This is a genomic window from Exiguobacterium oxidotolerans JCM 12280 (assembly GCF_000702625.1).
Classification (GTDB): Bacteria; Bacillota; Bacilli; order Exiguobacteriales; family Exiguobacteriaceae; genus Exiguobacterium_A; species Exiguobacterium_A oxidotolerans.
On record NZ_JNIS01000001.1, the window covers coordinates 630,337 to 745,679 of the forward strand.

The 115,343-nt window shown below is 46.3% G+C and carries 103 protein-coding genes, 1 tRNA gene and 1 pseudogene (2 of these 105 only partly in view); 17 read left to right on the forward strand and 88 right to left on the reverse strand.

Going from position 1 to position 115,343, the window contains the following annotated elements:
- From P403_RS0103315 to P403_RS0103360, 10 genes are all read right to left on the reverse strand, one after another.
- Positions 1–257 carry the start of a Maf family protein gene (locus P403_RS0103315; protein ID WP_029331056.1) on the reverse strand. The gene continues 322 nt to the left of window position 1, outside the view, so 257 of the gene's 579 nt are visible here — the first part of the coding sequence; it begins with the start codon at positions 255–257; its stop codon lies beyond the left edge, outside the window.
- A 107-nt stretch (positions 258–364) separates the two neighbouring features.
- Positions 365–1,087, reverse strand: coding sequence for a hypothetical protein (locus P403_RS0103320; protein ID WP_029331057.1), 723 nt, complete (start codon positions 1,085–1,087; stop codon positions 365–367).
- On the reverse strand, positions 1,084–2,805 hold the full coding sequence (locus tag P403_RS0103325) for a type IV pilus biogenesis protein PilM (protein WP_029331058.1): 1,722 nt from the start codon (positions 2,803–2,805) through the stop codon (positions 1,084–1,086). The genes P403_RS0103320 and P403_RS0103325 overlap by 4 nt, the downstream gene beginning before the upstream one ends.
- A gap of 18 nt (positions 2,806–2,823) precedes the next feature.
- Positions 2,824–3,579, reverse strand: coding sequence for a prepilin peptidase (locus P403_RS0103330; protein ID WP_029331059.1), 756 nt, complete (start codon positions 3,577–3,579; stop codon positions 2,824–2,826).
- A gap of 58 nt (positions 3,580–3,637) precedes the next feature.
- The gene (locus tag P403_RS0103335; protein WP_029331060.1) at positions 3,638–4,108 is read right to left on the reverse strand and encodes a type II secretion system protein; all 471 of its coding nucleotides are present in this window, start codon (positions 4,106–4,108) and stop codon (positions 3,638–3,640) included.
- Positions 4,109–4,241: 133 nt separating this feature from the next.
- Positions 4,242–5,459, reverse strand: a complete 1,218-nt coding sequence (locus tag P403_RS0103340; protein WP_029331061.1) for a type II secretion system F family protein — start codon at positions 5,457–5,459, stop codon at positions 4,242–4,244.
- A 4-nt stretch (positions 5,460–5,463) separates the two neighbouring features.
- Entirely contained in the window at positions 5,464–6,507 is a 1,044-nt protein-coding gene (locus P403_RS0103345) for a type IV pilus twitching motility protein PilT (protein WP_029331062.1), read from the reverse strand.
- Positions 6,504–8,168, reverse strand: a complete 1,665-nt coding sequence (locus P403_RS0103350; protein ID WP_029331063.1) for a GspE/PulE family protein — start codon at positions 8,166–8,168, stop codon at positions 6,504–6,506. The genes P403_RS0103345 and P403_RS0103350 overlap by 4 nt, the downstream gene beginning before the upstream one ends.
- Before the next feature lie 8 nt (positions 8,169–8,176).
- The gene (locus P403_RS0103355) at positions 8,177–8,494 is read right to left on the reverse strand and encodes a hypothetical protein (protein WP_029331064.1); all 318 of its coding nucleotides are present in this window, start codon (positions 8,492–8,494) and stop codon (positions 8,177–8,179) included.
- A 25-nt stretch (positions 8,495–8,519) separates the two neighbouring features.
- On the reverse strand, positions 8,520–9,848 hold the full coding sequence (locus P403_RS0103360) for a VanW family protein (protein WP_084157620.1): 1,329 nt from the start codon (positions 9,846–9,848) through the stop codon (positions 8,520–8,522).
- A gap of 175 nt (positions 9,849–10,023) precedes the next feature.
- On the opposite strand from P403_RS0103360, the gene P403_RS0103365 reads away from it, so the two are divergent.
- Genes P403_RS0103365 through P403_RS0103375 form a run of 3 tightly spaced genes read left to right on the forward strand, consistent with a single transcriptional unit; the run spans position 10,024 to position 12,748 of the window.
- Positions 10,024–10,551, forward strand: coding sequence for a prepilin-type N-terminal cleavage/methylation domain-containing protein (locus P403_RS0103365; RefSeq protein ID WP_029331066.1), 528 nt, complete (start codon positions 10,024–10,026; stop codon positions 10,549–10,551).
- Positions 10,514–11,134: a PilW family protein gene (locus P403_RS0103370; RefSeq protein ID WP_029331067.1), complete on the forward strand. Its 621-nt coding sequence runs from the start codon at positions 10,514–10,516 to the stop codon at positions 11,132–11,134. The genes P403_RS0103365 and P403_RS0103370 overlap by 38 nt, the downstream gene beginning before the upstream one ends.
- Before the next feature lie 18 nt (positions 11,135–11,152).
- Positions 11,153–12,748, forward strand: coding sequence for a type II secretion system protein (locus tag P403_RS0103375; protein ID WP_029331068.1), 1,596 nt, complete (start codon positions 11,153–11,155; stop codon positions 12,746–12,748).
- A 47-nt stretch (positions 12,749–12,795) separates the two neighbouring features.
- Here the strand turns inward: P403_RS0103375 and P403_RS0103380 are convergent, their stop codons facing one another.
- The 30 genes from P403_RS0103380 to P403_RS0103525 form a co-directional block, all read right to left on the reverse strand.
- On the reverse strand, positions 12,796–13,482 hold the full coding sequence (locus tag P403_RS0103380; RefSeq protein WP_029331069.1) for an ankyrin repeat domain-containing protein: 687 nt from the start codon (positions 13,480–13,482) through the stop codon (positions 12,796–12,798).
- An 18-nt stretch (positions 13,483–13,500) separates the two neighbouring features.
- Positions 13,501–17,097: a GEVED domain-containing protein gene (locus P403_RS0103385; protein ID WP_235195164.1), complete on the reverse strand. Its 3,597-nt coding sequence runs from the start codon at positions 17,095–17,097 to the stop codon at positions 13,501–13,503.
- Positions 17,098–17,176: 79 nt separating this feature from the next.
- On the reverse strand, positions 17,177–18,409 hold the full coding sequence (locus P403_RS0103390; protein ID WP_029331071.1) for a bifunctional folylpolyglutamate synthase/dihydrofolate synthase: 1,233 nt from the start codon (positions 18,407–18,409) through the stop codon (positions 17,177–17,179).
- Positions 18,410–18,465: 56 nt separating this feature from the next.
- A complete protein-coding gene (locus P403_RS0103395; protein ID WP_029331072.1) occupies positions 18,466–21,102 on the reverse strand; it encodes a valine--tRNA ligase in 2,637 nt (878 codons plus the stop codon).
- A gap of 333 nt (positions 21,103–21,435) precedes the next feature.
- A complete protein-coding gene (hemL, locus tag P403_RS0103400) occupies positions 21,436–22,746 on the reverse strand; it encodes a glutamate-1-semialdehyde 2,1-aminomutase (protein WP_029331073.1) in 1,311 nt (436 codons plus the stop codon).
- Positions 22,743–23,732, reverse strand: coding sequence for a porphobilinogen synthase (gene hemB / locus P403_RS0103405; protein WP_029331074.1), 990 nt, complete (start codon positions 23,730–23,732; stop codon positions 22,743–22,745). The genes hemL and hemB overlap by 4 nt, the downstream gene beginning before the upstream one ends.
- Positions 23,729–24,415, reverse strand: coding sequence for a uroporphyrinogen-III synthase (locus P403_RS0103410; protein ID WP_029331075.1), 687 nt, complete (start codon positions 24,413–24,415; stop codon positions 23,729–23,731). The genes hemB and P403_RS0103410 overlap by 4 nt, the downstream gene beginning before the upstream one ends.
- The gene (gene hemC / locus P403_RS0103415) at positions 24,405–25,331 is read right to left on the reverse strand and encodes a hydroxymethylbilane synthase (RefSeq protein WP_029331076.1); all 927 of its coding nucleotides are present in this window, start codon (positions 25,329–25,331) and stop codon (positions 24,405–24,407) included. The genes P403_RS0103410 and hemC overlap by 11 nt, the downstream gene beginning before the upstream one ends.
- A gap of 82 nt (positions 25,332–25,413) precedes the next feature.
- Positions 25,414–26,754: a glutamyl-tRNA reductase gene (gene hemA, locus P403_RS0103420; protein ID WP_029331077.1), complete on the reverse strand. Its 1,341-nt coding sequence runs from the start codon at positions 26,752–26,754 to the stop codon at positions 25,414–25,416.
- Positions 26,755–26,954: 200 nt separating this feature from the next.
- A complete protein-coding gene (locus P403_RS0103425; RefSeq protein WP_029331078.1) occupies positions 26,955–28,106 on the reverse strand; it encodes an AI-2E family transporter in 1,152 nt (383 codons plus the stop codon).
- 34 nt (positions 28,107–28,140) lie between these two features.
- Entirely contained in the window at positions 28,141–29,580 is a 1,440-nt protein-coding gene (locus P403_RS0103430; RefSeq protein ID WP_029331079.1) for a glycosyltransferase family 2 protein, read from the reverse strand.
- Positions 29,570–30,589: a HEAT repeat domain-containing protein gene (locus P403_RS0103435; protein WP_029331080.1), complete on the reverse strand. Its 1,020-nt coding sequence runs from the start codon at positions 30,587–30,589 to the stop codon at positions 29,570–29,572. The genes P403_RS0103430 and P403_RS0103435 overlap by 11 nt, the downstream gene beginning before the upstream one ends.
- Complete coding sequence (locus tag P403_RS0103440; protein WP_029331081.1) at positions 30,586–31,335, reverse strand: response regulator; 750 nt, start codon at positions 31,333–31,335, stop codon at positions 30,586–30,588. Before P403_RS0103440 ends, P403_RS0103435 begins: the two co-directional genes overlap by 4 nt.
- The gene (locus tag P403_RS0103445) at positions 31,336–34,383 is read right to left on the reverse strand and encodes a hypothetical protein (RefSeq protein ID WP_029331082.1); all 3,048 of its coding nucleotides are present in this window, start codon (positions 34,381–34,383) and stop codon (positions 31,336–31,338) included.
- Between the two features lie 217 nt (positions 34,384–34,600).
- Positions 34,601–35,182, reverse strand: a complete 582-nt coding sequence (gene yihA / locus P403_RS0103450; RefSeq protein ID WP_029331083.1) for a ribosome biogenesis GTP-binding protein YihA/YsxC — start codon at positions 35,180–35,182, stop codon at positions 34,601–34,603.
- Position 35,183: 1 nt separating this feature from the next.
- The gene (gene lon, locus P403_RS0103455; RefSeq protein WP_029331084.1) at positions 35,184–37,493 is read right to left on the reverse strand and encodes an endopeptidase La; all 2,310 of its coding nucleotides are present in this window, start codon (positions 37,491–37,493) and stop codon (positions 35,184–35,186) included.
- A gap of 70 nt (positions 37,494–37,563) precedes the next feature.
- A complete protein-coding gene (clpX, locus tag P403_RS0103460) occupies positions 37,564–38,829 on the reverse strand; it encodes an ATP-dependent protease ATP-binding subunit ClpX (RefSeq protein ID WP_029331085.1) in 1,266 nt (421 codons plus the stop codon).
- 233 nt (positions 38,830–39,062) lie between these two features.
- Complete coding sequence (gene tig / locus P403_RS0103465) at positions 39,063–40,355, reverse strand: trigger factor (protein WP_029331086.1); 1,293 nt, start codon at positions 40,353–40,355, stop codon at positions 39,063–39,065.
- 112 nt (positions 40,356–40,467) lie between these two features.
- Positions 40,468–41,475, reverse strand: coding sequence for a hypothetical protein (locus P403_RS0103470; RefSeq protein WP_029331087.1), 1,008 nt, complete (start codon positions 41,473–41,475; stop codon positions 40,468–40,470).
- Positions 41,476–41,501: 26 nt separating this feature from the next.
- The gene (locus tag P403_RS0103475; protein WP_235195165.1) at positions 41,502–42,026 is read right to left on the reverse strand and encodes a hypothetical protein; all 525 of its coding nucleotides are present in this window, start codon (positions 42,024–42,026) and stop codon (positions 41,502–41,504) included.
- A 104-nt stretch (positions 42,027–42,130) separates the two neighbouring features.
- A tRNA-Arg gene (locus tag P403_RS0103480) sits at positions 42,131–42,204 on the reverse strand.
- A 67-nt stretch (positions 42,205–42,271) separates the two neighbouring features.
- A complete protein-coding gene (locus tag P403_RS0103485; protein WP_029331089.1) occupies positions 42,272–42,778 on the reverse strand; it encodes a metallophosphoesterase family protein in 507 nt (168 codons plus the stop codon).
- Positions 42,779–42,784: 6 nt separating this feature from the next.
- On the reverse strand, positions 42,785–43,381 hold the full coding sequence (locus P403_RS0103490; protein ID WP_029331090.1) for an XTP/dITP diphosphatase: 597 nt from the start codon (positions 43,379–43,381) through the stop codon (positions 42,785–42,787).
- A complete protein-coding gene (gene rph, locus P403_RS0103495; protein ID WP_029331091.1) occupies positions 43,378–44,133 on the reverse strand; it encodes a ribonuclease PH in 756 nt (251 codons plus the stop codon). The genes P403_RS0103490 and rph overlap by 4 nt, the downstream gene beginning before the upstream one ends.
- Positions 44,130–44,939, reverse strand: coding sequence for a glutamate racemase (gene racE, locus P403_RS0103500; protein ID WP_029331092.1), 810 nt, complete (start codon positions 44,937–44,939; stop codon positions 44,130–44,132). Before racE ends, rph begins: the two co-directional genes overlap by 4 nt.
- Positions 44,940–45,023: 84 nt before the next feature.
- Positions 45,024–45,287, reverse strand: a complete 264-nt coding sequence (locus P403_RS0103505) for a phosphocarrier protein HPr (protein WP_012371023.1) — start codon at positions 45,285–45,287, stop codon at positions 45,024–45,026.
- Between the two features lie 65 nt (positions 45,288–45,352).
- Positions 45,353–45,808 (reverse strand): acyl-CoA thioesterase, encoded by a 456-nt coding sequence (locus P403_RS0103510; protein ID WP_029331093.1) that lies wholly within the window; start codon positions 45,806–45,808, stop codon positions 45,353–45,355.
- A 55-nt stretch (positions 45,809–45,863) separates the two neighbouring features.
- Positions 45,864–46,670, reverse strand: a complete 807-nt coding sequence (gene sdhB / locus P403_RS0103515; RefSeq protein ID WP_029331094.1) for a succinate dehydrogenase iron-sulfur subunit — start codon at positions 46,668–46,670, stop codon at positions 45,864–45,866.
- On the reverse strand, positions 46,670–48,433 hold the full coding sequence (gene sdhA / locus P403_RS0103520) for a succinate dehydrogenase flavoprotein subunit (protein ID WP_029331095.1): 1,764 nt from the start codon (positions 48,431–48,433) through the stop codon (positions 46,670–46,672). The genes sdhB and sdhA overlap by 1 nt, the downstream gene beginning before the upstream one ends.
- Positions 48,434–48,452: 19 nt before the next feature.
- Positions 48,453–49,070: a succinate dehydrogenase cytochrome b558 subunit gene (locus P403_RS0103525; RefSeq protein ID WP_029331096.1), complete on the reverse strand. Its 618-nt coding sequence runs from the start codon at positions 49,068–49,070 to the stop codon at positions 48,453–48,455.
- Between the two features lie 224 nt (positions 49,071–49,294).
- Between P403_RS0103525 and P403_RS0103530 the strand changes: the two genes are divergently transcribed.
- From P403_RS0103530 to P403_RS16570, 3 genes are all read left to right on the forward strand, one after another.
- Positions 49,295–49,714 carry a YslB family protein gene (locus P403_RS0103530; RefSeq protein ID WP_029331097.1) on the forward strand — a complete coding sequence of 140 codons (420 nt, stop codon included), beginning with the start codon at positions 49,295–49,297 and terminating at the stop codon, positions 49,712–49,714.
- Between the two features lie 95 nt (positions 49,715–49,809).
- Positions 49,810–50,424 carry a PH domain-containing protein gene (locus P403_RS0103535; protein WP_029331098.1) on the forward strand — a complete coding sequence of 205 codons (615 nt, stop codon included), beginning with the start codon at positions 49,810–49,812 and terminating at the stop codon, positions 50,422–50,424.
- Between the two features lie 66 nt (positions 50,425–50,490).
- The gene (locus P403_RS16570; RefSeq protein WP_160167773.1) at positions 50,491–50,646 is read left to right on the forward strand and encodes a hypothetical protein; all 156 of its coding nucleotides are present in this window, start codon (positions 50,491–50,493) and stop codon (positions 50,644–50,646) included.
- Between the two features lie 108 nt (positions 50,647–50,754).
- Here P403_RS16570 and uvrC read toward each other — a convergent pair whose 3' ends face one another.
- Positions 50,755–52,539: an excinuclease ABC subunit UvrC gene (gene uvrC, locus P403_RS0103545; protein ID WP_029331099.1), complete on the reverse strand. Its 1,785-nt coding sequence runs from the start codon at positions 52,537–52,539 to the stop codon at positions 50,755–50,757.
- Between the two features lie 82 nt (positions 52,540–52,621).
- On the opposite strand from uvrC, the gene P403_RS0103550 reads away from it, so the two are divergent.
- Complete coding sequence (locus P403_RS0103550) at positions 52,622–53,944, forward strand: dihydrolipoyl dehydrogenase family protein (protein WP_029331100.1); 1,323 nt, start codon at positions 52,622–52,624, stop codon at positions 53,942–53,944.
- 20 nt (positions 53,945–53,964) lie between these two features.
- Positions 53,965–54,342 (forward strand): VOC family protein, encoded by a 378-nt coding sequence (locus tag P403_RS0103555; protein ID WP_029331101.1) that lies wholly within the window; start codon positions 53,965–53,967, stop codon positions 54,340–54,342.
- Between the two features lie 450 nt (positions 54,343–54,792).
- Here the strand turns inward: P403_RS0103555 and trxA are convergent, their stop codons facing one another.
- From trxA to zapA, 11 genes are all read right to left on the reverse strand, one after another.
- Positions 54,793–55,101 (reverse strand): thioredoxin, encoded by a 309-nt coding sequence (trxA, locus tag P403_RS0103560; RefSeq protein ID WP_029331102.1) that lies wholly within the window; start codon positions 55,099–55,101, stop codon positions 54,793–54,795.
- 189 nt (positions 55,102–55,290) lie between these two features.
- Positions 55,291–56,253 (reverse strand): electron transfer flavoprotein subunit alpha/FixB family protein, encoded by a 963-nt coding sequence (locus P403_RS0103565; protein WP_029331103.1) that lies wholly within the window; start codon positions 56,251–56,253, stop codon positions 55,291–55,293.
- Between the two features lie 15 nt (positions 56,254–56,268).
- Positions 56,269–57,042, reverse strand: a complete 774-nt coding sequence (locus tag P403_RS0103570; RefSeq protein WP_029331104.1) for an electron transfer flavoprotein subunit beta/FixA family protein — start codon at positions 57,040–57,042, stop codon at positions 56,269–56,271.
- A gap of 77 nt (positions 57,043–57,119) precedes the next feature.
- Positions 57,120–57,698: a TetR/AcrR family transcriptional regulator gene (locus P403_RS0103575; RefSeq protein WP_051667299.1), complete on the reverse strand. Its 579-nt coding sequence runs from the start codon at positions 57,696–57,698 to the stop codon at positions 57,120–57,122.
- 71 nt (positions 57,699–57,769) lie between these two features.
- The gene (locus P403_RS0103580; RefSeq protein ID WP_029331106.1) at positions 57,770–59,443 is read right to left on the reverse strand and encodes an AMP-binding protein; all 1,674 of its coding nucleotides are present in this window, start codon (positions 59,441–59,443) and stop codon (positions 57,770–57,772) included.
- A 220-nt stretch (positions 59,444–59,663) separates the two neighbouring features.
- The gene (locus P403_RS0103585; RefSeq protein ID WP_034800851.1) at positions 59,664–60,557 is read right to left on the reverse strand and encodes a YitT family protein; all 894 of its coding nucleotides are present in this window, start codon (positions 60,555–60,557) and stop codon (positions 59,664–59,666) included.
- A 188-nt stretch (positions 60,558–60,745) separates the two neighbouring features.
- Positions 60,746–61,153 (reverse strand): DUF350 domain-containing protein, encoded by a 408-nt coding sequence (locus P403_RS0103595; protein WP_029331108.1) that lies wholly within the window; start codon positions 61,151–61,153, stop codon positions 60,746–60,748.
- A gap of 10 nt (positions 61,154–61,163) precedes the next feature.
- A complete protein-coding gene (locus tag P403_RS0103600; RefSeq protein WP_029331109.1) occupies positions 61,164–63,530 on the reverse strand; it encodes an endonuclease MutS2 in 2,367 nt (788 codons plus the stop codon).
- Positions 63,531–65,246 carry a DNA polymerase/3'-5' exonuclease PolX gene (gene polX, locus P403_RS0103605; RefSeq protein WP_029331110.1) on the reverse strand — a complete coding sequence of 572 codons (1,716 nt, stop codon included), beginning with the start codon at positions 65,244–65,246 and terminating at the stop codon, positions 63,531–63,533. It abuts the gene before it with no gap.
- A gap of 45 nt (positions 65,247–65,291) precedes the next feature.
- Positions 65,292–65,840, reverse strand: a complete 549-nt coding sequence (locus P403_RS0103610) for a CvpA family protein (RefSeq protein WP_029331111.1) — start codon at positions 65,838–65,840, stop codon at positions 65,292–65,294.
- Positions 65,841–65,843: 3 nt separating this feature from the next.
- Positions 65,844–66,080: a cell division protein ZapA gene (gene zapA / locus P403_RS0103615; protein WP_012371043.1), complete on the reverse strand. Its 237-nt coding sequence runs from the start codon at positions 66,078–66,080 to the stop codon at positions 65,844–65,846.
- A gap of 120 nt (positions 66,081–66,200) precedes the next feature.
- On the opposite strand from zapA, the gene rnhC reads away from it, so the two are divergent.
- Positions 66,201–67,127, forward strand: coding sequence for a ribonuclease HIII (gene rnhC, locus P403_RS0103620; RefSeq protein WP_029331112.1), 927 nt, complete (start codon positions 66,201–66,203; stop codon positions 67,125–67,127).
- Between the two features lie 14 nt (positions 67,128–67,141).
- Here the strand turns inward: rnhC and P403_RS0103625 are convergent, their stop codons facing one another.
- On the reverse strand, positions 67,142–68,611 hold the full coding sequence (locus tag P403_RS0103625; protein WP_029331113.1) for a UDP-N-acetylmuramoyl-L-alanyl-D-glutamate--2,6-diaminopimelate ligase: 1,470 nt from the start codon (positions 68,609–68,611) through the stop codon (positions 67,142–67,144).
- A 132-nt stretch (positions 68,612–68,743) separates the two neighbouring features.
- Between P403_RS0103625 and P403_RS0103630 the strand changes: the two genes are divergently transcribed.
- The 4 genes from P403_RS0103630 to P403_RS0103645 all read left to right on the forward strand — a co-directional run bounded on the left by P403_RS0103630 (position 68,744) and on the right by P403_RS0103645 (position 72,470).
- Complete coding sequence (locus P403_RS0103630; protein WP_029331114.1) at positions 68,744–69,406, forward strand: response regulator transcription factor; 663 nt, start codon at positions 68,744–68,746, stop codon at positions 69,404–69,406.
- Entirely contained in the window at positions 69,390–70,775 is a 1,386-nt protein-coding gene (locus P403_RS0103635) for a sensor histidine kinase (protein ID WP_029331115.1), read from the forward strand. Before P403_RS0103630 ends, P403_RS0103635 begins: the two co-directional genes overlap by 17 nt.
- 79 nt (positions 70,776–70,854) lie before the next feature.
- Complete coding sequence (locus tag P403_RS0103640; RefSeq protein WP_029331116.1) at positions 70,855–71,292, forward strand: MarR family winged helix-turn-helix transcriptional regulator; 438 nt, start codon at positions 70,855–70,857, stop codon at positions 71,290–71,292.
- Complete coding sequence (locus P403_RS0103645; RefSeq protein WP_029331117.1) at positions 71,289–72,470, forward strand: MFS transporter; 1,182 nt, start codon at positions 71,289–71,291, stop codon at positions 72,468–72,470. Before P403_RS0103640 ends, P403_RS0103645 begins: the two co-directional genes overlap by 4 nt.
- A 50-nt stretch (positions 72,471–72,520) precedes the next feature.
- Here P403_RS0103645 and P403_RS0103650 read toward each other — a convergent pair whose 3' ends face one another.
- From P403_RS0103650 to infC, 10 genes are all read right to left on the reverse strand, one after another.
- Positions 72,521–73,225 carry an ABC transporter ATP-binding protein gene (locus tag P403_RS0103650; protein ID WP_029331118.1) on the reverse strand — a complete coding sequence of 235 codons (705 nt, stop codon included), beginning with the start codon at positions 73,223–73,225 and terminating at the stop codon, positions 72,521–72,523.
- Positions 73,226–73,229: 4 nt separating this feature from the next.
- Positions 73,230–74,642 (reverse strand): ABC transporter permease, encoded by a 1,413-nt coding sequence (locus tag P403_RS0103655; protein WP_029331119.1) that lies wholly within the window; start codon positions 74,640–74,642, stop codon positions 73,230–73,232.
- Positions 74,643–74,805: 163 nt separating this feature from the next.
- Positions 74,806–77,202, reverse strand: coding sequence for a phenylalanine--tRNA ligase subunit beta (gene pheT / locus P403_RS0103660; protein ID WP_029331120.1), 2,397 nt, complete (start codon positions 77,200–77,202; stop codon positions 74,806–74,808).
- Between the two features lie 12 nt (positions 77,203–77,214).
- On the reverse strand, positions 77,215–78,237 hold the full coding sequence (pheS, locus tag P403_RS0103665) for a phenylalanine--tRNA ligase subunit alpha (RefSeq protein WP_029331121.1): 1,023 nt from the start codon (positions 78,235–78,237) through the stop codon (positions 77,215–77,217).
- 308 nt (positions 78,238–78,545) lie between these two features.
- A complete protein-coding gene (locus P403_RS0103670; protein WP_029331122.1) occupies positions 78,546–79,301 on the reverse strand; it encodes a TrmH family RNA methyltransferase in 756 nt (251 codons plus the stop codon).
- Positions 79,302–79,304: 3 nt separating this feature from the next.
- Positions 79,305–80,387, reverse strand: coding sequence for a M42 family metallopeptidase (locus P403_RS0103675; protein ID WP_029331123.1), 1,083 nt, complete (start codon positions 80,385–80,387; stop codon positions 79,305–79,307).
- 12 nt (positions 80,388–80,399) lie between these two features.
- A complete protein-coding gene (locus tag P403_RS0103680) occupies positions 80,400–80,882 on the reverse strand; it encodes a dUTP diphosphatase (RefSeq protein WP_029331124.1) in 483 nt (160 codons plus the stop codon).
- 119 nt (positions 80,883–81,001) lie between these two features.
- On the reverse strand, positions 81,002–81,361 hold the full coding sequence (gene rplT / locus P403_RS0103685) for a 50S ribosomal protein L20 (protein WP_029331125.1): 360 nt from the start codon (positions 81,359–81,361) through the stop codon (positions 81,002–81,004).
- Positions 81,362–81,398: 37 nt separating this feature from the next.
- Entirely contained in the window at positions 81,399–81,593 is a 195-nt protein-coding gene (gene rpmI, locus P403_RS0103690) for a 50S ribosomal protein L35 (protein WP_012371058.1), read from the reverse strand.
- Positions 81,594–81,620: 27 nt separating this feature from the next.
- Positions 81,621–82,151, reverse strand: coding sequence for a translation initiation factor IF-3 (gene infC / locus P403_RS0103695; protein ID WP_029331126.1), 531 nt, complete (start codon positions 82,149–82,151; stop codon positions 81,621–81,623).
- A gap of 433 nt (positions 82,152–82,584) precedes the next feature.
- On the opposite strand from infC, the pseudogene P403_RS15960 reads away from it, so the two are divergent.
- Positions 82,585–84,058 (forward strand): annotated as a pseudogene (locus P403_RS15960) (catalase).
- Between the two features lie 155 nt (positions 84,059–84,213).
- On the opposite strand, the gene P403_RS0103705 reads toward P403_RS15960, so the two are convergent.
- From P403_RS0103705 to P403_RS0103765, 13 genes are all read right to left on the reverse strand, one after another.
- A complete protein-coding gene (locus tag P403_RS0103705) occupies positions 84,214–85,410 on the reverse strand; it encodes a glycoside hydrolase family protein (RefSeq protein WP_029331127.1) in 1,197 nt (398 codons plus the stop codon).
- A 201-nt stretch (positions 85,411–85,611) separates the two neighbouring features.
- Positions 85,612–87,552 carry a threonine--tRNA ligase gene (gene thrS / locus P403_RS0103710; RefSeq protein ID WP_029331128.1) on the reverse strand — a complete coding sequence of 647 codons (1,941 nt, stop codon included), beginning with the start codon at positions 87,550–87,552 and terminating at the stop codon, positions 85,612–85,614.
- 322 nt (positions 87,553–87,874) lie between these two features.
- Positions 87,875–88,792 (reverse strand): primosomal protein DnaI, encoded by a 918-nt coding sequence (gene dnaI / locus P403_RS0103715; RefSeq protein WP_029331129.1) that lies wholly within the window; start codon positions 88,790–88,792, stop codon positions 87,875–87,877.
- Positions 88,793–88,804: 12 nt separating this feature from the next.
- On the reverse strand, positions 88,805–90,160 hold the full coding sequence (locus P403_RS0103720) for a replication initiation and membrane attachment family protein (RefSeq protein WP_029331130.1): 1,356 nt from the start codon (positions 90,158–90,160) through the stop codon (positions 88,805–88,807).
- A gap of 67 nt (positions 90,161–90,227) precedes the next feature.
- Complete coding sequence (gene nrdR, locus P403_RS0103725) at positions 90,228–90,710, reverse strand: transcriptional regulator NrdR (protein WP_029331131.1); 483 nt, start codon at positions 90,708–90,710, stop codon at positions 90,228–90,230.
- 13 nt (positions 90,711–90,723) lie between these two features.
- On the reverse strand, positions 90,724–91,092 hold the full coding sequence (locus P403_RS0103730) for a hypothetical protein (RefSeq protein ID WP_029331132.1): 369 nt from the start codon (positions 91,090–91,092) through the stop codon (positions 90,724–90,726).
- Positions 91,093–91,196: 104 nt separating this feature from the next.
- Complete coding sequence (speD, locus tag P403_RS0103735) at positions 91,197–91,583, reverse strand: adenosylmethionine decarboxylase (RefSeq protein WP_029331133.1); 387 nt, start codon at positions 91,581–91,583, stop codon at positions 91,197–91,199.
- Positions 91,584–91,845: 262 nt separating this feature from the next.
- Positions 91,846–92,886 carry a glyceraldehyde-3-phosphate dehydrogenase gene (locus P403_RS0103740; protein WP_029331134.1) on the reverse strand — a complete coding sequence of 347 codons (1,041 nt, stop codon included), beginning with the start codon at positions 92,884–92,886 and terminating at the stop codon, positions 91,846–91,848.
- Positions 92,887–93,052: 166 nt separating this feature from the next.
- Positions 93,053–93,643 (reverse strand): dephospho-CoA kinase, encoded by a 591-nt coding sequence (gene coaE, locus P403_RS0103745; RefSeq protein ID WP_029331135.1) that lies wholly within the window; start codon positions 93,641–93,643, stop codon positions 93,053–93,055.
- On the reverse strand, positions 93,640–94,470 hold the full coding sequence (gene mutM, locus P403_RS0103750; protein ID WP_029331136.1) for a DNA-formamidopyrimidine glycosylase: 831 nt from the start codon (positions 94,468–94,470) through the stop codon (positions 93,640–93,642). Before mutM ends, coaE begins: the two co-directional genes overlap by 4 nt.
- 21 nt (positions 94,471–94,491) lie before the next feature.
- Entirely contained in the window at positions 94,492–97,086 is a 2,595-nt protein-coding gene (gene polA / locus P403_RS0103755) for a DNA polymerase I (RefSeq protein WP_029331137.1), read from the reverse strand.
- A gap of 213 nt (positions 97,087–97,299) precedes the next feature.
- Positions 97,300–99,033, reverse strand: a complete 1,734-nt coding sequence (pnpS, locus tag P403_RS0103760; RefSeq protein ID WP_029331138.1) for a two-component system histidine kinase PnpS — start codon at positions 99,031–99,033, stop codon at positions 97,300–97,302.
- Entirely contained in the window at positions 99,030–99,737 is a 708-nt protein-coding gene (locus P403_RS0103765; protein WP_029331139.1) for a response regulator transcription factor, read from the reverse strand. The genes pnpS and P403_RS0103765 overlap by 4 nt, the downstream gene beginning before the upstream one ends.
- Positions 99,738–99,960: 223 nt before the next feature.
- Between P403_RS0103765 and P403_RS0103770 the strand changes: the two genes are divergently transcribed.
- Positions 99,961–100,386 (forward strand): divergent PAP2 family protein, encoded by a 426-nt coding sequence (locus P403_RS0103770; RefSeq protein ID WP_029331140.1) that lies wholly within the window; start codon positions 99,961–99,963, stop codon positions 100,384–100,386.
- 411 nt (positions 100,387–100,797) lie between these two features.
- Here P403_RS0103770 and mdh read toward each other — a convergent pair whose 3' ends face one another.
- From mdh to dnaE, 10 genes are all read right to left on the reverse strand, one after another.
- Positions 100,798–101,730, reverse strand: a complete 933-nt coding sequence (gene mdh, locus P403_RS0103780) for a malate dehydrogenase (protein ID WP_029331141.1) — start codon at positions 101,728–101,730, stop codon at positions 100,798–100,800.
- A gap of 26 nt (positions 101,731–101,756) precedes the next feature.
- Positions 101,757–103,031: an NADP-dependent isocitrate dehydrogenase gene (icd, locus tag P403_RS0103785; protein ID WP_029331142.1), complete on the reverse strand. Its 1,275-nt coding sequence runs from the start codon at positions 103,029–103,031 to the stop codon at positions 101,757–101,759.
- Positions 103,032–103,097: 66 nt separating this feature from the next.
- A complete protein-coding gene (citZ, locus tag P403_RS0103790) occupies positions 103,098–104,210 on the reverse strand; it encodes a citrate synthase (RefSeq protein WP_029331143.1) in 1,113 nt (370 codons plus the stop codon).
- Between the two features lie 217 nt (positions 104,211–104,427).
- Positions 104,428–104,898: a DUF441 domain-containing protein gene (locus P403_RS0103795; RefSeq protein ID WP_029331144.1), complete on the reverse strand. Its 471-nt coding sequence runs from the start codon at positions 104,896–104,898 to the stop codon at positions 104,428–104,430.
- A 57-nt stretch (positions 104,899–104,955) separates the two neighbouring features.
- Complete coding sequence (pyk, locus tag P403_RS0103800; protein ID WP_029331145.1) at positions 104,956–106,704, reverse strand: pyruvate kinase; 1,749 nt, start codon at positions 106,702–106,704, stop codon at positions 104,956–104,958.
- 85 nt (positions 106,705–106,789) lie between these two features.
- Positions 106,790–107,758 (reverse strand): 6-phosphofructokinase, encoded by a 969-nt coding sequence (gene pfkA / locus P403_RS0103805; RefSeq protein ID WP_029331146.1) that lies wholly within the window; start codon positions 107,756–107,758, stop codon positions 106,790–106,792.
- 147 nt (positions 107,759–107,905) lie between these two features.
- Entirely contained in the window at positions 107,906–108,841 is a 936-nt protein-coding gene (accA, locus tag P403_RS0103810) for an acetyl-CoA carboxylase carboxyl transferase subunit alpha (RefSeq protein ID WP_029331147.1), read from the reverse strand.
- A complete protein-coding gene (gene accD, locus P403_RS0103815) occupies positions 108,828–109,688 on the reverse strand; it encodes an acetyl-CoA carboxylase, carboxyltransferase subunit beta (RefSeq protein ID WP_029331148.1) in 861 nt (286 codons plus the stop codon). Before accD ends, accA begins: the two co-directional genes overlap by 14 nt.
- Positions 109,689–109,709: 21 nt before the next feature.
- A complete protein-coding gene (locus tag P403_RS0103820; RefSeq protein ID WP_029331149.1) occupies positions 109,710–110,228 on the reverse strand; it encodes a FadR/GntR family transcriptional regulator in 519 nt (172 codons plus the stop codon).
- A 101-nt stretch (positions 110,229–110,329) separates the two neighbouring features.
- Positions 110,330–113,500, reverse strand: coding sequence for a DNA polymerase III subunit alpha (gene dnaE / locus P403_RS0103825; protein ID WP_029331150.1), 3,171 nt, complete (start codon positions 113,498–113,500; stop codon positions 110,330–110,332).
- Positions 113,501–113,664: 164 nt separating this feature from the next.
- Here dnaE and P403_RS0103830 point away from each other — a divergent pair, with 164 nt between their 5' ends.
- Entirely contained in the window at positions 113,665–113,859 is a 195-nt protein-coding gene (locus P403_RS0103830) for a YtzJ family protein (protein ID WP_029331151.1), read from the forward strand.
- Positions 113,860–113,917: 58 nt separating this feature from the next.
- Here the strand turns inward: P403_RS0103830 and P403_RS0103835 are convergent, their stop codons facing one another.
- Positions 113,918–114,856 carry a DHH family phosphoesterase gene (locus tag P403_RS0103835; protein WP_029331152.1) on the reverse strand — a complete coding sequence of 313 codons (939 nt, stop codon included), beginning with the start codon at positions 114,854–114,856 and terminating at the stop codon, positions 113,918–113,920.
- Between the two features lie 67 nt (positions 114,857–114,923).
- Between P403_RS0103835 and P403_RS0103840 the strand changes: the two genes are divergently transcribed.
- Positions 114,924–115,232: a YtpI family protein gene (locus P403_RS0103840; RefSeq protein ID WP_029331153.1), complete on the forward strand. Its 309-nt coding sequence runs from the start codon at positions 114,924–114,926 to the stop codon at positions 115,230–115,232.
- A 35-nt stretch (positions 115,233–115,267) separates the two neighbouring features.
- Here the strand turns inward: P403_RS0103840 and P403_RS0103845 are convergent, their stop codons facing one another.
- Positions 115,268–115,343, reverse strand: the end of a protein-coding gene (locus P403_RS0103845) for a DRTGG domain-containing protein (RefSeq protein ID WP_029331154.1). It continues 1,235 nt past the right edge of the window; only the last 76 of its 1,311 coding nucleotides appear in the window; its start codon lies off the right edge, out of view; it ends in the stop codon at positions 115,268–115,270.

The following is a 115,343-nucleotide window of genomic DNA, read 5'->3' on the forward strand; positions in this document are numbered from 1 at the left end:
CGATTGAGCGGTTTTTCCAAAATCAAACCGTCAATCGACACGACGGTATCAGCCGCTAGAATGATTTCATCCGTTTGTGCAACAGCACGGGCTTTTTTGTCGGATAAGTAGGCGACGTATTCGGCAGGCGCCATCGGATAGGGCGCTTCTTCGACGACGTCAGCAGGACGAACCTCATGCTGTATTCCGATTTGGTCCAAAAGCTGTGTCCGGCGCGGAGACGCCGAAGCAAGAATCAAGGGTGGTTGCGTTACCATTAGTATCACGCTCTTTCTGATAGATTTCGAACTAGCTTAATTCACTCAAGGAGTAGTATAACGAAAAACAAGTGCCTCTCCCGTGAAGAGAAGCACTTGTTTCCAAACTAATTTCCTGTGACATCGACAAAGGGATCTGATTTCGGGGTCGTCTCCTTGAGTGGTGTCTTCTTATCTGGAACGAGTTGTGTTAGATCAGGTCGATAATACGTCTCGATTTCAATCGTAAACGCCATCATCTCATCGTCAAGAAGAATCGTCTCACTTCCGGCACCTGGTTCATCCGGTCCCGTCAATTGAATCTGACGCAAGATCGTAATCCGATCCGTCCGTTCGATTTGTTTGAGGAATGCCATCAGTTCAAGGTATGACGGTGCTTCGACAGATAACGATGCCGGAAGCGGTGTCGCGGCCGTCGTCGCGACAGGTGCTTCTGCTCCATCCGCATCGATGTCAGACTCTGTCGCCATCGCTCCGTCGACGACCGGTGTTGACTCGACAACCGGTGCAGGTGCAACATCCGTTTGGCTGAACGTAATCGACTGAACTTTGACTCCTGCAATTTGACTCGAGGCATTGATGGCGTCGATGACGTCATCATTCGCCGGGAGGACAGGTACTTTTTTCTGTAAGAAGCTTGATTCAGCGACATCGACTTTTTGTTCATTCGCTTTTGCGATTTCGAGGGCCATCTGTTCCCGATCAAGCGTCGCTTCCGTTTCATTCAATTCTTGGTACGTCGTATAGGTCGTATAACCGAAATAGGCGACTCCTCCAATTACGAGCAGGAGCGTCAATCCGAGGAGAAGGTAACTACTATAACGCTTCAATTATCCTCCACCTCCTCAATTTCGGTCGAGACGACTTCGCCTGTTCCGTCTTCTGGTGTCACTTCACCGTCTGGCGTCGCCGACTCCGTCTCGCCATCTTCTTTTGGTACATCCGGATTCGCTTCATTCGTTTCACCTTTGACGACCTCCGCCGGTAAGACTGACAACGTGAATTGACCGATGTAACGTGGTTCTTCCGTTTTTTCATCAGCCGATGGTGTAATCGTCGTCGTCGGAATTTCTTCCCCTGTCGCCGGATCGATCGTTGTCGACGTGACGACATCTGCCTCTTCGTTCATTGTCTTTGTCGTGATACCTGTCAATGAAACTCCTGTAAAGACGTCATCCGTCAAGAGTTGACGATAAAAACCGTTCAATTCTTCCAGTGTTTCGAATTGCGCATTCATCGTCACGAGATGATCGGCACCATAGGCGAACTGTAAGATGTAGCCGCGTTCCGGTAAGTAGCGGGTAATCCGTTCAAGCGTCGGGACTGCCGGGCGCGGCGTCTCCTCTAATCCGTCGACGGTCTGCTTCAATTGGGCAATTTCTTGTTTCGCTGATTGTGCCGATTCCGCCTGAAGGGCACGAACGATTTGTACTTGATTGTTTGCTGTCTCGATCCGGTCCGCGAACTGGTCCGTTTGCCAGAACAAGTAGCCGCCAATCATTCCGCCAAATAACAACAGGACGAGCGACGCGACGAGCGGAAACTTCGGCATGACGTCGTTCTCTGGTAACAGATTGATTCGAGTTTTTTGTGGAATCGCGAGTCCAATCAGCGGTAAATACGCACGCGGAATCGGTTGTGACGCGACTTCGAGCTGTTCCGGAAGCTGTTCGAGTCGGAGATCAAAATTCGCTTCGAACCGTTTGACGAGCTCCTCCTGGAACGGGAAATCTCCTGCTAGAATGACACGGCTGATTTCCCGTTGGTCACGCGCGAGCGAAAACCGGTAGAAATCGAGCACACGTGAAAATTCGAGCAGCATTTCGTCAAGTGTCATCTCGACTTGTGCGTCATCTAAGCGATACCGGTAATGGAGACGATCCTCCATCACCTCAACTTCCCAGGCATTCGAACTGAACGTATCGACGGAACGGATTAAGCGCGGCACTTTGTCTTCGATGATGATCAGTTGATGATTCGTCGCATTGACGTTCCAAATCAAGACGCTGCTACTGTCTTCGACTTCATAGAGCGACTCGATTCCGAAAAACGTAGCGAGCGGTTGCGGTTCAGCTGCGACAAGCCGCAGGTGCTTTTGCTTAAACAATTGCATGTATTGTTGAATCGCTTCGTTCGGTGCCGCATACAGCATGATTTCGCGTTTGCCGTCTTCTTCGAGCAGTGTGTAATCGAAGTACGGTTCTTCAAACGGCAGGACGATGCTGTGCCCGAGTTCCATGAACAAGTAGCCACGGATTTGGTTCGTCTCGACCGACTCCGGAATTTCAAGTTTCCGTGCTAAAACAAGGGATCCGTCAAGCGCAAGAACGGCTTGCGAACCACGCGGAACCTTCAATTTCGTCAACAGGCTGTCAAAAATCAAATCAAGTGACGCTTCCGGTTGTAACCATCCACCTTGGAGTGTCCCGGCAGGCAGCGACGCAACAGCGCGTCGTTTGATGACACCGTTCTTGACGACGGCGCCGAAGACGGCGACATCCGTGAAGTTGAAATAAATATATGTACCTCTACGCCTAGCTTGCGCCATATGTAGGTTCGTCCTTTCTCATAAGAACAGATCGAGGTATAACGTCACCCAATCGTCCGCGAAATAATAAGTGAGTAATGTCCCGATCGCAATCGACGGGACGAAGGGAATCGGTTGCTTGCGTTCGACGCGCTTCAATCCGAGCAGTGTCAGTCCAATGATGGAACCGACAAATGCCGAGACGAATAAGGCAATCACGACGTCAAGTGGTCCGAGGAAAATCCCGAGTAAACCAAACAGTTTGACGTCCCCTGCGCCCATCCCTTGACGAGATGCGAGAAAGATTGCAAACAACAAACTAAAACCGACGATTCCGCCAATAATTGGATTATACCAGTTCTCGTATGGAGAAAGGTAGCGAACTATCAGACTAATCGGTAAAAAGAACAGTAATATTTTATTCGGGACGAGCATGTAGGCAAGATCCGACATGACAAGGATGAACAACAGACTCGTCAAGATAAGCGTCAACACAAATTGCATCGACCATCCGAATTGGTAGAACGCATAGGCGTAAAGCACGCCACCAAGCAGTTCAAGCGCCGGATACTTCGCGGAAATCGGCAGTTGGCAGTCGCGGCATTTTCCGCGTAAGGCGAGATAGCCGAGGACAGGCGTCAGTTCGAGCGCACCAAGGACATGTCCACAGTTCGGACAATGCGACCGGGGACGGACGATCGATTCCCCAAGCGGAATCCGCAGACCGACGACGTTCGTGAACGACGTAATTAGCATGCCAATAATGAAAAAATAGACCGTAAAAACGATTGTCATGACCGGGCTCCTTTCTTAAAAAACTTCAGAAAAAAACCCCCGATGTGGGGGCGAGGACTTAAAGCGAGTCTTTATTTAGAGAAACAGTATCATTAAAGTAAACTTTAGCTGTACCAGATCCTTTTTTCTCCATAGTAACTTTATAAATATACTTCCCAGTGTCAGGATCTTTTGAAACGTTAACATATGCCTCTTTGTACTCAGCATCACTATTCATTGGATCCTTCAGAGAATCGATGTACTTCTCCAAAACTTTTTTATCGTTTGTCTCGGTAGATTCATATGATAATTTACCAGACTCGATCGGGTTGCTCGAAACATATAATTTCGCAGCTGAAACTAATTGTTTCGCATTTGCTACTTGCGCATCCTTACGTGAGTTCTCAATCAATCCGCCAATCGCTACTACCGCGATTGCGGCAATAATTCCGAGGATAACGACGACGACGAGTAACTCGATCAACGTCAAGCCACGCTCATCGCGCATTTGTTTTGCATCTAACCAGATTTCTTTTAACCGTTCTAACATTTTAGTATTCCTCCCTAGTGCTTTTTAAGTGTGATGTATAGGTAATACTATCCAGATGATTACTATTATAGTAGCACCATATTTTTTGTGAATAATGTCTTTTTTATACAGCAGGTAAATGTTTTTACAGTTCTTATTCGCCTTGGATGTCGGAATAAATCTTAAACATCGGAACGACGACGGCGATGACGATGACACCGACGATTGCTGCGAGTACGACGATCAGGAGCGGTTCGATGATCGATTTCAAGCGATCCGTCGTCGTTTCGACTTCCGTTTCATAAAAGTCCGCGACTTCTGTCAGCATTGAATCGAGGCGCCCTGACTCCTCACCGATCGCAATCATCTGCGTCACAAGCGGCGGAAAATATTTATTTTTCTCGAGCGGCTCGTGCATCGGAATCCCGCGTGACATCGCTTCGTTTGCGGCAGCGATTCCTTTACGGATGATCCGGTTCGTGACGATCCGTTCCGTAATGTCGAGCGAAGCAAGAATTGGGACCGACGCATTCAGTAACACAGCGAGTCCCCGCGTCATCAAAGCAATCTGTGACTTTTGAATCAATGGTCCGAAGACCGGCAACATCAACAGTAAGCTGTCGAAGATGACCCGTTGTCGTTCATTTTTAAAATTAAAATACAACAGACCGAGCAACCCGAAGGCGACAAGCAACAAAACCCACCAATAAGCGACAAAAAAGTCTGATACGGCAACAACAAGTTTCGTGATTAACGGAAGTTCACTTCCGAGTTGATCGAAGATCGACGCGAACGTCGGGACGACGTTCAACATCAGGAAGACGACGACACCAATCGCGACGATTGAAACGACGGCCGGATAAATCAATGCCGAAATGACTTTCCGTTTAATCTCGTACTGTTTTTGAAGCTGGGTGACGATGTTATCAAGGGCTTCTTCTAAATTCCCACTCGCCTCGCCCGCCATCGCCATGCTGACGAAGAATGTATCAAAGACGCGCGGATGCTTTTCAATTGCTTGCGAAAATTGAATCCCGCTCCGTAAATCATCTTCGACTTCGACGAGTGCCCGCTCGAGCGGCTTCGACTCTGTCTGTTTCCGTAAAATTTCGGTCGCTTTAACGATTGAGACACCGGACCGGACGAGCGTCGCAAATTGACGTGCGTACATGACTAAGTGTTCGATTTTCGGTTTTGCCGTTAAAAATGTGATCTCGGTATTTAAGCCTTTCGATTCTTGTTTCTCAAGTGACGTGACGGCGATTTGTTCTGTCCGGAGACGTTCTGCCGCCTCCCGTTTCGTTAATGCTGTAATCTTACCTTTTTTCCGTTTTCCGGCCATCGTCCGACCTTCATAGATAAATACTGCCATCTGCTCACCCCGATATGTAAGGTGTCGCGGCTGATGCTGGAATCAGTCCCCGACTAACTAAGTCTTGTAAGGCCATTTGCATCGTCTGCATCCCATACTGTTTTCCGGTCTGCAAAACGGATTGAATCTGATATTCCTTACCTGTGCGAATCAAGTTTGAGACGGCTGGTGTCTCGACCATGATTTCAAGCGCCGCGACTCTGCCTGTACCATCGGACCGGGGCATCAAGCGTTGCGAGACGACACCCGCCAGGACATTTGCCAACTGGGCGCGAATTTGATCCTGTTGCTCCGATGGAAAAACATCGATGATCCGACTGACTGTCGAGGCAGCGGTCGACGTATGGACGGTCGCGAAGACGAGATGTCCCGTCTCTGCAGCTGTGACTGCCGTCGAAATCGTCTCCAAGTCGCGCATCTCCCCGAGCAAGATGACGTCCGGATCCTGACGGAGCGCAGAACGTAAGCCACTCGCGAATCGTGGGGCATCAATGCCGATTTCACGTTGGTCAATTAAACTTTTATGATGACTATGTAAGTATTCAATCGGGTCCTCAAGCGTAATGATCCGTTTATACATCGTCTGATTGATTTCGTTGATCATCGCAGCAAGTGTCGTCGACTTCCCTGACCCGGTCGGTCCTGTGACGAGAATCAAGCCATGCGGTTTCGTTAAAAACCGTTTGATGACAGGAGGTAACGATAATTGTTCGAGTGTCGGCACTTCAGTCGGAATCGTTCGAAAAGCCATTGAGAGTGCACCACGTTGATAAAAACAATTGACGCGGTAACGGGCGACACCCGTCACACCAAAGGAAAAGTCGATGTCACGATCTTGTTTAAGCTGCAGGTACATTTCCTCGGTAATCAACGACTGAACGAACCCGTCGATGATGACCGGCTTGAGTTTATCCGTCCCGTAAGCAATCAATGTTCCATTGACGCGAAAGACGGGGGGAGATCCTGCCGTCAAATGGACGTCAGAAGCCCCTTTTTCTTTTGACGATCTGAGAATGTCTTCGATTTGTGCGCGTTCCATCGTACTCATTCTGATATCACCGTCCGTAAGATTTCTTCCGTCGTCGTAATTCCTTGGGCGACTTTCGTCAGTCCATCCGCTAACAAGAACCGTTGACCTTGCGACTTGACGTACATCGTGATTTCGCTTTCCGTCGATTGGTTCATAATCATCCGTCGCAATACTTCATCAATCATGACGACTTCCTGGATCGCGAGTCGCCCCCGGTACCCCGTCATGTTACAAGATGAACAGCCCCGTCCCCGCATGACGGTCGTCGCTTCGATTCCTTCTTGGGCAAACAACTCTTGTTCGCGTTTTGAGAGTGGTTGAACTTCCCCGCAATCGCGACAGACCCGACGGACGAGACGCTGCGCAATCAATCCGGTAACGGACGCCGCGACAAGGAATGGTTCAACACCCATGTCAATCAGACGGGTGATTGAACTGATGGCCGAGTTCGTGTGCAACGTCGACAGGACAAGGTGTCCCGTCAATGAGGCACGGATCGAAATTTCCGCCGTTTCAATATCACGGATCTCCCCGACCATGACGACGTTCGGATCTTGTCGTAAGATCGAGCGTAACCCACTCGCGAACGTCAAGCCGATCTTACTGTTCACTTGAACTTGATTGATGCCGTCGACTTGATACTCAACCGGATCTTCGACCGTAATGATGTTACGGCTCTCATCGTTCAATTCATTCAAGGCCGCATACAATGTCGAGGACTTACCAGACCCTGTCGGTCCAGTAATCAAGATGATGCCGTTCGGTCGTTTCAGCATCTCCCGGAACTGGGATTCATTACGTTCACTAAATCCGATTTTCGAAATCGAGATATTCGAGTTCGAGCTGTCGAGAATCCGGATGACGACTTTCTCACCATAAACGGTCGGAAGTGTCGAGACACGGAAATCGTAGGCGAGACCATTATAGATGTACTTGATCCGTCCATCTTGCGGCAAGCGTGATTCCGTAATGTCAAGTTCACTCATAACCTTGATTCGGGTCGTCAAGATGTTCTGAATTTGTTTCGGGTAGTTGTTCTCTGTCCGCAGCTCCCCGTCAATCCGAATCCGGACCGATAATGACGTTTCTTGCGGGTCCATGTGGATATCGGACGCACGTTGGGAAATTCCGTTCTCAAGAATTTGATTGACGAGGCGAATAATCGGTGCATCTTCGCGCGTCACGACATCCCGGGTTGCGTCCGTCTCCATCATTTCATCGGATTCAAGTAACTCACGCAGTGACGAATCGATATCATAATACTTTAAAATCGTCCGGCGAATTTCGTCACGGGTCGCAATCCCGACTTCAATCATCAACCCGGTCTGCAGACGCAGGTCATCAATCGCAATCAAGTCGAGCGGATCTGCCATCGCGATAAACAGACGATTGCCTTCCCGGTAGACTGGGACGAGTGTGTGCCGCTGGGCAAGCTCTTTTGAAATCAGCTTCGTGACCGCGACATCGACCGGGTAGTTATACAACTGAATGATCGGAATCTTTAACTGGTGGTGAAGTGCTTCGAGTAATTGTTGTTCCGTCAAATGACCGAGACGTAACAGGGCATCGCCTAATTTTTCTGTCGACCGTTTGACCGTCAGTGCTTCATCAATCTGTGATTCTGTCACGAGGCTTTCTTCAAGTAACATCTCCCCGAGACGTTTCCGTTTCATCGCCATTTAATTCGTCACCCTTCCGCGTGCCATGTTTCTTCTTCATCAAGTGCTGTCGGTCGTTGTTGTTGTTTTTCATCCATCGTACTCGTCACCGCAGTCGCCACCAAAAGGGTGACGACATATCCTGCGATGACAAACGGATTCATCATCCAATCGAATTTGACGAGCAGATATAGTGCGACGACGAGCACAAGTGCCGTGACCGAAAGAATAACCTTCGCCCGTGTCGTCGCGATAAATGGAATTTGAACGGCAAACATCAAGCCACAGATAATCGTCGCTAGTCCGACGATGATTCCGAGTTCAACCAATAAATCTGTCCAGTTCATACAATCCCCTCTTTTCTAATCTGAATTAACCGACTGCCGGTTCCGCTGTATCACCTTCGACGGGAGAAGCAGGGTCTCCGTCTGTTGGAGTATCTGGTGTATCGGGTGACGTCGGTGTATCCGGTGATGTCGGTGCATCTGGACCTGTCACATCCGACTCTGGGTCGGTTTGATCCGTCGTATCAGATTCAGCATCAGTCGGATCCGTCTCGTTTTGGTTCTCTTCAGCAGGTGGTGTGACGACCGGGGCTTGCTCCGCTTGACTGCTCTTCGTGACGATTGCCGGTGTTGCTGCATAAAAATCAAGTGCAATCAGGATTTTTTGTTCGCCTTTGTTCGACTTGATGATGCGGTACAGTTCAATCGATGTTCCTTCCGATCCGGATTGTGTATCACTTGTCGTTCCAGCAGATAGCGTCGCTGAATAACGAGTGATCGTCCGATACGGAATTGATTTTTCACCTTCAAGCACTGCTGTGACTGTTTCTTTGAACGGCATTCCCCGTAGTTCAAGCGTCACGTCACTGCCCGTCTTCGTCGCAATGAGTTGATAGCTACTCGCTTGTGTGTTGCGCACTGCAAAATCTGTCTTTTCATCAATTCGGACATCGTAGCCGAGTGTGATATCGTCCGGTAATTGATCGTGTGGCATCCGCTCGACGATTTCAAACGGTGTTTTGGCGAATAACTCATACAATTTACTTCCAATATATGAAGCAGCTACAGGATCCATTCCGTACGTTTTTGTGTTCATCAATTGTCCGGCCTTTAGTTCTACCTGGGTCATGGCTTCGACCATTTGTTCTTCTGCTGCTGATCGTGTCGTAAAGGAAATCGATGAAACGACTTCATCCGTTCCCGTTGCTACGGTCATCGTAGTCGGATCATAGTTTCCTTCTTTTAATTCTTGGCTCATGGTCGTCAGCCACGTCTTGAACTGTGTCGTCTGTTCCGCCGTATAGGCGACCGGTTGCGTCGACAAATAGTCCTCGATTGCGGCGTCATCCATACTTACTGATAACTTGCCCCCTTTTTTTAACGAGGCTGCTTCAATCGCCTGATCCGTTTTAAACGTCACAAGCGTCGTCGGGATCGGAGTCGTCTCTTCGCCTGTTCCCATCGTTAAAGGCGTCATGTTGGACCAGGTCGTAATCGCTTTTTGTACTTTCGGTTTCGCTTCGTCACGCGTCATCCCGCCGACCGGGACGGATGCAATCCGTGCACTGTCAGAGAACTTTTCGCTGACGCTCGCTTGGCCCGTAAAGGAGATGAGCGCGAATGAAGGAACATAGATTAAGACAATCAATAGGACTAAAAGAAGAGTATGTACTGCAAAACGCTTAAGATTTATCATCATCTGTTTCCTTTCCGTTTGAAATAACCATTTCAGGTGTCTAGTATTTCCATTATAATGAATATTATGATGAAACATAAGTCCTAGCTGACAATAACTTTCATCCTACGTAAATACATACCGTTTCTCATTTTTGAACTGATAACTCATATTGAACCGGATAAGAGGTGCATCCATGCAAGACGAGCAACAAGGCTTTTCCTTAATCGAAGTATTAGTCAGCATCACGATTCTTTCGATCATTTCCGTATCACTCATCAGTATTTTTTCACAGTCCTTATCCGCTTCCCGCAAGAGCACGGAGTTGACGTTCGCTAATTATCTGGCGAAGAATGCAACATCTTATATCAAACGAGAAGCATTAGAAGCGACAAGTGATGAACCATTCGCCTTTAGCTCTCTATCTACAGAGGCAAACAAAGCCACTTATCTGAATGGAAACTATGTCATCCCTGAGCCCACGTCTCCTTCTTGTGAACTATCGGCTATTTGCTCATCAATCTTTACTAATCCTGAAATCAATAATATTGCCTTTGATGTCAAATACAGTGTGACACCTCGGAAACTCGAAGGAGTCGTTAATCCGAATCTCCTGGACCTCCATGTATTCGTCTACATAGAAGGAACAACTGAACCGATTACATCATTGAAAGGATCGATTACGAATGCGACGCTCAATCAAAGTTTTCCGACAACAAAATGACGGCTTCTCGCTCGTCGAACTACTCGTCGCCATCGTCATTGCTTCGATTTTCAGTGCTGTCATCTTGACGGTCTTCATCTCGGGGACAAAAAGTTTTCAAGCGACAGGAATCATCAGTGAACTGCGTAGTGAAGCTGATAGTCGAGTTGGTATCATGTTAAACGAAATCAGTGGATTTGATGCGATCCGGGTCGATGAAGCGGAGCAGTTATCATTCTACAAAAAAACACTTCCTACTTTGAATCCTGATACTGGATTACTCGAGCGCGCATCAGGTTTTCAACCATTTAATGCTACAGAAGAGGCTACCTCTTCAAATACGAATGACACGCCGATTCGTTATACATTTGCAGAACAGCGCGTAGATGGAACCGAACTGATATATGAATCCGCTCCACAACCCATCGACGACCAAACTGAATTATTTCAGACATTCACATTATCAAGTCCAGAGTATCAAACAATCAAATCAGGTAATAACAGCAGTCGCTACATCACCCACGGTATTTTAACCATCACGACTAAGATTCAATCAACGGATCAAGAAGAAGTCCAGACCTTCAAAAGTACGATTGGATTTTAACCTAGAAAGGAATACGGTATGCGTAAATCTGAGCAAGGCTATACATTACTTTTTGTTCTTGTCACCTTAACTGTCCTGTCCGTTCTCGCTGTTGCGACGATTGGTATCAGTTTACAGTCGACTCGTCTGACCGAAATTCGTGAAACTGATATCGATGTCGAGACGACGACACAAAATGACCTAGACTTAGCAGTCGCTGCTTTGCAAAAAATAGTTTCCAAGACAACAGGAGATTCTCCAACAACTTCATCTCAGGAAATTTTCAAGAATCTTAACAGTACCGTCATCTTACCGCTAAAATCGATTGTGCCGAATGTAACAGTCACACCCAACAAAGCGGCCTCCAATGTCCGTGTGACAGCACTCGATTTAACAGCAGTCGTCACGAAACAAAAAGGTAATCAACCAGCAATCAAAAAAAGTTATCGTCAACGTGTTTATCTGTCCGCAATTCCTAGTTTTTTGTACTATACGCTTGGCTCTGATAATAAGGTCATCTTAAACGGTGCTCCGTTGATTGAAGGCAACATCTTCTCTCGAAAAGCACTTCAAGCAACCGCAACACCAATTTTTAAATACAACAATGTAGACGGAAAATATACGAATACAAAAGCGTTACCCTACGTAGCAGGTCAAGTACGTGTCTTTCAAGAGAAAAATCAACCATTATTGCAATGTGGCGATTATCTCGTATGTGATAAAACGATTTTTGATCCTAAAGGTGAGACAGAATTAGTAGCGACAAAAGAAACACTCGTACCATTCGATTTTGAATATGCTTTGAACGATTTCCTGAAGCTACCAACCAATACACCATCTGATCAAATTGTCTCTTCTTTAAAAGACTCTTCCATTCCGCAATTCACATTGGATGGTCCTTTTCTGACAGAACTTGATACGAAGCGACAAATGATCAGTCCAGCATTAAATACAGACAATACCGTGACATTGACAGATGATCTTGTTCAAGAAACACTCGCACCTTTAATCATTGATGGTAATTTAACGATTTCTTCCTTAAATCCGATATCACAACCTCTTGAAATCAAGCGACCTCTCGTCGTTCTTGGCAACTTACTGATTCGAGGAAATGTTGGATTTGCAACGACGATTTATGCAACCGGAACGAGTAGTCTAGACGATGCCAATATTCAAGGTCTTGTTTCCACTTCAAAACAAAATACATTGATTCTGCTCAGTAAAGGAAAGCTCGTCATTAACCGTGTCAATAAATTTTCGACACCTCAAACAGATATACCGGATTTGAATGCTTTTCTATACAGCGATTACAATCAACCAACTACTGATGATAATTTTCCACTCAATACGATTTATGCTGTAGGTTCGACTATGAATGTACGCGGTGGCATTTTTACGAAGGGTAATCTAGAAGTCAACGCCTATCGCGGGAAACTGGATTTACCTGAAAATGCGTTCCCTGCAAATGTAACGGAGCTCGAAAAACTGATGGTCGCTAACAAATCATCTGACATTGAAGCCTCCCGTCTACGCATGGCGTATGATGCGACAGTATTGAAAAACCCGACAGCACTACTTCCGCTCAATCGAGCAGTCCAATTGTATGTTGAAACACCGAAGCGCGTTCAACCGTAACACGCATAAAAAGAGTCATTCGCCAACGACGAATGACTCTTTTTTGATTAGAATTTTGTTGCTCGGTACTGCTTCGCAAGCTGTTTCACTTTTTTATTTTGAACTTCTGCGCCGTTTTGTTGCAACATCATATATAAATCTTTACGGTTTTGTTTGACCGTTTCATAAACAGGCACTTCTTTTCCCTGATTAGGATCGGCGCCCGCATTCAATAACAGTTCGATTGCCGCCTCATTTTGATCCAGTGTGGCATAAAAGAGTGGTGTATGACCAAAGTCGTCAATACGATTGAGCTCTTTTTTAGACGCTTCTTTTATTAAGAGAGCATAGACATCAATCGATCGATTCACACTCGTCGCAACATGAAGAACCGACTGACCTTGTGCATTCAGTTGACTGATCTTTGCACCTTTCGTCAACCATTCAGAAACTGTGCTCAGTGGCGCAAATTGCGCTGCATAAAACCAGTTCCCTTTATTTTTGACGGTCTGTTCATCAAGAAGAAGTTTCGCCTTATCAAAGGCGGGTGCTTCTTGAAAGCGACGAATATAACGATTTTTCTCTTTTGTCGACAACGATGTCTCTTTTAGTGCACTTGCGAGCTGTTCTGGTTTTTCTGAACGTAATCCTTGCTCGAGTGCTGCTTGTTGATTCGCTTTTATGACGTACATCGTTCCCCCGATTCCAATGATGATTAAAATCAAGAGAACGGTAATGATTCGTTTGCGTTTCATAGATGGCGTCCCCACTTCTTAATAAACATCTTCATCCAAGTCTGACGTTCCTGATTCAGAACCAATCGTCACCTTGAATGTCGTCGTTAGTGGTGTTTTTTGATTCTCTTTCATGACTTCGAGCACATCTTTATTCTCTTTTAATGCCGTTACCTTGATACGTGCCACACCTGGACGTAATGGTTGCAATGCTTGTCCTGTCGGATCAATCTTGACGTATTCTTTCCCTTGGAGGACTTCTAAACGATAGAAGCGTTCTGTCGTCGTCACTGGGAACCAGCGCAGAATCGGTGATTTCTTATCATCTTTCATCGTCATTGCGATATCATCAGCAGTCAGATTGAGTGGATTCTCTCGAACACGCACAAGTGTCTTCGCGATTGTGTCTGGGAAATCTTTTAATGTGAGTGACGCCTCTACTGGTCCGTTTGGTGTCCCGGATTTACCCGTGATCGTATAGCCCGATGCCGTCTGTTTTAACTCGATAGCGTCACTTACAGTCGAAGTCGTAAATGGTAACGGATAATTCGGATTGAATGTCGCCGTCACGTCTTGATTCGACCCGACCCATAACTCCAGGTTATTTGGTGAGACGGATAGTTCCGGTAACTTGACTTGAATCGTATACGTCGTTGACTGGGCAAGATAAGTCGAGCTTCCGACTGTCGCAGGTACGACCGTTTTAACAGTGATTGTCCCTGGCGTTTTCCCCGTCAACTCTAACGTATTTTTAGTTAATCCACTTGTCGTAACACGCGAATCATTCGTAATGATCCACTGAATCGGCGTGTTGCTTCCCGATACCATCGAAGCAATTCCCGTCATTGACTTTGTTTCACCAACATACAACGTATCTGGTACATTTCGGACGATTAGTCCTCCGAACACATCATTGATGACTAGCTCAGAAGTAGCCGTTAATTCTTTACCGTTTCCGACCGGTACGACTAGTTTAATCTGTGTCGTTCCGACTTTTTTCGGTTTAATGACACCTGCTTCATCAATCGATGCAATTTCTGAATCTACGATCGACCACTTCAATGTGCCGTATTGACTGCCTGAAGGGTTGATTTCTGGTAACACTTTATACGATGGTGTCGTAATATCCATTTTGACAGATGGAATCTTCGCACTTGTCGCAAAGGATGGGGTCAGTGCGTAACCAATCGTCGGAAAAGCTTGTGGATCATTTGCTACAGTTGTTGATTTATCTTTTCCATTCTTTTTATCCCAGACGTTTTTCGTCGATGTCAGCGTATTATCTTTTTTATCAAGTATATGGACTCCCGCTGCATCTTTCGCACGTACTTTGACAGTGAATGTCACTTCCGATTGATTCGCAATCCATTCACCTTTATGAACGCCTTCAATCGCTTCGTCATATTCGATATCCGAGAGTTTCCCTTTGATGGTCTGTCCAGTAATATTCGCTCCAGTCAAACCCGTCGCCGAGAGGATTTCAAGGTTGCTTGGGAATTGCTCGTTAAATAGGATATTTTCCATCGTCACTGAGAATTGTCCCATGATGTATCCATTATTACCGATGGCATCTTTTTGCATCATTGGCGAAGTTTTAACCGTATACGTAATATCTGCTGTTTCTCCTTTTGGAATCGTCGCTGGATCAATCGAGCGTGACAAGACGAATGGTGTAGATGCAGCTGGACGAACGACTTGAACCGTCCGTGTCTCAATTGTTTTGGCCCCCCGTTGATCTTCTGCTTCAATTCGAATCGTCACGCTCGTTTTTCCTTTGAGCTTTGATTCGAAAGATTGACTGACGAACGAGTTGTTTTTCAATTTATTGTTTTCAAAGACTTTCTCATCATCAATATAGATGCGTGTCTTCAGCTCACGATCTTGTAGATCATAGTCGTTGACTTGATACGAGATCGTCAACGGTTCGTTTTCAAGATAACTTGATTTATCCGTCGGTAAGATGTTCTTGATTAAAGGCTTATGGTTCGCACCGATGAAAGCACGGTACATCGTGTTCGAGAATAATTCTTTTTCTTGTTGTTGATTGAAGCTCGAAGTATGCCCTGCTCCTGAATACGTAACGTTTCCTTTTGTATACATATAGTAATGATTGCGTGCATCGCCAATCGTTCGACCTGCTGCCTGATTCGAACTACCGAGGTTATTTTCACGGATGTTATACCATGGAATCAAATCTGGTTGCTCGAGATCCAAACCAAAGTATTGATTGTGTGTCGTTGCGATGGCGACAGTATCGGCCAATGCAAATGGATAGGAAGTCATAACACCAGAATTCTGTTTGACTGCTTGACCAGATGTTCGAGGGGCCGAATACCCCATATTCGTAAAGTTCTTTTGACCAGCGAGATCTGCGAACTTCGTTTCCCAGAATAGTTCTGGCTTACTAGATTGAGCCGGTCTAAAGATCGTGTCGTGTGTCAACATTAGTCCTTGACCCGTATTCGTGAAATTTAAGATAGCATTGGATGCGCCGTCCGTTAAAGCAGCCGCACCATAGGAATCTTGGAATCCGAAAATCAACATGTCATAATTCGTATTTAAGTTCTTATTGGCATACGTAAGATTAAAATCCGTTGCTGACAAAACTTCAACATTAAAATCGTATAATCCATCTTGTTTTAACAATGAGCCTGACATGAATCCATTGATGGAGCCGGTTGAGCCTGAGCGTGTAACTTGCAAAATTTTTGCTTTTGCTTCTTGGTCCTGCATCAGAAAGCTTCCAGTCTTATAGTCTGTCAATCTTTTTCCTTCTTCATTAATTACTCGAATCATCCAATTCCGTGGTCCCGTATAACTAGGTGCACTAAAACGATACGATAATGAGCCCGAATCCGTTGCTACCGTCTTGTCGACTTTCTCTGACTCATCAAATTGATCATTACTGTCAAAGTCAATGTACAAATATACAATTGTATTAGCTGCTGTTTGATCAAGTGTAAAATTAAAATCAATTGATTTGTCTGGTGAAGCGGGTGCCGCTTTATCTACCGATGTTAATGCAAGACCAGCCTGGGAAACCGCCACTTTGCTTAATCGAGGTCGCTTAACTTTTTCTGCCTGCAGTTGAAGGACTGCCTGTTTTATATCCGTATATTTAATTGCACCATCAGATATAATGCTCGGTTCAAAAATCGAAGTGAAATTACTCGTAGCATGTGTAAATACATCAGAATGGAAAAATACTGGTAATTTTTTTTGGATATAGTTCGTCAGAATCTCGTTTGCTTTTAATTTCGTGATATCATTCTCGATTTTACTTGTATTATGCATTTTTGAGGTGTCGGATACTTTCACTGAATACCGATCTTCTCCCGTAAATACAGACGGATCAAAGACAATGGCATCAAAGGCGCCATCTAATGGAAAACGAGACGCATTCAACTCCTTGACCGTCATCATCTTGATTTCAAAGCGTGCTGGATCAAGCCCTGTCAATAACGACGTAATTTTAGTTCCCGGATCAATCCGGTTCGTCGTCGACCAGTCATCACGAATCTCTAAAATTTTAAATTTTTCACCGGTTGCCGCTTTTGAATGTGGCTCATGTATATACGTAAAACTTGAAAAAATCAGTAAGATGGCTAAGGCTAGACGGACCCACTGTTTCATCATTTATCGTCTCCTCATCGTGTCATTAAAATATGGGACAATACTCCCCCATTTCATTATAACGAGAGAATCAGGATTTTCCCTATTTTGTAAAAATCGAAGTGTATTGATGACGTACTTCACTGATGAAATAGAGTGATCCCGTCACGACATATGTTCGGTTAATATCTAATTGATCGAAGAACGCTTCGACCGTCGTTACGTTGGCTCCGTCCTGCTGCAACTCCTCTATCGTCCGCGCTCGCGGAAAATCAAATGTCGTCTCATAAATATCCGGTGTGATGTTGTGTAACTGTGCAAGCATCGCGGTCCGGTCTTTATCACGCAAAATCGAACAGAGCAATGTAACCGGTTTTGATTCTTCCTTTAATCGCTCAACGAGAGCCGTGATTCCTTCCGGGTTGTGTGCACCATCGAGAATGATCCGTGGTTTGCGCGAGATGATTTCAAACCGTCCCGGATGTTTGGCGTTGCGGAGACCCCGACGAATCGCCGTCTTTGACCAACCGAGCTTCTTTGCGCAGATGACGGCGTTCGCTGCATTTTCGACTTGATGATGGCCTTCAAGTCCAAGTCGTGTTTCCGGAATTCCTTCATACGTCGCCCATGTTCCGGTCGCATTCAGTCGGTACGAGACGATGGCTTCCTGACTCCACTTCAACGTCGCCGCCCGGTCGCCACAATAGGCCATCAATGGAACCGTCAATTCCTCTTGCAGTTTCCCGGCAATGACCGATGTTCCCCGTTTGATGATGCCGAACTTTTGAAGGGCGATCTCTTGGAGCGTATCTCCGAGAATCGCTTGATGATCGTGACCAATTGAGGTGATGATGGCTGCTTTCGGTTGCTTCAGTACGTTTGTCGAGTCATAAAGCCCTCCGAGTCCGACCTCGTAAATGACGAAGTCTGGACGAACTTGATAAAAATGATAGAAAGCAAGTGCCGTCAACGCTTCAAATTCCGTGACTGTACCAATCGTCGGCTCAAGCTCGGTCATTGCTTGCTTCACTGCAGTAGCTGCCTTAACGAGATCCGCTTCAGCAATCGGCACTCCGTTCAGCATGATCCGTTCCTCAAACTGAATGATGTACGGGGATGTAAATGTTCCAATTTGTAACCCTTCCGCCATTCCCATCTCCCGTAAGAAGGCGACGGTCGACCCTTTCCCGTTCGTCCCCGCGACATGGATCGTCGGGACGGCGTCCGGATCAATCTGCAATGCGGCCAGCAATGCTTCCATCCGACTTAGTCCCGGTTTGATGCCGAATGCCAGTAACCGTGACAACCATTCTAATACGTCTTCTCTCGTCTCCACTCTGTCCCCGCTCCTTTAAAAAAAGTGGCTCAAGGAAACTTGAGCCACTGTTGAAATTATTGAGATAGTTCGTTGATCCGCGCTTCGACTGCTGCACGTTTTTCGTTATAATCTTGTGCTTTTGCTTGTTCTTCTTCGATGACATGTGCCGGTGCTTTTCCGACGAAGCCTGGGTTGTTGAGTTTTTTCTCGACCCGTTCGACTTCTTTCGTATACTTGACGAGTTCTTTATTCAAGCGGGCGATTTCTTCTTCGATGTTGATTAAATCAGCCAACGGAATGAACAATTCTGCGCCGGTCACGATGGCACTGAGCGCTTTTTCCGGTGCCGCCATGCTGCGTTCGACAAGTAATTCGGAAGCATTCGTGAACTTCTTCAAGTATGAGATGTTCGTCTCTAAGTCATGTTGTACTTGATCGTCACTTGTCGAAATCATTAACTGAATTTGTTTTGACATCGGTGCGTTCACTTCAGCACGGATGTTCCGGACCGACCGGATGACGTTTTGGACAGCTTCAAACGCAGGGACTGCTTGCGGGAAATCAAGTGTCTCATTACGTGTCGGCCAAGCGGCACGCGTGATCGTTTCCCCTTGATGCGGCAAGTGCTGCCAAATCTCTTCCGTGATGAACGGCATGAACGGGTGCATCAGACGCATGATTTGGTCGAGCGTGTACGCAAGAATCGAACGCGTCGTCAATTTAGCGGCCTCATCTTCACCGTTCAGCGGTAACTTCGCCATCTCGATGTACCAGTTACAGAAATCTTCCCAGATGAAGTGGTAGAGGATTCGACCGGCTTCACCGAACTCATACTTATCGGATAAGCGCGTTACGTCGTCAATCGTCGTGTTCAGACGTGTCAAGGTCCACTGATCGGCTAATGATTTTTCGCCCGTCAGATCGATTTCTTCATACGTCAGACCATCCATGTTCATCAGTGCGAAACGGCTTGCGTTCCACAATTTGTTCGAGAAGTTCCATGTCGCTTCGATTTTTTCCCAGTAGAAACGTAAGTCATTTCCTGGCGTCGAACCTGTCGTTAAGAACCAACGGAGTGAATCGGCACCATATTTTTCGATGACGTCCATTGGATCGATTCCGTTCCCGAGTGATTTCGACATCTTCCGTCCGTCCGAGTCACGAATCAGACCGTGAATCAACACATCGTTGAACGGGCGTTCGCCTGTAAATTCATACGATTGGAAAATCATTCGCGATACCCAGAAGGCGATGATGTCGTACCCCGTAACGAGTGTCGACGTCGGGAAGTATTTTTGGTAGTCCGCAGCATCCGTATTCGGCCAACCCATCGTCGAGAACGGCCAGAGCGCTGACGAGAACCACGTATCGAGGACATCGTTGTCCTGCTCCCAGTTTTCGATGTCGGCTGGTGCTTCTTTCCCAACGAACACTTCACCTGTTTCTTTATGGTACCAGGCTGGAATACGGTGTCCCCACCAGAGTTGACGGCTGACACACCAATCACGGATGTTCTCCATCCAGCGGACATAGGTGTTTTCGAACCGTTGTGGGACGAAGTTGATTTTATCGTCGCCTTGTTGTTCAGCAAGTGCTTTTTCAGCGAGTGGCTCCATCTTGACGAACCATTGCAGCGACAAGTACGGTTCAACGACTGCATCTGACCGTTCCGAGTGACCGACCGAGTGCAAGTGGGGTTCAACTTTAATCAAGACGCCCGAGGCTTTCAAATCTTCGACGATTTGTTTACGGCAGTCGAAGCGGTCCATGCCTTCATATTTGCCGGCATTTTCGTTCATCGTCCCGTCTTCGTTCATGACGAGGACACGTGGTAAGTCATGACGGTTCCCGACTTCAAAGTCATTCGGGTCATGGGCTGGTGTGATTTTAACGACACCCGTTCCGAACTCCATATCGACATATTCGTCAGCGACGATCGGGATTTCTCGTTCGACGATCGGGAGCGTGATCGTTTTACCGACGAGATGGGCGTACCGCTCATCTTTCGGATTGACGGCGATTGCCGTATCTCCAAGCATCGTCTCCGGGCGCGTCGTCGCGAGTTCGACGTGACCTGTTCCGTCCGTCAACGGATAGCTGAGGTGGTAGAACGCTCCTTCGATATCTTTATAGATGACTTCGATATCGGAAATCGCAGTTTTTGTCGCCGGGTCCCAGTTGACGATGTATTCGCCACGATAAATCAAACCTTTTTCATACAGTTTAACGAAAACTTCCTGGACGGCTTCAGACAACCCTTCGTCGAGCGTAAAGCGCTCGCGTGAATAATCCAGACCAAGTCCGAGTTTCGCCCATTGCGCACGAATCGTCGACGCATATTCTTCTTTCCATGCCCAAGATTGTTCGAGGAATTTCTCACGTCCCATTTCTAAGCGCGATTGTCCTTCTGCCCGCAATTTTTGTTCGACTTTCGCTTGCGTCGCGATTCCCGCGTGGTCCATCCCCGGTAAGTACAAGACGTCGAACCCTTGCATCCGTTTCATCCGTGTCAGCATATCTTGCAGTGTCGTATCCCAAGCATGACCGAGGTGAAGTTTCCCTGTCACGTTCGGTGGCGGGATGACGATTGTGTACGGTGCTTTCTCTGGATCTTGATCGGCTTTGAAATATTCCCCTTCTAGCCAAAAGTCGTACCATTTTTCTTCCGTCGCCTGCGGATCATATTTCGTCGGCATTGATAATTCCTGCATCTAAATCGCTCCTTTTATCCATAATAAAAACGGCTACTCTCGTCCTCATCTAAGGACGAAAGAAGCCGTTGCTCTTCCGCGGTACCACCTTAGTTCACTTCAAATACAAAGTGCCCTCTAGCCCGCGTAACGTGCGGAATCCGGATATCGCTCGCTCGCGCTTACGATACCAGCTCGTGGGGTGACCTTCGTCAGGACAGACTGTCACATCTCTCAGCCGGTGGATGTGTTCTCTCTTACAGTCTGTTGTCTGACTACTCTTCCCGTCAACGCTGTTTCCAAATTATTCTTCCCTTATTTTATCCGAGACGTCCATCGCCCGTCAAGAACTCCTTAACGGTTAAATTCGACTTGTAGTTCTTTAAACGTCAGCTCGACCGCTTCGATCGTCCGTTCGATATCGTCTTCCGAGTGGACGGTCGACAAGAAGAGTCCTTCGAATTGTGACGGTGGAAGGAAGATTCCGCGCGCCGCCATCTTTTGATAGTACGAACGGAACATCTCGAGGTTCGATGTTTTCGCTTGTTCGAAATTCGTCACGGGTTGATCCGTGAAGAAGACACCGAACATCGCGCCGGCGCGGTTCGTCGTCAACGGAATGTTGTATTTCGCAGCAGCCTGTAAATAGCCTTCCGCGAGACGGTTCGCTTTTCGGTCAAATTCTTCATAGTGTTCCGGTTTTAACTGCGTTAATGTCGCGAGGCCTGCCGCCATCGCGAGCGGATTTCCGGACAACGTACCCGCTTGGTAGATTGGACCTTGCGGCGCGATTTGCTCCATGATGTCACGGCGTCCACCGTAAGCACCGACGGGCATACCACCACCGATGACTTTACCGAGACAGGTGATGTCCGGTGTGACACCGAAGTATCCTTGGGCACAGTTGAAACCGACGCGGAACCCCGTCATGACTTCGTCGAAGATCAGCAACGTGCCGTGTGCTTCCGTGATTTCACGAAGTCCTTCGAGGAATCCAGCTGCTGGTGGGACGAAGCCCATGTTCCCTGCTGCCGGTTCAACGATGACACCCGCGATATCGTCGCCATGTTTTTCAAAGGCCGTCCGGACAGCATCCATGTCGTTATAAGGAACCGTCAGCGTCATACTGGCGATTTGTGCCGGCACTCCCGGTGAATCGGGAAGACCAAGCGTCGCAACGCCTGAACCGGCTTTAATCAGCAAGGAATCCCCGTGTCCGTGGTAACAGCCTTCAAATTTCAAGATTTTCGTTTTGCCTGTAAACCCACGCGCGAGACGTAATGCCGCCATCGTTGCTTCCGTCCCCGAGTTGACCATCCGGACGACTTCGACCGACGGGACACGACTGATGACGAGTTCTGCCATCGCCGACTCGATTTCAGTTGGTGTCCCGTAACTCCAACCGCGTGTTGCCTGTTCTTGAATCGCCGCCGTGACGATCGGATCGGCGTGACCTAAAATCATCGGTCCCCACGATAAAACGTAATCGATGTATTCTTTCCCATCGATATCGTATAATTTTGAACCACTTGCCCGTTCGGCAAAGATTGGTGTCATACCAACTGATTTATAGGCACGGACTGGACTGTTCACGCCACCCGGCATGAGTGGTAATGCTCGTTCAAAGGCAGCTTTTGATTTTGAGTTCTGATTGGTTAAGCTCATTTCGATCCCTCCAAGTAACGACAGATGTCTTTCGCGAAATAGGTGATGATTAAATCTGCTCCAGCCCGTTTAAAGCCAAGCATCGTCTCCATGACGATTCGTTCTTCATCAATCCAACCGTTGAGTGCCGCTGCTTTGACCATGGCATATTCCCCTGAGACGTTGTAGGCGACGATTGGTAAATCAATCCGCTCGCGCACGTCCCGAATGATGTCCATGAAGGCAAGCGCTGGTTTAACAATCATGAAGTCTGCCCCTTGTTCTACGTCAGACGTTGCTTCCCGGAATGCTTCGCGGCGGTTCGCCGGATCCATTTGATATCCTTTACGATCGCCTTCACCCGGTGCTGAATTGGCAGCATCTCGGAATGGCCCGTAATAGGCAGAAGCGTACTTAACGCCATAACTCATGACTGGAATATGGCTGAACCCATTCTCATCAAGCCCTTGACGGATTGCAGCGACAAAACCGTCCATCATCGATGATGGTGCAATAATGTCTGCACCGGCACGTGCTTGTGAGACGGCCGTCTGAACGTGCAGTGGGAGTGAGGCGTCATTATCGACTGTACCGTCCGCGACGATGCCGCAATGTCCTGTCGATGTATATTCACAGAGACATGTATCCGCGATGACCGTCAATTGCGGTGCGAGTTTCTTGACGAGACGCGTTGCTTCTTGAACGATTCCGTGATCATGGAATGCCCCTGTGCCTTGTTCATCTTTTAAATGATCATGTGGGACACCAAATAAAATCACCGACTCGATACCGAGTTTTACGATTTCGTTGATTTCTGCTTCGAGATGATCAAGCGATAGGTTGAACACACCAGGCATCGAACTAACTTCCCGCTTAATGTCTTCTCCTTCTGCGATAAACAGTGGATAAATCAAATCTGATTTATGCAAATGATTTTCTCGTACGAGTGAGCGAAGTGAAGCCGTATTTCGTAAACGGCGGTGACGTGCGAATTCTAATGTGTTCATAACAGTTCCTCCTCTAAAATACAGTCAATCAATCCGTCGAGCGTAAACGTCTTCGCGATGCGCAGAGGATACAGCCCTGCTGCTCGCGCTGCTTGTTCCGTGACCGGTCCAATCGCGACATACGTCGCATGCGTTTGAAAAGCTAACGAAGCGAGTGCTTCGACGGCAGATGGACTTTGCAATCCGATAAAAGTTGCGTCTGACAAACGTTCCCGTGGAATCCGTCGAATGTTCGTTTCATACGTCACGACTTCGAGGATGTCAGCTGCGACGAGTTGTTTTAAGCGTTCGAGTGGTTCTTGGCGCGACCGATTCCCACGGGCAAAACAAATCCGTTGGTTCGGCAATAGTTGATGCTGTAACTCGGCGACGAGAACATCACCCGTAAAGGCAGATGGGATGAAGTCAGCGGTTCGCCCCGCTCGTTCGAGGGCTTGTGCCGTTTTTGTCCCAACAACTGCAATTTTCGTTTTTTGTAATCGTGGTAAATCGGCCTTGATTCGTTCGACGCCTGTCGGGCTCGTCACGACCAACCAATCAAGTGCCGGTGGCAATTCGAATGCAACCGGTACCGTCTCGATACTTGGTTCGTGAATGACTTCAATCTGTCGTTCCGCTAAACGTTGTACTTGCTGCGAGTTCGGTGGCCGACTCCCGGTCAGGACAAGCCGCTTATAAGTCATCCGGCAACGATGCGAGAATTTCGCGACCGCCGGCATCGAGTAACCGATCCGCGACGAGTTGACCGAGTTGCATCGGGTCAAGCGAAGTTTCGCGTTCGAGCAAGATTTGTGTCCCATCGACTGAACCGATGAAACCGACGAGTGTCGTCGATAAATCTTCGTTGATCGTCGCAAAACCACCCACCGGGACGTGACAGCTTCCTTCGATCGCGGATAAGAATGACCGCTCGGCAAAGGCCACTTTTTCAGTCATTTGATCATGAATTAAATTTAAAAGATCACGAATCTCTTGATCTTGTTCACGGCATTCGATTGCCAAGATCCCTTGACCGACAGCAGGAATCATCTCGTCCGTTGAAATGTATTCCGATACGATTTCATCTGACCATCCCATTCGTTGCAGACCGGCTGCTGCGAGTAAAATCCCGTCAAACGGCCCTGTCTTCAACTTTTCGAGACGTGTATCGATATTTCCGCGAATCGATTCAATCTTCAAATCCGGACGAAGTTTAAGCAATTGTGAGCCGCGACGTAAACTGCTCGTCCCGACCGTCGCACCTTCAGGAAGTGTCGCAAGTCCGCCTCCTGTTGTTGTGATGAGCGCATCGCGTGCATCGACACGTGCAGGTGTTGATCCGATGATAAGACCTGCTGGAAGTTCTGACGGAAGATCTTTCATGCTATGGACAGCCAAGTCGATTTCTTCATCAAGCATCTGTTGTTCGATTTCCTTGACAAACAATCCTTTCCCGCCGACTTTAGACAATGTCACATCAAGGATGCGGTCCCCTTTAGTGATGATGTTCTTGATTTCGAATTCATATGGAGCACCCGCTTGTTTCAATTGCTCGATGACCCATTTTGTCTGTGTCATCGCTAGTTTCGAACTGCGTGAACCTACTATGATTTTTCGCATGCTAAAATCCCCCTGTACAATAATAAAGGGGCGGCACAAGTCCGCCCCATGCTTTTCTATTGTAACACAATTACAGCTTTGTTCACCGATTCACAGCTTTGCGTGGTTCTGAAGTTTCATCTTGTAACACGACGTCTTCGACCGACGAATCAAACAGTTCTTCATCGAGTGCAAAGGTGTCCATGAACTGTGCAATGCGTTGTTCTGCATCTGGTTTTGCCGCGGCATCTTTAATGTATGAGAGCGGTTCACGTAATAATTGATTGATAATTGATTTCATGTGTTTTCCGATGACAGCTTTTTCACGGGCCGACATGTCCGGCAGTTTCCGTTCGAGGCTTTGCATCGTCTCTTGCTGAATTTTAAGCGATTGATCACGCAGCTCCGTAATGATCGGAACGACACCAAGCGTCGTCATCCACCCTTCAAACTCAGCGATAGCAGCTTCAATCCGTAACTCGATTTTAGCCGCTTCTTTCATCCGTTCCGCCATGTTCTGTTGAACGATTGATGTTAAATCATCGACGTCATATAAATGAACCCCAGGAAGGTCACCCGCTGTCGGCTCGATATCACGTGGTACCGCGATGTCGATCAACAGAAAAGGACGGTCACTGCGGAACAATTGGGCAGCAGCGATATCTTCTCGCTTGATGATCGCCCGTTTCGCACCAGTAGAAGAAATGACGATATCAGCGCGAAGAAGACCACATTGCATTTCGTTAATCGAATGTGCAGACCCTTCGAAACGATTCGCAACTTCTTCTGCTTTCGCAAGCGTTCGGTTAAAGACCGTGATATCTCGCGCACCGGCTTCATATAAGTTCAACGTCGTCAGTTCACCTGTTTCCCCAGCACCGATGACGACGATTGATTTGTCTTCAAGGGATCCGAGTACTTGTTCTGCAAGTGTCACGGCAGCAGCACTGACAGAAACGGCACTCTCCCCGATTCCTGTTTCAGCATGAGCACGTTTCGCAAGCGTTACCGCTTCCTTGAACAGTTTGTTGAAGACCGTTCCCGTCGTTTCTAATTTTTGCGCTGTAAAGAAACTTGTCTTCACTTGACCTAAAATTTGCGTTTCCCCGACGATCATCGAATCCAGGCCACTCGTCACTCGGAACAAATGTTTCATCGCATCAAACCCTTCATGGATGAATAAATACGGTTCAAGTTCTTCCATCGTCAAACCGAACCAGTTCGCAAGAAAACGTTTTGTATAGTAGCGTCCTGTGTGTGGTTGATCCGTCACGACATATAATTCGGTCCGGTTACAAGTCGACACGATGACGCTCTCGAAAATACTCTTTTCATCCCGTAACGCCACGACCGCTCCCTTCATCTCATGTTCCCCAAATGAGACTTGTTCGCGTATTGATACAGGCGCCGTCTTATTATTTAAACCGACAACTACGATATGCATGCGCTCTACCCCTTACGTCTAAAGATTTCATTCTCCTCTATCTTTTGTTCTCTACTCTACATTATAACCATTATAAAAAAGATTCCAATCAATTTATAAACTAAAATGAGTCAAAGTTGTGAAAAGTATTCTTTCATCCTATCCCTCTCTCGGATAAATCACAAACCCTCTGCTCGAATGTTTCAGCAGAGGGCTTACCGTTATGATTTGGAAGAATCGGTAATGATTGTCGAGCTCTCGGTCTGCAAGTCAAACTGTTGCTGACGTAAACGATAAATACGAGCAATGTTCTGGATGACGACTTTTGAGACGGCGTATGTCGGAACAGCCAAAATGACGCCGATGATGCCTGCGATTTTACCGGCGACGAGCAAGACGATGATGATCGTCAAGGGATGGACTTTCAATGTCTTGCCTTGCACGTATGGCGAAATCAAATTCGATTCAATCTGTTGCGCGATAACGATCGTGATGATCGCATAAAGCGCCTTGACCGGATCATCGATGAATCCGACGATGACGGCAGGAACAGCCCCGATATATGGTCCAAGATACGGAATGATGTTCGTCACCGTACAAAATAATGCGAGTAACAAAGCGTATTGAATATCTGAGATGAAGAAACCGATTAACGACATCAATCCGACGCAGAGTGAGACGATGACTTGACCATTGACGTAGTGCTTAACCGTCACGTGCATGTCATGTAAGATGTTACGTGTTTCTGCCTCATAGCCTTTCGGTAAAAGTTTAACGACCGAGTCCGGAAACTTGTACCCGTCAAGCAGCATGTAGACGAGAATGAACGGAACGAGCACGACGATTAGAACCGTCGAAGAAATGACACCGAAAATGGTTCCGACAGATGCCGAAACGGACTTGAAGAGCGTTCCGATATATGACGTCGCTTCATTCGTCCACTCGTCAAACAATTCCGTATTGTGTTGAACCCAATTCGAAATGAAGCGATTGTCCATCAATTGATCGCGTAGATTCAACGTTTGATCACGTAGCTCTACGACAAGATTCGGGATGCTCGTGACAAACTCGGTCACCTGTTTGACGAGGATTGGACCGATCAACGTAATGATGAGCGTCAAAATCCCGACAAAAGCGAGTAAAACAATCAGGACAGCAAGTCCACGTTTTTTGACACGTTTTTGTAAGGCATCAACGATTCCAAGTGTGAAGTAATAAAAAATTCCTGCAATGATAAGTGGTGGGAAAATTAACGCAAGCATCACTTTAATCGGTTGGAATAAAAATGAAATTTTCGTCCCAACCCAGATGACTAAGAAAATCGTTAGTATCCAAAGCAATGCCTTAAACCATTTGTTTCGAAGTAAGTCCACGAATAAGCCTCCTACAATTTTTCATTTTCAGTCGTTACTTGATTTTTTCATCGGTTGCCGCGACTTCATCGAGTCGCTGTCGTTCCATTTTACCCCATTGACCGCGTCCCGTCATGAACTGAATCAGTCCGCCGAGTTTAAAGAATACAAGAATCGGGCGATACCAAAACGACTCTGTCAATGACCACAAATACAGTCGAATTAGTTCTTTTACGTTTTTAAAGCGGTGCATCGTCCATTCCTCGAGCAAGACAGCTCCGGCCGACAGCAATGAACCGTACAATAAAGCGACTGTCAAAAGAACGATTCCAAATTCAAAATTCAGCGTCCCGACCAATAAGTTTAACGGAATGATGAAGTAACCAATCAATTCGACGATTGGTCCGAGGAGCTCAATCAAGAAGAAATAAAGCATCGACACGCTCCCGACGAATCCGTAACGGGGATTCCCAATCATGCGTTTATGTGCCCATAACGTCTCGGCAAGTCCACGGTGCCAGCGTGTTCGTTGCGAATGTAAGACTTCCATCGTTTCCGGTGCCTGCGTCCAGCAAACGGGTGACGGAACATACTCGATGCGCTTATTCAATTGATTCTCTTTCATATACCGGTGAAGACGGACGACAAGTTCCATATCTTCTCCGACTAGTCCTTCCTTATACCCACCTGCTTTGACGACGATATCTTTTTGGAAAAGACCAAAGGCCCCGGACACGATCAACAGTAGATTAAAACGACTCAGTCCGAGCCGGCCAAACAAAAAAGCACGGAAATATTCAATCATCTGCATTAAGACGATCCGTTGTTTTGGCGTTCTAATTTCGACGATTTCTCCACCTTCAATCGTGCAACCATTGACAAGGAAAATCGATCCGCATGTCGCAACGACCTCCTCATCGGATTCAACGATTGGTTTCATGACCTTTAATAACGCATCACGCTCTAAGACTGAATCTGCATCAAGCGAACAAAAATACGGATAGCTTGAATAGTCGATGCCAGCGTTCAAGGCATCCGCTTTCCCACCGTTTTCTTTATCGATGACGATGAGGCGTGCATCAATTCGCGAACGATAGACCGCCTTAACCGGTTTCGAACCAATCAAGATTCGGGGGAAACGTAAGTCCTTTTCTAATTCATACGTTTTAAACAGTTGCTCAATCGTCCCGTCACTGGATCCATCGTTGATGACGATGACTTCATGCTCCGGATAATCAAGCGCGAGCAATGCTTGGACGCTTGTGATAATCGTATACTCCTCGTTGTAGGCAGGGACTAGGATGCTGACCGGTCGTGTATAGAGCGAACGCATCAGTGGTAGATACGAACTTTCTTTCCGACGAAAACGTTGCTTTCGAACCATTTGAGCTGAAATGAGATAAAGGGACGAATAAAACAGAATGACGAGAATCATATAAATGAGGACGGTCCAGGATAAGACATTGATAATGGATTGAATCAGTTCAGATGACATGTTGTTTCATCTCCTTCGCTAAACGCTCTGTCGCCTTTTGTTTTGCGTAACGGTCAGGGTGCGTTTTGGCCACTATGGCGAGTTGTTGTAACCCTCCACACGCTAACAAAGCATCAAACGCCGCTGTCCGGACCCACCACGAGCGACTACTTACGAATGGCAAGATAGAAAGCAATGCCTCTTGTCGTCCTACGTTTTCTAAAAAGCGAAGCGCTAACATCTGTTCGACCCAACTCGTCTCCTCCTGCAGGTAAGGTACGTACAATGTCCAGTCTTCTTCAAGACCGATCCGCGCCAATGCGCGAAGTGCACGCTTACGTATTTCCGGATGTTCGTCCGTCGTTTTACTTCGCACGAGTTCAAGATACTGTGTTTCATCACGATCATGTATCAATTGCAGAAGCGCCATTTGAAACGGGCGGGTCAACCCTTCAAACTCATCTACCCAAATGGACAAATCATGACTTCGCCCCACTGCAAGAACGGCTCCAAAAAAACTCATGTCTTGATCCGTTTTCGCAGCTGCAATTGCGTATCGTGGAGAAATTGAAACGAGTGTCCGGATGATGACATCCCGCTCTTCTTTAACGACGTTTTCTGCCAAACGCCGCTGAAGATGATCAGCAACGGATTGCAAACAAAACTGGGCAATTGCTTCATAGGCATTGAGTCGTCGGTCGATACGTCGATGTTCAATTTGTTTGTCGTAATAAGCGGACAAGCTAATCTCGACGAACTGATGAATACGTTCTAAATAACTTTCTGTCGCTGTTAAGTTAGTAAAAGCGAATAATTCGAGTTCGACTAAGTCCTCGTATCCTTTTTTAACGAACGGCATATCCGTCCGCTCCCCCATAGCAAACGTATAGAGGTCTTCCCGAAACTGCATTTGCCATTGCTGACGGGACTGCTCTTGATTCGCACGCTGCTGCTTCTGCACCACGAGATAAATTAACGCCCCCACTTGAAGAAGAATAAGTATAAAAATGAATGATAGAATCCAGTTCATAGCCTCACCTCTTCAACTTGGCGCACCCATGCTCGAAACTCCTCTACTTTAAGCGGTAACGTCATGATCCCGTCAACACCCCGTTCAATCGCCAACACATGATCACGTTCACGGTTATACATCGAAATCATAATTGAGTGAAACGGAACGATACTCTGTTGTTTGGCACGCAACAAAAGTTCAAGTCCATCCGCTCGCGGTAAGGCGGAAGAAAATACGAGAAGAAACGGACGACGCGCCACATGCTTTTCCAAAAAGCTTTCTGTCCGTTCATATAATGACACGTCCTCAAATCGCTCGAACAATTCCCGTTCAAGCATACGCTTTAAGTGTGGATCGTCTGTTACGACGACGACGTCCTTCACGTGCCGAACGCGTTTATAACGCATCAAACGATCCATTAACAACGCTTTCGATAAATCGATTGGTATGACTTCTCGTGCATTGTCTAGAAGATAAAATGCCTCTTCGTTCGCCTGACCAAGATAGACGACAGGAATTCGTTCTTCGACGAACGATTCGGTCGCGACGACGACATCCGCGTAAGAAAGAGCGGTCTCCATGCATTTTCCTTCACGCAATAATGCATGGATTGTTTCCGGCATCACGCCGACCGTATGAATGAAGAGGACTGCTCCCGTCGCATGTTCGACATCCGCTCCTGCGTATTCCTTTGTCGTAACCGTCTCTTCATTTGTCGTTTCGATTGCTGCTTCGATCAACCGCCACATCTCTTCTCGACGCATTTAATTCACTCCTTTGTTAAATGCTTCGCGCATTGTTTCATAAACAGGCTTCAGTTGTTCTTTTTGTTGAGGATTCGTCCATTTTGACCAACTGTAAAAACCGCGATCGACTTCTGGTATCCGGGTCGTTCCGACCTGCCCCGTCACTTCGATTCCTTCTGTCACCATCTTCGCTTCAAGACCCTCTTTCCAAAAGTCCCCGATGATTTCGTGTTTACTTGGATCGCGCATATTCAACACCATCCATGGAATTCGTACTTCGATACTCGGTTGACTTAAATCAGATATATCCGTTAAGATGCTGTCCGCAGGTCCTTCATGTAAGACTCCCGTATCCCACTTCACGGCAGGCTTGACGATTTTTTTCGTCACCGGGTCACGCCGTGCATAATCAAGCATTTGATAAATCGGATTGAACTGACCACTGTTTTTTTCCTCGCTCGGAGGCGAAACCATTTCAAACGGCATCTTCAGCCCATAATGATAACGGAAGATATCGTACCGTTCGTCGACATCGATCCGTGCTTTTTCATCAATCAGCAGTCGGTACTCCGCTCCTTCCTCAAGCATCAAATCACCGACTTGTTGATTGCCGTCATTCGGCTTTGTTGATAAAGCAATCGTCGTCGGCTCGACTTGTTTCCGGTCGATTCGCAAGTAAAGGTATGCTTCGTCCGAAGTCATATAGATGGCTTGATCGTTGTTTTGAGCGACTGGCGCATAGCCTTCCCAGTCATCCATTTTTCCGTCGATGACGATGTCTGAGCGTAAGAAACCCAGCATCCCGAAGTGCTGTTCACTTGTTTGAACGTTCGACCAGCGTGGTCGTGTGTCCGCATCATCGTAATCCATCGTATTCCAAGTTCGTTTAAACCACTCATCTTGCCAGATGAAGACAAGACCGCCTGCAGTTTTCGCCTTGACGATGTCTTCGTAAAGATTGGCGACTAACTCACCTTGTTTTTCTTCACTGACATGCCCCTGGTCAAACCCGTTCGGACCAAGGTGTGTTTTGCCTCGGGAACTCGGGATGCCGAATTCCGATACGAGAAGTGGCATCTCGTGATATGCTTTCATTTTCTTCAAGTAACGACTGTATGACTCTGATCCTGCGTCCGTCTTTTTTCCAAATTCATCTTTGATGAAGGACGGATAATACGGATAAATATGATAGGAAGCGAATAGACCACCCGCAAAATTTTTCGTCGCTTTTAAATGATTAAAATCGATTGAGACGAGATCTTGTTCCTCTTCGACTTCTTCCGGGTGCGCGAGTGGATCCGTCGTCGGCCAATTGGTCGCTCCAATCGGTCGTGTCGTTTCGTACTGATCTAGTTCATGCGCTGTCGCTGTGTCCATTCGTCCCGCTAACCACGATTCAAATGGAGACGCATTTTTGGTCGTCGTGATGTATTTTCCTTCAAACCGTGTTCCGTTATTTTTTTTATTCGTTTCAACGACTGTCTCAGGCAACCACTCAATTCCAAAGACGAAGGCTGAAACATACTGTGAGACATCTGATGTATATGTTCCTGAAGCGTGACCGACAACTTCTTTAACCACTGCATTGCCGTGAATGACATCGACCATCCGCTTTGCTTCTGTATCAGTCATTTTTAAAAACTCAGGATTATATGCGTTTTTAAGTTCCTCGAACGGCTTTTCTTCGACCCACATTCCTTGCATCAAATAAATCGGCTGCTTCGCTGTAGCATTATATGCCTTCAACGCGTCATAAAAGGCTGGAGGGTGAAGTGTATAAATACGAATCGTATTGATTCCAAGTTCGCCCATTTGCTTCAGCCACCGATCATACTCGTTTCGACTGATTGCATGTTCTCCCGGAAAGGCTCCGGGGCGTCCTAGTCCAACGTTGACACCCTTGACGAAATACGGTTTCCATTCGCCGTCTTGATACATTTCGAGCGTATCTTGCCCACTGCGCGCTCGCGTACGCAACGTTTGATTATTTACGGTCGCCGTAGGTAACGGCTTTACTTTAATCGCTGCTTGCTCCATCGGCTTCGTGTCTTCTAAAATCCGTTTGAGAGTCGGTGCATAAACTTTCCAGAAAAAAGCAGACTCACTTTTCGCTCCATCTAAAATAAATTGTTTGCGGAACCAATCTAATCCTCGGTATCGATAATAGCGTGGAATCTCTGCTACATCCGTGTAGTCCCCTGCAAAATAATGAGCGCTCCCTTGTGTCACATAAGCAGGGAATTCAAGCGGAAGCTGTCGTGCGCGCAACATGGCTTGCGTTTGTTTGGAAGGTTTCCATGAAAAGTATGCTTGTTGTTCCCCACCGTCCAGTTCAAGAATCTCAAACCAATAATTATACCGTACTTCATCTTTGGCACGGTGCTGATTTTTATCCCACTTATAGAGCAACGGCGTATCATCATTTACAAAAAAGCTTTCTCCCGTCGAATCGTTAATGAAGACATAGCCTGGTCCGGATAACTTGTATGCCTTCTCTTTTGCTTGTACTTTCAACTGTTCTTCGACGGTTTGATCAAGTCCTTGTAACTCACTCAAATCTGGAAAGAAACGACCAATCCACCCCGTCCACGCCGTTCCGAATAATTGATGAAAGGCACTCGATCGATCAGAAGCGGTCGGACTTGCCGCCGTATTGAATTCCGCTACAACTGTTTTTCCTTTCGAAATTGCATCCGTTGCTAAATCAACGTCTTCCGCCGTCAAACCACCACGATGTTCTTCTTTCTCATCTACTGTATAAGACTTTCCATACGTATCCGTAAAAAGCAACACATCTGCGTTCTTCGCTTGCTTCAACATCTGCGCGCCTTGTGTTCCATCGTAACGATTGATGTAATCCGTATACTGGTACTCATCACCAGATTGATTGCGAATTTTCAAATAATTTAATAACCACGTCGTTCCCGCATGCTCACGTTCATCTTTACCGACCGTATAATCGAACAGGACGACATTTAAGGTTTTCTCTTTTTGAAGCAACCACAAGCCGAATGGCATTAAGATCAACAACACAACAATGAAGGCAATCCATTTATACCGTTTCACTTTTACACGTCCTTCCAACAGTTCAAGTTGTTTCTATCATTGTAACTTGAATTCATCACATCGCATATATATGGAAAAAATTATTACAGGGAATTTTTAGACAAGAAAGGCTATTCCAATCATCGGTTTCCTCCCACACAAAAAAAAGCCAAAGTTCACATGAGGTGAACTTTGGCTAAACGATGCGTCAAGCTGAAACGGATTTACGTGTCATGACTTACAGATGACTATAAATCGCTTCCCATGCCGCATCGACACCTTCGCCCGTTTCTGAAGAAAACGGAATGAATGTATCTTGACCATCAAATTGCAGTTTCCGCTTGATGGCTGCGATTTGTTTATCCCGCTGACCACGCTTGATTTTATCAAGTTTTGTCGCGACGACGATGACGGATAAGTCATAGTACTTTAAGAAGTCGTACATGATGACATCATCTGCCGATGGTTCATGACGAATGTCAACGAGTAAGACGACACCTTTTAATATTTCACGTGTCGTGAAATACTTCTCCATCATTTTGCCCCAGGCTTCCCGTTCCGTTTTCGAAACTTTCGCGTAGCCGTATCCGGGTACATCGACAAACATGAGCTCATCATTGATATTGAAGAAGTTCAACGTTTGTGTTTTCCCGGGTTTTGATGAAGTACGTGCGAGTGCCTTCCGCTGGACGAGCTTATTGATGAACGACGACTTTCCGACGTTCGACCGTCCTGCAAGTGCAACTTCAGGAAGAAGTGGTTCCGGATAATGCTCCGGATTGACACCACTTGTAATAAAATCTGCTTTATAAATTTTCATGTTACTCTCCTTTTAATGCATGTTCGAGTACTTGGTCCATCGTAGCGACCGGAATGAATCGAATCCCATCTCGAACGGTTTCTGGAATCTCATCGATATCGCGCGTATTGTCTTGTGGCATTAAAATCGTTGTCAATCCTGCACGATGTGCCGCGAGCGATTTCTCTTTTAGACCACCAATTGGTAAGACACGACCACGTAACGTGATTTCCCCTGTCATTCCGACGTCACGCCGGACTGGACGTTTCGTCAGAGCAGAAATCAGGGCTGTCGCAATCGTAATCCCAGCTGACGGGCCATCTTTCGGTACGGCGCCTTCCGGTACGTGAATATGAATATCCTGTGTTTCGTAGAAATTCGGATCAATTCCAACTGCTTCAGCATTCGCTCGTACGAAGCTGTAAGCGGTTTGAGCCGACTCTTGCATGACGTCACCAAGTTTACCCGTTAATTGCAATTTTCCTTTACCTGGCGCAAGACTGACTTCGATCGTCAGTGTGTCGCCCCCAAATGCAGTATACGCTAAACCGGTCACCGCGCCAATCGTATCTTCTAATTCTCCTTGACCATACCGGTAAATCGGTTTCCCTAAGAAGTCTGGTAAATTCCGTTTCGTCACCGTGACACGTTTCTTTTCACCCATCGCGATTTGTTTCGCCGCCTTACGACAAAGTGACCCTAACACGCGTTCCAAGTTCCGCACACCGGCTTCTCGTGTATACCGTCGGACGACTTCCTCGAGCGCGTCCGGCTTGACTGTTAATTGACTCTTTTTCAAGCCATGTTCTTTGATTTGTTTCGATAGCAAGTGACGGACGGCAATTTGTGCTTTCTCTTGCTCCGTATACCCACCGATTTGAATCAATTCCATCCGGTCAAGTAAAGGGCCGGGAATGTTCGAGACATCATTCGCCGTTGCGATGAATAACACGTTCGATAAATCGAACGGTTCTTCGATATAGTGATCAGAAAAACTATTATTTTGTTCAGGATCGAGCACTTCAAGCATCGCAGACGATGGATCGCCCCGGAAATCATTCGACATCTTATCGATTTCGTCGAGTAGGAAAACCGGATTGTTCGTACCTGCTTGTTTCAGTCCACGAATGATTCGTCCCGGCATCGCTCCGATATACGTCCGGCGATGCCCGCGGATCTCGGCTTCATCTCGTACACCACCAAGCGATACACGGACGAACTTCCGTTCAAGAGCGGTCGCGATGGACCGGGCAAGCGATGTCTTCCCGACCCCCGGAGGACCTGCGAGACATAAAATCGGTCCTCGTAACGAGTCCGTCAATTGACGGACAGCTAAATACTCGAGAATCCGTTCTTTGACTTTTTCGAGACCGTAGTGATCTTCATCGAGTTGTTCCGACGCCGCTTCGACGTTCAAGAAATCATCCGTCGCCTCATTCCATGGCAGCGAGAAGAACCATTCCAAGTAATTTCGAATGACACCATGTTCCGGACTCGTCGCCGGTACGACGGCTAACCGATTAATTTCTTTTTCGACGTTTGCAACGGCTGTGTCTGATAAATCGAGCATCGCTAGCTGTTCTTTATACTTGGCAGCATCACTTTCAGCAGAAGCCGCTTCCCCTCCGAGTTCTTGTTGAATCGTCTTCAACTGTTCCCGAAGGTAATAGTCGCGTTGCGACTGCTCGATCGTTTTTTTCGTCCGTTCCCGCATTTCGCGTTCCAGCTCAACGACTTCATATTCATGTTTCATGACATCAAGCAACATCAAGCCCCGCTCGACCGGATCATTTTCTTCTAAGAACTCTTGTTTTTTTGCAAGTTCAATCGGCAATTTCGACGTGATGTAATCCGTCAAAGAATCGAGACGTTCATACGTTTCGAAACGACGTCGTTCGTCTGTTCCGATGCCCTTGATGCGAGATACGAGTTGACCGAATTGTTCTTTAATCAAGCGGACAAGTGCTTCTTGTTTGGCCCCTTTGATATCGATTTTCTCAATCGGTTCGATGACCGCTTGATAGCCCTCATCGGTTTCACTGACTTGTTCAATCCGAACACGTTCTTTTCCGATGACGCGAACACGAACGGTATCATTGCCGAGTTCACTCATCTTCGCGATTTGAACGAGTGTACCGACCGCATGCAATCCATCGACGGACGGTTCTGCTTCTGGATCGCGTTGCGTCACGACGACTAAATCAATTTCATGTTCCTTTGAAGCAAGCAATGCTTTTAGCGAAACGGGTCGACCGACATCAATCGTCAAGCCGATTAATGGATAGGCGACGACGCCCCGAAGTGGTAAAAGTGGATATTGTTTGGTTTTCATCGAATTCCTCCTAAACAAAAAGACTCGGGAAAGGCGTACAAGTAGCCTCCCGAGTCGATTTATCACGGTGTTACGCCGTTTCTTTTTCTTTCCCTTGTTCAATTGTACCATCTTTCAACTCAAGCGTTGGACCGCGTTTACCAGTCAACGTTTCAGCTGTAATGATGACTTTTGCGATATCTTCACGTGATGGTATTTCGAACATGATTTCAAGCATCGTTTCCTCGATGATCGAACGTAAACCACGTGCTCCGGTTTTCCGTTTGATGGCGAGTTTCGCGATTTCAATCAATGCCTCATCTGTAAAGTCGAGTTCAACATCATCAAGTTGAAGCATTTTTTTGTATTGTTTGACTAACGCATTTTTTGGTTTCGTCAAGATTTGGACAAGTGCATCCTCATCGAGCGGTTCGAGTGTCGCCATGACTGGCAAACGACCGATGAACTCGGGGATGAGTCCGAATTTTTGAAGATCCTCTGGTAATGCGGCAGCAAGAATTTCTTTTTGCGTAAAGTTACGGTTTTCAGAGTCATTTCCGAATCCGATGACTTTTTTACCAAGACGACGTTTAATCGACTGATCGATTCCATCAAATGCACCACCGACGATGAAAAGAATATTCGTCGTATCGATTTGAATGAATTCTTGATGTGGATGTTTACGTCCACCTTGTGGCGGTACGCTCGCAACTGTTCCTTCTAAGATTTTAAGAAGTGCTTGTTGCACCCCTTCCCCTGATACATCACGTGTGATGGAAGGATTTTCAGATTTACGGGCAATTTTATCGATTTCATCAATATAGATGATTCCTTTTTCTGCTTTCTCGACATCGTAATCAGCAGCTTGAATCAGTTTCAAGAGGATGTTTTCGACATCTTCCCCGACATATCCAGCTTCCGTCAAACTTGTCGCATCCGCAATCGCGAAAGGAACATTTAAGATACGTGCCATTGTTTGGGCAAGAAGTGTCTTACCACTACCTGTTGGTCCAATCATGACGATGTTAGATTTAGAAAGCTCGACATCATCTGCCCGACCACCGGCATTGATTCGTTTGTAATGATTGTACATGGCAACAGACAACGACTTTTTAGCCTTCTCTTGACCGATGACATAATCATTTAATGTCTCACGAATTTCATGCGGTTTTGGTACATTCTTTAGTTCGACTTCTTCTTCTGTACCAAGTTCCTCTTCAACGATTTCGTTGCAAAGTTCGATACATTCATCGCAAATGTAAACGCCAGGTCCAGCAACAAGTTTGCGCACTTGCTCTTGTGTCTTTCCACAGAAAGAACATTTCAGCTGACCTTTCTCTTCGTTAAATTTAAACATAAAGGTCCACCCCTTTAACGCGGAAGTTGTATAGATACGTTTCGCATCCAATCTCACGTTTTACTATTAATGATTGTAGCATGAACAAGGAAAGTCTTTCAAATCTTGGACAACCGTTTTACAGTTTGATTTGTAGATTTTGATAATGTTTGTCCTTGTTTGACCTATCGTACAAAAAAAACGACTTCAAGACCAGAAATAGGTCTTGAAATCGTTTTGTTCAGCTAGCGAACTTATTTCGTTTTCGCGTTATCAACGAGAACGTCGATTGCTTTACGGAATTGAAGATCACCTTTAAGCGTATCAAGACCACCTTGTGGTGCAAGCATTGTTTCAAGTTGATCAGCAGGAATGTTGTAGAGTTCAGACATCGATTGAAGTTCAGCTTGCGCTTCTTCTTCGTTAACTTCGATGTTTTCGTCTGCAACGATTTGCTTGAGAACGAGGCGTGCTTTAACACGTTCTTCTGCTTGTTCTTTCATTTCAGTACGCATCGCTTCTTCAGTCGTTCCAGTTAACTGGAAGTACATGTCGAGGTCGATACCTTGTGATTGAATGCGTTGTGTGAATTCTTGGACCATACGTTCAACTTCGTTGTCGACCATAACTGCCGGAAGATCAACTGTTGCGTTTTTAGTCGCTGCTTCAACCAACTCATCACGCATTGAAGCATCAGCTTCTTGTTTACGTGTGTTTTCAAGACGTGTACGAATTTTTGTTTTCAACTCATCAAGAGAAGAAACTTCTTCGTCCATTTCTTTAGCGAACTCATCTGTCAATTCAGGGAGTTCTTGTGCTTTCACTTCGTGGATTGTTACTTTGAACGTTACTGGTTTACCAGCGAGTGATGCTTCATGGTACTCTTCTGGGAAAGTAACGTCGATGTCTTTTTGTTCGCCCGTTTTTAGACCGACCATTTGCTCTTCGAATCCTGGAATGAAGTTTCCTGAACCGATGACGAGTGAATAGTTTTCAGCAGTTCCGCCGTCGAATTGGTTGTCCCCATCAAAACCTGCGAAGTCGAATACGACTGTGTCGCCATTTTCGATGACGCCGTCTTCTTTTACGACGAGCTCTGCTCCACGCTCTTGCATTGTTTTGAGTTCAGCATCGACATCTTCGTCATTCACGTCAGTTTCGACAGCTGTGTACTCAAGACCTTTGTACTCACCGAGAGTTGCTTCAGGTTCGATGACGAACGTGATTTTAAACTCAACTGGTTTTCCTTTTTCGAGTGTTTCAACGTCGATGTTCTCAAGCGCGATTGGCTCGATACCTGATTCGACGACAGCACCTTCGATTGTATCTTGATACAAGATATCAAGAGCATCTTGATAAAGTGCTTCTTCACCGTACATTTTGTTAAACATTGTGCGTGGCATTTTTCCTTTACGGAAACCAGGTGTGTTCAAAGTCTTAACGACTTTCTTGAACGCTTGGTCTACCGCTTTATCAAATGCTTCAGCAGGCGCTTCATACGTGAGAACGCCGAGGCTACCTGATTGTTTTTCCCATTTTGCAGTCATGCTGAGTCCCTCCAAAATTGTCAATTAGCGTACATGTGTGTACAACAAGTCACATTATAGCACATCCATTCCAAGCATTACCACTGTTGAGCGAATGGAATCCTTGCATTTCCTATATCGCTGTCTTTTCGTACGATTTTCCTTCTTCTAACATTCGGTGTGCACTGTCGTATAACATGCGCGCGAGTCGCCCGAGGTGCTTTCTAGGCTCCCTTTGTTCGAACGTCAAGCCGGTGAGTTCGTCAAGTGCATCAATCACCTCGCCTGGACTCGGTTCGAACAGATCCACCGCTTGTACGGGATGGAGCATTTGGTGCCACGATAAAATCAATAAGGCTCTAAACGGATCGAGGTGTTTTAAACTAAATAACAGGTCTTGTCTCGCTTCGAGTTGCTCCTGTTGTTTGGTCAACAGCGCGTTCAGCTGCAGCGCTGAATCGAATGTCACGTCGATTTGCAAACGCTCGATGCACATACGGAGCGGAAAACACGCATCATCCGCCACGAGTTGTCCGAGTACCGTATGCATGACGATTAAACTTTGATGCGTCACGTCCCGTCCGACTGCATACGATGTACAAAAGTAATTTTTTAATTCAGGTATATCGTCAAGTATCACTCCACGTAACTTTGCAAATTGTTGTTCATACGTTCCAGTCCGAAAAAGAGTTAACCAGTCCACATCCGTCTGTCCGACTGTTTCTGGTGTCAAAATAGACTCTTCTGCAGCCGTACGAGTATGTTGCGTCGTTTGTCGTGCAAGCACCGTAGCGGCTTCGTCTAACTTGACCGCTAGACCATACGGCAAGTATGGGGATGCCGTCCGCAATGCGAGATAGAGCGGATAGGACTGTCCCTGTTCAAAAAGAAACAGTGCAAGGACTTGTTCGACGCCTTCAACCGTCAAAAAAGATCCTGCCAGTTTGACGAACCGCTCCCGTTCTTCTTCATTTCTCGAAAAGGCATCCTGGATCGTATACAACGTATAGAGAACCTCATCTTCATTCATCGTTCGGTCATTAAGCCGCCTGATCTGCTCATCCCGCTCCGCTTTCGTCATGAAAGCAAGACGCGTCCGTTCGTCCTCAAGCGGGCGTTCCATCCAACGGGATTCATTCATACGCTCTCCTCCTCTACCAATCATTCTTATTTTGTGAAGGGATCGAGTCGTTCCGTCCAACTAGATATTGCGTCTTGTAGTCGTTGCCCTTGTTCGACACCAAGCTGATTCAACGTATCGAGCGAGACGTCCGTCTCAAGAAGACGTGTCATCGACTCTGATTGATCGACATACTGTTTTAATTTATCACTCAAACTTTTTAGTTCGGCCGGCGGACTGTCGAGACTAGACAGACGTTCGTCGATTTGATCAAGTTCTTTCTCTAACTTTTGAACCGTCTCATCATTTTTCAGCTTTTCCATTTGTTGATCCAGTGTTTGTTCTGGGTTTGCCGATTCGCGTGCCTTCTCTGCTGCTTGATCGAGCTTAGCCGAGAGCTCTGACGTGACACGTGATGTATCTTTCGCAATTGTTTGTAGTTCCGCTGCATAATCAACATTATTTTTCACTTCGACGACTTGTTGTTTTGCGTCGTCGACCGTATTCGTTATTTCGCTACAACCAGCTAGAGCAACTGTCAGAAGGAGGATTCCACCGATTCGTTTCCTCATTGTCCACATCTCCTTTTTAAGTTCATGATACCTTGATTATAATCGAAAATCATAATAAAAAAAAGAGACCACCCTCGTAAGGGCAGTCTCTATTTTAATTATAGCGTCCCAAGAGGGATTCGAACCCCCGACCGACGCCTTAGAAGGGCGTTGCTCTATCCAGCTGAGCTATTGGGACGTGTCAACACGAATAAACTATACTAAAACAATTCTTTCGTGTCAATCACATTACAAAAAATCTTTTCTTAAAGTGTGCCCTCTAAATGTAAAGCATTAATCTGTTCACCTGTCAGATCGTAAAAATCAACGGAATACGCATCTTCTTCAAGCGTCAAAATCGCATACGTTTTTTCAGGACGGTGTCGCGGCATACGAATCGAACCCGGATTGATAAAGAGCTTACCATCCTTTTGTTCGGCTTTCGCAACGTGTGAATGACCGTATAAAATAACCTGAGCCGCCTTTTGATCGGCATGGTGGCTCAACTGATCGAGACTATACTTCACGTCTTGACGATGGCCGTGTACACACAAGAGATTCACCGCACCGAACGGTTCAAGCACTTCGTCAGCGAAGTCATTCCCATAATCACAATTCCCTTTGACGACACGATATGGATATAATGATTCATCCATCCGTGTCAACTGTGAATCACCACAATGATATGCGACTTCCGCTTCCGGATGCCGTTCGACGATCGTCAGAAGTTCTGACTCAAGACCATGACTATCACTCACGATTAACGCTTTCATCGTTGATCACTCTCCTAAAAAAGTAGTCAGTGCTAATTCAAGTTTTTTCAGCGCATTTCCACGATGACTGATTGCTGCTTTTTCCTCTTTCGTCAACTCAGCTGCTGTTTGATTTCGAGATGGGACGATGAACAAAGGATCATAACCGAAACCATGCTCACCTTTCGCTTCGAATCCGATGAGACCTTCCATCGTACCGCGGACCGTCAACGTCTCCCCAGAAGGTTTCGCAAGTGACAATGCACAGACGAAGCGCGCTGTCCGCTCTTCGATTGATCGATTGCCTAATTTCTCGAGCAACAATGCATTATTCGCTGCATCTGATTTTTCTAGACCAGCAAAACGCGCTGAGTAGACACCAGGCGCCCCGTCGAGTGCGTCGACTTCGAGTCCAGAATCGTCCGCAAGAACCGCGTGACCGAAGTAAGCAGCTGCTTCTTTCGCTTTCAGTTCAGCATTTTCTTCAAAAGTTACACCCGTTTCATCCGTCTCAGGTGCAGCTTCGTAATCCAGTAGAGAAGATACGTCATAACCTAGTTTCCCGAGCATCGTTTCTAATTCTTTCACTTTCCCGACATTGCGGGTCGCGACGATGATTTTCATCGATGTTCCCCCACTTCTTCTCCAACATACCACCACGAAGCACCTAATGCGTCTTGACCGGCACGCAGAAGTTCTTCAATACCCTTTTCCCCAAGTTCAAGCATATCGAGCATTTCACGTTTCGAAAATGTCGCCTCTTCACCTGTCGCCTGCATCTCGACGATTTTCCCGGAAGAGGTCATGACTAAGTTCAAATCAACATCAGCTGCAGCATCCTCTTCATAACAGAGATCGAGGAGCAGCTCCTGACCTACTTTCCCGATCGAGACGGCTGCGATTCCTTCTTTGATTGGTGTATCCGTCAGTTTCCCGCTTTGAATCAGACCGTCTACTGCGAGGACGAGGGCAAGAAATCCTCCTGTGATCGCCGCCGTTCTCGTTCCGCCATCCGCCTGAATGACATCACAATCAATCCAGACCGTTCGTTCACCTAGTTTTTCTAAGTCGACGACAGCACGTAACGCCCGGCTGATCAAACGCTGGATTTCCATCGTCCGACCCGTCTGTTTACCACGGACCGACTCGCGCGCTGTCCGTTGCGCTGTCGCACGCGGTAACATCGCGTACTCTGCATTAATCCAGCCTTGTCGTTTCCCTCGTAAAAAAGGCGGTATTTTTTCCTCGACCGTCGCTGTACACAAAACACGCGTGTCCCCGACTGAGACGAGGATTGAACCTTCCGCATGCTTATTCACGTTCGTTTCAAACGCAATCGTTCGCATCGTCGCGGATTCTCTTTGATCGATTCTCATGTCGTTCCCTCCGTTCCGAGTACTAACCGTTTTGCTTGGATTGGTTGATTCAGCCAATCTGTCGCGATTCGTTCAAAAGAACGTGTGTCACCCGTCGCATGATACACATGCTCTGGGATGAAATCATTTCCTGCTGCGATTCCATTGTAGTCGAGGAGAGCAGCGACTTCGAGTGCCGTCTCGTCCCCGGAAGAAATCAATTGGACGTCTGGTCCGATGACCCGTCCAATCACATCTGCGAGCAGCGGATAATGGGTACACCCTAAAATCAACGTGTCCATATCGTATGAAAGTAATGGACGTAATGTATTGGCGACGACCCGTTCGACGTAAGCACCTGTCGTCTGTGAGGACTCGACGAGCGGGACGAACGGCGGACAAGCAAGTGATTCGACGACAACTTGTCCTTCGACATGTCGTAATGCCTTTTCATAAGAATTGCTCTCGACCGTCATCTTCGTCCCGATGACACCGATTCGTTTCGATCGCGTTACCTTGACTGCCGCCCGGGCACCTGGATCGATGACACCGATTACGGGAATCGTCAATCTTTGGCGCGCCTCTTTCAAGACGACCGCCGTCGCTGTATTACAGGCGATGACAATCAGTTTGACATCTTGTCCGACAAGATAATCAATCATTTCCCATGTAAATTGCCGGATTTCTTCTTCCGGTCGTGGCCCATAGGGACAGCGTAATGTATCCCCGACATATATGATTTGTTCATGAGGGAGCTGACGCATCAGCTCACGCGCGACGGTCAAGCCGCCGACCCCAGAATCTAATACTCCAATTGGTTTGTTCACGTCATATCTCACCTTCCTATCCTCTATGGTAACAAAAAAGGACGACGGTGCAAGACCGGCGTCCGAGAATGTACGATAAAAGGATTACTGAGCAAGACCTTCGCTTGTCAGCATATCTGAAAGAGTCGTGATTGCTTCAGAAGCATCGTCACCGTTTGCAACGATTTTGATGTCTGAATCTTTAGCGATACCGAGTGAAAGTACACCCATGATCGACTTCAAGTTAACAGTCTTTCCGTTGTACTCCAAGTTGATGTCTGATTGGAATTTTGAAGCTGTGTTGACAAGTTGTGTTGCAGGACGAGCATGAATGCCTGAATCTGCGATGACTTTGAATGTTTTTTCCATGATTAAGAAATCTCCCTCCACTAATAACGTACTAGTGAGTCGTTTTCGAATATGTGAACTCATTATCAAATGATAACGGATTCGAACCGATTCTGCAAGGAATTTTTATAGGCTTCATCCCATGGAAAAGCATTCCCAGCACGATCGATTTGTACCATCGATGTTCGTCCCGTAAACATTAGTTGCTCTTGGTCATCGAACGCCGCGTAATGGACGTCACACGAGGCTTTTCCGACCTGGACAGGATAGGCATAAACGGCAAGCCGCGTCCGTGGATAAACTTGACGGATGTAGTTACACTGCGCATCCGCGACGACGACGATTCCGTCATCTGCTAACGAGTAGCCTGTCTCTTCAAGCATCAACGTCCGGACATCCTCAAAATAAACAAACGGGACCCGGTTGTTCATATGACCGTAGGCATCCGTCTCAGCGAAACGAACCGCGACATCGAGTCGCGTTCCATGTTTCATCTGATTTAACCATCCATCTAAATCCTCGATATAACTAGGCACACGCACGTAAGTTCCCTCCTGAATATAAAAAGAAGGAGCAGCGCCCCTTCTTTTTTATGAATTAGTTACTAACCGCTTCTCCCGTACGACCTTCATCGCTACCGAAGAATTTTTTGAACGAGTGTAATGTCGTCTGACGGTTCATTGCCGCAATCGATGTCGTCAGCGGAATCCCTTTCGGGCAGACCTCAACACAGTTTTGTGCATTACCGCATTGCATGATGCCGCCATCTTCCATCAATGCTTCCAGGCGCTCTTCTTTATGATAGGCACCTGTCGGGTGTGAGTTGAAGAGACGAACTTGTGAAATCGACGCTGGTCCGATGAAGTTCGAACGGTCATTGACGTTCGGACATGCTTCAAGACAAACGCCACACGTCATACATTTTGAAAGTTCATACGCCCATTGCCGTTTGTTCTCTGGCATCCGTGGTCCTGGACCAAGGTCATACGTACCATCGATTGGAACCCATGCTTTGACTTTTTTGAGTGCGTCAAACATCCGTTGACGGTCAACTTGTAAGTCGCGCACAATCGGGAACGTCTGCATCGGTTGCAAACGAATCGGTTGTTCGAGCTTATCGACGAGTGCTGTACAGGATTGACGTGGTGTGCCGTTGATGACCATCGAACACGCACCACATACTTCTTCAAGACAACCCATGTCCCAGTTGATCGGCGTCGTTTTTTCACCTGCCGCATTGACAGGATTCCGGCGAATCTCCATCAATGCTGAAATGACGTTCATGTTCGGACGATACGGGACTTCGAAAGCTTCATCATAGGATTTTCCGTCTGGTCCATCCTGACGTTGCACGATGAACTGAACCGGTTTTTGTTTTGTTTCTTGTTCGAGTGGTGTCGCCATTATGCTTTCACCTCTTTCTTCGACTTCTTGCTGTAGTCGCGTTTGCGTGGTGGAATCAGTGATGTATCGACTTCTTCGTAATAGATTTCAGGATGACCGTTTGTATAACGTGCCATCGTCGTTTTTAAGAACCGCTCATCATCACGCTCTGGGAAGTCTGGCTTGTAGTGGGCACCACGACTCTCGTCACGTTGGAGGGCACCGAGTGTGATTGCTTCCGCTAAATCAAGCATGTGATCGAGCTGACGGATGAAGGATGCGCCCTGGTTACTCCAGCGTGCCGTATCCGTCGCCGAGATCCGCGTGAACAGCTCCCGTAATTCTTTAATCTTCGTCAACGTCTGTTCGAGCTTATCGTTATAACGAACAACGGTTACGTTATCCGTCATGACTTCACCGAGCTCACGGTGGATTTGATACGCATTTTCTGTCCCTTCCATCGCCAAGATATCATTGAATCGATCGATTTCAGCGATTTTATGCGCTTCAACGACCTCTTCCGGCATATCATGGACAGACGTTTCAAGTTCGTTCATATAGGCAATCGCTGCTGGACCCGCAACCATTCCGCCATAAACGGCAGAGAGAAGTGAGTTCGCACCGAGACGGTTTCCACCGTGCATCGAGTAATCACACTCACCAGAAGCGAACAATCCTGGGATGTTCGTCATTTGATCGTAATCGACCCATAATCCACCCATCGAGTAATGGACGGCCGGGAAGATTTTCATCGGTACTTTCCGTGGATCGTCACCAACGAACTTCTCATAAATTTCTAAGATACCGCCGAGTTTGACATCAAGTTCTTTTGCGTCTTTGTGTGAGAGATCGAGATACACCATGTTCTCTCCGTTGACACCAAGCTTTTGATTGACACAGACATCAAAGATTTCACGTGTCGCGATATCACGCGGGACGAGGTTTCCGTATGCCGGATATTTTTCTTCGAGGAAGTACCACGGTTTCCCGTCTTTATACGTCCAGACACGTCCGCCTTCACCACGTGCCGATTCGCTCATCAGACGGAGCTTATCGTCACCAGGAATCGCTGTCGGATGAATCTGGATGAACTCACCGTTCGCATAAATCGCACCTTGCCGGTAAACAGCCGCTGCCGCTTGTCCCGTATTGATGACCGAGTTCGTTGATTTACCGAAGATGACACCGGGTCCACCCGTCGCTAAGATGACTGAATCCGCTGCGAATGCTTCGATTTCCATCGAACGTAGATTTTGACACACCGCACCACGACAAATCCCTTCTTCATCAATGACTGCGCGAAGGAATTCCCATCCTTCATATTTTTCTACCAAACCTTGCGCTTCAAACTTACGTACTTGCTCATCAAGTGCGTACAGTAATTGTTGTCCTGTCGTTGCTCCCGCATAAGCCGTCCGGTGATGGAGTGTTCCTCCGAAACGTCGGAAGTCGAGTAAGCCTTCCGGTGTCCGGTTAAACATGACGCCCATCCGGTCGAACATATGAATGATTTTCGGAGCCGCTTCTGTCATTTTTTGAACAGGCGGTTGGTTCGCGAGGAAGTCGCCACCATATACCGTATCATCTAAATGTTGGTAGGGTGAGTCACCCTCCCCTTTTGTATTGACCGCACCGTTGATGCCGCCTTGGGCACAAACGGAGTGTGATCGTTTAACGGGTACGAGTGAGAATAACTTTACTGGTACTCCTTGTTCTGCTGCTTTTATCGTAGCCATCAACCCGGCAAGCCCTCCACCGATGATGACAAGATTTTTGTTCGCCATGTTGTCAGTTCCCCTTTCCTTACAACACGCCTGCAAACGTTAAAATCGAGCGTACGCCTACAAACGATAAACCGATGAATACGAGGGCCGCCACATAAGACATCGCGCGTTGAGACGCTGGTGACTGTGTGATTCCCCATGTGATGCAGAACGTCCAAAGTCCGTTCGCAAGGTGGAATGTCGTCGCTAGAATCCCGACGATATAAAACGTGAGCATGAATCCGTTATCGACGATGTTTTGCATCATGCTTGCATTAACTTCCGTCCCCATTGCTGCCGCAATCCGCGTTTCCCAGACATGCCATGTAATGAACACGACGAGGAAGACACCTGTGAAGCGTTGTAAGACATACATCCAGTTCCGGAAGTATGTATAACGTCCTGTGTTCGCGGAACCTGTGAATGCGATGTAAACACCGTAGACACCATGTAGAATGATGGGTATGAAGATGACAAACACTTCTAGAAACAGTCGATACGGAACGTTCCCCACGAATTCCGCAGCCTTATTGAAGTCTTCCTCCCCTCGAACGATGAAATAGTTCGTCGTAAGATGAGAAAGTAAAAATAACCCGATTGGAATGACGCCGAGCAGTGAGTGTATTTTACGACTCACGAAATCACGATGATTCGCCATCCAAATCCCCCCTTTTGTTTGCCAATCAAACGTTGGCGCATTTTGGTAGAAAAGCGCTTTCATAAGCAAATTCGTCTTTTCATCACTTATTCTACTCCTGTCCTTTTTATAAGACAACCCGAGCCGTTGCATTTAACTGCAAATAACTGCAAATTTTTTTAGGAAAACAATGACCATCGAGAATTAGCTCGCTATAATAGTTTCAGAGATAGGAGTGAATCATCATGGAATCAACACCAAACACCGCGTCAACATTCGGCATCGAACTGATTCGCGATTACGTGTTAAGCGATCTACTCGGTAACGATTATCGTCAAGTCATCTACTGGGCAGGCAAGCGACTTGCCCGTCAATTCCCCGTGTTGAACGAGGACGAATTAATTCCTTTTTTCGTAGAGGCCGGTTGGGGTGCCCTCTCCCTTACGAAAAAAAAAGGGACGACTTTTTCTTTTGAACTTTTACCACCGGAATCAACTAAAGCCGAGCGACCGACCGGCTATTTTCAACTTGAAGCAGGCTTTTTAGCCGAACAGGTTGCCAAGTTGAACGGATTTGTCGCTGAAGGATATGCTGAGATGGGGAAAGAGTGCGTACATATTACCATCCAATTCGATCCGAAAGATCCTCTTGATCGTTCGAACTGATACGTCTTTCTCTAAGACGATTCGTGTGAGCATGAAACTTTTTTCGTCACGTAATCGTATAAAGTAGTCGATCATATATTCGAGGAGGAATTACGATGTTCAAGAAATTAGCAGCAGACTTAACAGGATTCAGCGATATCGGTCAAGTCATTCACCCGGACGATTTTGATAAAGCCGCCGCCGACGATTACGTGCTCCATGAGGACGGCGAAAAAATTTATTTTTTAATCAAATCCAAAAGTGATGAGTACTGCTTTACGAATTTAGCATTGATTCACCTCGACGGAGAAAGCGCCGTCAGTTCAAAGCGTGTCCTCTATCGCTATCCGTACGCCCATTATCCGATTCGTCATGTCATGTTCGAAACAGCAGGAACGGTCGACTTGGATGTCGAGATTAAATTTGAAATCGGCGGCAAACACTACTCGATTGATGTCGATAAAAAGCAACTCGAACATGTCAAAGACCTTTATAAAGCACTTCTTGCAATCGCCGAAAAACAATACGAAGGTCAAAAGATGATGGAGTTCGCGAACAGTTCACTCAATCATTCCGTGACGATTCTCGGTGGCATCCGGCAAGCTGAAATGGATGTTCCACAAGCCTTTAAAGCATTATCACAAGAATCGTTTGATTGGTTAGAAGGACATTACCACCGTTGGAACCAAAAAGACTTCGGAGCGTTTTACGAAAAATATATCAACAATTAAATGCAGATCATCAGACACACGAGATACTTCGTGTGTCTGATTGTGTATACGGAACGGAGGGGAAACATGAGCTTTTGGACGTGGTTGGCAATCGCGATTGTCTTAGTCACAAGCATCACTATAGCAAATTCCAGTAAAAAATCTGATAAAAAACAGTATGCAGTTCTCGTGATTTTTTTAATCGCCGTCGTTTTGTTCTTAACCTGGTGGTTCACAAAGTAACAACATATACTTTTTCCGGATTGAATCCTGACGCCAAAAAATGCGAACCCGCTGCTTGTCTAAAAAGCGGGTTCGCATTTTTTTATCCAATGATTATGAAACCAGCATCTATTCCTCATTCGCCTGACTGAGATATTCCGCGACCGATTCAGCCAATTTTACAGGTAGACCAGCTTCCGTCAACTGTTCAATGTTCGCTTTCTTTAAGCTGCGCATCGAACCGAAATGGCGAATCAACTGCTGACGGCGTTTTGGGCCGACACCCGGTATGTCATCGAGTACCGAGCGGGTCATCCCTTTCGAACGTAATGATCGGTGGAAGGTGATTGCAAAACGGTGAACTTCATCTTGCATGCGCTGGAGCAGATAAAAGGCACTCGAGCGCGGATGGAGTTCAACCAGTTGCCCACCTTCCCCGAATAATAGTTGGCTCGTCCGGTGTTTATCATCTTTTTTGAGCGAACCGACGGGTAAATCCAAACCGAGCTCGTCTTGAATGACTTCCAGCGCTGCATTCAATTGTCCGAGACCCCCATCAATCAACACTAAATCGGGAAGACGTGCCCCTTCGAGTAATAGGCGACGATAACGACGACGGACGATTTCGCGCATCGATTCATAATCATCCGGTCCCTTGACCGTCTTAATCTTAAATTTACGATACTCTTTTTTTAACGGCTTCCCGTCTTCGAACACAACGAGCGCCGAAACGGCGTCCGCCCCTTGGATATTGGCATTATCGATGATTTCAATTCGCGATAACGGATGAACATCAATCGCGTCAGCCAGTTCCTGGACGGCTTGGACTGTTTTCTTTTCATCGCGGGCAATCAGCTCAAACCGTTCTCCAATTGCATTTTCGGCATTCTTCGTCGCTAAATCGAGTAACTTCCGCTTCGAACCACGGACCGGTACATGGACCCGGATCCCAGTCGCTTCTTTCAATAACTGTTGGTTGACGAGTGGTGGAACATAGATCTCGCTCGGTTTGATATTCTTTTCATAGAACTGAACGATGAAACTTTCAAGTTCTTCCGCCGGTGTTCCGTAAATCGGGAACAACGAGACGTCTCGTTCAATCATCTTCCCTCCCCGTAAGAAGAAGACTTGGACACACATCCACCCTTTGTCGACGTAGATTCCGAAGACGTCACGGGACGTCAAATCTGCCGTGATCATGTTCTGCTTGTTCATGATGGAGTCGATGGCGCGGACTTGGTCACGTAATTCGCCGGCCCGTTCAAACTCCATCGCTTCTGCCGCTTCACCCATCTTCGTCTGCAAAGATGCGACGAGCTCTTTTGTTTCTCCCGATAAAAAACGACGGATTTCTGAGACGAGTTCTTTCTGTTCCGTCTCTAAACCCTGAATTTCGCACGGTCCAAGACATTGTCCGATGTGGTAATAGAGACAAAGCTTCTTCGGCATCGGCTGACACTTACGTAGCGGATAAAGGCGATCAAGCAGACGCTTCGTCTCGTTAGCAGCATACGCATTCGGATACGGTCCGAAATAATGTCCCCCGTCTTTTTTTAACTTCCGCGTCGTAATCAGCCGCGGATACGTCTCATTCGTAATTTTTAGGTACGGATAGGACTTATCATCTTTTAACATGATGTTGTATTTCGGATCATGTTTTTTAATCAGCGTCATCTCGAGGAGTAACGCTTCGAGTTCGCTCCCTGTGATGATGTATTCAAAATCACGGATGTCCGCGACAAGTCGTTCTGTTTTCAAATCATGTGCTCCTGTAAAATAGGACCGGACCCGATTCTTTAGATTTTTGGCTTTTCCGACATAAATGACTTCTCCAAATTCATTTTTATGCAAATAACAACCTGGTTCGTCAGGTAAGAGGGATAGTTTCGCCTTGATATGTTCTTGATGGCTCACAAAAATGTCTCCTTCCACCGTTTTTAGTTTTGCCTTATGGGGTAAACAACTTACAACGATTATGACACATGGAGGATAAAATATGCGTACATATGATTGCATTATAATTGGAACAGGCTCTGCTGGGAATCAAGCAGCTTATAAATTCGTCGAGAAAGGACTTCGCGTCGCGATAATCGAAAATTTCACTCCAGGTGGAACATGCGCTCAACGTGGATGTGATGCAAAAAAAATTCTTTTGACTGGCAGTGAAACGAAAGATGCTGTCGAGAGATTGCTCGGTTATGGTCTTAAAGGACTCATCTCCATCGATTGGCGTCAATTAATGGAACGAAAAAATGAATATACACGTGCCATCCCGGAACAAACACGTGCGCGTTATGACGAAATCGGAATCGACTATTTCCACGGTGAACCCCGATTCCTCTCGAAGGAACGGATCGTAGTCGATGACACTGAACTCGAAGCGAAACACTTTTTGATTGCCACTGGCTTACGACCACGCGAATTGTCGATTCCAGGAAGCGAACGCTTCTTGACAAGCAATGAATTTTTAGAATTACGAGATGTCCCGCGGCGCCTTGTCTGCATCGGCGGCGGATATATTTCATTCGAGTTCGCTCACCTCGCCCGCATCGCCGGGGCAGAAGTCACGATCGTGTTACGGTCTCGTCCTTTAAAACAGTTTGAACAGGAACTTGTCGAAGTGTTGCTCGAAGCGACCCAAGCACTTGGGATTAAAATCGTGCATAGTGCAGAAGCTGTCTCCTATCACGGGACGACGCTTCAACTATCAAATGATACAACGGTCGAAACCGATGTCGTCTTAAATGCTACCGGTCGTGTCGCGAGCGTCGACCAGCTCGACCTTGAAAAAGCAGGTGTCGAATACGAAGAAAAAGGCATCCATGTCAATGAATACCTCCAGTCGTCTACTTCAAACATTTTTGCTGCAGGTGATGTCGCGCTCAGTGGCAATCCCGCCTTAACCCCGTTCGCAGGAACCGAAGGGAGTCTTGCGGCACATAATATGATTGAAGGACCTTCTCGAAAACTGGAGTTATTACCGGTTCCGAGCGTCGTCTTTACTGCACCGAACGTCACGCAAGTCGGACAAACGGAAGCGGCTTTAAAAAAAGCTGACATATCTTATCGCGGTCACTTGATCGATACCTCTTCCTGGCAGACGAATGTCCGCATCAAAGATCCCTTCGCGCGTGCTAAAGTACTGATTGGTGACGATGATCAAATTCTCGGCGCTCATTTCATCGGGGTTCACGCCGCTGAACTTGCGAACTATTTTTCATTCGCGATGCAACACCGGATCCCAAGTTCCGCCTTGCAACAAACGAGTTTCGCTTATCCGACACCCGCTTCCGATATTTCTTCGTTACTCGTTGATTAAATTTTTGTTAGGAGGTTCCGATGATTCGTTACGGCTATACGATTCTTTATATTGATGACCCAAAACAGACATTGCTGTTTTATCATGAATTATTAGGTCTACCAATCAAAGCGCAGCATGGAAGCTATGTTGAATTTGACACGGGCACGACGACACTCGCCTTTAATACGAAAGAGGATGTACGAACGCTGATTGCGTACGACATCCCGGACAAGACCGGACCGCAGTCACTCGAAATCGGATTCGTTACTGATGATGTTAAGGGCGTATACGAACGAATCATCGCAGCAGGATTCCTTTCAATCCTCGCTCCAACGGTTAAACCGTGGGGACAAACCGTCGCTTATGTACTTGACCCGGACGGTCACCTCGTCGAGCTCTGTTCACCGATGTCTTGACAATGCGCCGTTAGACAATCGTCAGCGACATCTTTCGGCGGGATCGTCCCACTCGTTTAAACGAACGACCAAAAGAGTGCCTCCGTAGTTCAGGAGGCACTCTTTTTGCGGCGTATGGACAAACACTTATGAAGCTACAGCAAAGCTGCAGGGTCGCGACAGCTTGCAATCTAAAGCGTCTGTAAGCAGGAGTTTCCTTCACGGTATGACCTAAAAAGCGTCACGTTTCGTTGACTCCTACGGGAAAAAGTGCGTTTTCAACGCACGTTCAGAGGCAGGCAAGACCCTGCTCGTTGTCCGTGAGGACCAAGGAGCAACGGCTTGCGCCTCGCCCGAGGAAAGCAACGAAAAAAGACGCTGGATCTTCCAATATCACGTTGTTTACAGTCTGAAAAAAGAGTGCCTCCGTATTTCAGGAGGCACTCTCTTTTTTATGAAACATTCAACGAATTAGTTTGATTCAACGAATTCTTTTAATGCATCTTTCGGCATGAAGCCCATTGTTTTATTAACCGGCTCACCGTCTTTGAAGAGAACGAGTGTCGGGATACTTTGTACTTGGAACGCGCCAGCGATTTCTGGGTTAGCGTCGACATCAACTTTAACGATTGTTACATCTTGCATATCCGCATCAAGTTCTTCGAGAACTGGAGCGAGCATACGACAAGGTCCGCACCAAGTTGCCCAAAAGTCAACGAGGACGAGTCCTTTTTGTGTATCTTCTTTAAATGATTGGCTAGTTGCGTGTACGATTGCCATGAAATATTACCCCCTATTTTTTAGATTGGCTCGACGTTTTGCTGAGCAAAGTTCAAGTCAACCTGTTTACTGATTTGAGTATAGCACAGCGATGTCGTTCAACAAACGAAACTGCTCACGACGATTTTACGCCTGTCATCGCGCAGAAAAAGAGGAGCAGAGGATGATTCCTCCGCCCCACTTTTTAAATTAATGAACGAGCATTTTCTTGAATTCTGCTGTCAGTAATGGCACGACATCAAACAAATCTCCGACGATGCCATAATCTGCGACCGAGAAGATATTCGCTTCCGGATCTTTATTGATGGCGACGATGACTTTTGCATTCGACATGCCTGCCAAGTGCTGAATCGCTCCAGAAATCCCACAGGCGATGTAGAGATCTGGTGTGACAACTTTCCCCGTCTGTCCAATCTGTAACGCATAGTCACAGTAATCAGCGTCACAGGCGCCACGAGAAGCACCAACTGCCCCGCCAAGTAAATCCGCTAATTCTTGTAACGGTGCAAACCCGTCGGCACTCTTGACACCACGTCCACCGGCGACGATGATTTTCGCCTCTGATAAATCGACCCCGCCCGTTGCTTTACGCACGACTTCAGAAACGATTGTCCGTAAATCTTTTAGTTCGACCGTTACCGCTTCAATCGATCCGTCCGAACTGCCTTCCGCTAACGGTTCAATATTATTTGGTCGGACCGTAAACAGTGTTTTACCTTCTGTGACTTTTACCTTTTCAAAGGCTTTCCCTGAGTAAATCGGTCGGATGAACAATGCATCCGCTCCGCTTCCCTCGATTGATGTGACGTCACTGATTAAGCCGGCTTCGAGCTTCGCTGCGATTTTTGGTGACAAATCTTTTCCGAGCGACGTGTGACCGAAGACGAGTACATCCGGTGACACACGGTCAATCAGTTGCATGAAGACTTGTCCGTAACCGTCCGGTGTATAGTGAAGGAGACGTGCGTCTTCGACGACGAGAACTTGGTTCGCCCCACGCGTCGCAAGTTGCGCCGCATCTTTTGCTACGTTTTCCCCAATCAAGGCGACGACGACTTCATCTGCTACAAGTTTCGCTGCCGCAATCGCTTCAAACGAAACATTTCGTAAATTACCATCACGTGATTCTGCAAGTACAAGTGCTTTTGACATATCGTTCATTCCCCCTTAGACTACTTTTGCTTCGTTTCGTAATAGCGCAGCGAGTTCTTCGACTTGTGTCGCGATCTCCCCTTCGAGCACTTTACCAGCGGCTTTGTTCGGTGGTAAAAAGCGTTCGACTGTCTCGAGACGTGGCGCCAGTTCATCTTCGTCCAGTTCAAGATCTGAGAGATCTAATTCTTCGAGTGGTTTCTTTTTCGCTTTCATGATTCCAGGAAGACTAGGGTAACGCGGTTCGTTTAACCCTTGTTGTGCCGTGACGAGTAACGGCAACGACGTTTTGATGACTTCCGTGTCCCCTTCCGAGTCACGTGTGACGACAGCATCCGTTCCGTCAATCTCTAACTTCGTGATCGTCGTGACGTATGGTATGTCAAGCAACTGTGCGACACGTGGTGCGACTTGTCCGCTTCCCCCATCAACCGCTACGTTCCCGGCGATGATTAAATCAACGTCTTGTTCCTTCAGATAACCAGCGAGGACTTCAGAAACCGAGAAATGATCCGCTTCTTCGACATCGTCCTCAATCGAAATACGAACTGCTTTGTCAGCCCCCATCGCAAGTGCCGTTCGTAATTCTTTGTCCGCATCTTCCGGTCCTACTGTTAAGACGGTTACGACTCCCCCTTGTGCATCGCGCACCCGAATCGCTTCCTCGACCGCATACTCATCATATGGATTGATGATGAACTCTGCTCCGTCTTCCTCAATCTTACCGTTTTCGAGCTGGATTGCTTCTTCCGTATCAAACGTCCGTTTTAACAACACATAGATTTCCATCACTAGCTCCCCCTTGTCAACTTCTATTCACCATCATCCGTTGTATCCGCTTACAAAAAGCTTGTCTTGAAAAGGGCTTAACTCAGCCCTTTGATCAGCATTCGATGAATACCATGTTGCGTTTCCAATAAATCATATTTAAAGCCACTTGCCATCCAACTCGTGACGACTTCATCAATCGTCCCGAAGACCATTTGTCTCGCCAACCGATAATCCAGTTCGGCCGAGAACTCGCCTGATGCGATCCCATTGTGAATGACACGGTCAATTAAATGGAGATATGGTTTGAGGACGGTCGCAATCTTTTGCCGCATCTCTTGATTTGACTGCCGTAACTCGATTTGTGTGACGACGGCCAAATCATAATCGACGGATAATTGCTCCAAGTGTGCCTCAATCAATGCAGCGAGTTGTTTCGTCGCTGATTGATGATTCGCGATTTGAGCTTCTGAATACTCGATGAAACTCCCCATCTTCGCTTCGAACAAAGAGATCAACAGGTGTTCTTTGTTTTTAAAGTAAAGATAAATTGTCCCGTCTGCGACACCTGCTTCTTTCGCGATGGCTGTTACTTTCGCGCCATGATAACCGTTCTTTGCAATCACTTTGACTGCTGCATCAATGATGCGATCACTCTTAGACATTGTTCTTTTCATAAAGGTATCTCCTAACAAATAAAATGAATGATGGTTCATTCATATTTATTCTACCATGTCTTTCCCTTCTGTCAACTGCTTTCTTCCAGCTGTTTTACTCGTTCTTCCTCGACTAGGACACGGCGGAGAATCTTCCCGACAAACGTCTTCGGTAATTCATCTCTAAACTCATAACGTCTCGGAACTTTGAATGAAGCTAAATTTTCCCGACAGAACTGATCAAGTTCTTCTTCTGTTACAGTCACGTCATCTTTGAGGACGATAAAGGCCTTCACCGTCTCACCGCGGTACGCATCAGGTACACCGATGACGACTGCTTCTTTGACGGCTGGATGTTCATATAAAATTTCTTCGACTTCACGTGGATAGATATTAAATCCTGAAGCGATGATTAAATCTTTTTTCCGGTCAACGATCCGGAAATAATGGTCTTCCCCAATATATCCTAAATCTCCCGTGTGCAACCATCCATCACGCAAGACAGCCTGCGTATCTTCTGGACGTTTCCAGTATCCCTTCATGACTTGCGGACCTCGGACAAGAATCTCACCAATCTCGCCTGGTGCTGCTGCTGTTTCACCATCGGCTTGGACGATTTTCGCGATCGTGTCCGGAACTGGAATCCCAACTGATCCTGGAACGCGTTTATCCCAAATGCAATTCGTATGTGTGACGGGGCTCGTTTCGGACAAACCATACCCTTCGACGATTCGACCACCCGTCACGCGTTCAAATTTTTCTTGAACTTCGACCGGAAGTGGTGCTGAGCCGGAAATGCATGCCTCGATGGACGAAAGATCATATTTTTTCAGTTTCGGATGATTCAACAGACCAACATACATCGTTGGTGCACCCGGGAACAAGTTCGGCTTTTCTTTATCAATCGTTTTCAGCACTTGTTCGATTTCGAACTTCGGTAAGATGATTTGCTCATACGCATTAAAAATCCCAAAGTTTAAATTACACGTCATTCCGTAGACATGGAAATAAGGAACGACCGCTAACAATTTTCGTCCGTCACCTCGTGAATATTTATAGAACCAGTGACCAATTTGTTCGACGTTCGCACTTAAATTGAAGTGCGTCAGCATGACGCCTTTCGGTGCTCCTGTCGTGCCACCGGTATATTGTAAAACAGCAATATCTTCTTTTGGATCAATCTCGACCGGTTCTATCGGAGGATGCTCTCGGTGTGACAAAAAAGGAATGGATCCTGTCGTATCGACGATGATGTTGTTGTCCTTGCGTGATTTGATTGGATATAGTTTGTTTTTTGGAAATGACAGATAGTCCGCGATGCTCGTCGTCACAATCGTCGTCAAGGGCGTCGATGATTTGACTCGTGTCGCCTTCGGATAGAGAAGATCGAGGGTGATGAGCATTTTCGCAGAAGAATCGACTAGAATTTGCTCGAGCTCACGGTCCGTATAGAGCGGGTTTACTTGGACGACTGTTCCACCGGCGTATAATACGGCGTAATAACTCAGCATATACTGCGGACAGTTCGGCAACATTAAACCGACACGGTCCCCTTTTTCGAGCCCAGCTTCTTGTAGAACATGTGCTAGACTTCTTGCTTCTTGTCGCACTTCTTGAAACGTCATTCGTTTCCCAAGAAAACTCAGTGCCCGTCGCTCTGGAAAATCATCTGCCGCTTCATCTAAAGCTTGGTACAACGGAATCTCACGATAGTCGATTGATGCGGGTACTTGCTCTGGATAATCCTTTAACCATACTGAATCCATTCAAATCCCTCCCTATGACTGAATTACTATTCATTTTTTATTATACGTGTTATTTCCCCTTTACGGCTACTATTGGGTAAAAAAAGTTAAAAAATTCCTCTTTTCATGAAGACGGATTTTCTTATGATTAAGGACCTCATCAAAAAAAGCCTACCGTTCACAACATATGAACAATAGGCTTGGAACTCAGCATTTAATTTTAGTTTGACCTCACTTTATCTTACCGTGAAGGATACGTAAACCCTTCTCCGATGACTTCACGTACTTTATGAATGACGACGAAAGCTCGTGGGTCTGCTGCTTCGACGATTTGTTTCAGTGGTGCAAGTTGGCGTTTATCGACAATCATATAGAGCATGTCATTTTTTTGTTTCGTAAAATGACCATGACTATGAATGACAGTCGCACTTCTTCCGAGTGTTTCCGTCAGCACAGTCGCAATCTCTTCTTGACGGTGACTAATGATTGTGACCGCTTCTCGAACATTCAGACCTTCGCTGACGAGATCAATCAAATAAGAACCAATGATGATTGCAATCAATGTGTACAGCATCGTTTCTTCACCGAATAAGAACCCGGACGCTCCGACAACAATGACATCGATGATAAACATCGAGACTGCAATCCCGAGGTTCAAATATTTATTCATCAGACGGGCGATGATGACACCACCACCTGTCGTCCCTCCTGCGCGGATAACAAGACCGATTCCGACCCCAATCAAAATCCCTGCGTAAACTGTCCCAATCAGACGATTATCTGACGAAGTCGTGAATGATGCCGTCGTCGAGAGGACGAAGGATGTCACCGCGACCGAGATGACCGAGTAAATCATCGTTTTCCGACTTAAGAAACGGTAGCCGATGATGAAGAGAATAGCGTTCGCAAGAAGCGAGACAAGTCCCGGATCCCAGCCATATAGGTAATAGAAGATGACCGTAATCCCAATTAATCCACCTTCAGATAAATCGTTCGGTATCGTAAAGTAATTGACGCCAAATGATAAAATAGCGGAACCAACGATAATCCAAAAAATATCCTTCCACGAGATGGCTTGCATGGCTTCGAATGCACGCCGTCTCGTTTCATTTGTTGTTGTTTTTCTGACATTCATCCAATGTTCCTCCTTCATATGAAAAATAGTCCTCACTCCATAAAAATTCCGCACTGAATGAAGTTCAGTACGGAATGATCACTTAGCAAAGCCAGTTCTTTTAATTCATAAAGATCCATAACAATCCGACGACTAAAAAAGCAATCGAGACGCCAAACATGATTTTTGCTAACCGTTCTAACACAAGCTCACCCCACTAACGCAGAACCGATGACGAATGACATCCCAATCGAGAGTGCACACGCAATGATACCGACTGCGATGTTTCCTTTTTCGATTTCTCGGTCTACTGGGAGATTAGGTGTCAAGAACTCAAAAATCCAATAGGTCGAGATTAATAATAAAAACCCAAAGGCACTCTCTAAAAAAATTGCCCCGACACGTTCTTCGCTTTGGACAGCGAAATGAACGATGTTTGCGAGTCCGATGATTTTTCCGCCCGTCGCTAGAGCAACAGCGATGTTTCCACTCTTGATATGTTCCCAGTTCCGATACCGTGTTGTCAACTCAAACAGTGCAAGACCCATGATAATCAAGAGACCCGCAACTGAATAGAGCGCCGTCGTATAGACGTAGACGTTTTCAAAGATGTTCATTCGCGTTTCCTCATTTCAATTCGATGATTGTCACGCCATGTCCACCTTCACCTTGACCACCAAGTCGAGACGTCTTCACGTGACGGTTACCTCGCAAATATTCCTGCACGCCTTGGCGCATCGCTCCTGTTCCCAGTCCGTGAATGACACGGATATGATCATAGTTCGACAATAACGCCTGATCCATGAATCGTTCTAGTTTCGATAAACCTTCCTCTACTCGCACACCACGCAAGTCGAGCTCAGCGGATGGAGACGATTGTTTTGTGATACTTGAACTACCCGAACGTTTCGTCGTCTTTTGGGTTGGCTTGGCTACTCCGATTTTAGCAAGGTCACCGGGCTTGACGTTGACCTTCATGATGCCGACTTGTACCGTATAGTCGCCGTTCGAGTTTTGGTTGATGATGTAGCCTTTTTGATTGAAAGTCGTCACTTTGACTTCTTCACCTTTAGCAAACGTCGGCGTTTTATCATGTTTCGCTTTGACTTTCGCAATCCGCTGATCTTGTAAGGTCGGTTTTGCTTGTTCGAGCTGCTTGCGTGCTTCAATCAATTCATGTTCCTTGACGGCACCTGCATCGCGAAGCTCTTTCAGGCGCTTGATGACAGCCTCCGCCTCTTTTTGAGCGCGTTCGACGGCTCGTGTCGCTTTTTCTTCTGCTTTCGCTAAAATTTCATTTTTCTCTTCAAAAATTTCAGCTTGTTCCTGTTCGAACTGTTCGCGCTCTAATGTCAGTCGTTCTTTTTCTTGTTGTAGTTCTTGCTCGAGCGATTCGGCACGTTGTTTCGCTTCCTCGAGTCGACCAATCATCGTTTCGACAGACTGAGCGTCGCTTCCGACTTGACCGCGTGCTGCCTCAATCACCATGTCCGATAAGCCAAGTCGTTTCGAAATTTCAAAGGCATTCGAGCGACCCGGGACACCAATCAGTAAACGATAGGTCGGGCTGAGTGATTCGACATCAAATTCCATCGAGGCATTGACGACACCTTCACGATTATAACCATAAGCCTTCAGTTCCGAATAGTGAGTCGTCGCGGCGACACGTGCTCCGCGACGCTTGACTTCATTGAGAATCGCAATCGCGAGTGCCGCCCCTTCCGTCGGATCAGTTCCTGCTCCGAGCTCATCAAATAGGACGAGGCTCATGAAGTCAATCTTCTCCATCATCGAGACGATGTTCGTCATGTGCGAACTAAACGTCGAGAGATTTTGTTCAATCGATTGTTCGTCACCGATATCTGCATAAATCGCGTCAAAGACACTCAGTTCCGTTTCGTCGGCTGCCGGCACGTATAATCCGGACTGGACCATCAGTTGTAGAAGACCAATCGTCTTCAACGTGACGGTTTTCCCACCGGTGTTTGGTCCAGTGATGACGAGTGATGTAAACTCGCCACCTAACGAAACGGTGATCGGGACGACATCTTCATCCGCAATGAACGGGTGGCGCGCTTCTTTTAAGACGATTCGCCGTTCTTCATTCAAGCGTGGTTCGACGGCACGAATTTGATGACCATACAACGCTTTCGCCATGATGAAATCGAGTTCTGCTAACACATCAAGATTAATCCGTAACGAATCTCCGACGGAACCGACAAGTGCCGATAACTGGGCTAAAATGCGTTCGATTTCGGCACGTTCTTTGAGACGCGCTTCTTGAATTTCGTTATTTGCGGCAACGACGGCTTGTGGTTCGATGAACAGTGTTGCACCAGAAGCTGATTGATCGTGAACAATCCCGCCAAATGCTTGACGGTATTCTTGTTTGACCGGGACACAATAACGGTCGTTTCGCATCGTGACGATGGCATCCGACAACATCTTCGATTTACTGCGTAAGACACCGTCGATTTTCGAACGGACTTGTCCTTCGAGTGAGCGCAGCTGACTTCTTAACGACCGTAGTTTGTCACTCGCAGAGTCCTGGACGACGCCTTGATCATCAATCGCATGACGAATCCCTTGTTCGATTTCGACGAGCTTCGTAATTTGCTCGATTCGGCTGTCGAGTGCCGGCAATCGTAAGTCGGGATTGTCTTCGTGCAGCCGTTCTTGAAAAGCTTTCACTTGGCGTCCGGAGTAAACGACGTCTGCTACAGCCAACAATTCACTCGTCGAGAGGATTGAACCAATCTCAGACCGTTTGACTTCACTACGCACATCCGTTAAACCGCCGAACGGATAACGGTCGCGTAGACGATAGACCGTCGTCGCTTCCGTCGTCACGGCTAAAAGTGCTTTGACTTGTTCATAATCTTCCGACGGTTGCATATTTTTGACGAACTGTGCTCCGAGCGAGCTAGCCGTTTGTTTGATGAGTAAGTCTTTCAATTTATCATATTCTAAGACGCGTAACGCGTTAGCATTCATTTAATCCACTCCTAAACGTTTTCGATCAAAGAAGGCACGTGCCTCCTGAGCCGTCCACGTATTGATGACATCTGTTGGTTCCAAGTATGCTTTACGTGCATGGAGGACTCCAAGTTTCATGTCTTCTAACATTTCTGGACGGTGTGTGTCCGTATTAATCATGATTTTAACACCCGCTGCCTTTGCTTTCGCGAGCGAAGCCGCCGTTAAATCAAAACGTGCCGGGTTCGCATTCATTTCAAGCGCTGTCCCGGTCTCTGCCGCCAGTTCAATCAGGCGATCAACATTGACGGCGTACCCTTCGCGCCGACCGATGATTCGCCCTGTCGGATGGGCAATGAGTGAGACATAAGGATTACGACAAGCATTTTCTAACCGTTGCATGATTTCAGTTTCCGTCTGATCAAACTTCGAATGAATCGAGGCGATGACGTAGTCCATTTCCTGCAAGAACTCATCCTCATAATCAAGGGAACCGTCCGGCAAGATATCCATCTCGACCCCACATAAGATTGTCATGTCGGGATGTTTCTTACGCGCGGCTTCAATCTCAACACGTTGTTTGCGTAACCGATCTATCGTCAATCCATTGACGAACTTCATGTACTGACTATGATCCGTGATGGCCATCCACGAGTAACCGCGCGCAGCACAAGCATCGACGAGTTCTTCGACTGATAAGGTTCCGTCCGACCACGTCGTATGCATATGGACATCCGCTTGGATATCTTTTTCCGTAATCAAACGCGACAAGTCTTGTTCAAACTCGTGGCGTCCGCTACGTAACTCTGGTGGGATGAATGGCAAGTCATACCGTGCGAATAATTCATCCTCTGTTTGTGGTTGGAACAAACCGTCTTTCGTCTCGACACCGTATTCCGAAATACTCTCACCACGTTCTTTTGCGAGTTGCCGCATCCGAACATTATGATCTTTCGACCCGGTGAAGTGATGTAACGTCGAGGCGAATGCTGCATCGTCGACTAAGCGGAAGTCGACTGCGATATAGTTCGTGTCGCGTTTTAAGACGACCGATACTTTCGTCTCACCTGCCGCGATGATTTCATCGATTTGCTCGAGCTCGAGTAATTGTCCTTTGACGACTTCTGCTTGATCTGTCGACAAAATAAAATCAAGATCCTTGCACGTCTCTTCAGACCGCCGGAAGCTCCCGCCAACTGCGAATCGGATGATTCCTTCAAATGCCGTTAGCGTCTGTTCGAGTTCACTTACGATTTTTCGCATGACACCATACGGTAAGCGTTCCGGTCTTGTTTCAAAAGTTTCGAGTGCCTTCACGTATTTTTCGACTGTCTTTTTCCCGAATCCTGGCATCGCTTCGACTGTACCATCTTCCAGTTTTTCAGCAAAGGAATCTGCATCGATGACACCGACATCATGTAATTTTGCGAGTTTCTTACCTCCGAGACCTGGAATCTTCAGTAACGCAATCAGACCTTCTGGCACTTCTTGTTCCAGTTCCGAGAGTGCCGTACTCGTGCCTGTCGTCCGGAATTCTTCAAGAACCGCCGCTGTTCCTTTGCCAATTCCTTTCATCTCTGTGAAATCTTCAATGTCCATGAAATCGTGTTCTGCCGCTTCTAATATATTTGCCGCCTTACGAAAGGCATTGATTTTAAATGGGTTTTCACCTTTTACTTCGAGATAAACGGAAATCCGTTCTAAATGTCGAATCGCATCTTGAGTTGTTCGCATCGTCAATTCTCCCCTCAAAAAAAGCCCCCAGTTAACGGGAGCGCGTTATTTTATCAAACCGACTTTCGTCATGAGCCATTCCGCTAATAACGGTGTATGTTGAATCATGAATGTCGCCAAGCTCGAATTCGCAATGGCATCTTGAATCGATTGGACTGGCGCAAAGGCTGCCAAAAATAGAATCAAGAACACGAAAATATACATCTCGATGAATCCAAAGATACCGCCGAGTAAACCTTTCACTTGTTTTAACACTGGAATGTTCGTCAAGGAATCAAACATCGATAAAATCATTGATAAAATGATTTTTGTCCCGAAAAACAGAACGATGAACCAAAATGCTTTATAAAATACTTCATCTAACCCAATTGAGCTCGGAATTGAAAACATCGTTAAATCAATTCCAGCATCGTCGAGTGTTGATGGATATGGAACCCATAATTTAAATTTTTCAGCTAACTCATCATAAAACGAGAGTGCCACGATGAACGAGATCAACAGACTCAGTAAATGTCCTGCTTGCAAGACAACGCCTCGACGGACACCTGTCATCGTTCCTAATGCGAGAAATAATAAAATAACAAAGGTAATCATAGTTTAAAGTTCACCCAAATTCTTTTTGATTTTTACGTAATCACTACCAATATTGAGAGCCGCTAAAACGGCAATTTGACGAACGTCGAGTTGTGGTGCTTGGTCTCGAATTTCCCGAATCTTTGTATCGACGAGGAGACCCACTTCACGTACGTGTTCTGGCGACTCCGTCCCGACAATCGTATAATCATTACCTGCGATATGAATCGTCGTCCGGTTCAGCCCTTCTGAATCAGCCATTATTCTGTCCTCCTCATACTTTGCTTCTTTCATATAGTACCATCATTTTTGAAATAGGAAAAGAAGTCCACCATCGGTCTAGAGGATGGTATGCTTGTTGTCTGAAAGGATGATCTATTTATGGGAACCGTCGTTTTAAAATTACCAAAGGATAAACAAGAAGTCGTTATTTCTGATTTTCAAGCTTCTCGTATCACATCGCCACCATATGCCCGCTTTGCTGCACGCACGAAAACCTGTGTCGTCACCATCTATAATTCAGGAAAAGTTATGTTCCAAGGCTCAGAAGCTGAAGCGATTTCTGCCCGTTACGGAGCCCCGCTCTTAAAGAAAGCCCCTTCTACTGCGAGCGGAATGCTTCCGAGAGACTTCTCGACTTGGTCAGTCATCGGTAGTGATGAAGTCGGGAAAGGAGACTTCTTTGGTCCGCTCGTCGTCGTTGCCGCCTATGTAGATGCACAACAAATCGAGCTCGTCCAAGAACTTGGTGTGCGTGATTCCAAAAATGTCTCGGACATCGAAATCCGGAAGATTGCCCGCAACCTTCATGCCGTCATTCCGTATGAATTCCGAATCCTTCATAATCCAGACTACAATCGGATGCAGCGTACGATGACACAAGGAAAGATGACGGCACTTCTACACAATTCAGCGCTTGGTGGTCTGCTCGAAAAGCTCGAAGTCACTCCAAAAGCGATTCTAATCGATCAGTTCGCAGAAAAAGCGACCTATTATAAACACTTGTCTGGCGAAGCAAATCAAGTTAAAGAGAACGTCTATTTTTCGACGAAAGCAGAAGGACTTCATGTCGCTGTTGCAGCAGCGTCCATCCTCGCCCGCGCAATCTTTTTGAAGGAGATGGATGTACTCAGTCAACAAGCGGGTACAGAAATTCCAAAAGGTGCAGGTGCAAAGGTCGATCAAGTCGCTGCGTCACTTTTATTGAAACACGGTCCAGATCAATTAAAGAACTGGACAAAATTTCATTTTGCTAATACAAAAAAAGCGACACAATTAGCTGAAAAACGAAACCGACCATCATCCTAAGGAGTGGTCGGTTTTTAAATGGCTGACTCTTTTCCTTTCAAACGCCCTAACTCCGCGAGAAGAATTTTCGTTTCATTGAACGGGACACCTTTCGTCCCGATTCGCTCGATTTCTTCATGTCCTTTTCCGACAATCACAACGCGTTTTCCTTCGAGCGCAATTTCAGCTGCCGCGAGCAAAGCATTTTTTCGATCTACATGACAAGAAATGATTTTATCAGACGAAATATCTACGCTCAGTTCGTCAATAATTTGTCTTGGATCTTCTCGCCTCGTATCGTGAACCGTAACGATAATTCCTGCACAATACTTTGCCGCAATTCGTCCCATTTCCTGACGTTTCGTCCGGTCACGTTCACCTGCTGCACTTAAGACGACGTATAATGCCTCGTTCGAAACGGATAGCGCTTCTAAACATTTTCTTAACCCGTCTGGAGTGTGGGCATAATCGATATAAATTTCCGTTCCTTCAAACGATAGCCGCTCGAGTCGCCCTTTCGGTAAACGAAGCGACGGGATATGTCGAATTAATTCATACATGTTGACCTCGCCTGTTTTCATCAATCCGATCGCGGCTGCTAAATTGGCCGCATTAAAGTTTCCGAGTAGCGCGATTGGGACTTCAGTAGTCGTTCCGTCAATTCGAACATTTACCGATTCCTCTCGCCACTCGACTACAATCGATGCTTCCGATTCTATCTTTGTCGAATACCACGTGACGGGAACATTTGCCCCGGCCCGCTCCATGACGTGACTCGCCGCATCTTCCTCATTTAAGACGAGTCCCTTCCCGTCATTCCTCGCTACTTGTTGAAACAACATGCCTTTCGCTTCCGCATACTCTTCCATCGATTGATGATAATCCAGGTGGTCATGTGAAAGGTTCGTGAACGCCGCTGCGTGGAAGGATACACCTTCTACACGTCCTTCAACTAACGCATGTGACGATACTTCAAGCATGCAGTCCGTTACGCCATTGTTGACCATTTCATGTAATAAACGATGTAAGATGACAGCTTCCGGTGTCGTATTTGGTGTCTCAAAACGTTGCCCATCAATCAAAGCGCCTACCGTGCTGATCATTCCCGTTCGTCTTCCGGCAGCTCGAAACAAGTCGTAGGAAAGTTGCGTCGTCGTCGTTTTTCCATTTGTTCCAGTAATACCATAGACTCTCATTTTTTGACTCGGATGGTCATAAAAAAAATCAGCAATCTTTCCTGCTGCTTGTTTCGTATCCGGTAAGAGAATCGTTGGAATCCCTGCTATCCCGACTTGTTTTTCAGCAAGAATCGCAACCGCTCCGTTATCTTTTGCTTCTTGTACATATTGATGCCCATCTACCGTATAACCACGAATGCAGATGAACAGGCTCCCCGGCTTCACTTTACGTGAGTCCGTTTCAATGCTTGTAATCACTGGGTTTTCTTCAGTCGTTAACTGGAAAGGCGAAAGCAAGTCTGACAGTAATTTGTGTTGATGATTCATGATGTTCGCTTCCCTTCTATGTTCAAAACCCGAATTTGATTTTGATCCATTCTAGCATTTTCTAAACAGTCTTCCAGTAATCTTCAGTTAAACTTCAGGTAAGTATGCTACAACTAAAGTTGAGGTGAAACTATGACACATATATTAATTGCAGAAGATGAATTCGATATTCGTGAACTGCTTACGGAATTACTTGAATCAAGTGGATATAACGTTTCCTGTGCCACAAATGGGATGGAGGCATTAAAGTTATATCAGTCTGATTCATTCGATTTAATCATTTTAGATATCATGATGCCCTTTTTTGATGGTTTTGAAGTCGCACGCAACATTCGAAAGCAATCACAAACACCAATCATTTTTTTGACGGCCTTGCAAGATGAGGAAAATCAAGTGAAGGGATTTGACCTTGGAATCGATGATTACATCGCCAAACCCTTCTCACTTCGGATTTTACTGCGAAGAATTGAAGCGATCATCAGACGAATCCAAACGAACTCTGAAGAACAACTCTCTTTTCGAGAGATTACCCTATTTCCGTCAAGCTATAACGTTTTAATTTCAGGAATTCAAACGACATTGACCCTCAAGGAATTTCAAATCCTTCATTTATTACTTGAAAATCCTGGACGAGTCTTAGAGCGCGAACAGTTGATTCAACAACTTTGGGGATTCGATGCATTAGGAGATACACGTTTTTTAGATACACATATTAAAAACTTACGTAAAAAAATTGATTTACCTTACATTCAAACCGTGAAAGGAGTCGGCTATAAACTTGAAGCGACTAATTAAACGTCCACGCATCACGGGAAAACTTTTTTTCCTGACGATGAGTTTGTTGATTGTGGCAGTTCTTTCGACGATTGGTTTTTTATATGCAACATTACCTTCTTATTATCAAAGTTATCGGGAAGAACAATTTCACGCGACGATAGCTTCTCTTCAAGAAGAGAGCACGCATCTCTCGAGCGAAAATCTCCTTCCATTGCTCGATCAGTTAACGGCAAAAGGGATTCGTTTCTCCTTATGGACGGAAGAAGATCAATTGTTATACGCACCTGGTTTTGGACGTGGACCGGTTCGACGAACTGCCAATACTTCTCCTGAAGGAATGATTCAAGATTCAATTCCGCTTCAATTAGTAGACCAAACTGTCATTTTAGATGTCGATCAGATGATTCAGCCAATCGATGAAGTGAAAAGCGTTATTTTAAAATTAGCGCCCTATATCGTCTTACCCTTGCTTCTGCTAGCCGGTCTTGCCGCCTATCTGTATTCGCGCATCATCTCACGCCCACTCTTAACAATTAATCAAGCGACAAAAGAACTGGCGAACTTGAATTTTTCCGTCCGAACCCATCATACTTCTGCCGATGAACTAGGTGATTTATCACGAAGCATTAACCAATTGGCGACTAAACTTGAAGTCACGATGGCGTCGCTTCAAACATCCAACGAACAATTGCGGTTCGAGTCCGAAAAAGACCGTAAGCGCGACGCGGAACGTCGTCAATTATTCCTTGCCATCTCACATGAACTCAAAACACCCGTCACCATTGTGAAAGGTCAAATTGAAGGAATGCTGTTAAACCTCGGCGCCTATCGTGACCGGGATCATTATCTAGCTCGGGCGGGGCACGTCATCGAAGATATGGAGCGACTCATTGCCGAATTGTTAGAAGTCGCTCGTGTTGAGCAAATGAATCTTCAACTCACACCAGTTAATCCGCTCACATTAATCAAGCATCAATTGCAACAGTTCGATCAGTTAATTGTCGATCGCAACCTCGACATCGTCCTCATAGAAAACGAGTTGACTGTTCAAACCGATGCCCAGTTACTTGAACGGGCACTCCATAATCTCTTGATGAATGCGATTTCCTATACCGCTGTTAATGGAACGATTCAAATCGAGTTCGAACAAGGAGACGAGTTGACGTTGCGCATTACAAATTTCCCGACGACCCAAGATTCGAGTGAGACCGCTGCCTGGTTTAATCCTCTCGAACGCTCTGAGCAATCCCGAAATCGTATGCATGGTGGCAGCGGGCTTGGACTTTATCTCGTTCATCAAATCATGGAACGACTAGACATCGATGCTACTCTTCAAGGAAGTCCCAATCAGGTTCAATTTGCAGCACGCTTCAAATCAATCGTTTAAGATTTCCTCCTTGCCAAACACTAACTTCATTCGTTATACTCCTTTAAGTTAACTAGTTAACTTAAAGGAGGTTTTTTTAATGTCATCCCAACAAGAAGATATTCTTGGTCAACTTTCAAAAGTAGCACGGCTCGTCAAACGAGATATCGACGCCGTCCTTGCCCACCATTCTTTGCACACGGGTCAATGGGCCTTGTTAAAAGCTGTATCTTTACTCGAACCGGTGTCGCAAATCACGCTCTCCAAATACTTAATCATCGAAAAACCAGCTGTCACGAAAACGGTTGTTCGCTTAGAAGAACTAGGCTTCATCTCTCGGAAATCCGTCGGACGACAACGCCTTGTTGAATTGACACCACAGGCAAGAGCTGCTTTCAATACGATTGATGAAGCAGTCCAGGCAGCACATCACTTGTTTCTAAGTGAACTATCAAAAGAAGAACAACATTCGTTAGAGATTTTGATGACCCGTCTGCTGGCGACCCACCGTCCTGTCGAACAGGAGGAATCACCTTGAATCGTTTATTCCACCGTCACTATGTAACGACACTGGTCGTCAATCTACTGTTGTTCATTACCTTTTATTTATTGAATGCTTCCTTACCTTTACTGGCCGCACAACAGTTCAATGTTTCTCAAAGTTCACTCGGTTGGGTCGTAACGGCATTCATTTTAGCAACGGTTTGTTCACGTCCTTTAATCGGACATTGGCTCGATCGTTATGAACTCAAACGAATGTTACTGCTGTCCGCTACATTTTTCATGATTGTCAGTTGCTTATATCTCATCGTCTTACCGCTCGAATCATTCAGCCTATTATTGATCATTCGTGTCTTACACGGGTTTAGTTTCGGAATGATTTCATCTTCACTAAGCTTAAGCGTAACCACGCTGATTCCACCACCTCGTCAAGGGGAAGGGATGGGCTATTTTGTCCTCTCGATGAACCTTGCTTCTGTTCTCGGGCCAGTCATCGGATTGACGTTGATTGCACACGATGCGCTCGTCTGGTACTTCGTCACGATTGCCCTGCTTGCGATTTGTTCGTTTAGTTTCATCTGGCGTTTACCATTAACGAGTAGTCACGTTACGAGTTCCGCGCCATTTCGTTTACGGCAGTCGTTATTCTTATCAAGTCCTGTCTTGCTTCTTGCAACTGTTCTTGCTGGTATTGCGATTTCAAGTACATCCGCGTTCATTTCGCTGTATGCAGATGCGATGGACCATGTCACTTATGCCTCATACTTTTATGGCCTTGCTGCACTCGGCATGGTCGCCATTCGTCCTTTTGCCGGTAAGCGGTTTGATCGACGTGGACCTGCCTCTGTATTGGTGCCATCGTACGCTTTATACGCCGTCGGTTTTTTAGTACTCGGACTGTTCCCGACACTTCCCGGATTATTGTTCGCCGCCCTCATCATCGGAATTGGTTCCGCTTCGATTTTCCCAGGGTTACAAACCGTCATGTTGACCTATGCGGCTCCCGCACAAAAAGGCAAGGCGATTTCGACATTCTTTCTCGCTTACGATAGCGGGTTCGGAATCGGTGCCTTTTTGTTGTCGGGTATTGCCGCGAAAGTGGGTTACTCGAACATGTTTTTGATGTGTAGCCTCGTCGTTGTCAGTAGTGGGCTCTTATACGGTTATTTCCGTCGATCAACGTCGCTTTCAACTGATCAAAATATTGCTTCTTAAAGCGCTCAAGGAAAAGCTCTCCCGTCTAAAGACGCGAGAGCTTTTTCGGATCAACGTGCAGGAACGACCTCGCCTTCTATAACACGTTTCTTCTCTATAAAACGCTGTTTCTTCAGCTCAATGATGTGATCGGCAGCACGGGCGACTTCCGCAGAGTGCGTCACCGCGATGATGCAACGGTTAGAACGGTGAGCAAGTTCTTGAAATAGCCGAATGATGTCCGTCGCAGTTTTTTCATCGAGCGCTCCCGTCGGCTCATCTGCCAGAATGATTGGGGCTTCCGTCGCAAGGGCACGTGCGATGGCGACACGTTGCTGTTGACCACCACTCAACTGCAGTACATTTTTTGTCGCATGGGCTTCGTCGATTCCGACCTGTTCAAGGAGATTTTGGGCATGTTTCTTTTTTCCTTTTATGCGTTGTCCACTCAATTCGAGTGCGACAATCACGTTATCCAATGCGTTCATATACGTCAATAAATTAAACGATTGAAAAACGGTCGCAGCATGTCGTGAACGATACGTCGTCAATCCGATTTTTCGAATATCGCGACCTTGATACGTAATCTGTCCTTCTGTCGGTGAATCAAGTCCACTCAACAGACTGAGAGCCGTCGTTTTCCCGGAACCTGATTCACCGAGAATTGCATAAAACCGTCCGGCCTCGAACTGCATCGAGACATCGTTCAAGATCCGTTGTTGCTTGCTTCCTGATGTATAGGCATAGGTGACGTTCGTCATTTCTAAAGTCGTCATAGTATTAATCCTCCCGTAATAGAATTTCTTTTGGATTCATCCGTAGTAAGGCAAGTGAAGGCAACAAGACAGATAAAAAGACGATTAGACTTCCAATTTCGATGACTTGAAGTAACGTCGTCCAATCAATCTTCGTTGTCATCTCTGTAATTTGTGGAATGCTATCTAACATTTGTTGTCCGCCGCGTCCACCCGGACCGCCAAAACCAGTCTGCGTTGCGACCGAACTAGCCGCTTCCGTCACCTCGCGGTTCAAAAGTTGATCTGTCATGAATTGTGATGTCATGCCACCTGTCGCATACGTGACTAGGAAAGCAATTGCCGCAATCGCAAACGTTTCAATTAGTAATTGCCCCATTAATTTTGAGCGTTTTTCACCCATCGCCAGTAAGATACCCATTTCTTTTCGACGTTCCCGGACGGACAATAAAATCAACAGCGCTAAAATCAAACCACCTGCGATACTAACAAGATAGACGACAGATTTTGAGAAGGACGCGACTTGTTCAATCGGTCCAACCATTTTTTGATAAGCAGCATCATTCGCATCCAGTGTGAACGTATCCCAGTCGAGTGGTGAGACCGCCATCGCTTCTTTTTTGAACGTATTGATTTCAGATGGATCTTCTAGCGTGTAGACGACACTCGATACACTGACCGTTCCTTCTTCAGTCGAGAAGCCCGCGAGTGTATCATTTGCAATGTACATCTGATTCATCGGGTCCATGAAGCCTGCCGCTCGGAAGTTCGCATCGGATGTCGCTTCCGTCGATGCCGATAACCCAATGATCGTCACTGTTACGGAATCCTCGGTCGTTGTCGATGTCAGCTTAAACGTATCCCCGACTTTGAGATCATTTTCAGTCGCTAAGTTTTCATCGATGACAACACTTTTTTCTTTAGCATTGGTAGTCAATGCTTCTCCATCCACGATTTTTAACGTACCGTTCGTGTATGTATCAAGTAGTTCCATGTTCGTCACACCATTTAAAGAGAAATCTGGCACCGTCATTCCTTCAGGCATCTCTCCCCCTCGTCCACCACCTGAGTTCGTTGATTCACTCTCAATCGGTGTGATATCACTCGATGTCGCCGTCGTTTGTGCCAGATAGTTGACGGACTTGACTTCATCTAGTTGTTCGATTGCTTCAACATCTGTCGTATCAATCGCCACTTCTTCTGGTCGTCCACGTTCACCTGACGCTTGTCGTTCTTGCATTTGCTTTTGTCGATCAACTTGTAGTGTCACCGTCGCCCCTAACTCTTTTCTCGCCTCTTCTCCCGCCGATTTAGCAGCATTCTGAATCGCGAATCCTGACAGTACGAGTGATCCGATTACCGTCAAAATAATCAACATGATCATCGTCTTTCCCTTTCGCGCTACAATACTTTTTCCTGCCCGCTTCAAAAAATTCATTTTCCGTGTTCCTCCTTTAATCTTCTAAGCTCATCTTATGCAACGTATCTGTAGTCTAGCTGTAGTTCGACTGTATCTTGGACGAAGAAACGGCCGAAACGCAAAAAAACGAGAATGACAGTGACGTCATCCTCGTTTTAACTCATGTGATTCAATTGACCGGTTACGCACGAAGTTCTGCGTCGAACGCTTTTGTTAAAGCCGTTACGACATGTTCGTGTGCTGCTGTGACTTCTTCATCGACCAAAGTCCGTTCCTTATTTTGATAACGGAGTGAGAAGGCGAATGATTTTTTGTTTTCACCGACATTATCGCCCGTGTAGACATCAAATAATGTGACATGTTGTAAAAGCGGACCTGCTGCTTGCATGATCACTTGCTCCACTTCGCTTGCTGTGACTGATTGATTGAGGACAATCGCGATATCACGCGTCATCGATGGGAAACGGGACATCTCTTGATAGACGACCGGCTCTTTCGAGTGAAGTTTCATGGCATCGAGTTCAAAGACGTAGACTTCTTTTAAGCCATACTGCTCTTTCGAGAGTGCTGGATGCACTTGGCCGACGAACCCAATCGCTTCACCGTCCATCAGTACACGTGCCGTCCGACCTGGATGCATCGAATCGATGACCGCCGCTTCATACGTCAACGTGACATTGAGTGCCTCTGCTAACGTTTCGACGATTCCTTTGACAACGAAGAAATCCGTTTTGACCATTGTGCCATGCGCACGGTGTTGTTCCGCTAGTCCGACAGCGACTCCGGCGACCAGTTCTTGTTCAATCGGCAACGTCTCAAGTGACGCATCACGCTGGAGGTAAACGCTCCCCAGTTCGTAGTAGGCGAGGTCGGCATGTTGACGTGCGACATTGTGTTGCGCGACTTCGAGTAACCCTGGAATCAATGATGTCCGGAGTGTCGAACGTGCTTCGCTGATCGGCATCGCTAGTTTAACGGGATGGAGATCTGTTTGTTCATTGAATTGCATCGCCCGTTGTTCACTCGTCAGTGAGTACGTGATGGCTTGCGATAAACCGGCCCCTTGGAGGAGACGACGAATTTGGCGGCGATGTTGATTTCGTTTCGGTAAGAAACCGCGGCTCGCTTCTTGCGGTAAGCTCGATGTCAAGGCATCGTATCCATAGAGTCGCGCGACTTCTTCCGCGATATCAGCCGGAATCATCAAGTCTTGGCGACGTGTCGGTACGCTGACCGTTAGTGCATCTCCTGATAACTCAACTTCGAGTCCAAGGCGTTCTAATAACTCTTTCATGACCGTACCTTCGATTTCCATTCCGAGACGATGATTGATATACGAGACACTCGCTTCGATTAAGTGATCATCGAGTTGAAGTGTACCTGCTTCGACCGTTCCAGCAAGGACTGTTCCACCAGCAAGTTCAGCAATCAATGCCGCTGCCCGGTCGAGTGCTAACAAGACACGACGTGGGTCGACCCCTTTTTCAAAACGTGAACTGGAGTCCGAGCGTAGTCCAAGGACACGACTCGTCTTCCGGACAGATGTCGGTGCGAAATAAGCCGATTCGAGGATGATTGACGTCGTCGTTGCGTCGACTTCTGTATTTGCACCACCCATGACACCTGCGAGTGCGACGGGCTTTTCGCCATCTGTGATGACGAGCATCGAAGGATCGAGTGTCCGTTCGACTTCGTCAAGTGTTTGGAAGGCTTCGCCTGCTTTCGCTTGACGAACGACAATTTGCTGCCCCAGCTTTTCAGCATCGAATGAATGAAGCGGTTGTCCTGTTTCAAGTAAGACGAAGTTCGTTACGTCGACGACATTGTTGATTGGACGGATCCCGTTGGCGATCAAGCGGTTTTTGAGCCAAAGTGGCGACTCACCGATGGCGACATGTTTAATTTCACGCGCCGCATAAAACGGACATTCCTCCGAATCAAGTGTGACAGCAAGTTTCGTTTTTTCTTCATCTTCCGTCACGTCGATTGCCGGGAAAGTAGCCGTCGTATTTAAAATACCTGCTACTTCATGCGCCACACCGTACATGCTTAGGCAATCAGAACGGTTCGGTGTCAAACCGAGTTCTAAGACTTCGTCATGCAGACCAAGTAGTTCTAAGACGTCTTGCCCTGGTGTGACCGGCTCACGGAATGTATGAATGCCAGCTTGCTCATCTTCACGAATATACTTTTTCTCAAAGCCAAGTTCTTCAAGTGAACAAATCATGCCTTCAGAAACGACTCCACGCAGTTTAGCCCGCTTAATTTTAATGCCCGGAAGGCGTGCTCCGACACGGGCAACGATGACATCTTGTCCTGCTTCAATGTTTGGTGCACCACACACGATTTGGACCGGTTCTTCTTGTCCGATATCAACCGTCGTGACGTTTAGCTTATCCGCTTCCGGATGCTTTTCTTTTGTTAATACATGACCGACGACGATATTGTTCAACTCGGCGTCACGGACTTCGACGCCCTCGACTTCGATTCCACTCTTCGTAATTAAGTCCGCCAGTTCCTCACCAGTTTTCTGGCTGACGTCAACGAACTGCTGTAACCATTGTTTTGAGACTAACATCTGTTTTCCCCCTTAAAACTGTTCGCTGAAGCGAACGTCATTCGTATAGAAGTGGCGAATATCATCGACCCCATATTTCAACATGGCGATTCGCTCAATCCCCATCCCGAAGGCAAATCCAGACATTTTCGTGCTATCATATTCTGCCATCTCAAGGACGTGTGGATGAACCATACCGGCACCTAAAATTTCAATCCAGCCTGTTTGTTTACAAATATTGCACCCTTTTCCACCACATTTAAAACACGAGACGTCGACTTCGACCGATGGTTCTGTGAACGGGAAGAAGCTAGGACGTAATCGGATTTCACGTGCCTCCCCAAACATTTGCTTCACGAATGCTTCGAGCGTGCCTTTTAAGTCTGCCATTGAAATAGACTCTCCGACGACGAGTCCCTCGACTTGCATGAATTGGTGTGAGTGCGTCGCATCGTCTTCATCGCGACGATAGACTTTCCCCGGGCACAGAATCCGAATCGGTTCACCTTTTGAAGCGAGCATCGTCCGCGCTTGGACAGGTGACGTATGGGTCCGCATCAGAATTTCATCCGTGATGTAAAATGAATCTTGCATATCGCGTGCCGGATGATCTTTCGGCAGGTTCAACATCTCGAAGTTGAACAAATCTTGTTCGACTTCAGGTCCTTCGGCAATCGTATAACCGAGTCCAACAAAGATGTCCTCGATTTCGTCTGTGACTTGTTGCAATAAATGTGCTTGTCCGACTTTTTTCGGTCGACCCGGAAGTGTCACGTCAATCGCTTCAAGCGCTAGTTTTGCGTCCATCTCTTGTTGCTTGACGTCTACTAAACGTTGCTCGAGTTCTGTTTGGATGACACCACGAACCGCATTTGCAATTTCACCGACGACCGGACGTTCTTCTGCTGATAATTTTCCCATTCCACGTAATACTTCTGTGATCGGACCTTTTTTTCCGAGATATTTGACACGGACATCATTTAATTCTTTTTGTGTACTGGCTTGATTCACGAGTTGTAGCGCTTCGTCGCGAAGTGCCTCTAATTGTTCCCGCATGCTCGTCACTCCTTTTTTTCAAATAAAAAACGCCCCTTCAGCAAATGCCGAAGGGACGATTTAATTCAATCGTGGTACCACCCTTGTTCGACTTGAATCCATCAAGTCCTCAAGTAGCGCGATAACGGGCGCTTCCCGTCACGATCTCTCGTGCGACTCCGGAGTGAATTCAGCTAGCGGATTCGTAAAGAAGCTTGCAGTCTAAGGCTTCCTCTCCCTAATCGAATCGTTCTCTAACCTACTCTGTTCCATCAACGTCTAATTAAATGTTCTACTGTAACTCACTTTAGCATGAACGCTTCAGTGATTCAATCGACCGGAGCAAAATGATACAGTAAAATTCCTGCCGCAACGGCTGCATTGAGTGATTCGGCTTTTCCGCGAATTGGAATGTAAGCACGTCCATCACATTGGTCGAGCAATTCTGGTGCAACACCTTGTGCTTCATTCCCGATGATGAGTCCGATTGCCCCAAGATTTTCGACTTCTGTATACGGATTGGCATTGCGTAGTGCCGTTCCGAGAACGAACACCCCTAATTCATGCAAGTCTTGAATCGCTTCATCAAGCGACATCATGATGACCGGCAAGTGGAAAATCGAACCTTGTGTTGCGCGGAGGACTTTGCTGTTGTAGACATCAACTGTCCCGTGACCAATGATGACACCATCGAACCCGGCAGCATCGGCTGTCCGAATCATCGTTCCGACATTACCCGGGTCTTGCAGGCGATCGAGTAACAGGTAACGGCCACGCTCTAAGCGCTCCGTTTGCTCTTTCATCTCACAAACTGCGAAAATCCCTTGTGTCGTTTCTGTTTCTGACAAGACTTTGGCAACTGATTCGTCAATTGTGATCAAGTCAGCCGCATTTTTCTTCCAAGAACCAGGAACCTGAACATCCTCACGGACAATCAACTCTTTGATGATTCCAGCGCGAACAGCCTCTTCAACAAGATGCTCTCCTTCAATGAGGAAACGTTTTGTCTGAAGACGTCCTTTTTTTGTTAAAAGTTTTTTCCATTGTTTGACAATCTCATTCTTCGTAGAAGAAATATGTTTCATGGTTTACCCCTCGTAAATCGCTTGGACTGCTTGCGTATCTAAACGTTTCGTAACGGCAACGATTAAATCGACTGCTGCTTCGAAATCTGCTTTATGCATAATGGAAACGTTCGTATGCAAGTAACGGATTGGTACTGTCAATGCGAGCGAAGGAACTCCTGTGTTCGATAAATGGAATTTCGCAGCATCCGTCCCACCACCCGGTGTTAGGTCCAATTGATATTTAATGTTTTCTTCTTTTGCGACACCTGTGACGAAATCGATTAATCCGCGGTGCGCGATCATCGTCGCATCAAACATGATGACTTGAACACCTTCTCCAAGTTTCGACAATGCTTCGCGATCCGTCATTCCTGGTGTATCACCCGGAATCCCTGTGTCAACTGCAAACGCAATCGATGGATGAATCAAGTTCGCAGCCGTTTGCGCGCCACGAAGCCCAACTTCTTCTTGCACCGTTGCTCCTGCAAAAATTGTGTTCGGATGTCCTTCTTCTTTTAAACGTTTGATGGCTTCAATCGCAATCGCACAGCTAATCCGGTTATCCCAAGCTTTTGCCATCAAGAAATTCTCATTTTTCATCACAGTAAATTCGCAATGTGGAACGACCGTATCTCCTGGTCGGATTCCCCAACCTTCGACTTCTTCTTTCGAAGTAGCACCGATATCAATAAACATTTCTTTGATATCGACTGGTTTATTGCGCGCTTCCGGTGGTAAAACATGAGGTGGTTTCGCACCGATTACGCCTGGAATGACTTCTCCAGATGATGTCACAATGTTCATACGCTGTGCTAGAAGCACTTGTCCCCACCAACCACCGAGTGGTTGGAAGCGGAGAAACCCTTTTTCATCAACCCTTGTCACCATAAATCCAACTTCATCCATGTGACCGGCAATTAAAATACGAGGCGCATCATCTTCTGCCCCTTTGTGTTCCGCGAATAAGCTACCTAACCCATCTTGATGGAATGCTTCAGCGTGAGGTTCTAGATACTCCCGCATGAGTTGGCGTACTTCTTTCTCGTTCCCAGGTACTCCCGTTGCGTCCGTTAGACGCTTCAACATATGTAATTGTTCATTCATCTGATTTCCTCCTCAGTAACCGTTGTCTTGGCGAACATGATTCGCCTCGTTTTTTGCAACATAAGCCTTGAAAATCATTTCTTGTGTAAAACCAAGTGTAGCACCTAATGCTAGGTATGCACCAATTAAAACATCGTAACTTTGTTCTGTTCTTGAAATCGCGAAGACATTTGTTTTATTGTAAACATCTAAAAACGCGTCTGTCGCAGTCAAATAGTAGTCCCCTTCAACGAATCGATCTTTCTTATAATCAAGAGCTAGACCGAGCGATAGGAGGAAATGGACGCCATCGACATATTCCTCAAGAATCGTAACTTGTGCTGATGGTCCCTTTGTCGACCAAAATTTAAAGCAACGTGTTTCATTCGCCAGTTCACCTAACTCTACTAATAGGGCAAGCAACCGCTCATCAAACTGATTCCCGGTCAAATTATGTTCTGACTGGATTCGTTTATCTAACTGTTCCTGCATCTCAAAAAGTGTCAACCAGTCCATCGTAATTCTCCTTCTATCCCAAAAAATAAAACATAGACACAAACCTCTGCCTATTACCTATTTTAGCATTCCTCAAAAAAAAACGCCGGAGAATTAAATTCCCCGACGAATTGTAGAACTTAAGCGTTCAATTTTGCTTTTGCTGAGTCAGCAAGTGAAGCAAATGCAGCTGAATCTGTAACTGCGAGGTCAGCAAGCATCTTACGGTTGATGTCGATACCCGCAAGTTTGAGACCATGCATCATGCGGCTATAAGAAAGACCGTTGATACGTGCAGCCGCATTGATCCGAGTGATCCAGAGGCGACGGAAGTCATGTTTCTTTTGACGACGGTCACGGTAAGCATACATGAGAGATTTCATAACTTGCTGTTTCGCTACCTTGAAGAGTGTATGTTTCGAGCCGTAATAGCCCTTAGCTAATTTGAGTTGTTTTTTACGACGTTGACGAGTCGTATATCCGCCTTTTACGCGTGGCATATAAATTCCCTCCTAAATCTGTGTACGATTGAATAAATTACTTCGCGATCATGTGACGGATGCGTTTGAAGTCACCCGATGATACCATGCTAGCTTTACGTAATTTACGTTTCGCTTTAGTTGATTTGTTACCGAATAAGTGGCTTGTGTAAGCACGACCACGTTTCAATTTGCCAGAAGCAGTACGTTTGAAACGCTTAGAAGCACCGCGGTGCGATTTCATTTTAGGCATGAGAGATTCCCTCCTACTTCGATTCGATTAGTCTTCTTTCTTTGGAGCAAGCACTAAGAACATGCTGCGTCCTTCCATCTTCGGTCTCTGTTCAACTACACCGAACTCGCTTAAATCCGTAGCGAGACGTTCAAGGACACGTCTACCGATTTCCGAGTGAGTGATGGCACGTCCGCGGAAGCGAATACTCGCTTTCACTTTGTTACCATTCTCTAAGAATTTCTTCGCATTACGGAATTTCGTTTGGAAGTCATTCTCCTCGATTGTTGGGCTGAGACGGACTTCTTTCATCTGAATCACTTTCTGATTCTTCCGAGTTTCTTTGTCCTTCTTTTGCAACTCGAAACGGTATTTACCGTAGTCCATGATTTTACATACAGGCGGCGTTGCTTGTGGTGCGACCATGACGAGGTCAAGGTCAGCTTCCTCAGCGAGACGCAATGCCTCAGTGCGTGATTGGACTCCAAGTTGTGCACCATCCGCTCCGATAAGACGAACTTCTCGAGCGCGGATGCCTTCATTGATTAACAGATCTTTGCTAATGGTTAGCACCTCCATCGTGCAGAGCACGAAAAATGAATGATATAAAACGCTATAAAAAAAGCGTCGGCAGTTTTTCCCGCCCACACTCATAAAGAATACAATAGTCAGAGAACACTCTACTATCACATATCATCATGATGGACCAGCACAGATTGTCTGTACATGGTGAGAAGCGGGATGCTTCTGCTTTGTTGTCATTTCACTTTGCTATCATAGCACTTACTTTCCCGTGATGTCAAGCCGCTTTATCAGTTCAATTAGAACGTTGCTCACACACTTGATTATAATAGCAATCCTAAGTTCGTTTAGCAAGAAGTTTCTGATTAGAAACGAATGGGTAAATTTATCTTGTGCTAAAAATTATTTATTTAAACAGTGCTTATTTCTTTACTTAGAATGATTATTGTTTTATAATGGTTTTAATCTTACATAAGGGGGAGTTAAAATAATGAATGAAAACGAAAAGAAATTAACGACGAATCAGGGTGTGCCGATTGGGGACAACCAAAACTCACGTACAGCTGGACGTCGCGGACCTACTTTATTAGAAGACTATCAATTAATCGAAAAAATTGCTCACTTTGACCGTGAGCGCGTACCAGAACGTGTTGTACACGCACGCGGCTTCGGCGCACACGGTGTCTTTAAAGTAAAAAATTCGATGAAAAAATATACAAAAGCGGCTTTCTTACAAGAAGAAGGAACAGAAGTCCCTGTCTTCGCCCGCTTCTCTACCGTCATTCATGGTACACACTCTCCTGAAACACTCCGTGACCCACGCGGCTTCTCTGTTAAATTCTATACAGAAGAAGGAAACTGGGATTTCGTCGGTAACAACTTACCGGTCTTCTTCATTCGAGATGCAATGAAGTTCCCGGATATGGTTCATTCATTAAAACCAGATCCACGGACAAACATCCAAGATCCTGATCGCTACTGGGATTTCATGACACTCCGCCCTGAATCAACGAATATGTTGATGCACATCTTCACAGATGAAGGAATTCCAGCAAGCTACCGTAAAATGCGTGGTTCTTCTGTTCACTCATTCAAATGGGTAAACGCACACGGTAACACGGTCTATATCAAATTACGTTGGGTACCAAAAGAAGGCGTTCATAACCTGTCTGCTGACGAAGCAACAGAAGTTCAAGGAAAAGATTTCAATCACGCATCAAACGATACATTCCAGGCTATCGAAAATGGAGACTTCCCAGAATGGGACCTCTTCGTTCAAGTACTCGACCCTGCTGATGTCGAAAACTTCGACTTCGACCCACTTGATGCTACAAAAGACTGGTTCGAAGATGTCATTGTTCCAACACGTCGGAACAATGACATTAAACAAAAACGTCGACAACTACTTTGCCGAAACAGAATCAGTCGGTTTCAACCCAGGTGTCCTTGTACCAGGTATGTTACCGTCTGAAGATAAATTACTTCAAGGTCGTTTATTCTCTTACTCTGATACACAACGTCACCGGATCGGACCGAACTATCAACAGCTTCCAATCAACTGTCCGTTCGCTCAAGTCAACAACTACCAGCGTGATGGTGCAATGCCGTTTAAGCAGCAAACAAGTTCAGTCAACTACGAACCAAACCGTTACCAAGATGAACCGAAACAAACACCTGAGTATACGGAAGACACACAGCCACTCCATGATGACATTCATGGCCGTCTCGAAATCGAGAAAACGAATAACTTCGGACAAGCTGGTGAAGTCTACCGTCGTATGACGGAAGAAGAACAGATGGCCCTTCTCAATAACCTTGTGAATGACCTTCAACAAGTACGTCACGAAAACACGGTCTTACTTGCAATCTGTAACTTCTACCGTGCCGATGCGTCACTCGGTGAAAAGTTATCGGAAGCATTAAACGTCGATATCAAACCGTTCTTGCAACAAATGCAAAAATGATAAGCCGTATAAACGAACAGCCTACTCCTGAATCGGGAGTGGGCTGTTTTTAATTATAGAAACACTACTGACGGAAGACTTTTACATGGGATGACCCGTTCTTTTTTTGCAGCAACCACTTGTCACACTTCGCTTCAATCCGGAATTTATATGCTTCATGGGACAAAATTGAACCGTTCTGATGTCTCTACTGAAAAATCATTCAATTTCGAATAGAGTACGACTTGCCCGACGTTGACTTGTTTGATTTTATTTTTACGAAAATTCAACTTTTCAGCATCCGTAAATCGATTATAGACGGGTTTAAATCCATTACTTTGATGTGGTTGCATTTGAATCGCACGATCTGTATTTTCAATCTTATTACCTTTGATGATTCCACCAATGACACCGCGTCCGAGAATCGCAATCGCCTTTCCATCTGCTCGATGAACGTTTCGGATTGTATTCATTTGAACGATTGGCTTCTCCCAATTCATCATCGAAATCGCGTGATCTTTCGTACCATCAATCGTATTGTACTCAATTCGAATATTCTGATGTGGACGGTCTTGCGAGTATTGGTGGGTACCGACTGCGACATTAATGTTTTTGAACGTATTGTTTCGAATCACAATGTTTTGATTCGGTGTCCGATCCTGCGCAGACCACTTCCATCGAAATCCTTGTGTTACCGGATCAGGTGTATCTAAATTAATTGATTCATTGGGTCCCGTATTTTTAATCATCGTCGCATTGATGAATGCCATATTTTCTATCACAGCATGATTCGTTGCATCTAACTCAATCGCGTGTGAACCGTTTTGGTTACGAATCGTCAGTCCACCGATGTAAAGATTCGCGTTATGGGCGATCGCAAAGGCTGCGCCTCTAGCGAGATGACTTAAGTCGATTTGTGCATTGCCCTGACCTTCAATCGTCACATGATGTGAACCGTTATATTTTCCGACCGTTGTCTTCAGACGCAAAACGGATGGTGGGACGAGGTCGAAGACACTTGTTGTTGCTGCGATTTTTGTCGTCCCGGTATCGAATGTCTTTTTGATGACGGCACCATCTTCTAGACGAATCGTCGTATTCGATGGAACCCCCACACGAATCGGCGACAGATACGTTCCTTTCGCTAAGACAAGCGTCCCGCCGCCTTCCGCCTCAATTTTTTCTAAATAAGACCGCAACGTATAATAGTTTTTTGTTTTTTCATTATATGTCGAATACTTTCGTAAAACAGAATCAATCGGCTCCGTCCGAGGTGTAATCCGGTATGTTTTCATACTTTCGACTCGTTCGATGTCCGGCGCAATGAAGGTAAACGACATCGCACAAAGACACACTAAAATTAATTTCTTCAATCGTTCCACCCCTCTCATCCATGTATCGGCCGATTCTCAAAAACTATGTAGATACAAAGCGGGTGGACTCGAAAATTTCTCCAAAATCCATCGGGGTGAGCTACGATTCCTCCCGGATGCAAGAAAAAGCCAGCTTCCCCGTGCCCTTGACGGACAGGAAAGCTGGCTTGTGTCGTGCTAACCGATTCAGATTATTATTGATTACTTCGAACGGTTGGCGATCTCTGCTTCTAAATCAGCAACGAATTGCTCAAGCGAGGCATTGCTCGAATCTTTCGAGCCGTAACGACGGATGTTGACTTCACGCGCCTCTACTTCTTTATCCCCGAGTACGAGCATGACAGGGATTTTATTCATCTGTGCTTCACGGATGCGGTAACCGAGCTTCTCATCGCGGAAGTCTGTTTCAATCCGGATTCCTTTTTTCAAGAGCATCGCTTTAATTTCACGTGCGTAATCTTCCTGTGCCCGTGAGACCGGAATCAATTTGACTTGGACCGGTGCGAGCCATGTCGGGAATGCCCCTTTGTATTCTTCGATCAAGTACGCGACGAAACGTTCCATTGTCGAAACAACGCCACGGTGCAGGACGACCGGACGATGATCTTGTCCGTCATTTCCTTTATACGTCAATTCGAACCGCTCCGGTAACAAGAAGTCGAGCTGAACTGTCGACAGTGTCTCATCCTTACCGAGTGCTGTCCGGACTTGAACATCGAGTTTCGGACCATAAAACGCGGCTTCACCTTCTGCTTCGAAATATTCCAGTTCAAGTTCATCCATCGTTTCTTTCAACTCACGTTGCGCCATTTCCCAAATCGCATCGTTGTCAAAATACTTTTCTTTATCTGCCGGGTCACGGTAAGACAGACGGAATTTATAATCGGTAATCCCGAAGTCCGCGTAGACTTCTTGAATCAAGTGAACGATGGCTTTGAACTCATCTTTCATTTGATCCGGACGGACGAATGTATGCCCGTCGTTTAGGACCATGTAACGAACGCGTTGCAGCCCCGTCAGTGCACCTGACATTTCATAGCGGTGCATGCCACCAAGTTCTGCGACACGGAGTGGTAAGTCACGGTATGACCGTGGCTCATTTTTATAAATCATCATGTGGTGCGGACAGTTCATCGGACGAAGAACGAGTTCTTCATTATCCATCTCCATTTTCGGGAACATGTCATCTTGATAGTGATCCCAGTGACCTGACGTCTTATACAACTCAACAGAACCGAGCACAGGTGTGTAGACATGTTCATAACCCAGTTCGAGCTCTTTGTCGACGATGTACCGTTCGACAGTCCGACGGATGGCCGCCCCTTTTGGTAACCACATTGGTAACCCTTGACCGACGTCTTGCGATGTGAAGAACAAATCAAGTTCTTTTCCGAGTTTCCGGTGATCGCGTTCTTTGGCTTCTGCCAAGAAGTGTAAGTGTTGTTTCAGTTGGTCTTTTGTCGCCCAGGCTGTCCCGTAAATCCGTTGCAGCATTTTATTTTTTGAATCACCACGCCAGTAAGCACCTGCGATGCTCATCAGTTTGAAGACTTGTAGCTTCGCTGTCGCCGGGACGTGTGGACCACGGCACAAGTCGAAGAACTCGCCTTGGCGATACAGTGTCAAATCTTGATCGGCTGGAATCGACTCAATCAATTCGATTTTAAGCGGGTCATTCAGTTCCTTATAGATGTTTAACGCTTCGTCACGCGAAACGACTTCCCGTTCAATGGATAAGTTTTCTCCCGCAATTTTATTCATCATCTTTTCGATGACCGGAAGATCTTCTTCTGTCAAACGACGTTCCATGTCGATGTCATAATAAAAGCCGTTTTCAATTGTCGGTCCGATTCCAAGGTGAATCGTTTCATCCGGGAAAAGACGTTTGATCGCTTGCGCCATCAAGTGCGCAGACGAGTGACGAATCAAATCGAGTCCTTCTTCTGAATCGGGCATGACGAGTTCGATGACACCGTCTTTTTCAATCGGACGTCGATAGTCGATGACTTCACCGTCTAGTTTTGCGGCAAATGCCTTTTTACGGAGTCCTGGACTGATGGAAGCCGCGACTTCTTCAGCAGTTGTACCGGCTGCGAATTCTTTGACCGCGCCGTCTGGAAATGTAAGAGCAATAGTTGACATGACTGTTTCCCCCTTAAATTAAATAAAAAAAGACCCATCCCTCTAAAAAGGGACGAGTCTTCATCTCGTGGTACCACCCTCGTTCCCGAACATGTTTCCATGTACCGGCTCGAACACGCGATAACGGGCGTGAGACGCAAACGGATTAGCCCCGTCTGTGCTATGAGGGAGTAAAGAAAACGACTAGTATCCATGAGAAGCTTTCACCATCCTTCTCTCGCTTGTTTGGTCCAGTTCGTCCTTCGTATCCTCAATCTTTGCAAGTCACTATACTGATTGTGCACTAAGTATAGCGAAAGATGAAGTTCTTTGACAAGGAAAATTAATAGCGTCGGCGATTTTCACCTAAAAACTCGACTGGATTCGTTGTCGTCCGGATGCGTTCCATCAATCGCATCGCCTTCAATTTATCCCCTTGATCATTCGTAATCCCGAAATGAAGCTCGAGTTCATCATACGATAAGTTCGAACTGAACAATGTCGGCAAACGATGCATCATCCGGTACTGTAGGATGATCCCGAACAGTTCGTCCCGGACCCACGGGCTGATCGACTCCGCCCCGATGTCGTCAATCAATAAAACGGGGACCGTCTGGAAACTCTCGAGGAACGTATCAAAACTATCGGACCGGATTCGGCGTTTCGCTTCCGAGACAAATCCCGGCGCATGGACAAGAATTGTCGCAACGCGCTCTTTTTTCAGTGCATTCCCGATTGCTGCAAGCAAGTACGTTTTCCCGACACCAAAGCTCCCGTGCAGATAGAGTCCCTTGACCTGCTCGTTCGAACGAATCGTATTCAAAAATTGTGACGCTGCCCGCAAGGCAAGTTTTCGATCCGTCGTCGTCAAATCAAAATCACTGAAGTTCGCGTCCCGTACTTCATCCGGTAAAAACAAACTTTTGAATTTTTTTTCGAGCGCCCGTTCATTTTCACGATCTTTGAGTGCTTGCGTTTTTTCATAAGCGACCATGATTTGTCCTTTTTCTAAGTGCAGTACGGGCTGATAGCCTTCGATGACGGCTTTTTTTTCAATCACTTGATGACCGTCCATCTGTTCGGCATATTCATTGAGCTTTAACATCCCCCGCTCAATCATCCGTTGATCGATTTCAGGATGTGTCCTTAAAAAGACGATCACACCTGGATGCGATAGGACTCGCTCATGAATGGCGCGCACGGATGCTGCGACGCCTGGACGATTTAAGATTTTCTCAATCGATGATTGGATATGTTCCATCTCACTACTCCTTTACTTCCCCTTTAGTTCACGCAGAATCCGTTCCATTTCTGCATCATCCGGTACTTCGGATTCAAAACTCGCTTTTTTAGTCGCTTCATATTTTTGTTGTTTCTCTTTTTCTTCTTGTAGCCATTTCGGATTCGGTCCAGTCGAACTCGGACGCCCTCTTCTGCCACCAACGGTTTGGCGTGACCGTTCTTGCTTTTGATCTTGTTTCTTTGCGATCAATTCGTCTTGATCTTTTGTTTTCGCCAATGCTTCTGCTGCTGTCGCGTAACCTTTCTGTTTCCAATCGTCGACAATCGACAGCAAAAAGTTTTTACTGAATCGGTTATCTTTTTTGACGACAAGCGCATAGTAATAGGCAGCATTGACGATACCCGACGACATTTCATAATCGATGATCAATTGCTGAATCAATTCTTCATCTCGTTCAGAAAGAGCCTTGACCTTACGTAACTTCGCGACATAGTGCTTCGGATGAGTCCCTTCCATCGTCTCACTTTCACTTAACTCACCGACTTCGACTTCTTCGAGGACAGCGACCTTCGCTTTTTTATCACGACTGAGCTTTTGTTTCGCCGATAACATCATCTGTTTACAGCGCTCTTGCTTCTCACTGTCCGTCATTGGTAGGTACGCTTCATGCCGGAAGCGGGCATTCAACAGTTCCGCCATCAAGGTTTCATTCGACTGTGTGACATAGGCTAGCTTCAGCAACAATTGATCAATCGATTTTGTATAAAAGCTTCTCGGAAGAAAACGATCGGTCTGCCGCTTCATTTCTTCTAAATCGAATGAATAATCAAATTCATAGGCGGCACGTTCTTGTTTCGCATACGATTTTGGTTGATGGGCAGAAGCAAGTCCTGCTTTGACATCAAACACTTGATCAAAACGAACCGTCCGGTCAACGACATTTTTTGGTAGTTGCTCCGTCCGAAAACGATTTTGAAGTGCGCGAAAGCGAATTTCCCCGACACGATAAAACAGTAGGCTTGATAAGACACCATCATTCAAGAACGTATTCGGTGCTAACGGGACGCGAATTTGATAAACATAACGATAGGCAGCTTGTTTCGCCTCAAATGTTCGAATCAATCCAATTCCTTCGAGCTTAAAAAGCTCCTCTTTAAATTCATCAACAGAAAAGCCTAACAATGTCCCTAGTTCTGCATGTGAGATATATTGTGATTTCGTTTTACCAGGAATCATCTCACTCCAAAACGTTTGGTACAGACCAAGTGCTTTTACACCGATGATCGGCTGATATAAATAATAGAGGGATTGATAAGCTTCACGATCGACGACACCATTACTCATGATTAAACATAAGTCCGTTCCCGATACATCACGTTCCAACATCTTCTTCGTCCCTTCTTTCGTGAGAAAAAGAGAGGTGCGTTCTGACCTACAGACGACCTCTCCTCGATTACGTTAAATTTTCACGTTCATTTTCTTGATGGCGTTCCATTAGTTCAGATAACTCTTGGAAAAAGACATTGATGTCTTTGAATTGTTTGTAGACACTCGCAAAACGGACATACGCCACTTCATCAACAGAAGCGAGTTCATTCAAGACGAGCCGGCCGACTTGCTCACTCGGAATTTCATGTTGTGCCGTTTCCCGTAAGGCTTTCTCGACACGACTGACGACCGTTTCGAGTTGCTCAATTGAAATCGGACGTTTTTCACATGCTCGGACGAGTCCACGCAAGATTTTATCACGATTGAATTCGTCACGTGTCCCATCCTTTTTCACGATGATGAGTGGTGTTTGTTCAATCATCTCGAATGTTGTAAAACGATAACCACATGATTCACATTCACGACGACGCCGAATCGAGCCAAAGTCTTGCACAGGTCTCGAATCGAGAACCTTCGTCCCATTATAGTTACAGGCTGGACAACGCATGCCGCACCTCCGTTCACGTAAATTCTTTTGTTCCAATCATTTTCAATCGGTATGTCGCATCTAATTCTCGATAGATTGTTTCAATCCATTGCTCGAGGTCCGGACCAAGTAGTCCTTCGCGATGCAAAAACAAATCAACAGCTGTTCTACCAGAACCGACCATGATGACTGTCGCCAGTCCATCTAATCCAGTTCCTTGAAAAGATAATTCTCCTCGTTCAACATCAATTCGTTTAACGGTTCCGTGTTGCTTCGTCACGACAGTCTCAAGACCTGTAAACAACATCTCTGGAGTCGCAGCATAATAGTGCGTCCGTAATTTTTCGTTTTTATGCGTATCAGACGTTTCAAGTTGTTTTTGCAAACGTTCTTTAAATCCCATCCGCCATCACCTTTTCTGTTTTCTTCTACTATTAAGAATAACAGACGTCAGACATATTAAAAAGCCCTCGCCATAAAGACGAGGGCTGGTAGTTCGTGTTTTTGTCAGTTAACGTGCTGAATCGTAGCTGCTGGAACTTTAACTGGTCCCATGCCACGCGGAATTTCGACATTTTCACGGATTTTTGCATCTAATGCGTCAGCGATATAATTCGCTGCGATGGCTGGATCGATGCGATCCCCACACGTAAAGACATCAACTGATGCGTATCCGTGTTCTGGGAAACTATGAATCGTCAAATGCGATTCAGAAATGATGACGACGCCGCTTACTCCGTGTGGAGCAAACTTGTGGAATGCGACTTCGCGTACTTCTGCACCTGCTTGAAGTGCTGCGTCGACGAAGAGTCGTTCAACAAACTCCATGTCGTTTAATTTTTCAGGATTACAATCCCAAAGTTCTGCAATAATGTGTCTTCCCATAGTATCCATTAGTGGATCCCCCCTACATTCAATGGTCTTCAAAGTATAGTCATGATCACTTACTTTGCGCCTGAGTCGTTCGCACCCACGGGGGAAAGTTAGTCCAGAGAGGTCCTAACCCTTTAAGCTGCGATTGCCAGACCGATTGAAGTTCACGATTTGAATTATAGCGAGTATCAAAAAGATACACAAGGATAAATTTTAATTTTCAGCGTCTATTTATTAAAAAACCGCTCTACCTGTTGGTATAGAGCGGTTTCAAAAGTATAAATTATTTTAATTCTAATTCCTTTTCAACCGTTGTTGCCTCAATATGGGCTCCAATCATCTGAACGAGATCGACGACACGACATGAATATCCCCACTCATTGTCGTACCAAGCGAGCACCTTCACTTGGCGTCCCCCCATGACCATCGTCGATAGGCCATCGACGACCGTCGAACGGACTTCCCCGTTGAAATCAATCGAAACGAGCGGTTCCATCGTCAGTCCTAGAATCCCGTCTAACGCGCCGTCAGCTGCTTTCACGAACGCTTCGTTTACTTCTGCGACCGTCGTATCCCTGCTCACTTCGACGACGAGATCCACGAGCGACACGTTCGGTGTCGGAACACGGAGTGCAAGCCCATTCAACTTCCCTTCGAGATGTGGTAAAACGAGTGAAATGGCGCGTGCTGCACCGGTTGATGTCGGAATAATCGATGACCCGCAAGCTCGCGCGCGACGTAAATCCTTGTGGGGATTATCGATATTATTTTGATCATTCGTAAAAGCATGAATCGTCGTGACGAGCCCCGTCTCAATCCCGAACGCTCGATCGATGACTTGAACGACAGGCGCAAGGCAATTCGTCGTACAAGATGCATTCGAGACGACGTGATCACTCTCATGATCGTACATCGCATCGTTAACCCCCATTACGATGGTACGAATATCGCCTTTCGCTGGTGCCGTGATGACGACCTTTTTAGCACCCGCCAACAGATGTTTGCTTGCGCCGTCTTTCGAATTGAACTTCCCCGTCGCTTCGACAACGACATCAATCTCAAGTTCCCCCCACGGTAATAACTCAGGATTGCGTTCACTGACGATTTTCACGAGTTGTTCATTAATCATCAAGCCCTCCTCGACAATCTCGACCGGGTACTCAAACTTTCCATGGACCGTATCGTACTTGATTAAGTGCGCGAGTGTTTCCGGTGGATAACTTGCATTAATTGCGACGACCTGACTTTTCCCCTCAGCGATTAATCGACGGAACACCATTCGACCAATACGCCCAAACCCGTTAACTGCCACCTTGACTCCCATGTGCGGATCCCCCTTCAATGTGACGGATAATGCTCCGTTTACAGATAGAACTATATCATGAAATGTAAGCGATTTCATTATGTAAACAAAAAAAATTGAGAGAAGTCACCAACTTCTCTCAAAACAATGCTCAAAAGGATTCTCTAACTATTTTTCCAGGTCGTTCTCAGTGAGCCATCGGTAATGTTTTTAACCACTGATCAATTTGTTGGTATAACGCTTCGACCGTTCCTTCATTAATCAACACATAGTCGGCAAGGAGACGCTTCTGTTCAATATCGAGTTGGGATTGCACACGCGACGCTGCTTCGTCACGTGACATTTGATTGCGTTCCATCAAGCGCTCCAATTGTAGAGAAGCGTTACAATAGACCACTACGACTTGATCGACAAGCTGTTTCCAATCGCCTTCCAACAAAAGCGGGATATCAAAAACAACTAAAGATTCTTCTTGCTGTTCCAATTCGTCTGCCCGAGCGAGCATCTGTTGTCGAATCTTCGGATGCATCAACTCGTTCAGTAAATTCCGTTTTTCACTATCGCGAAAAATAATTTCACCAAGCTTGGCGCGGATTAATATCCCATCTTCAAATGCTTCCGGAAAGGCAGCTTTCACATCTTGATAAGCTATTCCATCCGGTTCCATGACTTCCCGTGCGATCAAATCAGCATCGATGACCGGAATCCCATTCGTTTGTAGATACGTCGCGACGGTACTCTTTCCCGTCGCGATTCCTCCCGTCAAACCGATTCTCATAACGCGACCTGCTGACAGTTCGGACAGAAGTGTGTCCCACGTCCACCGACCTTGATTTTTTCAATCGCCGTCCCACAGCGCGGACACGGTGCACCCGTCTGTCCATACACAGCGAGCTGCAATTGAAATTCGCCTTGTCCGGACGGTGAGACATAACTCCGAATCGTACTGCCGCCACTTTCGACGGCCTTTTGTAAGACATCGACACCTGCGACGTGAATCCGCGAAATATCGTCAAGCGTCAGGGCCCCTGCTTTCGTTAACGGATGAACCCGTGCCGCGAACAACGTCTCATCGACGTAGATGTTCCCAAGTCCTAAAAAGATCGATTGATCGAGTAATGCTGTCTTGATCGGGCTGCGTTTTTTGCGAATTAGATTTTCGGCTAAGACTTCCGCCGTGAACGTCGGATCAAACGGTTCCCGCTCGAGTTGGGCAAGTGGTGGGACCTGCATCACAGTCGCTTTTTCCCGCAACTCCATCGTCCCGAACTTTCGGACGTCGTTATAATGCAACTCTGAGCCGTCTGTGAACCGGAAGATGACATGGGTATGCTTATCTTTTTCAATCGCTTGCGGATACGGAAAATACTTCCCTTCCATTCGTAAATGACTGACGAGATAAAACTGTTCAAATGCAAATAAAAGAAATTTCCCACGCCGCTCGACGCGTTCGATCCGCTCTTGTTTTAAGGCGTCGACAAACGGTGCGACTTCCATTCCCCGGATCATCTTCGGATGGAAGACCTTCACAGAAGAAATCGTTTTTCCAGAGACCGTCCGCTCCAGACTGCGTCTGACGGTCTCGACTTCAGGTAATTCAGGCAAACTAACTCCTCCTCTAACCGATTATTTCGTTTCGTACCAGGAATGCCCCGCATCCCCGTCAACGCGTAACGGCACTGACAATTCGACCGTCTGCTCCATCGCTTGTTTGACGAGTGCTTTTAAAGCGTCCAGCTCTTCGTCTGGTGCTTCAAATATCAATTCATCATGTACTTGAAGCAATAAACGCGCCTTGAGTGGTGACGCTTCAAGCGCAGCATGTACATCGAGCATCGCTTTTTTGATGATATCTGCCGCCGATCCTTGAATCGGTGTATTGATTGCCGTCCGTTCTGCAAAACCACGTAAGTTAAAGTTTTTCGAATTGATGTCCGGGATGTTACGACGCCGGTTCATCAATGTCTCGACGAATCCATTCGCGCGTGCTTTTTCGATTGCAGCATCCATGAATAACTTGATTTGCGGGAACAGCTCAAAATAACGATCGATGAAGTCTTGTGCTTCTTTCCGACTGATATTCAAGTTTTGCGACAAACCGTAATCACTGATACCGTAAATGATTCCGAAGTTGACGGCCTTCGCTTGGCGACGCATGTTTCCTGTCACATCACCCGGTTCGACCGAAAAGACACTACTCGCTGTTTGTGTATGAATGTCAGCGTCGTGCAGGAATGCATCGACCAGCGTTTTATCTTCCGACATATGCGCCATGACACGCAACTCGATTTGTGAGTAATCGGCAGCGTACAGGGACCATCCGGCTTGACTCGGAACAAATGCTTTACGAATCTTCCGTCCCTCTTCAATCCGGACAGGAATATTTTGCAGGTTCGGGTTAACGGAACTGAGTCGTCCTGTTTGGGCGATCGTCTGAGCGAACCGCGTATGGATTTTCCCATCTTCTTTGATAACTTTTTGTAACCCTTCGACGTACGTCGATTGGAGTTTTTGCAGTTCACGATATAGCATGATGTGATCGATGACCGGATGGAGTGGTCTTAACTTCTCTAAGACATCTGCTGCCGTCGAATAACCCGTCTTCGTTTTCTTAAAGGCAGGAAGTTCAAGTTTTTCGAACAGGATGACGCCAAGTTGTTTCGGTGAGTTGATATTGAACGCTTCACCCGCTTGACCATAAATCAATTCCTCAAGATCCGTTAAGCGTCCTGCAAGATCATGTTGCATCTCTTGTAACGTCGCGACATCGACACGGATGCCGGTCCACTCCATTTCAGCAAGCACGCCTGACAAGGGACGTTCGAGCGTTTCATACAAGTCGAATTGTTGGTTCGCTTTGAGTTCTTCTTGTACTTTCGGGAACAATCGCTCAATCATCCGTGCTTTTTCTGCTAAATACGAATGCAACAGTTCGTCTGTCGGCACGCTACGTTTTGCGCCTTTTCCAAGGACTGCTTCTTCACTCGGTGCCATCATCGCATAATGACCGGCAATCGATGCAAGTGTTGTCCCACCACTCAAATTCAATAAGTACCCAGCGAGTAACAAGTCGTCGAAGGCTTGCAGTTTTAAACCATGTTTTCGTAATGCAAAGGCGACTTGTTTCGCATCGAGACAGATTTTTTGATGATCCGACTCAATCCACTCACGAAAAGCAGGATCTTCGACCAATTCACGAGAAGCGACATAAATTTGATTCGGTGTCGCGATACTAAAACCGATGATGTCTTCTTCCATGTAGTCTTCGCGCAACTGCTCGACGACGAGGACAGCATCCTGCACGTCTGAAGGAAGTGTCGTAATCGTCTCGATGTTCAATTGTTCCTTGTCTTCTTCCTTGACAACAGGGGCAAAACGATTCGTTAACGATTTAAACCCGAGCGATTGGAATAACGAATACGGTACTTGTGTATCGACATCACTGATCTGTAAATCCGGTAATGTGACGTCGAGCGGGACATCGAGTTTGATTGTGGCAAGTTCCTTCGACAACCGGGCAAGCTCTTCATTCGCGATGACCTTCTCTTTTTGTTTTCCTTTTAAGTCTTCGACATGCTCATATAGTCCTTCGACTGAACCATACGCAGAAATTAATTTAATCGCTGTTTTTTCGCCGATTCCAGGAATCCCGGGAATGTTATCTGATTTATCGCCCATCAACCCTTTTAAATCAATCATTTGAATCGGCTTCAGTCCACCGTATGTCTCGGCAAATAAGTCTTCCGTCATACACTGGACGTCCGTGATACCGCGCTTCGTGATCAATACCTCGACTTGATCGGTGACGAGTTGAAGTAAATCTTTATCCCCCGTGACGATCCGTGTCCGGTCTGCTGGCATCGTCCGTGCGAGTGTTCCAATCAAATCATCGGCTTCATAACGATGAAGCTCCATCATTTGAATACCGAGCGCTTCACAGATGTCACGTACGATCGGGAACTGCTCCCGTAGTTCAGACGGTGTCTTTTCTCGACTTCCCTTGTATTCTTGATACACATCATGGCGGAACGTTTCGCTCGAAGCATCAAACGCGACTAACATATGCGTCGGTTGCTCCTCTTCAAGTAATTTAAGTAACATCATCGTAAAGCCGTAAGCGGCGTTCGTGTTACGTCCTTGTGCGTCCGTCATCGGCGGCAAGGCAAAAAAGGCACGATACGTTAGTGAGTTTCCGTCAATCAATAAAAGTTTGTTTTCCATCGTCTCCGCTCCTTTGGAAGAATTTCTGTTCTTATTGTATCACTCTACACACATTTGTTCGCTAAAAACGCCATAAAAAAAGACGATTGGCTGTGAAGCCAATCGTCATGTGGTGTACGACATGGGAGCTGAACCAGTCGTTCCACAGATGATGAAGAAGGTATCTTTAGCATACACCCGCTCTGTAAAGAGAATATGAACTCACGGTGAAGTTCAGCCCTTTTTCGGTAAACGTATCGTAAAGGTCGTTCCTTGTTGCTCCTCCGACTCGACATCAATCGTTCCATGATGCAAATCAATGATGTGTTTAACGATGGCAAGACCTAACCCTGTTCCACCTGAATTACGACTTCTCGCTTTGTCAATCCGATAGAAACGTTCGAAAATCCGTTGCGTTTCTTTCGGATGTATTCCGATTCCGTCATCCTTGATTTGGAGCGTGACCATCTCTTCCCCATCTTCTAGGCTGACCCAGACATTCCCACCATTCGGCGTATAGTTTAAAGCATTGGCAACTAGGTTGACGACGACTTGTTTCAACCGATTCAAGTCTGCCCGGATGAAGACTTCCTCTTCCGTCTCGATATGAATCGTCATCTCTTTTTCTTGCGCCTTATGATGCAGCAACGTCTCTGTCTCGTTAATCAGACTTGTCACATCGACAATCGTCGTCTCAAGTTGATAGTTATCTTGTTCAAGACGCGATAACTCCAACAAGTCCTCTACTAATGTCTGCATCCGCTCAGACTCATCGTGAATGATATTCAAAAATTGTTCGCGGATTTCCGGTACGTCTTGCGCACCGTCAAGTAAGGTTTCCGCAAATCCTTTAATCGACGTCAATGGTGTCTTTAACTCATGACTAACATTTGCGACGAAGTCTTTTCGCATCTGCTCCAGCTTCTTGATTTCCGTGATGTCATTGAAAACGACGGTCGTACCTTGGACACGACCATTCTTACCGAAGATTGGTGCCGCGCTGACCATGAACGTCCGACTATTGATTCCAAAGCGGACACTCGATTGTTTCCGGTTCGGTTTTTCCGTCAAGTAAACATCTTCAATGACTTGACTCATCTTCTCATTTGGCAACACACGATAATACAGTTGACCATTTGATTTACCATGAATGTTGAACATTTCCCGATACGTCCGATTGACGAGGAGAACGTAGCCTTTTTCATCAATCAACATCAGACCGGCACCCATGTATTCAATCAACGACTCAAGTCGCGCGCGTTGCATCGCTTCACCGGACGAAGCATTTTCTAAATTACGTGCGAGTAAATTGATCGACTTCCCTAAGTCCCTTGATTCATCTGGTGAATTTAACTCATAGACACGGGATTTATAGTTTCCGTGCGATAGTTCACGTAAAACTTCCGTCGCTTCCGCTACAGGACGTAAGAACCGTTTCGTCGAGCTGTAGACGGTAAAGAAAATCATAAACAAGGACACGATGAGCGAAAGAACGATCACCGTCCAAATACGTGAGTAGATGACATCTAAGTCTTTCGTATAACGAATCAAGCTGAGGTACACTTCATTTCCACTAGCTGTCTGGACAGGTTTCGTGAACTGGAGACTCGTATCATCGGTCTTCGATTCGAACGTCCCATCCATCGGAATCGCTGAGAAATTGATCGCCCGCACATTTAATTTGGTAACATCAACGGGTGTCCCGGCAATGATTTCTCCCCGTGAGTTAAATAAAATCATATCGAAATGCGATTCTGCGTACAATTGGTCGACATACGCAGCCATCTCTTCTAACGATCGACCTTGTAAAATCGTTTCAACGAGTGATGTTTCATCCATCAACTTTTCTTTTTCGTTATTCACATAAAACTCTTTAAACGATTGTCCTAACAAAAAACCAAGCGCAATCAGCACAAGACTGATGAAGGACAACATTTTTAGTATGAATCGTTTTCGGTATTTGCTCATTCCACTTTCGGCTCCTCCATCTTATATCCGAGCCCACGGATTGTTTTAATATAGATCGGTTTTTTCGTATTCGGTTCAATCTTTTCACGTACGTGACTGATATGCACATCGACAATTCGCGTATCTCCGACGAAATCATAGTTCCAAATCGCAGATAGGAGTTGATCACGTGTCAAAACCCGACCTTTATTTTTAGCGAGGTAAACGAGCAACTCGAACTCTTTTGGTGTGAGCTCAAGGCGTTCCTCTGCTTTGAACGCTTCATAGTTATCCGGCACGATTTTGACGTCCCCGATTAAGATCGTCCCATCCGTCGTTTCTTCCGTCGCGACTTGCTGATTCATTCGGCGGAGAATCGCCTTGACACGGGCTACGACTTCACGCGGACTAAACGGTTTCGTCAAATAATCGTCTGCTCCAAGCTCAAGTCCCAGCACTTTATCAAATTCGTCATCTTTTGCCGTCAACATCAAGATTGGTGTGTTGATTTTTTGTTGGCGAAGTCGTTTACAGACTTCAAGCCCATCTAGTTCCGGTAGCATTAAATCGAGTACGATCAATGCGGCATCTTGCTTTTCCGCTAATTTTAAACCGGACATGCCATCGTGGGCAGTCTCTACAATAAAGCCAGCTTGTTCTAAATTGAATTTCAAAAGTGTAGCGATCGAGAGTTCGTCATCAACAACAATTATTTTATCTTTCAAAACAGTCGGCCTCCTCGGCAAATCTCATCTTTGAATGCGGAATTCATTGGAATCCACTTCTTCTGTCTTCATCTTAACGACTTTTCCTACTGAATCACAAATCTTTCTTGCCTTTCTTTACACAATCTTTAAGGTCAAGCTACGTCGAAAGTCAGATTTCCGTGTAAAAGCCCATCAATTCGGGAAACAATACTATACCGTCAATGAATCTGGAGGAATAGACATGGAATGGAACAGCCCTTTACTCGCTGCATTTACCGCATGGTTTATCGCACAAGCCGCAAAACTCATCACAGGTGTCATCAAGAATAAAACTTTTGATCTTGAAATCATGTTCGCATCAGGCGGCATGCCAAGTTCACATAGTTCGACCGTCGTCGCCCTCGCCGTCGTCATCGGCTTCCAAGAAGGCTTCGGTTCGTCGCTGTTCGCTCTCGCGACCATCTTTGCAGTCATCATCATGTATGACGCGACAGGCGTCAGGCAGGCTGTTGGGTTACAGGCAAAATTACTGAATGACTACTTCAAGGGAATTCGTCATGACACCCCACTATTAAACGAATTAGTCGGACACACGGAATTCCAAGTATTCGTCGGCATGTTGCTTGGTTTAGCAGTCGGTTTCCTATGGCCCGTTTTGTTCGCTTAACCAGAAAAACCCCTAACGACCATCTTTGTGCACTTAGATGTCGGTCAGGGGTTTTTTTTGAGACCTTTTGCTAACGATTGACGTTTAGAACAAAAAGAGGTGAGATATATGGCACGTTGTACGTATTGTCGACATACTTGGACAGCAAAAGAAGTCCGGAACCTCATCTTTTCGAAAGATGGAAAAGACTGTTCTTCTTTTGAGAATCGCCAGTATTTTTTAATCAAACACCAAGGATACTTACTGAGCATCGGATATTTAAATGAATTCCTTACCTTCCTCCTCGTGATCACCTTCACCTGGTACACAAGGCTTTCACAAACGAAAGAACAAACTTTTTTTAACGTAAAAACCACGCCATCCCGAAACAGTCAAGACTGTCTAGAAAGGCGTGGTGTTGTAATTTCACATTCATAAAATCGTCAGGACAGATCGAACGGTCTCCGCCGAACGGTCAAGCGATTGTTGTTCGTCTTCTGTCAATTCAAGCTCGATAATCTGTTCAAGACCATTCCCACCAATAATCGTCGGAACCCCAAAGTATAGATCGTGATAGCCATACTCTCCTTCAAGATACGCGATGGCTGGTAAAATCCGTCGCTGATCTTTTAGGATCGCCTCTACCATCTCGACGATGGCAGCCGCAGGTGCATAGTAGGCAGAACCGTTACCAAGTAACTGAACGATTTCTCCACCACCTTTACGTGTCCGTTCAACGATTGCCGCGAGGCGATCGGCAGAAATGAGTTTCTCGACCGGAATACCACCCGCTTGTGAATAGCGAAGTAACGGCACCATGTCGTCTCCGTGTCCGCCGAGAACAAATCCCGAGACGTCCTTGACGGAAACATTCAACTCCATGGCGATGAACGTCCGGAACCGTGCCGTATCGAGCACGCCCGATTGACCAATGACCCGTTCTTTCGGAAATCCTGACTCCTGAAAGACCGTATAGGTCATCGCATCAACCGGATTCGTCAAAACGATGATGATCGATTCCGGTGCATGCTGAACAATTTCTTTTGTCACCGATTTCATGACAGTTGCGTTCGTGCTGACTAAGTCTTCCCGACTCATTCCGGGTTTCCGGGCGATACCTGCCGTAATGACGACGATATCCGAGTCACTGATGTCCTTGTAGTCAGACGTTCCTTGAATCCATGAATCAAATCCTTGAATCGGAGCCGTTTCCTGTAAATCAAGTGCTTTGCCTTTTGTCGGATCTTCCAGTTGCGGCATATCGACGAGTACGATATCTCCAAGCTCTTTTTGAGCAAGATAAAGTGCTGTCGTCGCTCCCGTAAATCCACTACCGATGACTGAAATTTTCTTCCGCTTGTTCATCTTCCCATACCCCCTCTAATCCGAGATTACATGTTTTTGATGAGTTCATCCGCGAATTCAGAACATTTTACTTCTGTCGCGCCATCCATGAGACGTGCGAAGTCATATGTGACCACTTTTTCTTCGATTGATGTTTCCATCGATTTGATGATTAAATCAGCCGCTTCGTTCCAGCCAAGGTGACGGAACATCATTTCTCCAGAAAGGATGACAGAAGACGGGTTTACTTTATCAAGACCAGCATACTTCGGTGCAGTACCGTGCGTTGCTTCGAAGATTGCATGTCCTGTGATGTAGTTAATGTTTGCTCCTGGAGCAATTCCGATTCCACCGACTTGCGCTGCAAGTGCATCTGAAATGTAGTCTCCGTTTAAGTTCATTGTCGCAACGACATCAAACTCTTTTGGACGCGTGAGAATCTGTTGGAGGAAGATATCTGCAATTGAATCTTTGACAATCAATTTGCCAGCAGCTTCAGCTTCTGATTGCGCTTTGTTTGCTGCATCAGCACCTTCTTCTTCTTTGATGCGGTCATACTGGTTCCATGTGAAGACGTGCTCTGCGTATTCACGCTCAGCAAGCTCGTATCCCCAGTTTTTGAAAGCACCTTCCGTGAACTTCATGATGTTTCCTTTATGAACGAGCGTCAATGAAGCACGTTTGTTTTCAAGTGCATATTCGATTGCAGCACGGACGAGGCGTTCTGTCCCTTCTTTTGAAATCGGTTTAATTCCGAGACCTGATGTTTCTGGGAAACGAATTTTATTAACGCCCATTTCTGTTTGGAGGAAGTTAAGTAATTTTTGTGCGCCTTCACTGCCTTCTGCATATTCGATTCCTGCGTAGATGTCTTCTGTGTTCTCACGGAAAATGACCATATCAGTATCTTCAGGACGTTTAACAGGTGACGGGACACCAGTGAAATAACGAACCGGACGGAGACATGTGTACAAGTCGAGTTCTTGACGAAGAGCAACGTTCAATGAACGAATTCCACCACCGACTGGTGTCGTGAGTGGTCCTTTGATTGCGATGATGTGCTCACGGATTAGGTCAAGCGTTTCTTCAGGAAGCCAGCTACCTGTTTTATTGAATGCTTTTTCGCCTGCATAGACTTCTTTCCATTCAATTTTCTTTTCGCCGTTGTATGCTTTTTCGACTGCAGCGTCAAATACGCGAACTGCGGCATTCCAGATATCAGGTCCAGTGCCATCACCGATGATGAAAGGAATGATTGGAGCGTTAGGTACGTGCAATGTTCCGTTTGTTACCGTGATGTTTTCGCCTTGAATTGTAGCCATGTGTAAAATCCCCCTTGAATAATAGTTAACGTCAAAAAGCGGGAGAGGATTGCTCCTCTCCGTCGCTTAACGTTCGTTCATAGACACGTATGTCCGGTGCGTTTCACCAATATAATCTGCGCGTGGGCGAATGAGGCGATTGTCACTATATTGCTCTAAAATGTGCGCTAACCAACCTGACATCCGACTAACAGCAAAGATTGGTGTAAACAATTCTGTCTCAAGACCAAGTGCATGATACGTAGAAGCAGAATAGAAATCAACATTTGGTTTCAATCCTTTTTCCGACTGGACGATTTGATCAATTTTCACTGACATCTCATACCATTTCGGCTCTCCGATTTGAGCAGTCAACTGACGGCTCATCTCTTGGAGATGCTTCGCACGCGGGTCGCCGTCCTTGTAGACACGGTGACCGAAGCCCATGATTTTTTCCTTGTTCTTAAACTTATTATGAACATACTCGTCAACCTTTTCAACCGAATCAATTTCAGTCAACATTTTCATGACCGCTTCGTTCGCTCCACCGTGAAGTGGTCCTTTGAGTGCACCCATTGCCGCCGTCACACCTGAATAGACATCAGAGAGTGTCGCGACACATACACGTGCTGTGAACGTCGAGGCGTTCAACTCGTGGTCTGCATGGAGAACAAGCGCCTGATTGAAGGCTTTTTCAGCAACTTCTGTCGGCTCTTCACCCGTCAACATATACAGGAAGTTCGCAGCATACGAAAGACCGGATTTTGGTGCAATCGGATCGTGTCCCTTCTTGATACGCGCGTACGCTGTGACGAGTGTCGCGATTTGTGCTTGGAGTTTGATGGCTTTAGCGTAGTTCGCCTCTGTCGACATATCTTCAGCAGACTCATCATACAATGCGAGCTGTGATAAAGCAGTTCGGATGGCTGCCATCGCGTTCGCTGTTTTCGGAGCTACTTTTAACGTCTCAAGTACAGCCGGTGCAACTTCTGCTTCAGTAATCAAAGCTTCTGAAAGTTGCTTTAACTCATCCTCTTTTGGCAAACGATCGTTCCAAAGTAAGAAGACGACTTCTTCAAATGAGGCGTGCTCCGCCAAATCATCAATTGTATAACCACCATACGTCAACTGACCATCGATAATCGAACTGATTTTCGATGCTGTCGCGACGATTCCTTCTAACCCTTTTGTTTGAGCCATGTAAAAATCCCCCTTTTTTTCCCCCAGAAATTTAAAACGCTTTCATTTCCGTATTGAAAAAAAGACGTCTATTCAAGAGTCATTCCCCTTGCTGAAGCGTTTGCTCTCGAATAGACCATCTTGTTTCTGTCCTTAGTATAAACAAAATTAACCAAAAAGTGAACGAACTTGCATACTATTATCAAAAAATTAATTTGCCATCGTTCATTTAAGTCGGTTAGCCACTAAATGCTTTTGATATAACATCCCACATTCCAATGACGAGTGCAGCGATTCCTGCTCCTATCAATGGACCTACGGGAACACCTCTGAATAAACCGACCGCAAGAATTGTTCCGGCAAGCAGTGCCGTCGTGACGAGTGGATCTTCCTTCATCAAACCGACCCCGTGTGCAGCAACGATTGCGACGAATATTCCCGCTAAAAATGAAATGATTCCGATATGACCCCGGATGCTGTTTAACAATTCCTTAAACCCAATGTCCCCTGCCGCAATCGGCACGAGAATCGCAGCCGTGATCAATGTCACGCCCCAGGTGATCCCCTTCGCCTGCAACGATGGGAAGAGGCGACTATCTAATCCAATCGCTTTGACGATCAACAAGAAGGCAGCTGCGATGATCAGTGACTTATTTTGCGCAATGACTCCGATTAAAACAAGACCAATTAAAAAGAGATAGGCTTCCATGACGACCCCCATGTTTCGAAAAAACGGACATGGCTTTCGCCATATCCGTTTCATTGATTATGCGTTGTACAATTTCCCTGTCAATGGATCGATTGAAATCATTTGACCATCCGCGAAGATTGTCAAAGCATTTTCGACACCGACGATGACTGGTTTTCCGAGTGAAGGACCTACGATCCCAGCATGGCTTGTTAATCCGCCATCGACTGTGATCATTGCAGCTGCTAACTCGATTGCAGGCATCATGTCACGATCTGTTGAGTTCGTCACGAGAATCATACCTTTTTTTGCTTTTGCGTTCGCTTCTTCAGCTGAGTTTGCGATGACGACTTCGCCAACGACACCACGTTCGCCGATTCCACGACCGTTTGCGATTTCTTTACCAACGATATGAATTTTCAGCATGTTCGTTGTACCGGCAGTTAGAGCAGGGATACCAGCAGAGATGACGACGAGGTCGCCATCTGTGACGAATCCAGCTTCTTTTGCTGTATCAGCCGCAAGCGTCAACATATCATCCGTATTGTCAGAGAGATGATCAACGACGATTGGGTATACACCCCAGACGATGTTCAACTGACGCGCAACACGCGCGCTTGGTGTGACCGCAACGATGTTCGCCTCTGGACGGTATTTCGAAATCCGTGATGCCGTGTAGCCTGATTGCGTTGGCGTCAAGATTGCTTTTGCGTCCAAGTTGATTGATGTATGCGTCACCGCTTGAGCGATTGCATCCGTCACCGTGTGTTCGCTACGCGTTTGGCGATCTTTTAATAGTTTTTTGTAATCGAGCATTTTTTCTGTCCGCTTCGCAATCGTATGCATCATTTGAACAGACTCGATCGGGTAATCCCCTGCCGCCGTTTCGCCTGAAAGCATGATTGCATCCGTTCCATCAAGAATCGCATTTGCGACGTCTGATGCTTCGGCACGTGTTGGACGTGGGAAACGTTGCATCGAATCAAGCATCTGTGTTGCTGTGATGACTGGTTTACCATAGTGATTGCAAATTTTGATAAGGTCTTTTTGAGCTGGTGTTACTTCTTCAGTCGGAATCTCGATTCCAAGATCACCACGTGCAACCATCAAACCGTCTGAAATCGCGATGATTTCTTCGATGTTGTCGAAACCTTCTTGGTTTTCGATTTTCGGGAAGATTTTAATGTGGCTCGCATTGTGTTTTTCAAGCAATTGACGAATCGCCACAACATCAGACGCACGACGGACGAATGAAGCAGCGATTAAATCGATGTCACTCTTGATTCCGAACTCGATGTCCGCGATATCTTTATCTGTCAAGGCCGGTAAGTTAACTTTTACGTTCGGTAAGTTAACACCTTTTTTCGTTTTGATGATTCCTTCGTTTTCGATGTCACACAGAAGTTCACGATTCTCGAGTTTCTCTGCGACACGAAGTCCGATCAATCCATCATCTAACATGATCATCGAACCGACTTCGACATCATCATACAAACCGTCATATGTTACAGAGAATTTATCTGCTGTACCGACGATTTCGTTTGCGTCACCGCTGACGACGATGACTTGTTTGCCACGGACGAGAAGCGCTTTTCCTTCTTCAAACGTATGCGTCCGAATTTCAGGACCTTTTGTATCCAAAAGGATTGTGACTAATTTGTTAGCTTCTTCAGCTGCACGACGGATATCCGTGATACGTGCACCGTGCTCTTCGTAGTCACCGTGTGAGAAGTTCAAACGAGCGACGTTCATTCCTGCTTCAATCATTTCTGGAAGACGTTTTTCTGACGCCGGTCCAATCGTACATACAATTTTAGTTCTGCGCATATTCCATAAACCTCCTACAATGTTTGGCCGTTTGTCAACAGTGCCAATAAACCTAACCAAAATGACCTCAAGTATTAAAGATATATTAAATTGAAAGTTGTTTCGACAATTCTAAGATATCAAGATCGAGTACATGTTTGTTTTCATCTAATGCTTCGTCAATATCAAGATCCATCATTTTACCACCACGGACGCCAACAACACGTCCCTGTTTACCTTCAAGTAAAATGTCGATTGCGTAAGCGCCCATCCGGCTCGCAAGTACGCGGTCAGCAGCTGTTGGCGCTCCACCACGTTGAACATGACCTAACACGGTAACACGTGTATCAAGCCCTGTCTCTTTTGCGATTTCATCCCCAACATCTTGCGCCCGACCTGCACCTTCAGCGACGATGACGATCGAGTGTTTTTTACCACGATTGACACCACTTTGAATACGATCGAGGACTTCTTTTAAATCTTCTGGACGCTCTGGAACAAGAATCGACTCTGCCCCACCTGCTAATCCAGCATAGAGTGCGATATCTCCAGCATCACGACCCATGACTTCGATGACATATGTCCGCTCATGCGAAGATGCCGTATCCCGGATTTTATCGATTGCTTCGAGCGCTGTATTGAGCGCTGTATCAAATCCAATCGTATAATCCGTTCCTGGAATATCATTATCAATCGTTCCCGGAAGACCGATTGTCGGGAAACCAAGCCCCGTCAGTTTTTGAGCACCACGGTACGACCCGTCGCCACCTACGACGACAAGTGCGTCAATTTCAAACTTCTTCAAGTTGACGACTGCTTTCGCACGTCCTTCTTCTGTGCGGAACTCAGGACAGCGAGCTGAACGAAGGAACGTTCCTCCACGCTGAATAATGTCGCCAACCGACCCAAGGTTCAATTGGACGAGATCTCCATTGATTAAACCTTGATATCCATTGTAGACACCAAATACTTCTAGGCCATGAAAAATTGCTTTACGTGTAACAGCACGCACCGCAGCATTCATCCCGGGTGCATCTCCACCACTTGTTAAGACAGCAATCCGTTTTAAACTCACGTTAATCACCTCTCTATTAATCTGAATCTAAAATAGCACGTTGTTTTCTTGTTTTACAACAGGGCAGATTGCATAAACTTGAACCGACAGTTTGTTCAGCCTATCACGAAATAAGGAATCCCAACCATGATAGCGATTACATGCCCCTTATGTGCCAATCCGGTGATATTTTTCTGTGCGCTTCTCAATCAGCTGTTCTGATGTTAACTGTGTAAGATACGCAAGCTTCTGTTCTAGTACAACTTTTAATTTGTCCGCCTGTAATGAAACATCTAAATGTGCCCCACCAATGACTTCAGGAATGATTGCATCCGCAATCCCTAGACGCAATAAATCGGGTGCAGTAATTCGCATTGATTCCGCCGCTTGTTCTGCAAGACTTGCATCTTTCCAAAGCAGAGCAGCTGCACCTTCAGGTGATATGACAGAGTACGTTGAGTTCTCGAGCATCAACAGTTCATCACATACACCGATACCAAGCGCTCCACCAGAACCGCCTTCGCCAATGACGATCGAGATGATCGGCACTTCCATGCCAGCCATTTCAAAGAGATTTTTCGCGATCGCCTCGCTTTGGCCGCGCTCTTCCGCTGCACGACCCGGGTAAGCCCCTTTCGTATCGATGAACGTAATGATTGGACGGTTGAACTTCACGGCTTGTTGCATGAGTCGAAGTGCTTTTCGATATCCTTCCGGATGAGGCATTCCAAAGTTTCGGCGGATGTTTTCCTTCGTATCCTTACCACGCTGATGGCCGATGATTGTTACAGGTCGACCGTTCAGCATCGCGATTCCGCCAACGATTGCAGCATCATCATATCCATGCCGATCGCCATGAAGTTCAATGAAGTCGTCACAAATCCGCTCGACGTAATCAAGCGTCGTCGGTCGTTCAGGATGACGTGCCAACTGCACACGGTTCCACGCTTTCATATTCCCATAAATATCGAGTTCTAATCGACGTAATCGTTCTTCGAGCAAATTCAGCTCTTCTTTAAAATCGAGACCTTGCGTTTCCGCCATGTCGTGAAGTTCTAATATTTTCTCGCGTAACGCGATGACTGGTTGATCAAATGGTTGCATGATTTGTTCCCTCCGCGTGCATCATCAGAATTCGTTTATAGTAGGTCTTCAAATCGTGTCGTGATACGACATCATCGAGTTGACCCGCTTGTAGTAGAAATTCCGACGTCTGGAAATCCTCCGGCAATTTTTCTCGAATCGTTTGTTCGATGATCCGTCGTCCTGCAAAACCAATCAACGCGCCCGGCTCTGCAATGTTGTAATCTCCAAGCATCGCAAAACTAGCTGAGACACCACCTGTCGTCGGATGAGTCATGCATGAGATGTAGAGGAGTCCGGCATCCGAATGTTGCTTCAGGAATAAACTTGACTTCGCCATCTGCATTAAACTGACCATGCCTTCTTGCATCCGTGCCCCACCTGAAGCAGAGAAAATCGTTACAGGCAATCGGTGTTTCGTTGCATACCGGACTGCTTCTGCAATCGCTGCTCCAACTGCCGCCCCCATCGAACCCATCCGAAAGCGAGCATCCATCACACACGCAACGAGTGGATGACCATCCACCGTCCCGACACCACAGACGATGGCTTCTTCAAGACCTGTCCGCACTTGATCGCCCTTCAATTTTTCTGGATAATCTTGAAATTGAAGCCGGTCTGCTTTTACTTTCGGAAGATCAAAATATGTGATGCTACCGTCATCAAATAGTTGCGAAAAACGTTCCTGCGCCGTCAAAGGATGGTGATATCCACATGTACAGACACGCAAGTTGGCTTCAAGTTGTTTCGTATATTGGATTAATTTACATTTTGGACATTTCGTCATCAGTCCGACTGGGACGTCGACCCGTTGCTCTTTCGTCGTCAACGTCACGAACTTTTTAGGTTTTCGAAAAAATGCTTGCACGTTAGTTCCCCCTTGTAGTTCCTAAGAGCGTTTCAGGAGTGCTTCCCGTTCCGCTCGCGTATAGAGTTCCCCTTGACCAAAACTTTGATAAAATGCATTCACTTGTCTCCAAATCCGCTCGAACAAATCATTTTTCACCGTATTGATCAACGTTTCTCGAAACGCAGTATCTGAATCGAGATGTTCTTCCAAAAACGTATAATCGTCCAACTGGGCAATAGCAGATTGTTCAAGTAAGCGAAGTGTTCCTGCTAAATCTTCAAATTTCGAGTCGCCGGTCACTAAAAATTGGGCAATGATTTGAATATAGGTATGGTCGTCACGATTTAAAAGAAAGCTTCCTCCACCATGTCTCGTCTCGATGATTCCGAGATAAGCAAGCGTTCGCAATGCTTCCCTGACGGACGGTCGGCTGATTGCTAGTCGCTCAGCCAACTCACGTTCAGATGGGATTCGATCTCCCGGAACTAATCCATCCTGCTCAATCATCAATTTAATTGCCGCGATGTTCATTTCAAAAGCGTTTCGCTTTTTCTCCATTTTTACGGCACCACCTTTCTGACGTACCCGTCATTACATAAAATCAGGTGGCATTGGTCAGACCAATTACCCCTTATTATAACAAATCTTATTACCTACTACTAGTTTGATCGAGGGACATTTTTTAAGATGATGTTCGCTTCACCAAATTGAATCCGTAATTGCGCGAACAGCTCTTCTTCATGACGAATCGCATATAAACCCGGCAACGTCTTTGTTTCGTTCGTGTCAGCATAGCGGACGACGACCGGGATGTCACCCGGTGCGATTTCAAGTACACGTTCAAGAGGAGCCAGCTCATTTTTAGAAGGTAACTTGATGAACAAGACATCTTGACCAAGCGGACGCAACCGCTCTAACACGAACTGCCGTTCACCCGCCCGGTCTTGCACCTTCACTTCGATCAACAACACGTTTCCGACATACAACGATCGTTTATACATGTCGTACTGTTTCGGGAAAATGACGACCTCTTCGTTCGAATACCCATCAACGGCTTGCATGACGCCCATTGATTGTGCGCGTTTCGTCTTAAACTCACGCAGCTGCTCGATGTAACACACAAGATAGACGGATTCTTCCATCTCGCTTGAAACATCATGAAAATGCGTCGTCTCGACTTGCGGTGTCATCGCTGTCATCAAAGGTGAGTAGGTTAACCAGAATCCAAGTGCTTCACGTTCGAGCCGCGCCCAGTCCGTCGCAGTACGTATGACGGCTTTTGTCGTTGCCCGCTTACCGAGGCTTGCTAATTCGTCCGGTAACAACGTATTCGAAGCCATCGTAAAGTAATCAAGGACTTCTTGTTCCGCTAATCCCCGGTCACCATGCGTCGCTCGGTCGAATGCCCCACCGTAAAGTAACAACTCGATTTTAGCGCGTTCTTTTTTCCCCCAGCCGACTGCAGTCAAAAGTTTAGTGATTGTCTGAGACGAGCTGGCCGCTTCCTTCAATAACTTAAAATCACGTTCCGTAATCCCGCGAAGGGTCTGAATCCCGAGACGAATCCCCTTCCCTTCTAACGTCGAACGATAGTCTGAAATCCAAATGTCGGGCGGCAATGCAGGTAAACGTTTCTCGCGCATCGCTCGGACGAGACGTTCCGGTTGATCGATTGAAACGAGTGAAAAGATTTGTGGATAGTGCGCTTTTGTATACCCTAGAGCATAACTGATTTTCGTATAAGCTACTGCATGACTCCGGTTAAAGCCATAGCCCGCGAACCGTTCGATTTGATCATATAACGTCTCAGCGACGGCATGTTCCAAACCGTTTTGAACAGCCCCTTGCAAAAATCGTTCTTTTTCCGACTCGACCGATTGACTGTTTTTTTTCGAAATCGCTCGTCGTAATATATCTGCTTGCGCCAACGTAAATCCGGCGACCCGACGCGTGATTTCCATGATTTGCTCTTGATAGACGATGACACCGTATGTCGTCTCGAGGACGTCTGCCAAGATTGGATGTACCATTTGATACGGTTGCCCCGCCTTCCGTTTCGCATATAGATCGATGAATTTCATCGGTCCCGGCCGAAAAAGCGACATCGTCGCGACTAAATCTTCAAAGCGGGCCGGTTTGACTTCGCGTAACGTTTGTTTCATCCCATTCGATTCAAACTGGAAGATGTAATCTGTATCCCCCCGCGCGAATAGACGGAGCGTCGCAGGGTCTTCCTCGGGGAGCGTTTCCATCGAAAAATCCGGATGCTCTCTGCGAATCAATTGTTCCATTTGTCTAAGACGTGTCAAATTACGTAAACCAAGCAAATCAATTTTCAAAAGGCCTTGTTGCTCAAGCGCCTTCATCAAATACTGCGTCACGAATCTCTCACTTGCTCCCGTATCGAGCGGTGTCGTCTCAATCAAATCTTCCGAACCGATGACGACGCCTGCCGCATGAATCGACCGCTGTCTCGGCAACCCTTCAATCGCTTGAGCTAGATGAAGCAACTGTCTTCGTTTCTCGCTTCCAGAGAACCACCGGTAAATCGTCTGTTTTTGTTCGATCCCTTGTAAAGTCGTCTCTTTTCCGATCTGTTTCGCAGCAGCATCGGTCTCATCTTTGGAAAATTCAAGAACACGGGCGACGTCACGTAATGCAGCTTTCGCTCCAAGAGTCGACAATGTCCCGATTTGACCGACATGACTTCGACCATATCGTTCAACGAGGTAATCTAATAGTTCCTCCCGTCTTTCATCTTCGACATCAATGTCGATATCTGGCATCGTGATGCGTTCCGGGTTCAAGAAACGTTCAAATAACAATCCGTATTTCAAGGGATCGACCGTCGTGATTCCTAACGTATAGCTGACAAGTGAACCGGCAGCGGAACCACGTCCTGGACCGACACGAATTCCCGTCGTTTTCGCATGACGTACCAAGTCCTCGACGATTAAGAAATAGTCCGCAAAACCAGTTTTCTCAATCACGTCAAGTTCGTACTCCAGCCTACTTCGTGCTGCTTCATCGACTAGACCATGTGCCAACAGTCCGTCTTTCGCTAACGTCCGTAGGCGACCGATTGAATCATCCGTCACCCGGGGTAAAGGACGTGACTGACGCGGTAGTTCAAGGGGCACTTGTGATTCACCCCAACGCTTCAGTAAAGACTGTTCGCGTCCGGTAAACTGTTCTTGCAGTTCGTCATTTGATTTGAGGTGTGCCATCCGATTGCTTTTATGTTCTTGAAATGCCGATCCGGCGGCGATTGCCCGAAGCGCCTGATAGGCATCCGCATCGTCTCGACGAAGATAACGGACGGGATCAATCGGAATCGTCTCGATTCCTAGTTCATCCGCCACGGCTCGATAGCGTTCGCGGCTGTCCCGCTCTACAGTCGACCGCGCAGCCTTGACTCCTAGATAAACCGTCGCATTTTTAGCATGGCCCATCCAAGCTACGACCTGACGTCGAAGTCTTACTTCATCCTCCGATGCTTGCCGCGTCGTCTCAATGATTGCAATCAACTCACTACAGTCTTCACTCGTCAGCCCACTCGCTAATTGATATAACGTGCGTAACCCGACACTCGTTTTGGCATACCATAAAAGATTGATGTCATCGGTGTCGGTCATCGTTTGCTGATATCCTACGACAGGACGGATGTCGCGAAGCTGACACTCTAAGATGAACGCCGGAACGCCGGTCAATGTCGTCTCACAAATCGCAGCAATCGTCACTCCTCGTCGCTTTAATTCATCAAGATAAGGTGTAAGTCGAATCGTACTTTGTAACGGACTGTATGCCGTCCGTACGTTCAGCTGCATCATTCTTCATCCCTCCTTTTCTTCCACTTGCCTCTATTATGAAAAGTAATGCTTCAAAAAGTTTTCAGAACATTCATATCTATCGGTCCCTCACTATCGCCTTCCTCTTCAATATTCGATACAATAAGTATAGAAATATCACGACTCGGAAGGAAGGAGTGTTTCTGATGATTTTAAATCGAAGCCAAATCGCCCGTGAAAAAGTCGAGCAACTTAAACTAGGTGTCACTGCCTTTACCGAAACAGAAGAAATTGCCGAAAGAATCCGGAAGTCTGTCAAAGAGCTTGAACTCAATGTCATCGAAGACCATACAGAACGCGGAATTTGGTTCATTCCGCAAGAAGAAGCAACAACGAACTAATACGATAAAAGGCTGTTCGCTACGTCTCCAAAATGGGATGATAGCGAGCAGCCTCTTTTCATTCGAAGCGGAAGTCTCGTGCGACTGCGTCGAGACGGGCGACGACTTGATCGACTTCTGACAAGTGATCGATTGTCGCGCCGGACGCCATCGGATGTCCACCGCCCCGGAACTCCTTCGCTACTTCGTTGATGACGGGTCCTTTTGAACGAATACGCACGCGGACCTCTTTTTCCGTCTCGAGGAATAACGCCCAACTCTTCATTCCTTTAAGGCCGGCAAAACTATTGACGAGCAACGAAGCTTGTTCGACCGTCGCATCGAAACGTTTTAACGTCTCTTGCGTCAAGACGACATAACCGACGCCTGCATCCGTCAACTGGATATGTTGCAGGACATACCCTTGCAAATGAAGTGCAACGAGTTCCGTTTGATACATGTTGCGATAGAGCCAGTCTGTATCGATTTCGAGATCAAGCAGTTGTGCTGCGACGGCAAACGTCTTGCTCGTCGTCCCTCTAAATTGAAAACGACCTGTATCCCCGACGATTCCTGCGTAAAATTGAATCGCCGCTGCCGCCGGGATAGGATATCCCCAGTCATTCAACAGGTGGACAAGAAGTTCCGATGTCGAACTGACGGTCGGATCGACGAGTTGGACTTTGGCATAGGCATCCTCGTCTGGGTGATGGTCAATCTTAATGACGTGACGCCCTGTCATCGCAACATGACCGTCGATTCGTGCTTCATTCGCCGTATCTAAAATGACGACGAGTGCTTCTTCATACATTTTCGGTTCCACTGCGTCGAGCTTCCCCATGAACAATAGGGAGTCTGCCATCTCACCGACGGCGTAGATTTTTTTCTCCGGAAATTGTTGCTGCAAGACTTCACGTAACCCGAACTGGCTTCCAAGCGCATCCGGATCCGGTCGTTCATGCCGATGAATGATAATCGTTGATGCGTCTTCAATCAATTGTCTGATTTGTTCTTTCACAGTGCACAGCTCCTCTAAATATTGATATGATACAAACAGATACGAAAAAGAAAGGAAGGTCATCCCCATGCAATTCGTTCTAATCTTGTTAATCGTCTTGTCGCTAGGAGGCTATTTGCTCGCTAAGCGTCGTGCATTCCATACGAAGAGTACGAATCGGAAATTTTTATTCAACACTCAAGCAAGCATTTGGCTGAGCCTCTTCGTCATCTTGTTCGCAGCCAATCAGTTTCTGTCCGGCGACGGTTTGACGACGTTGACGGGTAAAATCGTCTGTTCGATTTTAATCGTCGTTGGTCTTGCCTCGTTCATCGCTGGTTTCATTCGTTATCGAAAAATCTATCCTTATGTTGTTCGCGAAATGGAACAATCGTAAAAAAGACGGATCATCCGTCTTTTTTATTTGGTCATTTATCGATCGATCAGTTGTGAAGTCACAAGTGCCTTCGCAACGATTTGGGTTCCTTGGTACATCTCGACGTCGACT

What these genes read in the sequence shown, in the direction of transcription:
- P403_RS0103325 (WP_029331058.1), bottom strand. Translation starts at nt 2,805, where the DNA reads ATGGCGCAAGCTAGGCGTAGAGGTACATATATTTATTTCAACTTCACG.
- P403_RS0103330 (WP_029331059.1), bottom strand. Translation starts at nt 3,579, where the DNA reads ATGACAATCGTTTTTACGGTCTATTTTTTCATTATTGGCATGCTAATT.
- P403_RS0103335 (WP_029331060.1), bottom strand. Translation starts at nt 4,108, where the DNA reads ATGTTAGAACGGTTAAAAGAAATCTGGTTAGATGCAAAACAAATGCGC.
- P403_RS0103340 (WP_029331061.1), bottom strand. Translation starts at nt 5,459, where the DNA reads ATGGCAGTATTTATCTATGAAGGTCGGACGATGGCCGGAAAACGGAAA.
- P403_RS0103345 (WP_029331062.1), bottom strand. Translation starts at nt 6,507, where the DNA reads ATGAGTACGATGGAACGCGCACAAATCGAAGACATTCTCAGATCGTCA.
- P403_RS0103350 (WP_029331063.1), bottom strand. Translation starts at nt 8,168, where the DNA reads ATGGCGATGAAACGGAAACGTCTCGGGGAGATGTTACTTGAAGAAAGC.
- P403_RS0103355 (WP_029331064.1), bottom strand. Translation starts at nt 8,494, where the DNA reads ATGAACTGGACAGATTTATTGGTTGAACTCGGAATCATCGTCGGACTA.
- P403_RS0103360 (WP_084157620.1), bottom strand. Translation starts at nt 9,848, where the DNA reads ATGATAAATCTTAAGCGTTTTGCAGTACATACTCTTCTTTTAGTCCTA.
- P403_RS0103365 (WP_029331066.1), top strand. Translation starts at nt 10,024, where the DNA reads ATGCAAGACGAGCAACAAGGCTTTTCCTTAATCGAAGTATTAGTCAGC.
- P403_RS0103370 (WP_029331067.1), top strand. Translation starts at nt 10,514, where the DNA reads ATGCGACGCTCAATCAAAGTTTTCCGACAACAAAATGACGGCTTCTCG.
- P403_RS0103375 (WP_029331068.1), top strand. Translation starts at nt 11,153, where the DNA reads ATGCGTAAATCTGAGCAAGGCTATACATTACTTTTTGTTCTTGTCACC.
- P403_RS0103380 (WP_029331069.1), bottom strand. Translation starts at nt 13,482, where the DNA reads ATGAAACGCAAACGAATCATTACCGTTCTCTTGATTTTAATCATCATT.
- P403_RS0103385 (WP_235195164.1), bottom strand. Translation starts at nt 17,097, where the DNA reads ATGATGAAACAGTGGGTCCGTCTAGCCTTAGCCATCTTACTGATTTTT.
- P403_RS0103395 (WP_029331072.1), bottom strand. Translation starts at nt 21,102, where the DNA reads ATGCAGGAATTATCAATGCCGACGAAATATGATCCGCAGGCGACGGAA.
- hemL (WP_029331073.1), bottom strand. Translation starts at nt 22,746, where the DNA reads ATGAGCTTAACCAATCAGAACTCAAAATCAAAAGCTGCCTTTGAACGA.
- hemB (WP_029331074.1), bottom strand. Translation starts at nt 23,732, where the DNA reads ATGAACACATTAGAATTCGCACGTCACCGCCGTTTACGAAATACGGCT.
- P403_RS0103410 (WP_029331075.1), bottom strand. Translation starts at nt 24,415, where the DNA reads ATGACTTATAAGCGGCTTGTCCTGACCGGGAGTCGGCCACCGAACTCG.
- hemC (WP_029331076.1), bottom strand. Translation starts at nt 25,331, where the DNA reads ATGCGAAAAATCATAGTAGGTTCACGCAGTTCGAAACTAGCGATGACA.
- hemA (WP_029331077.1), bottom strand. Translation starts at nt 26,754, where the DNA reads ATGCATATCGTAGTTGTCGGTTTAAATAATAAGACGGCGCCTGTATCA.
- P403_RS0103430 (WP_029331079.1), bottom strand. Translation starts at nt 29,580, where the DNA reads ATGTCATCTGAACTGATTCAATCCATTATCAATGTCTTATCCTGGACC.
- P403_RS0103435 (WP_029331080.1), bottom strand. Translation starts at nt 30,589, where the DNA reads ATGAACTGGATTCTATCATTCATTTTTATACTTATTCTTCTTCAAGTG.
- P403_RS0103440 (WP_029331081.1), bottom strand. Translation starts at nt 31,335, where the DNA reads ATGCGTCGAGAAGAGATGTGGCGGTTGATCGAAGCAGCAATCGAAACG.
- yihA (WP_029331083.1), bottom strand. Translation starts at nt 35,182, where the DNA reads ATGAAAATTTATAAAGCAGATTTTATTACAAGTGGTGTCAATCCGGAG.
- lon (WP_029331084.1), bottom strand. Translation starts at nt 37,493, where the DNA reads ATGAAAACCAAACAATATCCACTTTTACCACTTCGGGGCGTCGTCGCC.
- clpX (WP_029331085.1), bottom strand. Translation starts at nt 38,829, where the DNA reads ATGTTTAAATTTAACGAAGAGAAAGGTCAGCTGAAATGTTCTTTCTGT.
- tig (WP_029331086.1), bottom strand. Translation starts at nt 40,355, where the DNA reads ATGACTGCAAAATGGGAAAAACAATCAGGTAGCCTCGGCGTTCTCACG.
- P403_RS0103470 (WP_029331087.1), bottom strand. Translation starts at nt 41,475, where the DNA reads ATGAATGAATCCCGTTGGATGGAACGCCCGCTTGAGGACGAACGGACG.
- P403_RS0103475 (WP_235195165.1), bottom strand. Translation starts at nt 42,026, where the DNA reads ATGAGGAAACGAATCGGTGGAATCCTCCTTCTGACAGTTGCTCTAGCT.
- P403_RS0103485 (WP_029331089.1), bottom strand. Translation starts at nt 42,778, where the DNA reads ATGAAAGCGTTAATCGTGAGTGATAGTCATGGTCTTGAGTCAGAACTT.
- P403_RS0103490 (WP_029331090.1), bottom strand. Translation starts at nt 43,381, where the DNA reads ATGAAAATCATCGTCGCGACCCGCAATGTCGGGAAAGTGAAAGAATTA.
- rph (WP_029331091.1), bottom strand. Translation starts at nt 44,133, where the DNA reads ATGAGAATCGATCAAAGAGAATCCGCGACGATGCGAACGATTGCGTTT.
- P403_RS0103505 (WP_012371023.1), bottom strand. Translation starts at nt 45,287, where the DNA reads ATGGAAAAAACATTCAAAGTCATCGCAGATTCAGGCATTCATGCTCGT.
- sdhB (WP_029331094.1), bottom strand. Translation starts at nt 46,670, where the DNA reads ATGGCGACACCACTCGAACAAGAAACAAAACAAAAACCGGTTCAGTTC.
- sdhA (WP_029331095.1), bottom strand. Translation starts at nt 48,433, where the DNA reads ATGGCGAACAAAAATCTTGTCATCATCGGTGGAGGGCTTGCCGGGTTG.
- P403_RS0103525 (WP_029331096.1), bottom strand. Translation starts at nt 49,070, where the DNA reads ATGGCGAATCATCGTGATTTCGTGAGTCGTAAAATACACTCACTGCTC.
- P403_RS0103530 (WP_029331097.1), top strand. Translation starts at nt 49,295, where the DNA reads ATGGAATCAACACCAAACACCGCGTCAACATTCGGCATCGAACTGATT.
- P403_RS0103535 (WP_029331098.1), top strand. Translation starts at nt 49,810, where the DNA reads ATGTTCAAGAAATTAGCAGCAGACTTAACAGGATTCAGCGATATCGGT.
- P403_RS16570 (WP_160167773.1), top strand. Translation starts at nt 50,491, where the DNA reads ATGAGCTTTTGGACGTGGTTGGCAATCGCGATTGTCTTAGTCACAAGC.
- P403_RS0103550 (WP_029331100.1), top strand. Translation starts at nt 52,622, where the DNA reads ATGCGTACATATGATTGCATTATAATTGGAACAGGCTCTGCTGGGAAT.
- P403_RS0103555 (WP_029331101.1), top strand. Translation starts at nt 53,965, where the DNA reads ATGATTCGTTACGGCTATACGATTCTTTATATTGATGACCCAAAACAG.
- trxA (WP_029331102.1), bottom strand. Translation starts at nt 55,101, where the DNA reads ATGGCAATCGTACACGCAACTAGCCAATCATTTAAAGAAGATACACAA.
- P403_RS0103565 (WP_029331103.1), bottom strand. Translation starts at nt 56,253, where the DNA reads ATGTCAAAAGCACTTGTACTTGCAGAATCACGTGATGGTAATTTACGA.
- P403_RS0103570 (WP_029331104.1), bottom strand. Translation starts at nt 57,042, where the DNA reads ATGGAAATCTATGTGTTGTTAAAACGGACGTTTGATACGGAAGAAGCA.
- P403_RS0103575 (WP_051667299.1), bottom strand. Translation starts at nt 57,698, where the DNA reads ATGAAAAGAACAATGTCTAAGAGTGATCGCATCATTGATGCAGCAGTC.
- P403_RS0103580 (WP_029331106.1), bottom strand. Translation starts at nt 59,443, where the DNA reads ATGGATTCAGTATGGTTAAAGGATTATCCAGAGCAAGTACCCGCATCA.
- P403_RS0103585 (WP_034800851.1), bottom strand. Translation starts at nt 60,557, where the DNA reads ATGAATGTCAGAAAAACAACAACAAATGAAACGAGACGGCGTGCATTC.
- P403_RS0103595 (WP_029331108.1), bottom strand. Translation starts at nt 61,153, where the DNA reads ATGAACATCTTTGAAAACGTCTACGTCTATACGACGGCGCTCTATTCA.
- P403_RS0103600 (WP_029331109.1), bottom strand. Translation starts at nt 63,530, where the DNA reads ATGAATGCTAACGCGTTACGCGTCTTAGAATATGATAAATTGAAAGAC.
- polX (WP_029331110.1), bottom strand. Translation starts at nt 65,246, where the DNA reads ATGCGAACAACTCAAGATGCGATTCGACATTTAGAACGGATTTCCGTT.
- P403_RS0103610 (WP_029331111.1), bottom strand. Translation starts at nt 65,840, where the DNA reads ATGATTACCTTTGTTATTTTATTATTTCTCGCATTAGGAACGATGACA.
- zapA (WP_012371043.1), bottom strand. Translation starts at nt 66,080, where the DNA reads ATGGCTGATTCAGAAGGGCTGAACCGGACGACGATTCATATCGCAGGT.
- rnhC (WP_029331112.1), top strand. Translation starts at nt 66,201, where the DNA reads ATGGGAACCGTCGTTTTAAAATTACCAAAGGATAAACAAGAAGTCGTT.
- P403_RS0103625 (WP_029331113.1), bottom strand. Translation starts at nt 68,611, where the DNA reads ATGAATCATCAACACAAATTACTGTCAGACTTGCTTTCGCCTTTCCAG.
- P403_RS0103630 (WP_029331114.1), top strand. Translation starts at nt 68,744, where the DNA reads ATGACACATATATTAATTGCAGAAGATGAATTCGATATTCGTGAACTG.
- P403_RS0103640 (WP_029331116.1), top strand. Translation starts at nt 70,855, where the DNA reads ATGTCATCCCAACAAGAAGATATTCTTGGTCAACTTTCAAAAGTAGCA.
- P403_RS0103650 (WP_029331118.1), bottom strand. Translation starts at nt 73,225, where the DNA reads ATGACGACTTTAGAAATGACGAACGTCACCTATGCCTATACATCAGGA.
- P403_RS0103655 (WP_029331119.1), bottom strand. Translation starts at nt 74,642, where the DNA reads ATGAATTTTTTGAAGCGGGCAGGAAAAAGTATTGTAGCGCGAAAGGGA.
- pheT (WP_029331120.1), bottom strand. Translation starts at nt 77,202, where the DNA reads ATGTTAGTCTCAAAACAATGGTTACAGCAGTTCGTTGACGTCAGCCAG.
- pheS (WP_029331121.1), bottom strand. Translation starts at nt 78,237, where the DNA reads ATGCGGGAACAATTAGAGGCACTTCGCGACGAAGCGCTACAACTCGTG.
- P403_RS0103670 (WP_029331122.1), bottom strand. Translation starts at nt 79,301, where the DNA reads ATGAAACATATTTCTTCTACGAAGAATGAGATTGTCAAACAATGGAAA.
- P403_RS0103675 (WP_029331123.1), bottom strand. Translation starts at nt 80,387, where the DNA reads ATGAATGAACAATTACATATGTTGAAGCGTCTAACGGACGCAACGGGA.
- P403_RS0103680 (WP_029331124.1), bottom strand. Translation starts at nt 80,882, where the DNA reads ATGGACTGGTTGACACTTTTTGAGATGCAGGAACAGTTAGATAAACGA.
- rplT (WP_029331125.1), bottom strand. Translation starts at nt 81,361, where the DNA reads ATGCCACGCGTAAAAGGCGGATATACGACTCGTCAACGTCGTAAAAAA.
- rpmI (WP_012371058.1), bottom strand. Translation starts at nt 81,593, where the DNA reads ATGCCTAAAATGAAATCGCACCGCGGTGCTTCTAAGCGTTTCAAACGT.
- infC (WP_029331126.1), bottom strand. Translation starts at nt 82,151, where the DNA reads ATGGAGGTGCTAACCATTAGCAAAGATCTGTTAATCAATGAAGGCATC.
- thrS (WP_029331128.1), bottom strand. Translation starts at nt 87,552, where the DNA reads ATGTCAACTATTGCTCTTACATTTCCAGACGGCGCGGTCAAAGAATTC.
- dnaI (WP_029331129.1), bottom strand. Translation starts at nt 88,792, where the DNA reads ATGGAACATATCCAATCATCGATTGAGAAAATCTTAAATCGTCCAGGC.
- P403_RS0103720 (WP_029331130.1), bottom strand. Translation starts at nt 90,160, where the DNA reads ATGTTGGAACGTGATGTATCGGGAACGGACTTATGTTTAATCATGAGT.
- nrdR (WP_029331131.1), bottom strand. Translation starts at nt 90,710, where the DNA reads ATGCGTTGTCCAGCCTGTAACTATAATGGGACGAAGGTTCTCGATTCG.
- P403_RS0103730 (WP_029331132.1), bottom strand. Translation starts at nt 91,092, where the DNA reads ATGGGATTTAAAGAACGTTTGCAAAAACAACTTGAAACGTCTGATACG.
- speD (WP_029331133.1), bottom strand. Translation starts at nt 91,583, where the DNA reads ATGGATACTATGGGAAGACACATTATTGCAGAACTTTGGGATTGTAAT.
- P403_RS0103740 (WP_029331134.1), bottom strand. Translation starts at nt 92,886, where the DNA reads ATGGGAGTCAAGGTGGCAGTTAACGGGTTTGGGCGTATTGGTCGAATG.
- coaE (WP_029331135.1), bottom strand. Translation starts at nt 93,643, where the DNA reads ATGAGAATCGGTTTGACGGGAGGAATCGCGACGGGAAAGAGTACCGTC.
- polA (WP_029331137.1), bottom strand. Translation starts at nt 97,086, where the DNA reads ATGGAAAACAAACTTTTATTGATTGACGGAAACTCACTAACGTATCGT.
- pnpS (WP_029331138.1), bottom strand. Translation starts at nt 99,033, where the DNA reads ATGAGCAAATACCGAAAACGATTCATACTAAAAATGTTGTCCTTCATC.
- P403_RS0103770 (WP_029331140.1), top strand. Translation starts at nt 99,961, where the DNA reads ATGGAATGGAACAGCCCTTTACTCGCTGCATTTACCGCATGGTTTATC.
- mdh (WP_029331141.1), bottom strand. Translation starts at nt 101,730, where the DNA reads ATGAACAAGCGGAAGAAAATTTCAGTCATCGGTAGTGGATTTACGGGA.
- icd (WP_029331142.1), bottom strand. Translation starts at nt 103,031, where the DNA reads ATGGCTACAATTCAAGGCGAAAACATCACGGTAACAAACGGAACATTG.
- citZ (WP_029331143.1), bottom strand. Translation starts at nt 104,210, where the DNA reads ATGGCTCAAACAAAAGGGTTAGAAGGAATCGTCGCGACAGCATCGAAA.
- P403_RS0103795 (WP_029331144.1), bottom strand. Translation starts at nt 104,898, where the DNA reads ATGGAAGCCTATCTCTTTTTAATTGGTCTTGTTTTAATCGGAGTCATT.
- pyk (WP_029331145.1), bottom strand. Translation starts at nt 106,704, where the DNA reads ATGCGCAGAACTAAAATTGTATGTACGATTGGACCGGCGTCAGAAAAA.
- accA (WP_029331147.1), bottom strand. Translation starts at nt 108,841, where the DNA reads ATGCAACCATTTGATCAACCAGTCATCGCGTTACGCGAGAAAATATTA.
- P403_RS0103820 (WP_029331149.1), bottom strand. Translation starts at nt 110,228, where the DNA reads ATGGAGAAAAAGCGAAACGCTTTTGAAATGAACATCGCGGCAATTAAA.
- dnaE (WP_029331150.1), bottom strand. Translation starts at nt 113,500, where the DNA reads ATGATGCAGCTGAACGTACGGACGGCATACAGTCCGTTACAAAGTACG.
- P403_RS0103830 (WP_029331151.1), top strand. Translation starts at nt 113,665, where the DNA reads ATGATTTTAAATCGAAGCCAAATCGCCCGTGAAAAAGTCGAGCAACTT.
- P403_RS0103840 (WP_029331153.1), top strand. Translation starts at nt 114,924, where the DNA reads ATGCAATTCGTTCTAATCTTGTTAATCGTCTTGTCGCTAGGAGGCTAT.